Origin of the sequence: Streptomyces sp. YS415 (assembly GCF_023544665.1) — a bacterium.
Classification (GTDB): Bacteria; Actinomycetota; Actinomycetes; order Streptomycetales; family Streptomycetaceae; genus Streptomyces.
Map to the genome: position 1 here is coordinate 1 of NZ_JAMJFL010000028.1, position 104,892 is coordinate 104,892.

At 71.9% G+C, this 104,892-nt stretch carries 100 protein-coding genes; 52 read left to right on the top strand and 48 right to left on the bottom strand.

Annotated elements, in window-relative coordinates; genetic code table 11:
• Positions 1 to 1,353 (bottom strand): FAD-binding oxidoreductase (locus M8H82_RS28315; protein ID WP_250077903.1); only part of this gene is annotated, 1,353 nt, incomplete at its 3' end.
• 133 nt (positions 1,354 to 1,486) lie between these two features.
• On the opposite strand from M8H82_RS28315, the gene M8H82_RS28320 reads away from it, so the two are divergent.
• From M8H82_RS28320 to M8H82_RS28335, 4 genes are read left to right on the top strand one after another with little or no spacing between them, the layout of a single operon-like run.
• Positions 1,487 to 2,044 carry a phosphatase PAP2 family protein gene (locus M8H82_RS28320; protein WP_250077904.1) on the top strand — a complete coding sequence of 186 codons (558 nt, stop codon included), beginning with the start codon at positions 1,487 to 1,489 and terminating at the stop codon, positions 2,042 to 2,044.
• On the top strand, positions 2,037 to 3,023 hold the full coding sequence (locus M8H82_RS28325) for a decaprenyl-phosphate phosphoribosyltransferase (protein WP_250077905.1): 987 nt from the start codon (positions 2,037 to 2,039) through the stop codon (positions 3,021 to 3,023). Before M8H82_RS28320 ends, M8H82_RS28325 begins: the two co-directional genes overlap by 8 nt.
• Complete coding sequence (locus M8H82_RS28330) at positions 3,020 to 3,457, top strand: GtrA family protein (protein ID WP_250077906.1); 438 nt, start codon at positions 3,020 to 3,022, stop codon at positions 3,455 to 3,457. Before M8H82_RS28325 ends, M8H82_RS28330 begins: the two co-directional genes overlap by 4 nt.
• Positions 3,445 to 4,347 (top strand): YihY/virulence factor BrkB family protein, encoded by a 903-nt coding sequence (locus tag M8H82_RS28335; protein WP_250077907.1) that lies wholly within the window; start codon positions 3,445 to 3,447, stop codon positions 4,345 to 4,347. The genes M8H82_RS28330 and M8H82_RS28335 overlap by 13 nt, the downstream gene beginning before the upstream one ends.
• Here M8H82_RS28335 and M8H82_RS28340 read toward each other — a convergent pair.
• Complete coding sequence (locus M8H82_RS28340; RefSeq protein WP_250077908.1) at positions 4,301 to 5,587, bottom strand: D-alanyl-D-alanine carboxypeptidase; 1,287 nt, start codon at positions 5,585 to 5,587, stop codon at positions 4,301 to 4,303. The genes M8H82_RS28335 and M8H82_RS28340 overlap by 47 nt on opposite strands.
• 91 nt (positions 5,588 to 5,678) lie before the next feature.
• Between M8H82_RS28340 and M8H82_RS28345 the strand changes: the two genes are divergently transcribed.
• Genes M8H82_RS28345 through M8H82_RS28355 form a run of 3 tightly spaced genes read left to right on the top strand, consistent with a single transcriptional unit; the run spans position 5,679 to position 7,424 of the window.
• A complete protein-coding gene (locus M8H82_RS28345) occupies positions 5,679 to 5,921 on the top strand; it encodes an SCO4848 family membrane protein (RefSeq protein WP_250077909.1) in 243 nt (80 codons plus the stop codon).
• Between the two features lie 18 nt (positions 5,922 to 5,939).
• Positions 5,940 to 7,163, top strand: a complete 1,224-nt coding sequence (locus M8H82_RS28350; RefSeq protein ID WP_250077910.1) for a metallophosphoesterase — start codon at positions 5,940 to 5,942, stop codon at positions 7,161 to 7,163.
• A gap of 21 nt (positions 7,164 to 7,184) precedes the next feature.
• Positions 7,185 to 7,424, top strand: coding sequence for a hypothetical protein (locus M8H82_RS28355; RefSeq protein WP_250077911.1), 240 nt, complete (start codon positions 7,185 to 7,187; stop codon positions 7,422 to 7,424).
• 75 nt (positions 7,425 to 7,499) lie between these two features.
• On the opposite strand, the gene M8H82_RS28360 is transcribed toward M8H82_RS28355, so the two are convergent.
• The gene (locus M8H82_RS28360) at positions 7,500 to 8,969 is read right to left on the bottom strand and encodes a cell wall metabolism sensor histidine kinase WalK (RefSeq protein WP_250077912.1); all 1,470 of its coding nucleotides are present in this window, start codon (positions 8,967 to 8,969) and stop codon (positions 7,500 to 7,502) included.
• Positions 8,966 to 9,655, bottom strand: a complete 690-nt coding sequence (locus M8H82_RS28365) for a response regulator transcription factor (RefSeq protein WP_250077913.1) — start codon at positions 9,653 to 9,655, stop codon at positions 8,966 to 8,968. Before M8H82_RS28365 ends, M8H82_RS28360 begins: the two co-directional genes overlap by 4 nt.
• Before the next feature lie 167 nt (positions 9,656 to 9,822).
• Between M8H82_RS28365 and M8H82_RS28370 the strand changes: the two genes are divergently transcribed.
• Entirely contained in the window at positions 9,823 to 12,207 is a 2,385-nt protein-coding gene (locus M8H82_RS28370; protein ID WP_250077989.1) for an MMPL family transporter, read from the top strand.
• Positions 12,208 to 12,212: 5 nt separating this feature from the next.
• Here M8H82_RS28370 and M8H82_RS28375 read toward each other — a convergent pair whose 3' ends face one another.
• The 3 genes from M8H82_RS28375 to M8H82_RS28385 all read right to left on the bottom strand — a co-directional run bounded on the left by M8H82_RS28375 (position 12,213) and on the right by M8H82_RS28385 (position 14,503).
• A complete protein-coding gene (locus M8H82_RS28375; RefSeq protein WP_250077914.1) occupies positions 12,213 to 12,935 on the bottom strand; it encodes a TetR family transcriptional regulator in 723 nt (240 codons plus the stop codon).
• Positions 12,936 to 12,958: 23 nt separating this feature from the next.
• Positions 12,959 to 13,942, bottom strand: a complete 984-nt coding sequence (locus M8H82_RS28380) for a peptidase (protein WP_250077915.1) — start codon at positions 13,940 to 13,942, stop codon at positions 12,959 to 12,961.
• A gap of 150 nt (positions 13,943 to 14,092) precedes the next feature.
• A complete protein-coding gene (locus M8H82_RS28385; protein WP_250077916.1) occupies positions 14,093 to 14,503 on the bottom strand; it encodes a VOC family protein in 411 nt (136 codons plus the stop codon).
• A 67-nt stretch (positions 14,504 to 14,570) separates the two neighbouring features.
• On the opposite strand from M8H82_RS28385, the gene M8H82_RS28390 reads away from it, so the two are divergent.
• Positions 14,571 to 14,846, top strand: a complete 276-nt coding sequence (locus M8H82_RS28390; RefSeq protein ID WP_250077917.1) for a hypothetical protein — start codon at positions 14,571 to 14,573, stop codon at positions 14,844 to 14,846.
• Between the two features lie 132 nt (positions 14,847 to 14,978).
• Here the strand turns inward: M8H82_RS28390 and M8H82_RS28395 are convergent, their stop codons facing one another.
• The 5 genes from M8H82_RS28395 to M8H82_RS28415 form a co-directional block, all read right to left on the bottom strand.
• Positions 14,979 to 15,740: a succinate dehydrogenase iron-sulfur subunit gene (locus M8H82_RS28395; RefSeq protein WP_250077918.1), complete on the bottom strand. Its 762-nt coding sequence runs from the start codon at positions 15,738 to 15,740 to the stop codon at positions 14,979 to 14,981.
• The gene (sdhA, locus tag M8H82_RS28400; RefSeq protein WP_250077919.1) at positions 15,740 to 17,494 is read right to left on the bottom strand and encodes a succinate dehydrogenase flavoprotein subunit; all 1,755 of its coding nucleotides are present in this window, start codon (positions 17,492 to 17,494) and stop codon (positions 15,740 to 15,742) included. The genes M8H82_RS28395 and sdhA overlap by 1 nt, the downstream gene beginning before the upstream one ends.
• Positions 17,495 to 17,513: 19 nt before the next feature.
• Positions 17,514 to 17,996, bottom strand: a complete 483-nt coding sequence (locus M8H82_RS28405) for a succinate dehydrogenase hydrophobic membrane anchor subunit (RefSeq protein WP_250077920.1) — start codon at positions 17,994 to 17,996, stop codon at positions 17,514 to 17,516.
• Positions 17,997 to 18,001: 5 nt separating this feature from the next.
• The gene (sdhC, locus tag M8H82_RS28410) at positions 18,002 to 18,382 is read right to left on the bottom strand and encodes a succinate dehydrogenase, cytochrome b556 subunit (protein ID WP_308293287.1); all 381 of its coding nucleotides are present in this window, start codon (positions 18,380 to 18,382) and stop codon (positions 18,002 to 18,004) included.
• Between the two features lie 166 nt (positions 18,383 to 18,548).
• Positions 18,549 to 19,067 carry a 2-oxo-4-hydroxy-4-carboxy-5-ureidoimidazoline decarboxylase gene (locus M8H82_RS28415; RefSeq protein ID WP_250077921.1) on the bottom strand — a complete coding sequence of 173 codons (519 nt, stop codon included), beginning with the start codon at positions 19,065 to 19,067 and terminating at the stop codon, positions 18,549 to 18,551.
• 154 nt (positions 19,068 to 19,221) lie between these two features.
• On the opposite strand from M8H82_RS28415, the gene M8H82_RS28420 reads away from it, so the two are divergent.
• From M8H82_RS28420 to M8H82_RS28430, 3 genes are all read left to right on the top strand, one after another.
• Positions 19,222 to 20,883, top strand: a complete 1,662-nt coding sequence (locus tag M8H82_RS28420) for a glycoside hydrolase family 20 protein (protein ID WP_250077922.1) — start codon at positions 19,222 to 19,224, stop codon at positions 20,881 to 20,883.
• Positions 20,884 to 20,992: 109 nt separating this feature from the next.
• Positions 20,993 to 21,493: a hypothetical protein gene (locus M8H82_RS28425; protein ID WP_250077923.1), complete on the top strand. Its 501-nt coding sequence runs from the start codon at positions 20,993 to 20,995 to the stop codon at positions 21,491 to 21,493.
• A gap of 97 nt (positions 21,494 to 21,590) precedes the next feature.
• Positions 21,591 to 22,157, top strand: a complete 567-nt coding sequence (locus M8H82_RS28430; protein ID WP_250077991.1) for a hypothetical protein — start codon at positions 21,591 to 21,593, stop codon at positions 22,155 to 22,157.
• Here M8H82_RS28430 and M8H82_RS28435 read toward each other — a convergent pair.
• The gene (locus tag M8H82_RS28435) at positions 22,131 to 22,706 is read right to left on the bottom strand and encodes a DUF1877 family protein (protein ID WP_250077924.1); all 576 of its coding nucleotides are present in this window, start codon (positions 22,704 to 22,706) and stop codon (positions 22,131 to 22,133) included. The two genes, M8H82_RS28430 and M8H82_RS28435, sit on opposite strands and share 27 nt — an antisense overlap.
• 80 nt (positions 22,707 to 22,786) lie before the next feature.
• Between M8H82_RS28435 and M8H82_RS28440 the strand changes: the two genes are divergently transcribed.
• Positions 22,787 to 23,194 (top strand): hypothetical protein, encoded by a 408-nt coding sequence (locus tag M8H82_RS28440; RefSeq protein WP_250077925.1) that lies wholly within the window; start codon positions 22,787 to 22,789, stop codon positions 23,192 to 23,194.
• A gap of 84 nt (positions 23,195 to 23,278) precedes the next feature.
• Positions 23,279 to 25,147, top strand: a complete 1,869-nt coding sequence (locus M8H82_RS28445) for a glycine-rich protein (RefSeq protein WP_284049448.1) — start codon at positions 23,279 to 23,281, stop codon at positions 25,145 to 25,147.
• A gap of 66 nt (positions 25,148 to 25,213) precedes the next feature.
• On the opposite strand, the gene M8H82_RS28450 is transcribed toward M8H82_RS28445, so the two are convergent.
• Positions 25,214 to 27,871, bottom strand: a complete 2,658-nt coding sequence (locus M8H82_RS28450) for an FG-GAP-like repeat-containing protein (RefSeq protein WP_250077926.1) — start codon at positions 27,869 to 27,871, stop codon at positions 25,214 to 25,216.
• A 232-nt stretch (positions 27,872 to 28,103) separates the two neighbouring features.
• Here M8H82_RS28450 and M8H82_RS28455 point away from each other — a divergent pair, with 232 nt between their 5' ends.
• The 5 genes from M8H82_RS28455 to M8H82_RS28475 all read left to right on the top strand — a co-directional run bounded on the left by M8H82_RS28455 (position 28,104) and on the right by M8H82_RS28475 (position 32,342).
• A complete protein-coding gene (locus M8H82_RS28455) occupies positions 28,104 to 28,535 on the top strand; it encodes a hypothetical protein (protein WP_250077927.1) in 432 nt (143 codons plus the stop codon).
• 138 nt (positions 28,536 to 28,673) lie between these two features.
• The gene (locus tag M8H82_RS28460) at positions 28,674 to 29,291 is read left to right on the top strand and encodes an RNA polymerase sigma factor (RefSeq protein ID WP_250077928.1); all 618 of its coding nucleotides are present in this window, start codon (positions 28,674 to 28,676) and stop codon (positions 29,289 to 29,291) included.
• Positions 29,292 to 29,462: 171 nt separating this feature from the next.
• Positions 29,463 to 30,293: a hypothetical protein gene (locus M8H82_RS28465; RefSeq protein ID WP_250077929.1), complete on the top strand. Its 831-nt coding sequence runs from the start codon at positions 29,463 to 29,465 to the stop codon at positions 30,291 to 30,293.
• A 340-nt stretch (positions 30,294 to 30,633) separates the two neighbouring features.
• Complete coding sequence (locus M8H82_RS28470) at positions 30,634 to 31,308, top strand: RNA polymerase sigma factor (RefSeq protein ID WP_250077930.1); 675 nt, start codon at positions 30,634 to 30,636, stop codon at positions 31,306 to 31,308.
• Entirely contained in the window at positions 31,308 to 32,342 is a 1,035-nt protein-coding gene (locus M8H82_RS28475) for a hypothetical protein (protein ID WP_250077931.1), read from the top strand. The genes M8H82_RS28470 and M8H82_RS28475 overlap by 1 nt, the downstream gene beginning before the upstream one ends.
• A 216-nt stretch (positions 32,343 to 32,558) precedes the next feature.
• Here M8H82_RS28475 and M8H82_RS28480 read toward each other — a convergent pair whose 3' ends face one another.
• Entirely contained in the window at positions 32,559 to 33,371 is an 813-nt protein-coding gene (locus M8H82_RS28480; RefSeq protein WP_250077932.1) for a L,D-transpeptidase family protein, read from the bottom strand.
• 231 nt (positions 33,372 to 33,602) lie between these two features.
• Here M8H82_RS28480 and M8H82_RS28485 point away from each other — a divergent pair, with 231 nt between their 5' ends.
• The gene (locus M8H82_RS28485; protein ID WP_250077933.1) at positions 33,603 to 35,183 is read left to right on the top strand and encodes a methylmalonyl-CoA mutase; all 1,581 of its coding nucleotides are present in this window, start codon (positions 33,603 to 33,605) and stop codon (positions 35,181 to 35,183) included.
• Between the two features lie 66 nt (positions 35,184 to 35,249).
• A complete protein-coding gene (gene leuE / locus M8H82_RS28490) occupies positions 35,250 to 35,906 on the top strand; it encodes a leucine efflux protein LeuE (protein WP_250077934.1) in 657 nt (218 codons plus the stop codon).
• A gap of 3 nt (positions 35,907 to 35,909) precedes the next feature.
• On the opposite strand, the gene M8H82_RS28495 is transcribed toward leuE, so the two are convergent.
• Both M8H82_RS28495 and M8H82_RS28500 read right to left on the bottom strand, forming a co-directional pair.
• Positions 35,910 to 36,824 carry a class I SAM-dependent methyltransferase gene (locus M8H82_RS28495; protein WP_250077935.1) on the bottom strand — a complete coding sequence of 305 codons (915 nt, stop codon included), beginning with the start codon at positions 36,822 to 36,824 and terminating at the stop codon, positions 35,910 to 35,912.
• A 94-nt stretch (positions 36,825 to 36,918) separates the two neighbouring features.
• Positions 36,919 to 38,043, bottom strand: coding sequence for an acyltransferase family protein (locus M8H82_RS28500; RefSeq protein ID WP_374211705.1), 1,125 nt, complete (start codon positions 38,041 to 38,043; stop codon positions 36,919 to 36,921).
• Positions 38,044 to 38,280: 237 nt separating this feature from the next.
• On the opposite strand from M8H82_RS28500, the gene M8H82_RS28505 reads away from it, so the two are divergent.
• A complete protein-coding gene (locus M8H82_RS28505; protein ID WP_250077936.1) occupies positions 38,281 to 39,744 on the top strand; it encodes a glycosyltransferase family 29 protein in 1,464 nt (487 codons plus the stop codon).
• On the top strand, positions 39,741 to 42,059 hold the full coding sequence (locus M8H82_RS28510) for a glycosyltransferase (RefSeq protein ID WP_250077937.1): 2,319 nt from the start codon (positions 39,741 to 39,743) through the stop codon (positions 42,057 to 42,059). The genes M8H82_RS28505 and M8H82_RS28510 overlap by 4 nt, the downstream gene beginning before the upstream one ends.
• Before the next feature lie 68 nt (positions 42,060 to 42,127).
• Here the strand turns inward: M8H82_RS28510 and M8H82_RS28515 are convergent, their stop codons facing one another.
• The 5 genes from M8H82_RS28515 to M8H82_RS28535 all read right to left on the bottom strand — a co-directional run bounded on the left by M8H82_RS28515 (position 42,128) and on the right by M8H82_RS28535 (position 47,812).
• Positions 42,128 to 42,970, bottom strand: a complete 843-nt coding sequence (locus M8H82_RS28515) for an FkbM family methyltransferase (protein ID WP_250077938.1) — start codon at positions 42,968 to 42,970, stop codon at positions 42,128 to 42,130.
• A 96-nt stretch (positions 42,971 to 43,066) separates the two neighbouring features.
• Positions 43,067 to 44,137 carry a hypothetical protein gene (locus M8H82_RS28520; protein ID WP_250077939.1) on the bottom strand — a complete coding sequence of 357 codons (1,071 nt, stop codon included), beginning with the start codon at positions 44,135 to 44,137 and terminating at the stop codon, positions 43,067 to 43,069.
• 47 nt (positions 44,138 to 44,184) lie between these two features.
• Entirely contained in the window at positions 44,185 to 45,126 is a 942-nt protein-coding gene (locus M8H82_RS28525) for an N-acetylneuraminate synthase family protein (protein WP_250077940.1), read from the bottom strand.
• A gap of 14 nt (positions 45,127 to 45,140) precedes the next feature.
• Positions 45,141 to 46,358 (bottom strand): N-acylneuraminate cytidylyltransferase, encoded by a 1,218-nt coding sequence (locus tag M8H82_RS28530; RefSeq protein ID WP_250077941.1) that lies wholly within the window; start codon positions 46,356 to 46,358, stop codon positions 45,141 to 45,143.
• Positions 46,359 to 46,465: 107 nt separating this feature from the next.
• A complete protein-coding gene (locus M8H82_RS28535) occupies positions 46,466 to 47,812 on the bottom strand; it encodes a DUF6716 putative glycosyltransferase (protein ID WP_250077942.1) in 1,347 nt (448 codons plus the stop codon).
• A 198-nt stretch (positions 47,813 to 48,010) separates the two neighbouring features.
• Here M8H82_RS28535 and M8H82_RS28540 point away from each other — a divergent pair, with 198 nt between their 5' ends.
• From M8H82_RS28540 to M8H82_RS28590, 11 genes are all read left to right on the top strand, one after another.
• Positions 48,011 to 48,997, top strand: coding sequence for a glycosyltransferase family 2 protein (locus tag M8H82_RS28540; RefSeq protein WP_250077943.1), 987 nt, complete (start codon positions 48,011 to 48,013; stop codon positions 48,995 to 48,997).
• Positions 48,997 to 50,331: an alpha-2,8-polysialyltransferase family protein gene (locus tag M8H82_RS28545; RefSeq protein WP_250077944.1), complete on the top strand. Its 1,335-nt coding sequence runs from the start codon at positions 48,997 to 48,999 to the stop codon at positions 50,329 to 50,331. The genes M8H82_RS28540 and M8H82_RS28545 overlap by 1 nt, the downstream gene beginning before the upstream one ends.
• Positions 50,332 to 50,589: 258 nt before the next feature.
• Complete coding sequence (locus tag M8H82_RS28550; RefSeq protein ID WP_374211706.1) at positions 50,590 to 52,185, top strand: PH domain-containing protein; 1,596 nt, start codon at positions 50,590 to 50,592, stop codon at positions 52,183 to 52,185.
• Between the two features lie 219 nt (positions 52,186 to 52,404).
• Positions 52,405 to 53,628, top strand: coding sequence for a M20 family metallopeptidase (locus M8H82_RS28555; RefSeq protein ID WP_250077945.1), 1,224 nt, complete (start codon positions 52,405 to 52,407; stop codon positions 53,626 to 53,628).
• Positions 53,629 to 53,886: 258 nt separating this feature from the next.
• Positions 53,887 to 54,936: a BMP family protein gene (locus M8H82_RS28560; RefSeq protein WP_250077946.1), complete on the top strand. Its 1,050-nt coding sequence runs from the start codon at positions 53,887 to 53,889 to the stop codon at positions 54,934 to 54,936.
• Between the two features lie 275 nt (positions 54,937 to 55,211).
• Positions 55,212 to 56,258: a BMP family protein gene (locus M8H82_RS28565; RefSeq protein WP_250077947.1), complete on the top strand. Its 1,047-nt coding sequence runs from the start codon at positions 55,212 to 55,214 to the stop codon at positions 56,256 to 56,258.
• Positions 56,259 to 56,467: 209 nt separating this feature from the next.
• The gene (locus tag M8H82_RS28570; protein ID WP_250077948.1) at positions 56,468 to 58,036 is read left to right on the top strand and encodes an ABC transporter ATP-binding protein; all 1,569 of its coding nucleotides are present in this window, start codon (positions 56,468 to 56,470) and stop codon (positions 58,034 to 58,036) included.
• Positions 58,036 to 59,157: an ABC transporter permease gene (locus M8H82_RS28575; protein ID WP_250077949.1), complete on the top strand. Its 1,122-nt coding sequence runs from the start codon at positions 58,036 to 58,038 to the stop codon at positions 59,155 to 59,157. Before M8H82_RS28570 ends, M8H82_RS28575 begins: the two co-directional genes overlap by 1 nt.
• Positions 59,154 to 60,431: an ABC transporter permease gene (locus M8H82_RS28580; RefSeq protein WP_250077950.1), complete on the top strand. Its 1,278-nt coding sequence runs from the start codon at positions 59,154 to 59,156 to the stop codon at positions 60,429 to 60,431. Before M8H82_RS28575 ends, M8H82_RS28580 begins: the two co-directional genes overlap by 4 nt.
• Entirely contained in the window at positions 60,428 to 60,826 is a 399-nt protein-coding gene (locus tag M8H82_RS28585; RefSeq protein WP_308293289.1) for a cytidine deaminase, read from the top strand. The genes M8H82_RS28580 and M8H82_RS28585 overlap by 4 nt, the downstream gene beginning before the upstream one ends.
• 79 nt (positions 60,827 to 60,905) lie before the next feature.
• Positions 60,906 to 62,189, top strand: coding sequence for a thymidine phosphorylase (locus M8H82_RS28590; protein ID WP_250077996.1), 1,284 nt, complete (start codon positions 60,906 to 60,908; stop codon positions 62,187 to 62,189).
• Positions 62,190 to 62,282: 93 nt separating this feature from the next.
• Here the strand turns inward: M8H82_RS28590 and M8H82_RS28595 are convergent, their stop codons facing one another.
• Positions 62,283 to 63,203 (bottom strand): AEC family transporter, encoded by a 921-nt coding sequence (locus tag M8H82_RS28595; RefSeq protein WP_250077951.1) that lies wholly within the window; start codon positions 63,201 to 63,203, stop codon positions 62,283 to 62,285.
• 121 nt (positions 63,204 to 63,324) lie between these two features.
• Between M8H82_RS28595 and M8H82_RS28600 the strand changes: the two genes are divergently transcribed.
• Complete coding sequence (locus tag M8H82_RS28600; protein ID WP_250077952.1) at positions 63,325 to 63,711, top strand: STAS domain-containing protein; 387 nt, start codon at positions 63,325 to 63,327, stop codon at positions 63,709 to 63,711.
• Here M8H82_RS28600 and M8H82_RS28605 read toward each other — a convergent pair.
• Both M8H82_RS28605 and M8H82_RS28610 read right to left on the bottom strand, forming a co-directional pair.
• Complete coding sequence (locus M8H82_RS28605) at positions 63,595 to 64,608, bottom strand: sigma-70 family RNA polymerase sigma factor (protein WP_250077953.1); 1,014 nt, start codon at positions 64,606 to 64,608, stop codon at positions 63,595 to 63,597. The two genes, M8H82_RS28600 and M8H82_RS28605, sit on opposite strands and share 117 nt — an antisense overlap.
• Positions 64,609 to 64,719: 111 nt before the next feature.
• A complete protein-coding gene (locus tag M8H82_RS28610) occupies positions 64,720 to 66,012 on the bottom strand; it encodes an MFS transporter (RefSeq protein ID WP_250077954.1) in 1,293 nt (430 codons plus the stop codon).
• Between the two features lie 62 nt (positions 66,013 to 66,074).
• Here M8H82_RS28610 and M8H82_RS28615 point away from each other — a divergent pair, with 62 nt between their 5' ends.
• On the top strand, positions 66,075 to 67,037 hold the full coding sequence (locus M8H82_RS28615; protein WP_250077955.1) for a LysR family transcriptional regulator: 963 nt from the start codon (positions 66,075 to 66,077) through the stop codon (positions 67,035 to 67,037).
• A 5-nt stretch (positions 67,038 to 67,042) separates the two neighbouring features.
• Here M8H82_RS28615 and M8H82_RS28620 read toward each other — a convergent pair whose 3' ends face one another.
• Positions 67,043 to 67,801, bottom strand: coding sequence for an alpha/beta hydrolase (locus tag M8H82_RS28620; RefSeq protein ID WP_250077956.1), 759 nt, complete (start codon positions 67,799 to 67,801; stop codon positions 67,043 to 67,045).
• Positions 67,802 to 67,914: 113 nt separating this feature from the next.
• Here M8H82_RS28620 and M8H82_RS28625 point away from each other — a divergent pair, with 113 nt between their 5' ends.
• Positions 67,915 to 69,072 (top strand): adenosine deaminase, encoded by a 1,158-nt coding sequence (locus tag M8H82_RS28625; protein WP_250077957.1) that lies wholly within the window; start codon positions 67,915 to 67,917, stop codon positions 69,070 to 69,072.
• A 139-nt stretch (positions 69,073 to 69,211) separates the two neighbouring features.
• Complete coding sequence (locus M8H82_RS28630) at positions 69,212 to 69,574, top strand: ATP-binding protein (protein WP_250077958.1); 363 nt, start codon at positions 69,212 to 69,214, stop codon at positions 69,572 to 69,574.
• Positions 69,575 to 69,650: 76 nt separating this feature from the next.
• Here M8H82_RS28630 and M8H82_RS28635 read toward each other — a convergent pair whose 3' ends face one another.
• From M8H82_RS28635 to afsQ1, 5 genes are all read right to left on the bottom strand, one after another.
• Positions 69,651 to 69,851: a PspC domain-containing protein gene (locus M8H82_RS28635; protein WP_250077959.1), complete on the bottom strand. Its 201-nt coding sequence runs from the start codon at positions 69,849 to 69,851 to the stop codon at positions 69,651 to 69,653.
• Between the two features lie 95 nt (positions 69,852 to 69,946).
• On the bottom strand, positions 69,947 to 70,501 hold the full coding sequence (locus M8H82_RS28640) for a VanZ family protein (protein ID WP_250077960.1): 555 nt from the start codon (positions 70,499 to 70,501) through the stop codon (positions 69,947 to 69,949).
• 119 nt (positions 70,502 to 70,620) lie between these two features.
• Entirely contained in the window at positions 70,621 to 71,223 is a 603-nt protein-coding gene (locus M8H82_RS28645; protein WP_250077961.1) for a hypothetical protein, read from the bottom strand.
• Positions 71,223 to 72,791: a HAMP domain-containing sensor histidine kinase gene (locus tag M8H82_RS28650; protein ID WP_250077962.1), complete on the bottom strand. Its 1,569-nt coding sequence runs from the start codon at positions 72,789 to 72,791 to the stop codon at positions 71,223 to 71,225. Before M8H82_RS28650 ends, M8H82_RS28645 begins: the two co-directional genes overlap by 1 nt.
• Positions 72,788 to 73,465, bottom strand: coding sequence for a two-component system response regulator AfsQ1 (gene afsQ1 / locus M8H82_RS28655; RefSeq protein ID WP_037886857.1), 678 nt, complete (start codon positions 73,463 to 73,465; stop codon positions 72,788 to 72,790). The genes M8H82_RS28650 and afsQ1 overlap by 4 nt, the downstream gene beginning before the upstream one ends.
• Before the next feature lie 218 nt (positions 73,466 to 73,683).
• On the opposite strand from afsQ1, the gene M8H82_RS28660 reads away from it, so the two are divergent.
• Positions 73,684 to 74,427, top strand: a complete 744-nt coding sequence (locus M8H82_RS28660) for a SigE family RNA polymerase sigma factor (protein ID WP_250077963.1) — start codon at positions 73,684 to 73,686, stop codon at positions 74,425 to 74,427.
• Between the two features lie 104 nt (positions 74,428 to 74,531).
• Here the strand turns inward: M8H82_RS28660 and M8H82_RS28665 are convergent, their stop codons facing one another.
• Positions 74,532 to 75,236 (bottom strand): uridine kinase, encoded by a 705-nt coding sequence (locus tag M8H82_RS28665; RefSeq protein WP_374211707.1) that lies wholly within the window; start codon positions 75,234 to 75,236, stop codon positions 74,532 to 74,534.
• Positions 75,237 to 75,295: 59 nt separating this feature from the next.
• Between M8H82_RS28665 and M8H82_RS28670 the strand changes: the two genes are divergently transcribed.
• On the top strand, positions 75,296 to 75,703 hold the full coding sequence (locus M8H82_RS28670; RefSeq protein WP_250077965.1) for a hypothetical protein: 408 nt from the start codon (positions 75,296 to 75,298) through the stop codon (positions 75,701 to 75,703).
• A gap of 68 nt (positions 75,704 to 75,771) precedes the next feature.
• Here the strand turns inward: M8H82_RS28670 and M8H82_RS28675 are convergent, their stop codons facing one another.
• The 3 genes from M8H82_RS28675 to deoC are packed head-to-tail and all read right to left on the bottom strand — an operon-like array spanning position 75,772 to position 79,056.
• On the bottom strand, positions 75,772 to 76,662 hold the full coding sequence (locus M8H82_RS28675; protein WP_250077966.1) for an aldehyde dehydrogenase family protein: 891 nt from the start codon (positions 76,660 to 76,662) through the stop codon (positions 75,772 to 75,774).
• Positions 76,655 to 78,091, bottom strand: a complete 1,437-nt coding sequence (locus M8H82_RS28680) for an aldehyde dehydrogenase family protein (protein ID WP_250077967.1) — start codon at positions 78,089 to 78,091, stop codon at positions 76,655 to 76,657. Before M8H82_RS28680 ends, M8H82_RS28675 begins: the two co-directional genes overlap by 8 nt.
• A gap of 5 nt (positions 78,092 to 78,096) precedes the next feature.
• On the bottom strand, positions 78,097 to 79,056 hold the full coding sequence (gene deoC, locus M8H82_RS28685; protein ID WP_250077997.1) for a deoxyribose-phosphate aldolase: 960 nt from the start codon (positions 79,054 to 79,056) through the stop codon (positions 78,097 to 78,099).
• Between the two features lie 112 nt (positions 79,057 to 79,168).
• Here deoC and M8H82_RS28690 point away from each other — a divergent pair, with 112 nt between their 5' ends.
• On the top strand, positions 79,169 to 79,852 hold the full coding sequence (locus M8H82_RS28690) for a PH domain-containing protein (RefSeq protein ID WP_250077968.1): 684 nt from the start codon (positions 79,169 to 79,171) through the stop codon (positions 79,850 to 79,852).
• Positions 79,853 to 80,069: 217 nt separating this feature from the next.
• On the top strand, positions 80,070 to 81,608 hold the full coding sequence (locus M8H82_RS28695) for a hypothetical protein (RefSeq protein WP_250077969.1): 1,539 nt from the start codon (positions 80,070 to 80,072) through the stop codon (positions 81,606 to 81,608).
• 281 nt (positions 81,609 to 81,889) lie between these two features.
• Here M8H82_RS28695 and M8H82_RS28700 read toward each other — a convergent pair whose 3' ends face one another.
• From M8H82_RS28700 to M8H82_RS28715, 4 genes are all read right to left on the bottom strand, one after another.
• Complete coding sequence (locus tag M8H82_RS28700) at positions 81,890 to 83,059, bottom strand: hypothetical protein (protein WP_250077970.1); 1,170 nt, start codon at positions 83,057 to 83,059, stop codon at positions 81,890 to 81,892.
• A gap of 157 nt (positions 83,060 to 83,216) precedes the next feature.
• Positions 83,217 to 84,848: a phospho-sugar mutase gene (locus tag M8H82_RS28705; protein WP_250077971.1), complete on the bottom strand. Its 1,632-nt coding sequence runs from the start codon at positions 84,846 to 84,848 to the stop codon at positions 83,217 to 83,219.
• Between the two features lie 122 nt (positions 84,849 to 84,970).
• The gene (locus tag M8H82_RS28710; RefSeq protein ID WP_250077972.1) at positions 84,971 to 85,795 is read right to left on the bottom strand and encodes a purine-nucleoside phosphorylase; all 825 of its coding nucleotides are present in this window, start codon (positions 85,793 to 85,795) and stop codon (positions 84,971 to 84,973) included.
• A 108-nt stretch (positions 85,796 to 85,903) separates the two neighbouring features.
• Positions 85,904 to 86,341: a gamma-glutamylcyclotransferase gene (locus M8H82_RS28715; protein WP_250077973.1), complete on the bottom strand. Its 438-nt coding sequence runs from the start codon at positions 86,339 to 86,341 to the stop codon at positions 85,904 to 85,906.
• Positions 86,342 to 86,438: 97 nt separating this feature from the next.
• Here M8H82_RS28715 and M8H82_RS28720 point away from each other — a divergent pair, with 97 nt between their 5' ends.
• Both M8H82_RS28720 and M8H82_RS28725 read left to right on the top strand, forming a co-directional pair.
• On the top strand, positions 86,439 to 87,887 hold the full coding sequence (locus M8H82_RS28720; protein WP_250077974.1) for an NAD(P)H-quinone dehydrogenase: 1,449 nt from the start codon (positions 86,439 to 86,441) through the stop codon (positions 87,885 to 87,887).
• Positions 87,888 to 88,077: 190 nt separating this feature from the next.
• Positions 88,078 to 88,989 carry a DeoR/GlpR family DNA-binding transcription regulator gene (locus tag M8H82_RS28725; RefSeq protein ID WP_284049467.1) on the top strand — a complete coding sequence of 304 codons (912 nt, stop codon included), beginning with the start codon at positions 88,078 to 88,080 and terminating at the stop codon, positions 88,987 to 88,989.
• A 12-nt stretch (positions 88,990 to 89,001) separates the two neighbouring features.
• On the opposite strand, the gene M8H82_RS28730 is transcribed toward M8H82_RS28725, so the two are convergent.
• Both M8H82_RS28730 and M8H82_RS28735 read right to left on the bottom strand, forming a co-directional pair.
• A complete protein-coding gene (locus M8H82_RS28730) occupies positions 89,002 to 89,553 on the bottom strand; it encodes a TetR/AcrR family transcriptional regulator (RefSeq protein WP_250077998.1) in 552 nt (183 codons plus the stop codon).
• 234 nt (positions 89,554 to 89,787) lie between these two features.
• Complete coding sequence (locus M8H82_RS28735; protein WP_250077976.1) at positions 89,788 to 91,560, bottom strand: biotin carboxylase N-terminal domain-containing protein; 1,773 nt, start codon at positions 91,558 to 91,560, stop codon at positions 89,788 to 89,790.
• A gap of 381 nt (positions 91,561 to 91,941) precedes the next feature.
• Here M8H82_RS28735 and M8H82_RS28740 point away from each other — a divergent pair, with 381 nt between their 5' ends.
• Complete coding sequence (locus tag M8H82_RS28740) at positions 91,942 to 92,409, top strand: hypothetical protein (protein ID WP_250077977.1); 468 nt, start codon at positions 91,942 to 91,944, stop codon at positions 92,407 to 92,409.
• Here the strand turns inward: M8H82_RS28740 and M8H82_RS28745 are convergent.
• From M8H82_RS28745 to M8H82_RS28755, 4 genes are all read right to left on the bottom strand, one after another.
• Positions 92,378 to 92,998, bottom strand: a complete 621-nt coding sequence (locus M8H82_RS28745) for a nucleoside triphosphate pyrophosphatase (RefSeq protein WP_250077978.1) — start codon at positions 92,996 to 92,998, stop codon at positions 92,378 to 92,380. The two genes, M8H82_RS28740 and M8H82_RS28745, sit on opposite strands and share 32 nt — an antisense overlap.
• Positions 92,999 to 93,003: 5 nt before the next feature.
• Positions 93,004 to 93,132, bottom strand: a complete 129-nt coding sequence (gene mmpB / locus M8H82_RS36515) for a morphogenic membrane protein MmpB (RefSeq protein WP_284049452.1) — start codon at positions 93,130 to 93,132, stop codon at positions 93,004 to 93,006.
• 98 nt (positions 93,133 to 93,230) lie between these two features.
• Complete coding sequence (locus M8H82_RS28750) at positions 93,231 to 93,440, bottom strand: acyl-CoA carboxylase epsilon subunit (RefSeq protein WP_250077979.1); 210 nt, start codon at positions 93,438 to 93,440, stop codon at positions 93,231 to 93,233.
• Positions 93,441 to 93,449: 9 nt separating this feature from the next.
• Positions 93,450 to 95,048 carry an acyl-CoA carboxylase subunit beta gene (locus M8H82_RS28755; protein ID WP_250077980.1) on the bottom strand — a complete coding sequence of 533 codons (1,599 nt, stop codon included), beginning with the start codon at positions 95,046 to 95,048 and terminating at the stop codon, positions 93,450 to 93,452.
• Positions 95,049 to 95,159: 111 nt separating this feature from the next.
• On the opposite strand from M8H82_RS28755, the gene M8H82_RS28760 reads away from it, so the two are divergent.
• Together M8H82_RS28760 and M8H82_RS28765 are read left to right on the top strand one after the other, a co-directional pair.
• Positions 95,160 to 96,020, top strand: coding sequence for a biotin--[acetyl-CoA-carboxylase] ligase (locus M8H82_RS28760; RefSeq protein WP_250077981.1), 861 nt, complete (start codon positions 95,160 to 95,162; stop codon positions 96,018 to 96,020).
• A gap of 141 nt (positions 96,021 to 96,161) precedes the next feature.
• Positions 96,162 to 97,271: an adenylate/guanylate cyclase domain-containing protein gene (locus M8H82_RS28765; protein WP_250077982.1), complete on the top strand. Its 1,110-nt coding sequence runs from the start codon at positions 96,162 to 96,164 to the stop codon at positions 97,269 to 97,271.
• 9 nt (positions 97,272 to 97,280) lie between these two features.
• Here the strand turns inward: M8H82_RS28765 and M8H82_RS28770 are convergent, their stop codons facing one another.
• On the bottom strand, positions 97,281 to 97,913 hold the full coding sequence (locus tag M8H82_RS28770; RefSeq protein ID WP_250078000.1) for a hypothetical protein: 633 nt from the start codon (positions 97,911 to 97,913) through the stop codon (positions 97,281 to 97,283).
• Between the two features lie 182 nt (positions 97,914 to 98,095).
• On the opposite strand from M8H82_RS28770, the gene M8H82_RS28775 reads away from it, so the two are divergent.
• From M8H82_RS28775 to hutH, 3 genes are all read left to right on the top strand, one after another.
• Entirely contained in the window at positions 98,096 to 98,899 is an 804-nt protein-coding gene (locus M8H82_RS28775) for an enoyl-CoA hydratase/isomerase family protein (protein ID WP_250077983.1), read from the top strand.
• A 108-nt stretch (positions 98,900 to 99,007) separates the two neighbouring features.
• Positions 99,008 to 100,156 carry a GGDEF domain-containing protein gene (locus tag M8H82_RS28780; protein WP_250077984.1) on the top strand — a complete coding sequence of 383 codons (1,149 nt, stop codon included), beginning with the start codon at positions 99,008 to 99,010 and terminating at the stop codon, positions 100,154 to 100,156.
• 80 nt (positions 100,157 to 100,236) lie between these two features.
• Positions 100,237 to 101,775 (top strand): histidine ammonia-lyase, encoded by a 1,539-nt coding sequence (gene hutH, locus M8H82_RS28785; protein WP_250077999.1) that lies wholly within the window; start codon positions 100,237 to 100,239, stop codon positions 101,773 to 101,775.
• 51 nt (positions 101,776 to 101,826) lie between these two features.
• On the opposite strand, the gene M8H82_RS28790 is transcribed toward hutH, so the two are convergent.
• Both M8H82_RS28790 and M8H82_RS28795 read right to left on the bottom strand, forming a co-directional pair.
• The gene (locus tag M8H82_RS28790; protein WP_250077985.1) at positions 101,827 to 102,597 is read right to left on the bottom strand and encodes a hypothetical protein; all 771 of its coding nucleotides are present in this window, start codon (positions 102,595 to 102,597) and stop codon (positions 101,827 to 101,829) included.
• Between the two features lie 43 nt (positions 102,598 to 102,640).
• Entirely contained in the window at positions 102,641 to 102,943 is a 303-nt protein-coding gene (locus M8H82_RS28795) for a hypothetical protein (RefSeq protein WP_250077986.1), read from the bottom strand.
• Positions 102,944 to 103,064: 121 nt separating this feature from the next.
• On the opposite strand from M8H82_RS28795, the gene M8H82_RS28800 reads away from it, so the two are divergent.
• Positions 103,065 to 103,409, top strand: coding sequence for a hypothetical protein (locus M8H82_RS28800; protein ID WP_250077987.1), 345 nt, complete (start codon positions 103,065 to 103,067; stop codon positions 103,407 to 103,409).
• A gap of 219 nt (positions 103,410 to 103,628) precedes the next feature.
• Positions 103,629 to 104,879, top strand: a complete 1,251-nt coding sequence (locus M8H82_RS28805; RefSeq protein WP_250077988.1) for an Ig-like domain-containing protein — start codon at positions 103,629 to 103,631, stop codon at positions 104,877 to 104,879.
• Positions 104,880 to 104,892 lie beyond the last annotated feature (13 nt).

The window sequence follows — 104,892 nt, forward strand, 5'->3', positions numbered from 1 at the left end:
GAGGCCGAGGCGGCGGGAGAGGTCCGAGGTGAAGACTCCGCGCGGGTCCGTCTCGGCGCGCAGGGCGCGGAAGTCGGCCACGCGCGGGTACATCGCGGCGAGCAGTTCCGGGCGCAGGCGGGAGTCCTTGGCGAGGTAGACGCGGCCGCCCGCCGCGGCCACCTCCTCGTCCAGTGCGTCGAGGAGGGGGCCGAGGCCGGGGAGGTTCGCCGGGATGTCCAAGGCCAGCGTCCAGCCGGGGACCGGGAAGGACAGCCAGCCGGGGTCGGCGTCCCCGAAGCGCTTGAGGACCGCCAGGAACGACGGGCACCGGTGCGCCGAGATGCGCCGCACGATCCGGCGCAGGGCGTCCTCCCGGCCGTGTCCGACGACGAACTGGTACTGCACGAAGCCGCCGCGGCCGTAGACGCGGTTCCAGTGCGGTACGCCGTCCAGGGGGTGGAAGAACGTGGAGATCCGCTGGAGTTCGCCGGTACGCGCGCGGGGGGCCCTGCGGTACCAGACCTCGTTGAACAGGCCGACCGTACGGCGGCTGAGCAGGCCCTCGGGGAACACGGCGGGCGGGGACGGCAGCTGGGCGGGGCGGAAGGCGAGCGGGTCCCGCCACGCGCGCGTGCCCTCGCGCAGCGCCTCCAGGGGGGCGTGGTCGCCCCGGGTGAGGACCGCGCGGCCGGTCGCGGCCCCGCGGGCCAGGAGGTCGATCCAGGCCACCGAGTAGCGGTAGCGGTGGTCGGTGGCGGTGAGGCGGGCCATCAGGTCGTCGAGGTCCGTCGCGCGCTCGGTGTCGACCGACATCAGCGAGGTCTCCACCGGCAGCAACTGGAGGGTGGCCGTCAGGATCACGCCCGTCAGACCCATGCCGCCCGCGGTCGCGTCGAACAACGGGCTGCCGCGGCCGACAGTGCGGATCTCGCCGTCGGCGATGAGCAGTTCGAGGGAGAGGACGTGCCGGGAGAAGGAGCCGGAGACATGGTGGTTCTTGCCGTGGATGTCCGCGCCGATCGCCCCGCCGACGGTCACCTGGCGGGTGCCGGGCGTCACCGGCACGAACCAGCCGAGCGGCAGCAGCACCTGCATCAGCCGGTGCAGGGAGATGCCCGCGTCGCACAGCACGGTGCCGCCGTCGGCGTCGATGGCGTGCACCCGGTCCAGGCCCGTCATGTCGAGCACCGCGCCGCCTGCGTTCTGCGCCGCGTCCCCGTACGCCCGCCCGAGGCCTCTCGGGATGCCGCCCCGCGCCCCGCACGCACGGACGGCGGCCGCCGCCTCCTCGTACGTCCGGGGGCGGATCAGACGGGCGGTGGTGGGAGCGGTGCGGCCCCATCCCGTGACGGAAACGGTGTCGGCAGGCATGTCGGCGACGGTATCGCCGGTTAACGAGCGATCCGTTGTGAAACATCCCTACTCTCCCCGAAATGGGTGATTAATGGGATGTCGCTCAATATTGCCGGAGTTCCGGCGGGGTCGGCGGGAACAGTGAGTCCCCATGGACCATCTGGACCACCGAATCCTTTCGGCGCTGCGTGTGTACGGCTGTGATCCGCGCGTCGCCGGCGCCGCGCGAGCCCTGTCCTGGGCCGGTGAGCACGGTGCCCTGTGGCTGGCGGCGGGCCTCGCGGGGGCCGCCGTGGACGGAGCGCGGCGCGGCGCCTGGGTGCGCGGGACCGCGCTCACCGCGGGCGCGCACCTCGTCAGCATGGGGGTGAAAAGGGTGGTGCGCCGCCCGCGCCCCGCGCATGTCGAACCCCTCGTACGCACCGCGGGCCGCCACTCTTTCCCCAGCTCCCACGCGGCCTCCGCAGCCGCCGCCGCGGTCGCCTTCGGCATGCTGGCGACGTGCCGCGGCGGTGGTGGCGGGCGCACAACAGCACCCCTGGCCACCACGGCCACCCGCGTCGCCCTCCCGCCCCTCGCCACCGCGATGTGCCTCTCCCGCCTCGTCGTCGGCGTGCATTACCCCTCCGACGTGGCGGCGGGTGCGGCCCTGGGCGCCCTCACGGCGTGTGCGGGTGCGCGTTGGATGAGGGGCGGCGCGGATGACTGAGACCACGCCCCTGGCCGGCACCGCGCGCGGCACCAGGGAACCCTCGCTCCTGGAACAGCGCACGCCGCCGCGCACCACCGGCACCCCGACGCCCGGCCGGGGTCTCCTGCGCGGGCTCATCAAGACCGCCCGCCCCAAGCAGTGGGTCAAGAACGTCCTGGTAGTGGCCGCCCCCGCCGCCGCGGGACAGCTCTTCACCACCCACGCCCTCACCCAGATCGCCCTCGTCTTCGCCCTCTTCACCGCCTGCGCCGCGGCCGTCTACCTGATCAACGACGCCCGGGACGCGGAGGCCGACCGCGCCCACCCCACCAAACGGCACCGCCCGGTCGCCGCCGGACAGGTCCCCGTACCGGTCGCCTACGCCGTCGGCGGCACCCTCGCCGTCCTCGCCCCGGCCGCCGCCGCCTGGCTGAGCGACCCCCTCGTCGCCGCCCTGCTCGCCGCCTACCTGGGCATGCAACTGGCGTACTGCGTCAGCCTCAAGCACGTCCTGGTCGTCGATCTGGCGGTCGTGACCACGGGCTTCCTCATGCGGGCCATGGTAGGCGGCCTCGCGCTCGGCATCCCGCTCTCGCGCTGGTTCCTCATCACGACCGGCTTCGGCGCCCTGTTCATGGTGTCGGCCAAGCGCTACTCCGAAGCCGTGCAGATGGCCGGGAAGGCGGGCGCCACGCGCGCGTTGCTCACCGAGTACACCACCGGCTACCTGCGCTTCGTGTGGCAGCTCGCGGCCGGGGTCGCCGTCCTCGGGTACTGCCTGTGGGCGCTGGAGGAGGGCGGGGTCCCGCACACCAGTGTGCTGCCCTGGCGGCAGCTGTCCATGGTCGCGTTCATCCTCGCGATCCTCCGGTACGCCGTCTTCGCCGATCGCGGCACGGCGGGCGAACCCGAGGACGTCGTGCTGCGCGACCGCGCCCTCGCCCTGATCGCCCTCGTCTGGCTCGCCATGTACGGCCTGGCGGTGGCCAATTGGTGAGGGCGCGCGCGTGGGCGGACCGGCGGGAACTGGTCGGCTTCGCCGCCGCGGGCCTGCTCGCCTACGTCGTCGACACGGCCCTGTTCGTCGCCCTGCGCGGACCGGCCGGCCTCGACCCGCTCACCGCCAAGGCACTGGCCTTCGTGGCCGGCTGCACGGTGGCGTACGCGGGCAACGCGCTCGGTACCTACCGGCACACCCGCCCCAGGGGCCTGCGCCCCTATGCCGCCTTCTTCGCGGTGAACCTCGCCGGGGCCGCCGTACAACTGCTCTGTCTCACCGTCAGCCATTACGGCCTCGGGTTCACCTCCCCGCGCGCGGACGTCGTCTCCGGCGCCGGAGTGGGGATGGCGCTGGCGACTGTCCTGCGGTTCTGGGGAACCCGTACATGGGTCTTCCACCAGGAGGGGAGAGTCGGATCATGGACTGGCTGAAAAAACTCCCCGTCGTCGGGCCGCTCATGGCCCGGCTGATGACCACGCACGCGTGGCGGTCGTACGAGCGCATGGACCGGGTGAAGTGGACGCGGCTGGCCGCGGCGATGACGTTCACCAGTTTCGTCGCGCTGTTCCCCATGCTCGCCGTGGCCGCCGCGATCGCCGCGGCCACGCTCAGCAGCGACCAGCAGGACACGCTCGAGGACAAGATCGCCGAGCAGGTGCCCGGCATCTCCGACCAGCTGAACATCGACGGCCTGGTGGACAACGCCGGCACGATCGGCCTCATCGCCGGCGCCCTGCTGCTGTTCACCGGCATCAGCTGGGTCGGCTCCATGCGCGAGTGCCTGCGCGCGGTGTGGGAGCTGGACGACGAGGAGGAGAACCCCGTCCTGCACAAGGCGAAGGACGCGGGGATCCTGCTGGGCCTCGGCGGCGCCGTGCTGGTCACGATCGCCGCCTCCGCCGTGGCCTCCGCGCTGGTCGGCCGGCTGATCAAGGAACTCGGGATCGCCGAGGGCGGCTTCGGCAGCGTCCTGCTGCACGTCGTCGCCTTCGCGGTCGCCGTCCTCGCCGACTTCCTGGTCCTGCTCTACGTCCTCACCCTGCTGCCCGGCGTCGAACCGCCGCGCCGCCGCCTGATGGTGGCCGCGCTCATCGGCGCGGTCGGCTTCGAACTGCTGAAGCTGCTGCTCAGCGGCTACATGCAGGGCGTCGCGTCGAAGAGCATGTACGGCGCCTTCGGGGTGCCGGTCGCCCTGCTGCTGTGGATCAACTTCACCTCGAAACTCGTGGTGTTCTGCGCGGCGTGGACGGCGACCGGCACCAAGGCGGACGAGGTCACCGGCGTCGGCGTACCAGATCCGGCAGCGGCCACCGGCGGTTGACCAGGTACACGCCCGTCGCGAGCAGCACCAGCAGCCCGCCGATCACCCCGAGCGCGATCCCGACGCCGCCCGAAGCGCCCTCGGCCGCCGCGCCCACCACCGGCTTCGCGGCCGGCTCCCCGTCCCCGGAACCGCCGGCCTCGCCGGAGTCGGCGCCGGAGTCGCCCGCGACGGGCTGGGCGCTCTCCTCGACGGCGCTCCTCGGCGGCACCAGCTCACCCACCGGCTGGACCTTCCCGGCCGCCTTGAAACCCCAGTCGAAGAGCTGCGCGGTCTCCTTGTAGACCTCGTTGTGCTCGTCCTTCTCCGGGTTCATGACGGTGACCAGCAGCACCTTGCCGTTGCGCTCGGCGACTCCGGTGAAGGTGGCGCCCGCGTTGGTGGTGTTGCCGTTCTTCACGCCCGCGATGCCCTGGTAGACGGAGATGTCGGCGTCCCCGCTGAGCAGCCGGTTGGTGTTCTGGATCTCGAAGGACTCGCGGACCTTCTTGCCCTTCTTGGTCTTCTTCGTCTCGCCCGGGAACTTCGCGGAGACCGTCGAGCAGTACTCCCGGAAGTCCTCCTTCTGAAGTCCGGAGCGGGCGATCAGGGTCAGGTCGTAGGCGGAGGAGACCTGCCCGGGGGCGTCGTAGCCGTCGGGGGAGACCGCGTGGGTGTCGAGCGCCTGGAGCTCCTCGGCGTGCGCGTTCATCTCCGCCACCGTCTTGTCGATGCCGCCGTTCATCTTCGACAGCACATGCACGGCGTCGTTGCCGGAGCGCAGGAAGACGCCCAGCCACAGATCGTGGACGGTGTAGCTCTCGCCCTCCTTTATCCCGACCAGGCTGGACCCGGACCCGACGTCCACGAGGTCGGAAGGGGTCACCTCGTACTCGGTGGAGGAGGGGAACTTCGGCAGCAGGGTGTCCGCGAACAGCATCTTCAGCGTGCTCGCGGGGGCGAGCCGCCAGTGCGCGTTGTGCGCGGCCAGCACCTCGCCGGACTCGGCGTCGGCGACGATCCACGAGCGCGCGGACAGCTTCTTCGGCAGGACGGGCACCCCACTGGCCAGCTCGACCTGGGTCCCCGGCTGCCCGAGCCGCTCGCCGCCCACCGTCGACATGTTCGCCGGGGGAGTCGCGGACGGAGTCGGCGAGGGACTCGGGGCCGCGTACGAGACGGGCACGCTCAGCGCGAGGGACGAGACGACGGCGGAAGTGACCAGCAGCGAGCGCCGGATGGTCTTCTGGGGTGCGGACACGGACGAGAACGTACAGGGCACCGCGTGTGATGTCCCGCCCCAGCCCCCACCCCGGCCATGGAACCGGACACGCGGCGGTGATACTGAACGTATGAAGCTCAGCCGCCCCGTCTCCTGGTTCCTGCTCGCCTTCGGGGTGTGGAGCTGGTTCATCTGGATCACTTTCGTCAAGAACCTCGTCAAGGACGGCAGCGGGCTCGCGTTCGACGACGCGGGCGACCCGACGGGCTACTTCTGGGTGCACCTGCTGCTCGCGGTCGTCTCCTTCGTATTGGGGACGGTTGTGGGGGGCATCGGGTTGCGCGGGGTGCGCGCATTGCGCCGGACGTCATAGGCAGAGGGATACGACTTCGTGGTCATCGTCTTCGTGGTGCTCGTCCTGGCGGTCATGGTGACCGCCAACTGGTACGTGTGGCGCCGCCTGTTCCGCGACACGACCAGCGGCCCCGGCCCGGTCCGCCGCGCGGGCGCCGCGCTGATCGCCGGCGGCTGGCTGCTGGCGTTCGGCGCCCTGGTGGCCGAGCGCACCGGCGCGCCCTTCCGGCTCCAGCAGGTGCTCGCGTGGCCGGGCTTCCTGTGGCTGGCCCTCTCGATGTACCTGCTGCTGGGGCTGCTGGCGGGTGAGGCCGTACGACCGCTGCTGCGCCGTTGGCTGGAGCGGCGCAGGCCCGCCGAGGCGCCCGTGCGGCAGGCCGAGCCGGTGCCGGTGGGCGCGCCCGCCTCGCCGGAGCCCGAGGGCTCGCTGCCGGTCGCCGCTCCCTCGCGCCGGCTGTTCGTCTCCCGCGTCATCGGCGGCGCCGCGGCGGCGGCGGCCGTGGGGACCGTCGGGATCGGCACGTACGGGGTGCTGAACGGGCCGAGCGTGAAGCGGGTCACCGTGCCGCTCGCCAAGCTCCCGCGCGCGGCGCACGGTTACCGCATCGCCGTAGTCAGCGACATCCACCTGGGCCCGGTCCTCGGCAGGGGCTTCGCGCAGCGCGTCGTCGACACCATCAACTCCACCCAGCCGGACCTCGTCGCCGTCGTCGGTGACCTCGTCGACGGCAGCGTCGAGGACCTGGCCCCGGCGGCGGCCCCGCTGCGCGGCCTCAACGCCCCCGCCTACTTCGTCACCGGCAACCACGAGTACTTCTCGGGCGCCGAGCAGTGGGTCGAGGAGGTGCGGCGGCTGGGTCTGCTCCCGCTGGAGAACGCCCGGACCGAACTGCCCTGGTTCGACCTCGCCGGCGTCAACGACATCGCGGGCGAGGAGGAGGGTGAGGGCCCCGACTTCGCCAAGGCGCTCGGCGACCGCGACCCGGCACGCGCGTGCGTGCTCCTCGCCCACCAGCCCGTTCAGATCCACGACGCCGTCGAGCACGGCGTCGACCTCCAGCTCTCCGGCCACACCCACGGCGGCCAGCTCTGGCCCGGCAACCTCGTCGCGGCCGGGGCCAATCCGACCCTGGCGGGCCTGGAGCGGTACGGCGACACCCAGCTCTACGTCAGCCGGGGCGCCGGCGCCTGGGGTCCGCCCACCCGGGTCGGCGCCGAGTCGGACATCACGGTCATCCAACTGGCCTCCAGGCAGCCCTGATCCGGGGGAGCAGTCACCCAGGTGAGCTCCAGCGAGGCGGCGGCGACGCCCGCCGCCAGGGCGAAGGCCCCGGCGGGCAGGCGGGTCGGGCCCCCGCCCTCGTGCGTCCCGTCCTCCAGGTGCAGCAGCCCGGCGAAGGCGCTGCTGCGCTGTGTGCCGAGCCCGGCCCTGCGGCGGATCGTGGACCGGCTGATCCTGTTCCGCGCGGCGGTCGTGCTCGCGGCCGGCGCCGGTGTGCTCGTGTTCGCCGTCCTGTACTGAACGCAGCCAGCCAGCCAGCCTGCCTACGTACCGACCGCGCCCCGCCTGATACGCGCCGACCGCACCCCCTCCTGCTCACGCACCGACCCCACCCCCGCCCTCCTGCGTCGGCAGGGTCACCGTCACCGTCAGCCCCTCGCCCGGCGCCGTGTCCACCGCCACTTGGCCCCCGTGCGCCTTCACCACCCCCTGCACGATCGCCATGCCCAGACCGCTGCCCGCGCCTCCTCCCGCCCGGAAGAAGCGGTCGAAGATGCGGACCGCGTCCTCCTGGGCCAGCCCCGGGCCCCGGTCCGCCACGCACACCCGGACGACACCGTCCGCCCGCTCCACCGCCAGGTGGACCGGGGCGTCCACGGGCGTGTGCGTGCGGACGTTCCCGGTGAGGTTGCCCAGCACCTGCCGCAGCCCCGACTCGTCGGCCCGGACCAGGAGGGCGCCCTCCGCCGTCACCGTCACCGGGCGGTCCGGCTGCTGGACGCGCAGGTCCTCCGCCGCGTCCCGCACCAGCCGGCTGATGTCGACGTTGCGGAAGCGGAGTTCGGGCTGCTGGTCCAAGCGGGCCAGGCACAGCAGTTCGTCCACCAGGCGGCCCATCCGGTCGGCCTCCGCCAGCACCCGCTCCCAGGCCCGTTTGCGCTGGTCGGGGTCGTTGAGCATGCCCTTGTCGTAGAGCTGGAGATAGCCGCGTATCGCCGACAGCGGGGTGCGCAGTTCGTGCGAGGCGTCCGCCACGAAGCGGCGCAGCTGCGCCGCGCTGCGCTCCCGGGTGCGGTAGGCCAACTCCACCTGATGGAGCATGGAGTTGAGGGCCAGCCGCAGCTGCTCCACCTCCAGGGTGGCCTCCCGGCTGGAGGGCACCCTGCGCGTCAGGTCGCCCTCCGCGATGGCCGAGGACGTCTCCACCATGTCCTCCAGCGGGCGCATTCTGCGGCTGACGCTGAACAGGGTCAGACAGGCCAGCAGGGCCAGCAGCAGGGTGCCGAAGGCGAGGTCCAGCTTGAGAGCCTTGGCCATGCCCTCGTGCAGGGCGTCGGTGGAGATGGCGATCAGGACCACCGGACCGTCGGACAGCCGGGCGGCGACCACCCGGTACGGGGTGCCCTGCACCTCGATGTCGCGGGGCTCCGCCGCGGCGGCCAGGGCCGTGGGGTCACCGACCTCGGCGGCCATCGAACGCTGCCGTGACGTCGGTTCCAGCGGGCCCAGGGAGACCGCGTGGCCCGTCCGGTCGACGGCCACGAAGACCGACCCGGTCGAGCTCGGCAGGGATTCGGCGCCGCTGCCCGCGAACTGGTCCATGGCGATGCCCAGTTCACCGAGCGACTCGATCTGGCGCATGCTGAACCCGGCGTTCTGCAAGGTGGAGCGGGTCGCCAGCAGCTCGGAGTCGATCTTGTCGAGGAGATAGTGGCGGGCGGCCATCAGGCTGATCGCGGTCGCCGCGACGATGCCCAGGGCCAGCAGGGCCACGTTCGCCAGGGTCAGCTTGGCGCGCAGCGAGTGGATGCCGCGATGTCCCCGGCCCAGGCACCGGATCCTCATGCCAGTCCGTAGCCGACGCCCCGCCGGGTGGTGATGACGGGCGGTCCGAGGGTGTCGAGCTTGCGGCGCAGATAGCTGATGTAGGTCTCCACGACGGTCGACTCGGGCGGGGTGTGCTCGTACTGCCAGACGTGCCGCAGCAGTTGCTCCTTGGGCACGATCCGGCCGCCGTTGCGCACCAGGAAGCGCAGCAGGGCGTACTCGGTGGGGGTGAGCTCGACGGTGCGGCCCGCGCGGTGCACGGAGTACGTCGACTCGTCCAGCTCCAGGTCGCCGTAGCGCAGCGGCGGGCGCTGGGGGAGGACGTCGGCGGCGCGGGTGCGGCGCAGGACGGCGGTGACGCGGGCGATGACCACGTCGATGTCGAAGGGCTTGGTGATGTAGTCGTCGCCGAAGCCGAGGGCGCCGACGATCTCGGCGGGCGAGTCGCGGGCGGTGAGGAAGACCAGCGCCAGGTCCGGTCGCTGGACGCGCAGCTGACGGCCGAGGGCGCGGCCGTCGCCGTCCGGCAGCATCACGTCCAGCAGCGCCACATCGGGCCGGGTGCGCCCGGCCAGCGCCAGGGCCTCGCGGACGGAGCCCGCGGTCATCACCTCGAACCGGTGGTAGCGCAGGGCGATGGCGAGGACGTCCGCGATGCTCTCCTCGTCCTCCACGACCAGCACGGTGCCCACAGCCGTAGTCATGCCCCCAGTATCGGCGCGACCACTGACAACGGGGCGGGTTCCCGGTTTGGAGTTCCTTGAGAGTCGAGCCCGCCGCCTGTCCGCGCGCGAGCGGCGCCCCCGATGGTGGTGTGCAGGACCTGGGGGACCGACCGACGACCGACGAAGGAGCGTTGAGCGTGGCGAGATTGGCACGGTGGTGCTATCGGCACCGGCTGGTGGTCCTGTTGCTGTGGGTGGGGGCGCTGTTCGGCCTGGGCTTCGGCGGTTCCGCCGCGGGCACGGACTACGCGAACGTCTTCTCCCTGCCGGACACGGACTCCAAGCGCGCGTACGACCTGATGGAGAAGGCCTTCCCGGAGCGCGCCGGAGACACCGACACGGTGGTGTGGAAGGTGGACGAGGGTTCCGTGCGGGACGCGGCCGTGGAGAGCCGCGTCCGGCCCGCGCTGGAGGAGATCGCGGGGATGGACGGGGTCGGTGAGGTCACCGACCCGCAGGTGAGCGAGAACGGGCGGATCGCGTACGCCCAGATCACCTTCGAGGAACAGGCCAACGGCATTCCGAAGGAGGTGATCGAGGACATCGTCGACACCGCGCAGGCCGCCGAGCAGGCCGGACTCCAGGTGGAGCTGGGCGGTCAGGCGATCGCTCGCACGCAGGAGCCGCCGGCCGGCACCGCCGAGGCGGTCGGCATCCTCGCCGCGGCGGTCGTGCTGTTCCTCGCCTTCGGCTCGCTGTTCGCGATGCTGCTGCCGATCGTGGTGGCGATCGCGGGCGTGGGCACCGGCATGCTCTCCACGATGCTGCTCAGCCATGTCACGGACGTGCCCGAGGTCGCCCCGCTGCTCGGCTCGCTGATCGGCCTCGGCGTCGGCATCGACTACGCGCTGTTCATCGTCACCCGGCACCGGCGCGGCATCCTGCGCGGGATGAAGCCGGAGGAGGCCGCGGTGACGGCCCTGAACACCTCCGGGCGTGCGGTGCTGTTCGCGGGCGGCACGGTGTGCATCGCGCTCGCCGGCATGCTGGTGATGAACATGCGGTTCCTGGACGGCGTGGTCATCGCCACCTCGCTGACGGTGGTGCTCAGCGTGCTCGCCGCGACCACCCTGCTGCCCGCGCTGCTGGGCCTGCTCGGCCCGCGGGTGCTCAGCCGCAGGCAGCGCCGCCGGCTGGCCGCGACGGGACCGGAGCCGGACGAGGCGAGCGGGCTCGCGGCGCGCTGGGCGGGGTACGTCCAGAAGCGGCCGCGGTCGATCGCGGCGGGCGCCCTCGTCGTCATGGCGGTGCTCGCGCTGCCGGTGCTGTCGATCCGGCTCGGCGCCACCGACCAGGGCAACCACCAGGAGTCCACGACCACCCGGCAGGCCTACGACCTGCTCGCCGAGGGCTTCGGACCCGGGGTCAACGGCCCGCTCCAGGTCGTCGTGGACGGCCCCGCCCCCGACTCGCTCGTCACCGCCATCGAGGCGACCGAGGGAGTGGCCCAGGTGGCCGCCGTACCGCCCGCCAACGGCGTCTCGGTGATCAACGTGGTGCCGACGACGTCACCGCAGTCGGAGCAGACCGACCAGCTGATCGACCGGCTGCGCGACGACGTGATCGCCCAGGCGGGCGTCGAGGCCCATGTGGGCGGTGTGACGGCCGTGTTCAAGGACTTCGCGTCGGTGACCTCGGACCGGCTGCCGTACTTCGTCGCGGCGATCATCGCGCTGGGCTTCCTGCTGCTGCTGGTGGCGTTCCGCTCGCTGGTCGTGCCGCTGACGGCCGCGCTGATGAACCTGATCGCGGCCGCCGCGTCCTTCGGCGTCCTGGTGGCGATCTTCCAGTGGGGCTGGGGCACCGAGCTGATCGGCGTCGGCAAGGAGGGCCCGATCACCTCGTTCCTGCCGGTCATCATGCTCTCGCTGCTCTTCGGCCTCTCCATGGACTACCAGGTGTTCCTGGTCAGCCGGATGCACGAGGAGTGGGTGCACACCAAGGACAACGCGCGCGCGGTGCGGGTGGGCCTCGCGGAGACCAGCCGGGTCATCAACTGCGCGGCCCTGATCATGATCTGCGTCTTCTCCGCGTTCGTCCTCAGCGGTGACATGGAGGGCGCGATGGCGGGCGTCGGCCTCGCGGCGGCGGTGGCGCTGGACGCGTTCATCCTGCGTACGGCGCTGGTGCCGGCCGCGATGTTCCTGCTCGGCAAGTCCAACTGGTGGCTGCCGGCCGGTCTGGAGAAGCGGCTGCCGCATCTGGCGGTCGAGCCGAAGGAGGAGGCGCTGGAGCAGCGGCCGGACGCCGAGGGCGGTGCCTCGGTGGTGCACGGCTTCATCCGTACGGCGGACGGCGCCCCGGTGCCGGGCGCGGCCGTCACCCTGCTGTCGAAGGGCGGCCGCCAACTGGACCGGGTGACCTCCCTGGCGGACGGCTCGTACATCGTCTCGGTCCCGGCGCCGGGCACCTATCTGCTGGCGGCGACCGCTTCGGCGCACGGCTCGCGCGCGGGGCACGTGATGGTGGACGGTGAGCCGCTGGTGTACGACGTGGAGCTCGCCGAGGGCGAGGTCGACGCGGTCAACTGAGCGGACTACGGCTTCCTGCCGGGGCCCGGCATCGCCTTGGTCATCCCCGGCAGGAAGTCCGTGAACAGCTCGTGCACCTCGCGCACCAGCGGGCGCAGCACCCGGAAGCGGGCCAGGGCCACCCCGCGCGCGGTGAGCCGGGCGCCGCGCTCGGCGAGCCGGTAGCTGCGCGCGCGGCCCTCGGTACGGTCGAAGATCCAGTACAGGCAGAGCCCCATCTGGGACAGCCACAGCAACTCCGGCAGCACGTCCCGCAGTTCCTCGGGCACCTTGGTCCCGGTGGCGCCCGTGAGGACCGCGCGGTGGACGCTGACGGCCTCCACGCGCGCGTGCTCCGACTCCGGGGAGAAGGGGCTGAGCGGGGAGTCGGGGTCGGCGGCGTTCTTGAAGAACTGCACCGCGAACTCGTGGTACGGCGTGGCGATGTCCAGCCAGGCCTTGAGCACGCCCGCGAGCCGCGCCTCCAGATCGGTCTCGCGGGCCAGGACCGCCCGGACCGCCACCTGGTGCTCGGCGGCGATCCGGTCGTAGAAGCCCTGGATCAGGTGCTCCTTGCCCTCGAAGTAGTAGTACGCGTTGCCGACGGAGACCCCGGCCTCCTGGGCGATGGCCCGCATGGTGGTCCGGTCGTAGCCGCGCTCCTGGAACAGCCGCATCGCGGTCTCCAGGATCAGCGCGCGGGTCTGCTCGGCCTTGCCGGGCGCGGGGCTGTCGTTCTTCGAGGGCACGGAGCGAGACTAACCAGTGCGGATCAGGACGACTGCGCCGCCTGGTACAGGTTCTGCGCTTCGGCGCCGAAGTACGGGCCGTACATCCGGTTCGGGAGGAAGTTGTACTTGAAGCTGTTCACCGACGACAGCAGTCCGGTGCCGGTGGACTCGTCGAACTGGGTGAACCAGGGGCCGCCGCTGGAGCCGCCGGTCATGTTGCACGTCATGCCGTGGTCGTTGGAGAGCAGGAAGTCCCGGCTGGTGCTGCCGGAGCAGTAGATGAACTTCTCCCCGTCGTACGGGCTCGCGGCCGGGAAGCCGAAGGCGTACATGCGCAGGTTGTAGCCGGTGTTGAAGGCGAGGCCCTGTCCGCCGACGACGTCCGTCAGCGACTGCCCGTTCAGCGGGGCGACGACGGCGGCGCCGATGTCGTGGTTGATGTCCTCGCTCGCCGTCCACTGCGGGGTGGACAGGGTCCTGGCGGCGGCCCAGCGGCCGTAAGGGGACTGGCCGTCGTGGTAGCCGGGCACGAAGACCCAGTTGGTGTGCCAGGCGCCGCCCATCCGCACGCAGTGGCCCGCGGTGATGACCGTGCTCTTGTTGGCGCTGGTGACGGCGTTGCCGGAGCAGGACGCCGTACGGCCCTGGTAGGTGAAGAAGACCCGGCCCGCCGTGGAGACCACGGCCCCGCCGCCGGTCCAGGCGCCGCCGCCGTGCGGGAAGGCCTGGATGCCGGTGCCCGCGGTGGTGCCCGGGAGGGTGGCCGGGACGGTGGTCCGCGCGCCCTTGGCCGGTGCCGGGCCGCGGTGGCCGGTCACCGGGAGCAGGTCCAGCGGCTCGGCCGCCCGCATCCGGGCCGGGGTCCAGAACGCGGCGGCTCTCTCCTGCGCGGCTTGGGTGACCGGACGGACGCCGGTGTCGGACCGGGGCCCGGCGCTCGCCGGTACGGCCAGCGCCCCGGCGGCGGTGAGCAGGGCGGTGACGCCGACGAGGAGGGAGCGGGATATCCGAGGTATGCCTCGCACGCGTACTCCTTTGTGAGGGGTGCGGAGGGGATCGAAGCTGCCAGGAGAATCCCATCTGAGCGCCATTTTGGAAGGGTGCATGCCAAGTCGGTGGTCGAAATCCGGCCGCCCCGGCAGGCACGGGCCCGCCTCAGCCGGTGCGGGCCCGCCTCACGGCCGGCGGCCGAGCGCCGGGCGCTTGGAGTAGTCGGTGAGGCCGAGGACGTTGCCCCAGGGGTCGGCGACCTCGACGGTCCATCCGGTGGCCCCGGGGAACGGCTCGTCCAGCGGCGCGATCCCGGCGCCGGCGAGCCTGCGGGCGGCCGCGCGGGCGTCCGGCACCTCCAGCCACAGCCGGGGCGCGTGCCAGGGTGGCGGGCGGTGGTTCAGCCCGTCCTCCTGCCGCAGCAGGATGCCGGGGGTCTCGCCGCCCACCTTCAGCAGCGCGATCCCCGCCTCGTCGAACCGGAACGCCGCCGTGAACCCGGCGCGTTCGTAGAACCCGACGGCCTCGCCGAGGTCACCGACGGGCAGCAGCACGTTGTCGAACCCGAGCAGTTCGTAGGACTCGTCATCTGACACACAGTCAGAGTAGGCCGATGATCGGCCGGATCCCGGCATTGTCGGTGGCGGCTCGTACGGTTGGCGCATGGGACAGGTGACCTTCGTCGACGAGACGACCACGGGACGGCGCGAGACGGGCCCCCGGCTGGAGATCCCGGAGGAGCGGCTGACGGTCCGGGAGCTGATCCGGCGCCGGATGCCCCGGGAGGCCGACCGGGAGCGGGCTCTGCGGGCCTTCGCCGGGAACGGCCTGATCCTCCTGGTGGGGGACCGCCAACCGACCGGGCTGGACGAGGAGATCGCCGTCTCGGCGGACACCGAGGTCACGTTCCTCCGGCTGATACCCCTGGTCGGCGGCTGACCAGGCCCCGGAAAAGCGGTTCCATGGAGCCCGGGCCCGGAAGGCGGCTCCACCGAGCCCGGGCCCCGGAAAAGCCCGAGGGCCCCGCTCCCGATGCGACGGGAGCAGGGCCCTGGGCCGGGGCGGCGGAGCTCAGAAGCGGCGCGTGATCAGCGCCTTCTTGACCTCGGCGATCGCCTTGGTGACCTCGATGCCACGCGGACAGGCGTCCGTGCAGTTGAAGGTCGTGCGGCAACGCCACACGCCGTCCTTGTCGTTGAGGATCTCCAGGCGCTGCTCGCCGGCCTCGTCACGCGAGTCGAAGATGAAGCGGTGCGCGTTGACGATGGCCGCCGGGCCGAAGTACTGGCCGTCGTTCCAGAAGACCGGGCAGGACGACGTGCACGCGGCGCACAGGATGCACTTGGTCGTGTCGTCGAACCGCTCGCGGTCCTCGGCGCTCTGCAGCCGCTCACGCGTCGGCTCGTTGGTGTCCTTCGTGATGAGGAAGGGCATCACGTCGCGGTACGCCTGGAAGAACGGCTCCATGTCGACCACGAGGTCCTTCAGGACCGTCAGGCCCTTGATGGGCTCGACCGTGATCGGCTTCTCGGGATTGATGTCCTTGATCAGCGTCTTGCAGGCGAGACGGTTCTTGCCGTTGATCCGCATGGCGTCGCTGCCGCAGATGCCGTGCGCGCAGGAGCGACGGAAGGTCAGCGTGCCGTCGACCTCCCACTTGATCTTGTGCAGACCGTCGAGCACGCGCTCCTTGGGGTCGATCTCCAGCTGGAAGTCTTCCCAGGTCGCCTCGGCCGAGATCTCCGGGTTGAACCGGCGGACGCGGAAGGTGACGGTGATGTAGGGAGAGGCGGCGGAGTCCGCCTCCACCTTGTCCAGAAGGGGGGTTGCCATCAGTACTTACGCTCCATCGGCTGGTAGCGGGTCTGGACGACCGGCTTGTAGTCGAGACGTACGGACTCCGTGCCGTCGTCGCCCACCTCGCGGTACGCCATGGTGTGGCGCATGAAGTTGACGTCGTCGCGGTTCGGGTAGTCCTCGCGGTAGTGACCGCCGCGGGACTCCTTGCGGGCGAGCGCGGAGACGGCCATGACCTCGGCCAGGTCGAGCAGGTTGCCCAGCTCGATGGCCTCGAGCAGGTCGGTGTTGAACCGCTTGCCCTTGTCCTGGATCGACACGTTCCGGTAGCGCTCGCGCAGCTCGGCGATCTTCTCGACCGCCGTCTTGATCGTCTGCTCGGTGCGGAACACCATGACGTTGGCGTCCATGGTCTCCTGGAGCTCCTTGCGCAGCGTCGCCACCCGCTCGGTGCCGGTGGACGTGCGCAGGTTCTCCACCTGGGCCAGCACCAGCTCCGCCGGGTTCTCCGGCAGCTCGACGAAGTCGGCCTTCTGGGAGTACTCGGCGGCCGCGATGCCGGCGCGCTTGCCGAAGACGTTGATGTCCAGCAGCGAGTTGGTGCCCAGCCGGTTGGCGCCGTGCACCGACACGCAGGCGACCTCGCCGGCGGCGTACAGGCCCGGGACCACGGTCGTGTTGTCGGCGAGCACCTCGCCCTCGACGTTGGTCGGGATGCCGCCCATCGCGTAGTGCGCGGTCGGCTGGATCGGGATCGGGTCCGTGTAGGGCTCGATGCCGAGGTAGGTCCGCGCGAACTCGGTGATGTCCGGGAGCTTGGCGTCCAGCTGCTCCGGCGGGAGGTGGGTGAGGTCCAGGTAGACGTGGTCGCCCTCGGGACCGCAGCCGCGGCCCTCGCGGATCTCCGTGTAGATGGAGCGCGAGACGACGTCCCGGGAGGCGAGGTCCTTCATGACCGGCGCGTACTTCTCCATGAAGCGCTCGCCGTCCTTGTTGCGCAGAATGCCGCCCTCACCGCGGGCGCCCTCCGTCAGCAGGATGCCCATGCGCCAGATGCCGGTCGGGTGGAACTGGAAGAACTCCATGTCCTCCAGCGGCAGCCCGCGCCGGTAGACGGCGGCCTGGCCGTCACCGGTCAGGGTGTGCGCGTTCGACGTCACCTTGAAGAACTTGCCGCAGCCGCCGGAGGCGTAGATGACGGCCTTCGCCTGGAAGACGTGGATCTCACCGGTGGCCAGCTCGTACGCCACGACACCGGCGGAGCGCTTGACGCCGTCCACCTCGGTGATCAGCTGGTCCAGGACGTAGAACTCGTTGTAGAACTCCACGCCCTGCTTGACGCAGTTCTGGTACAGCGTCTGGAGGATCATGTGGCCGGTGCGGTCCGCGGCGTAGCAGGACCGGCGGACCGGGGCCTCGCCGTGGTTGCGGCTGTGTCCGCCGAAGCGGCGCTGGTCGATGGTGCCGTTCGGGGTGCGGTTGAACGGCAGGCCCATCTTCTCCAGGTCGAGGACCGAGTCGATGGCCTCCTTCGCCAGGATCTCGGCGGCGTCCTGGTCGACCAGGTAGTCACCGCCCTTGACCGTGTCGAAGGTGTGCCACTCCCAGTTGTCCTCCTCCACGTTGGCCAGCGCGGCGGCCATGCCGCCCTGTGCGGCGCCCGTGTGGGAGCGGGTGGGGTAGAGCTTGGTGAGCACCGCGGTGCGGCTGCGCTTGGTGGACTCGATGGCCGCGCGCATGCCCGCGCCACCGGCGCCGACGATGACGGTGTCGTACTTGTGGATCTTCATGATTCTCGCAGCCCCGTGCCTAGCGGATGTTCGGGTCGAAGGTGAAGATCACCAGCGTGCCCAGCAGGATGGTGAACACCGTGGCGGTGTAGAGCAGGCCCTTCAGCCACAGCCGGGTGTTCGCGCGCTCCGCGTAGTCGTTGATGACCGTGCGCAGGCCGTTGGCGCCGTGCAGCGTCGCCAGCCAGAGCATCAGCAGATCCCAGACCTGCCAGAACGGGGATGCCCAGCGGCCCGCCACGAAGGCGAAACCGATCTTGGAGACGCCGCCGTCGAGCACCAGCTGGATCAGCAGGTGGCCGATGACCAGGACGACGAGGACGATGCCGGACAGCCGCATGAAGAGCCAGGCGGCCATCTCGAAGTTGCCCCGGGTCGACTTCGGGGTGTTCTTGGTGCGCTTGCGCGGGGCCTCGATGTAGGGCGCCGGGTTGTCGACGTCGTAACCGGAGGGGCCCTCCACGGGGCCGATTCCGGACGCGGTCTTCTCAGTCGTGGACATGGGCGTCAGCTCCCGAACAGTTCACGAGCGGCGTGGCCGAGGAGGGGGTAGATGGCCCCCAGCATCAGCACCAGCCACAGACCGACGGCGGCCCAGAGCATCTGCTTCTGGTAGCGCGGGCCCTTGGACCAGAAGTCGACGGCGATGATCCGCAGACCGTTGAGCGCGTGGAAGAGGACGGCGGCGGACAGCCCGTACTCCATCAGCGCGATGATCGGCGTCTTGTACGTCGCGACGACCTCGTCGTAGGTCTCGGGGGAGACACGCACGAGAGAGGTGTCCAGCACGTGAACGAACAGGAAGAAGAAGATGAGGACGCCGGTGACTCGATGAGCCACCCAGGACCACATTCCTTCCCGGCCGCGGTACAGCGTTCCAGCCGGCACGGAAGTCCCTCCGGGAGCGGGGATTGGGGCCGCGCCGGCTTGTGCTGTCGGTCGGGCCCGGCCGGGTACGGTCCTCCGGCCCCCAGCATCGTAGCGACGCGCTGTCGGGATGCTTACGCCGGGCCTACCGGTGTGATCAAAGTGGCACGCGTATGGGTGAGCGGGCTCACAGTCCCGGGCCCCCGAGCAGGCCCAGCAACCGGCCTCTGGCCAGGCGGCGGAGCTCCTCCCAGGCCACCACCCGCTCCTCCTCCGGATCGTTTGTCAATCGTGACCGGATGGCCGTCAGGACGTGGTCCAGGGACTCGTTCGGCGGTACCTCGTCCAGGCAGATGACGAACACATGGCCGAATTTCGCCTCGTAGGCGGCGTTCGCGGCATCCAGTGCCGTGTAAGCGACCGCGTACACGTCCTCCGGCAGCACCGGCAGCGTCTCGCCGGCCAGCGCCTCCGTGAGATCTCCCGGGGTCAGGTCGTACGCCGCCTCGTCCGACGCGGCCAGCAGGGCTTCCGGCGTCGGGTAGGGGCGGTGGGCCGTGATGCGGTGGGCCCAGCGGAGGCTGCGCAGGCAGGTCAGGAGGGTGCGCTGGAGCTCCTCGGCGGATGCCGTGTTGAAGCGCTCCAGCGTGGTGCCGCGCTGCTGGTGGGGTATGGCCACTCGGCCAGGAAGGTGTGTGGGCGTCACGTGTGTTTCGGCAGAGGATGCTGTGAGAGATGTGTCGCCACGGTATCGACAGGGAACCCGGGTCGTCCGACCGAGCCCTGAATTTCAGCCGAACGGGAGAGTTTCGGAACGTGTGGTGGACGCGCACCGCGCTCACCGGTCGTAGGTTGGCCGGGTGAGCCAGCACAGGCGCCGGGCGCCGGAGAAGAAGGCCGCACAGCGGGCCCTCCTGGTCGGGGCCCTGGTGGCCGCGTCCGGCGTGGGTCTCGGGCTGTGGGCCTCCGGCGACGGCGGTGGCTCCGCCGGACCCACGGGGTCCGCGGTGCGGCAGCCGTCCGCCGAGGCCACGTCCCGGTCGGCCGGGGCGTCCCGGTCCGCGGCCGTGCCGGTGCCGAGCCCCAGCCGGTCGTACGCCCTTTCCAGCGCCCCCCGGACGATCCCGGCGGTCCGCTCGCACGCGCCGGCGCGCGGGCCGGGGTGGCGGCCCGAGCGGGGCGGGCGGGTGGTCGTCGGGGACGCGGACCTGGCGGACGAGGGGCGGCTGGTCGCCCAGGAGCTGGGGCTGACCTACGCGGGCGAGAAGGACGACGTGCGGGCCGGTGACGTACGGCTGTCGCTCAACGACGACGAGGGCGCCGATCCGGAGTCCTACGCGCTGACCGTGCGCGGCGGGCGGGTGAACATCAGCGGGCCCGCCGACGCGGGCGTGTTCTACGGCACCCGGACGCTGAAGCAGGCGGTGCACGGCGGCGGGACGGCGCCGGAAGGGGTCGTACGGGACGAACCGGCGAAAAAGGTGCGCGGGTTCATGCTGGACATCGCGCGCAAGAACTTCACCGCCGACTGGATCGAGGACCGGGTCCGGGAGCTGGGGGACCTGAAGTACAACCAGCTGGGGCTGCACTTCTCCGACGACCAGGCGTTCCGGATCGAGTCCTCCTCGCACCCCGAGATCGTCTCCGATCCGCATCTGACCAAGGCCCAGGTCCGGCGGATCGTCCGGCTCGCGGCGGAGCGGCACATCACCGTCGTGCCCGAGATCGACTCGCCGGGGCATCTGGGGGCGGTGCTCGCGGCCCACCCCGATCTGCAACTGCGCAACGCCTCGGGCGCGGCCACGCGCGGGGCGATCGACATCTCCCAGGACGAGTCCGCCGAGATCGTCGACGACCTGCTGAACGAGTACGCCGAGCTGTTCCCGGGCGGTGAGTGGCATCTCGGCGGTGACGAGTACCAGGCGCTGACCGTCTCCGACCCCGAGGCGTCCTTCCCGCAGCTCGCGACCGCGGCGCGGGAGGCCTACGGCTCCGGGGCGACCGTGGAGGATCTGACCACCGGCTGGCTCAACGACCGCGCCGACACGGTCCGCGTCCACGACAAGAGGCCCCGGGCCTGGAACGACGGCTTCTTCAGCGGCACCTCCGTCAAGGCCGACGAGGACATCGAGGTCGCCTACTGGACCGGCAAGGAGATCGGCGCCCGGCTGCCGGTGCAGTACCTGGCGGAGGGGCGGCGGGTCATCAACTACAACGACGAGTTCCTGTACTACGTCCTCGGCGAGCCGCAGACCTTCGTCTACCCGACCGGACAGCGCATCTACGAGCAGTGGACCCCGCGCGTGCTGCGCGGCACCCAGGCGGTGCCGGCGAAGTACGACGACCAGATCCTCGGCGGGTCCTTCGCCGTCTGGTGCGACCTCGCGAACGCCCAGACCCAGGACCAGGTGGCGGCCGGCATCCGGATGCCGCTGCGGGCCACCGTCGAGAAGCTCTGGAATCCGGGCCCGCCCCGGCAGTCCTGGACGGACTTCAAGGCGCTGGGCGACCGCCTGGGCTGAGGCCCCGCCGCCGCCCGTTCACACCCGGATCGCCCGATCCGGCTGCGAACGGGCGTACGGCTGTGGTGTATTCGGCCCGAGTCGAAGCAACACAGCGTGGGGGACAGAAATGGGCTATTGGGGGTATTTCGTCGTGGGGCGCGCCGAGCGGCCGCTCGCGGAGCTGGCGGCCCTGGCCGGCGCGCCGGGGCTGACCCTGCGCCAGGAGACGCCGGACGGCTGGCAGGTCTGGGAGTACCCGGGCGGCGAGGGCGACGTCGGGAACATGCACGAGCTCGCCCATCAGACCGGGGAGCCCGCGCTGTTCGGGTACGTCATGGACAGTGACTGCGCGGTGGTGGAGGCGGCGGGCCCGGAGAGCGGGATGTGGACGACCTGCCTGGGGCGGGAGGCGATGGCGGCCCGGCTCGGCGCGGGCGAGGGGGTGGTCCTGGAGGACTACTTCCTGGAGCCCCGTGACGCCGCCGAGCGGGCCGTCGCCTGGGCCGCCGAGGCGGGGCACATCGTGACGGCCGAGCCGCTGCTCGAGGTGTTCGGGGCCGACCCCGATCCCTTGGCCGAAAACCTCTTCTTCCGGATGCTCGACCGGCTCGGGGTGGTGCCCCTGTGACACTCCTGGGGTGTCGCACGCAGTAAGGGGAAGTGCGGGCTCCGTTAGGAAGGTGCCCCGGTGGAGCCCCACAGTGGCCCGCAGTAGGGAGGCGTGGATGAGCCTGGTGGAGTTGATCGCTCAGGCCGACGAACGCGGACTGGTCGCCAGCGGGTTGGCTTGTTTGGATCGGTGCGTCCCCCTGCTGGGCGGTGACGACGACCTGCTGCGGCCCCTGTGGACCAGCCTCGCGGACCCGGCCGGCGACGACTGGGCCGACCGCCTCGCCCAGGTGCGCGGCACGCTCGGCGGTACGGCGGACGCGCCCGGGGAGGCCGAGGACGAGGCCGTACGGCTGGCGCGCCGGATGCTGGAGGCGGCCCCGGCCCGCCCCGCCGCCGCCGAGGTGCGGGTGTGGGCGGACGCCTGCTCGGTCGCCTCGCTGCAGATCCACCGGATGCTCGACCTGGTCGCCGACGAGGCGTCCTCGGTCGACGCCCGCCGCGAAGGCCGTACGCAGGGCATGTCGCCGCTCGTCGCCGCCGAACTGCGGCGCCAGATCACCGTGCTGGAGCTGCTCGCCGGGCGCGGCGCGGGTGGGCTGCGGCCGGCGCTGGAGGTGTCCACCGAGGGGCGGCGGGTGCTGCGCGCGGTGGTGTCACGGCGGGCCCGCGGCCGGGTCTGAAGGGCTCGGGCCAGGGTCGGTGGGGCTCGCGGCCGGGGCTGAGGGGCTCGCGTCCGGGACCAGCAGCCACTTGACCACCGCGTCGCCGCACTGCGCGGTCCGTGCGTAGAAGGCGGTCAGGTCCCGGTGGGCCGAGGCGAAGGCGCCGCGGATCTCGCGCTCGGCCTCCGGTACGCCGTACGGGCGCAGCAACTCCTCGCGGGACTGCCGCCACAGGCGCTCGAAGTCCGCCTCCGCCAGGTACTCCGCCACGCGGTGCGCCTGGGCGGCGGTGAGCACCAGGAAGGGCGGCAGCTCCGGCTCGGGAGCGGAGACCGGTCGGCCGCCCACCACCACATGGGCGCGGGGCCCGTCCGGCGCCCGGTGCGGGGGGCCTCCGGCGTACAGCACCGCGTGGTGCAGGTACCCCTTGTCCAGCACCTCCTCGCGGTGCCGGCCGATCCGCTCCCGGACGGTGGTCCAGTCGTCGGCGAACAGCCGGCGGAACCAGGTCGCGCTGTTGCGCAGCGCCGGGGGCGGCACCGCGCGCAGATGGAAGTACAGGCTCATCAGTGACTGGAGCGCACGGGAGCGGCCGGGTGTCACACCTGGGGGGTGACGAAACCCCGCGTCCCCGCGCTCTTGTCGGTGTGACGACGACAGAGCAGCAGACCAGGCCCTCCGCTGCGGCGAAGCCGGTGCGATGGGCGGCGGACATGGTTTCGACGATGCGGGAAGGGGCGCGGCTGCGTCTCGACTACTCGGCGCAGAGCCTGTGGCGGCTGGACCGGGTGATCGACGATCTGCGCCGGGAGGACACCCCGCCGGCGGCACTGGAGAGCGTGCTGCGCGGATTCGGGGCGTACGCCGGCGAGGTGATCGTCCGTCAGTGCGACGCCGAGTGGTGGGCGTCCGGCGGCGACCACTGGATACGGACGCCCGACGGCACGCTGTGGGACCCCATCGAGGAGGCGCGCCGGTGCTTCACCGGGGACGGGTCGCTGCGGCTGCTGTGCCGGGACGCGGTGCGCGGGGGTTGTACCGCGGAACGCGTGTGATCTGTCACCTCCGTCCCCTCGGGTAATCAGTTCAACCTTCATCAACGCCTGGGTAGTCTCCTGCTTGATCTTTGGAGGGGTGGGATGAAGCAGAGTTCCCTAGGGCTGCGCCGAAGAGCGTGGCGACGCGGGGTGGCCGCGACGGCCGTGGCCGCGCTGGGTGTCACGGGTGCCTGGATGGCCGTACCGGCCGCCGGCGCCCCTTCGGCCGGTGCCGGGACCGTGTGCGAGCCGACCGAGGGGTTCGCGGGCTGCCGGCTCTTCACCGCGACGGGTGCGGCGGAGACGTTCCGGGTGCCCGCCGGGGTGAAGGAACTCGACGTGCGGGCCTGGGGCCAGGGCGGCCGCGGCAGCTCCATGTCGAGCGGTGGAGCGGGGGCGTACGCCGCCGGAAAGCTGTCGGTCGACGAGGGCGAGGTGCTCTCCGTCGCCGTGGCGAGCCGAGACTTCGGCGACGCGCTCGGTGGCAAGGCCGGAGCCCCCGGGGTCGGCGAGGGCGGCGCCAGCAGCGGGATCCGCGCGAGCGACGGCAAGCCGCTGCTGATCGCCGCCGGTGGCGGCGGCAGCACCGACGTCGTCATCCCGAGTGCGGGTGACGCGGGCGCCGGTGGCGCCGAACGCGGCCAGGACGCCACGGAGGCCACCGGCGGCAAGGGTGCCGACGGAGCCAAGGGCGGCGCGGGCGGGGGCAACGGCGCCGCAGGTGCCGACGCCTCCGCGGGCGGCAAGGGCGGCGACGGCGGCACGGGCCGGTACGGCGGTGGCGGCGGTGGCGGCGGCTATGCGGGCGGCGGCGGGGGCGCCGGCTCGGACGTCGACGATACCGCCGGCAGCGGTGGCGGCGGCACCAGCTACGCCGACCCGAAGCGCATGACCGACGTGCGCATGGTGGTCAGCGACGGCGCCAAGGCCCCGGCGAAGGACGACCCCTTCTGGGAGTCCTCCGACAACCCCATCGACTCCGGCATCGCCGAGGGCGGCGTCAACGCCCCGGGCGGGGTCGGCCGTGTCGTGCTGCAGTGGGCGACTCCCGCGGTCGCCGAACTGGCGAAGGCGTCCGGCGACGACCAGACCCGCGACCCGGACGAACTGTTCGACCCGGTGGCGGTCGTGGTCCGGGACAAGGACGGCACCCCGGTCAAGGACGCCACCGTGACGTTCACGATCGAGGACCCCAACGGCACCGGGGTGAGCTTCGACGCCTACGAGCCGCTGCGCAAGGTCGTCCTCGCGACCGACGAGTACGGCCGCGCCCAGGCACCCGCCGTCGCGGCCGACAAGACGGAGGGCGCGTTCACCGTCCGGGCCGTCGCCCAGGGCAAGACGGCCGTCTTCACCGGACAGGTCAAGAAGCTGGCCTACAGCGTGACCGCCGTCCAGGGCGACGGACAGCGCACCGGCCCCGAGGAGGCCTTCGGCGAGAAGCTCCAGGCCCTCGTCGAGGTGGACGGCGCGCCCAAGGCCGGGGTGACCGTGCGGTTCGACGTCGAGTACACCTCCTCCAGGAGCGGTCCGCGCTTCTCGCCGGACTTCTACGTGGTCGGCGTCCAGGCGAAGACCGACGCGGAGGGCATCGCCACCACGCCGGTGCTGTACGCCGGTACCGACCCGGGCACCTACACCGTCGTCGCCACGCGCGGCGAGGCCTCGGCCACCTTCACGGTCGAGGTCGGGGACGACAACTCCCCGGGTGAGCCCACGCCTTCGCCGTCGGCCTCGGCCGAGCCGAGCGGATCGGCCTCGCCCGCGCCGAGCGCGTCGTCCGACGGGGGTACGGACACCGCCGGCGCCGGCGCCGGCGGTGCGCAGGGCGACGGCTCCGGCGGCTCCGGCGGCGGCCTGGCCGTGACCGGCGCCGGCGGCATCGGCCTGCTGCTGGGCACGGCCGCCGTCCTGGCCGGCCTGGGCGTGCTCGCACTGCGGCTGCGGACGCGCCTGCAGAACCGCGGCTGACGCGGAAACGGAAGCGGCCGGGGCCCACGCAGTGGTGTGGGCCCCGGCCGCTTCGCTCTGTCGCCGTTACGGCGCCAGTACCTGCCCGAGCCGGCCGTCGGTCGGCGTGCCCAGGGTGGTCTTGCTGTAGATGCGCGAGTCGCCGTAGCCGAGGCCCGTGCTGTTGCTCGGGATGTGCAGCAGGACGCCGTCCGTGCCGTCCTCGCCGTCCGCGCCCACGGTGAGGTCGGCGCGGCCGTAGCCCGACAGGTCCGTCAGCGTCACCGACGTACCGAACAGGTCGCCCGCCTCGGCGGCGCCGGGCACGGACGTGGTGTCCTGCGAGATCGCCGCCGAGCCCGAGCCGGTCAGGCCCGTCGAGCTGCCCTTGACGAGGACCACGGAGCCCGCGTTGGCGTGGCTGACTCCGCTGCGGGTGAGGTCCTCGCCGCGGGCACCGGCCAGGACGTCGGCGTAGCCGTCGGCGTCGAGGTCGCCGGCCGAGACCGAGAGGCCGAGGGCGTCGCCGGACTCGTTGCCGCCCGGGACGCCCGAGGTGTCCTGGTGGATGACCTTCATGCCGGTGGTGGTGAAGCCGGTCGAGGTGCCGAGCAGCATGGTGATCTGGCCGCCCGAGATGGCGCCCGACTCCGAGGCGACCGGCTGGCCGATGACGATGTCGTCGTAGCCGTTGCCGTTGAAGTCAGCGGCGGCTATGGAGCGGCCGCCCTTGACCGAGAGGACCCCGGCCTTGGTCAGACCGGTCGCCGAGCCCGCGAAGCGGACGACCCGTCCGATGCCGCCGCTGTCGCGGTAGTTGAGGGCGACGTCCGCGTAGCCGTCCCGGTTGAAGTCGCCGGTGGTGGCGTCGAGGTGGGCGACCGCGCCGGTGGCGGAGGTGAGCGTGCCGTACGTGGTGCCGGCGTCGGTCAGCCGGACGTGGTAGTTGCCGCCCTTGCCGGTGCCGGCCGAGAAGACGTCGGCCTTGCCGTCGCCGTTGAAGTCGCCCACGGTGACGGCCGATCCGAGCTTGGCACCGGCCGCGGTGACCCCGGTCGTGCTGTACGAGAAGCCGGTGTTCAGGGCGGGGCCGTACATCACGGTGACCTGGCCGCGGTCGGTGTTGCCGCTGGTGTCGTCCTCGCCCGGCGCGCCGATCGCGAGGTCGGCGTGGCCGTCGCCGTTGACGTCGCCCCAGGCCGTCGCGGCACCGAAGGAGTCACCGGACTCGGAGGTGCCGGGGACCCCGGCGCTGTTCTGGCTGAAGCCGATCCGGGACGCGGTGACCGGGCCGTCGATGCCGCCCGGGACCACGGTGACGCGGTTGGCCTTGGGGGTGCCGGCGACCAGGTCGCTGACGCCGTCGCGGTTGAAGTCGGTGGTGGCCAGGGCGTGCGAGATGCCCGGCGACTTGGCCAGCGAGGCGATCTGCCCGAGCTTCGGGTAGAGGTTGAGGCCCGGGCAGGCCGTGGCGTTGGTGTCCTTGTGCCCGAAGACGCGCGGCAGCTCGATCGGCTTGCCCTCGGCGACCTTGTTGCCGCTGTGGTTGAGCGGCGCGCGCGAGGTCAGCGTGACCTTGCCGGTCGGGTCGATGCCGTACATCCCGAACTTCCAGGCGACGACCCGGGCGATGACGTCGAGGGCGGCCTTGGTCGGCTTGGCGGACTCGAAATTGCCGATGTAGGAGATGCCGAGCGTGTCGGTGTTGAAACCGGCATCGTGCGCGCCGATCACCGGCAGGTCCATGCCGCCGCTGCGGCCCTCGAAGATCTGGCCGCACTTGTCGACGACGAAGTTGTACCCGACGTCGAAGTATTTTTGCCCGAAGTGCGCCTGCTGGATGGTGCGCATCCGGGCCTTGGACTCGGCGCAGGACAGCGTGTTGTCGCTGTCGACGCCGGTGTGGTGAACGACGGCGGCCTTGATGTCGGTGCCGTAGCTCGGCGTGCCGTTGTAGTCCGTCGACGCGCCCCACTCGGCCTGCGTGATGATCGGGGGCTTCACCACCGTGGACGGGCGGGGGGCCGGGACCGTGGGCGTCGGGGTCGGCGTCGGGGACGTCGACGTGCTGGGCGTCGCAGAGGGGGAGGCCGAGGTGCTGGGCGTCGCCGAGGCGGAGGCCGTGACCGACGCGGAGGCCGAGGCGCTGTCCGACGGTGTCGCCGCGGGCGTCGTCGACTCCTCGACCGCGAAGGCCGCCGGCTTCACTCCGCCCTCCGGGTCCGTGCCCGGGTCCAGCAGCTTGACGTCCATGCCGGCCGGCTGCCCGCCCAGCTCGGTGCCGGCGGAGTTCACCACCCGCACCTCCACGCCGTCGGACGCGCCGGTCCACACCGACTCCGTACCGCCCCGCAGCGCGGCCCGTTCGGCCTCGGCGCCGTCCGCCTGGCTCGGCTCCAGGACCAGCTCGCGCCACGGCGACCACTCGCCGGTCTCGATGTCCCGGGTGCGCACCTCGGGCGTGCCCTTGGTCCTGGCCTCGGGGTCGTCCCAGGTCACCACCACCGCGCTGAACTGCTCGGTCTCCCGCTTGTCCAGGCCCTTGCGGCCCGAGCCCTCGTTCTCGAGCTTCAGCGTGTGCACGGACGGCTCACGCTCGCCGGCCTTGTCGTCGGACGACGCCGGCTGGTCCGCCATCGCATACGTGACGACTCCCGCCCCGCTCAGCACGACCGCCCCGACGGTCAGCCAGGCCCGCCGCCGGAGACTGAGCGGCTTGTACGCATGGGTCCTACGAGGACTCAACTACCCCACCCCTAGAGATTGGACACGATCGCCACACCTGTAACAGGCGCGCTCTCCCTTCAGCGTCGAGCCCGGTTCAAACATCACCCGGGCAAAAGGTTGTACGGCCCCCTCACTTTTCTGTGTGTGCATGAGCACAGCCGTGACGTGTGATGCCGCTGTGTCGGAATCCGCTTGATCCTGTGGGGGAGTTCGCGGAGGTTCCCCTGCGGATCGACGGGAGGGCGGGCCGATGGACCAGGGGGACGAGCGAAGGGCGCACGCGCACGGGATGCGGGGGCTCACGGCGGCTTTCGTCGCCCGGGTCACCGCCCGGAACCGGCTGCCGCTCGACTACTCGGTGGCCAGCCTGCGCGTCGTCGACTTCCTCATCGACGGCCTGCGCAAGGGCGGCGCCGACCGGGAACGCGCCCGCGAGACGCTCTTCGGACTCGGCGCGTACGTCGGTGAGGTGCTGGTGCGCCGGGCGGGCGCCGTCTGGGTCGACTTCGACGCCCAGGAGCGCGCCTACTTCGGCCAGCCGGTCGGCGTACGGATGCCGGACGGCCGGGTCTGGAACCCGCTCGGCAAGGTCCACAACCGCTTCGACGCGGGCGGCCCCGAGGAATCCCTGCACACCTTCTACCTGACCCTGCCCGGCCGGGCCAGGCGGGCCGCCGCCTGAGCCGGATGGAGGGTGGCGTCGGCTGCTGTGACACTTCCGCGCGGCCCGGCGCTGTTGACCGTGGGGGGCGTGGGCAGAGGACGGAGCCGTGCCGTGGGGTGCGATCCGGCCATGAACTCGGCAGGACGAGGACAGTACTTGGGCCAGGGAGCGGAACCCCGTCGCGGGCACGCGCACGACGGGGAGCTCGGCGCGGCCGTCGCGCGGGCGCAGGAGGGTGACGAGGCGGCCTTCGCGGTCGCCTACCGCATCGTGCAGCCCGGGCTCCTCGGCTACCTGCGCGGCATCGTCGGCGACGACGCCGAGGACGTGGCCTCCGACGCCTGGCTGGAGATCGCCCGCGACCTCGGCCGGTTCAAGGGCGACGGAGCGGGCTTCCGTGGCTGGAGCGCGACCATCGCCCGGCACCGGGCGCTGGACCATCTGCGCCGCCAGCGGGTACGGCCCCGGTCGACGGCGACCGAGCAGGACGTACTCGACCTGGCGGGCCCGCACAGCACGCACGAGCAGGCACTGGAGTCCATCTCCACCGAGTACGCCCTGGATCTGGTCCGGGGGCTGCCGCGCGACCAGGCCGAGGCCGTGCTGCTGCGGGTGGTCGTGGGCCTGGACGGCCCCGCGGCCGCCCGGGTGCTCGGCAAGCGCCCCGGCGCGGTGCGCACCGCCGCGTACCGGGGCCTGAAGCGCCTGGCGAGCCAGCTGGGCGCCGAGGGTGTGACGGATGACGGCCCCCGGACGCTGGGGGAGTCGAAATGAACGGAGCGGGAAGCGCGGACGTGACACGGGGGGAGCGCCGCGTCCGCACAGGTCGCGGATGCCGTGTCGCCCTCGGGGCGCCGGCGGCTCGCACAGGCCCCACGGGCCACACGGGATCCAGCGGGACCACGCGCCGCGGATCGGTCAGGTCGGACAGGAACGGAAACGGACATGGGTGAACAGCTGAGCGACGGCGGCACCGCCGGCCGTCGGCCCGTGCTCCCGCACGGCACCCCGTCCGGCCCGCCCGCGGACACCGGACGGCCCGGCCTGGAGGCACTGCTCGCCGCCGCGATGCGCCCGGCCGCCGTGGACGCCGAGGGCGAGCGGCGTGCCGTCGCCGCGTTCCGGGCCGCCCGGGAGGCGGGGGTGCACCGGGCCCGCACCCGGCGCCGGGACGACTGGCGGCCCCGGACGCGCGGCCACACCCTGCGGTCGCTGCGGGCCACGCTCTCGCTGTTCGCCGCGAGCCTCGCCCTCGGCGGGGCCGCCTTCGCGGCGATCGGTACGGCCGGTTCCTCCTCGGACGCCTCCGACGGCCACGGCACGCCCACCCCGTCCACCGCTCCCGCCGACCCGGACCCCGAGCCCTCCGCCCCGGCCTCCGGCACCGCCACCGCGGTCCGGGAGCGGCCGTCCACCGCCGCGGACACCGAGGCCAAGTGCCGCGCCTACGAGCAGCTCGAGGGCAACGGCAAGGCGCTGGACGCCCCGGCCTGGCAGCGGCTGACCGAGGCAGCGGGCGGCGCGGAGAAGGTGGCCGCCTACTGCGCGCAGCGGCTCGCGGAGGCGGCGGCGGGAGGCAAGCCGGAGGCGGAGAAGGAGAACGGCGCCGGGACGGGCAGCGGCTCCGGGACGGGCGGCGGCGCGGACAACGGCGCCGGGGCGGGAACTGACAACGGCGCCGGGACGGGCACCGACAACGGATCCGGCACGGGCGCGGGCAACGGCTCCGGCGCGGGCAACGACAGCAACACCGGCAAACCCGGCAAGAAGAACTGACCCCGGCTGTCCGGGAGTCGACCTCCCCGGACCGCCGATGTCGGCCACCCCGGGCCCCCGCCAAAGCAACGGCCGGGGCCGCCACCCCCCACAGGAGAGGCCCCGGCCGTCGCGCGGTACGGGCCGCGCGGCGGCCCGTACTTCCTACAGCGCCATGAGTGCGGTTTCTGTCACACCCCGACGCGTCCCGCATGTGCTGCGTCTTGTCCGGACATGGACGAGCAGCGGTTTCAGGTCGTAACGTGCCTTTCGCGTCGCACGGGGAAGTTGAACGATCACTGAAACCGTCGGCGGGCCGCCGTGCCGGGGCCATCCACCCGACCATCTACCGAGGTACCGAGTGCTGGGGGACGACGCGGAGCTGACGGCCGCGGTGCTTGCGGCACAGGACGGCGACGAGACCGCGTTCCGGACTGTGTACCGCGCGGTGCACCCGCGGCTGCTCGGATACGTACGGACGCTGGTCGGCGACCCGGACGCCGAGGACGTGGCGTCGGAGGCCTGGCTCCAGATAGCGCGCGACCTGGATCGCTTCAGCGGGGACGCGGACCGCTTCCGCGGCTGGGCCGCCCGGATAGCCCGCAACCGCGCGCTGGACCACATACGCATGCGCGGCCGGCGGCCCGCGATCGGCGGCGACGAGACCGAACTGACCGGCCGCGCGGCCGAGTCCGACACCGCGGGCGAGGCCATCGAGGCCCTGACCACCGACGGCACCCTCTCGCTGATCGCCCGGCTGCCGCAGGACCAGGCCGAGGCCGTCGTGCTGCGCGTGGTCGTGGGCCTCGACGCGAAGACCGCCGCGGAGACGCTGGGCAAGCGCCCGGGTGCGGTCCGCACGGCGGCGCACCGGGGTCTCAAGCGCCTCGCCGAACTGCTCGGCGACCGTCCGGAGGGCGATCCGGAATCGGCCGGAGTCCTCGACGCCCTGCCGCCCCAGCGAGAACCGGGCGCCCGCGCGGTGACGTCCGCGAGTGTGACGCATACGCGTGCGCGGACGCAGAAGGATGTGTGATGGCCGACGAGCAGTACAGGTGGCTGGACCCCAGGACGGCGGAACGCCTGCTGAGCGGAGAGCCACTGGAAGCTGTCGACGCGGCCGACCGCGACCGGGCCGAACGCCTCGCCAGGGCGCTTGAGGCACTGGCCGCCCAGCCCCCTGCGGCCGCCGCCGAACTGCCCGGCGAGGCCGCCGCGCTGGCCGCCTTCCGCGCCGCCCGCACCGAGCGCGCCGACGCCCCCGCGACCCCCGGCCACCGTGCCCGCCCGCACTCCTCCGACGCCGGCCTCGTCCGCATCGGCCCGCCCGAGCGCACGGCCCGCCGCCCCCGCTGGGCGCGCCCGGTGCGCCTCGGCCTGGCCGCCGCGATGGCCCTCGGCATGGTCGGCGGTGTCGCGGTCGCGGCCGGAACCGGAATCCTGCCCACGCCGTTCGAGGGCACCCCGGAACCCGCCGTCTCGGCCCCGGCCGCCGTGCCGACCGGGCACCCGCCGGTGTCACCGTCCCCGGAGGACGCCGTCGAGGGCGAGTCCGTGCCCGAGGGGACGTCCGGCGGAGCCACGCCCGACCCGGACACCTCGCGGGGGACCGGGGGCGACGGCGCCGATCCGGGCGCCGCGACCGGTGACCCCGGGGACCGGTGGAGCGGCGGCAAGCGGCACGGCGCCGCCGTCGCGGCCTGCCGTGACGTCAGCGCCGGCAAGCGCCTCACCGACGACAGCAGACGAGCCCTGGAGGCCGCCGCGGGCGGCTCCGCGCGCGTGCCGACGTACTGCAAGGCCCTGCTCGGCGAGGCCCGCTCCGGGTCGGGGTCCGGGAACGGCAAGTCCCACGGCCAGAAGGAGAACGCCGACCGCGGCAGCGGCCAGGACGAGGACGAGGACGACGACCAGGACGAGCAGGGCGACCGGGACACCGGGGGCGGCGGCGAGCGCGGCCGCGACAAGGGCAAGGACAAAGGTCACAGCCGCCCCGGAGACCACCGGCGCACCGACGGCACCACCGCCGGGACGGCCTCGTCGCCGACCCCGCCGCACTCCGCGCCCTGATCCCCGCGCGGGCGCTGCGACACGCCCGCTGAGCTGCGGTTTTGTAAACCGGCGAACTTTTTTGGCGCGAGGTGTGACGTTTTCGCCGATCCCGGCGCAGTATTCAGTGAGCCGACTGGTCATCGGCCGTCGCACGGAGCCGGGGTTCCCCCCGTACCTTCGGCTCGTGCACCTGGCGCGGGCGGGACACGTTCCCCCGGTCCCGCCCGCGCCCCACTACCAGGAGACGACGACCTTGTCGCCGTTCCTCACCTGCGCGAACAGCCCCGCGATGGCCCCCTCGTCCCGCACGTTGACACAGCCGTGCGAGGCGCCGGCGTAGCCCCGGGCCGCGAAGTCGGACGAGAAGTGCACGGCCTGGCCCCCGCTGAAGAACATCGCGTACGGCATCGGCGAGTCGTAGAGCGTGGAGTGGTGGTGCCGGGACTTCCAGTAGACCTGGAACACGCCCTCCCGGGTCGGGGTGTACTGCGCGCCGAAGCGCACGGCCACCGTGGACAGAGTGCGGCCGTCGACCATCCAGCGCAGGGTGCGGCTCGTCTTGTCGATGCACAGCACCCGGCCGGTCAGACAGCGCGGATCCGGCGCGGCGGCGGGCTGCCCGCCCATCAGGTACAGGTCCCACTTCCCCGGCTCGCGGGTCATCCCCAGCAGCCGCTTCCAGGTGACGGTGTCCGTCCTGCCCGTCTGCGGCAGCCCGCGCTTGCGCTGGAACCCCTTCACCGCCCGCTCGGTGAGGTCGTCGTACGTCCCTGTCGGACCGTCGAACAGCCAGGCGACCTCGCGCAGCCGGGCCTGGAGTTCGCGGACGTCCCGGCCGCTGTCCCCGCGCGACCACAGGACCTCGGGTGCCGCGGGCGGGGCGGGCGCGCTCGGCTTGGCGTCCTGCGGCGGCTGCGAGGGCGTACGGCTGGGCAGCTCGACCCGGACCGGGGAGCGCCCCTCCCCGTCCGCCGCGCGGACCGTGCAGCCGCCGCACACGACCGCGAGCGCCGCCGCCGAGGCCAGCGCACCGGCCGCTGTGCTCATGCTCCTCATCCGGCCCTCCCTTGCCGCCGATGTCCTCTGAGATGCTCCCCGCGGATGACTGGTTGCGAACGGCGGGGCATGGTTGTGACCGGGGCCGCATGGCGGCTGTGAGCAAGGTCCCAGCGTGCTGCACTCCTCCGGGCGCGCACCACGCCGCTACAGTCCGTCGAAGGGTCGGTCTGTACCAGTGAGTAAGCAGCGAGCGAACTGCTCGGCGGGAGGCAACACACCATGGCGCGCGAGTCGGAGTCCGGACTGCCCATCGAACCGGTCTACGGACCGGAGGCCCTGGCGGGCTGGGACGCGGCCGAGAAGCTGGGCGAACCGGGGTCCTACCCCTTCACCCGGGGTGTCTATCCGTCGATGTACACCGGCCGTCCCTGGACGATGCGCCAGTACGCCGGCTTCGGCACCGCGACCGAGTCCAACGCCCGCTACAAGCAGCTGATCGCCAACGGCACCATGGGTCTGTCGGTCGCCTTCGACCTGCCCACCCAGATGGGCCACGACTCCGACGCGCCGATCGCCTCCGGCGAGGTCGGCAAGGTCGGCGTCGCGATCGACTCGATCGACGACATGCGGGTGCTGTTCGGCGGCATCCCGCTGGACAAGGTCTCGACGTCGATGACGATCAACGCCCCGGCCGCGCTGCTGCTCCTGCTCTACCAACTCGTCGCCGAGGAGCAGGGCGTCAGCGCCGACCAGCTGACCGGCACGATCCAGAACGACGTGCTGAAGGAGTACATCGCGCGCGGGACGTACATCTTCCCGCCCAAGCCCTCCCTGCGGCTGATCGCGGACATCTTCAAGTACTGCAGGGCCGAGATCCCGAAGTGGAACACCATCTCGATCTCCGGCTACCACATGGCCGAGGCCGGCGCGTCCCCCGCGCAGGAGATCGCCTTCACGCTCGCCGACGGCATCGAGTACGTCCGTACGGCCGTCGCGGCGGGCATGGACGTCGACGACTTCGCGCCCCGGCTGTCCTTCTTCTTCGTGGCCCGTACGACGATCCTCGAAGAGGTCGCCAAGTTCCGTGCCGCGCGCCGCATCTGGGCCCGGGTGATGAGGGACGAGTTCGGCGCCAAGAACCCCAAGTCCCTGATGCTGCGCTTCCACACGCAGACGGCGGGCGTCCAGCTGACGGCCCAGCAGCCGGAGGTCAACCTGGTCCGGGTGGCGGTCCAGGGCCTGGCGGCGGTGCTGGGCGGCACCCAGTCGCTGCACACCAACTCCTTCGACGAGGCCATCGCCCTGCCGACGGACAAATCCGCCCGCCTGGCCCTGCGCACCCAGCAGGTGCTGGCCTACGAGACGGACGTGACGGCGACGGTCGACCCCTTCGCGGGCTCCTACGTCATCGAGAAGATGACGGACGAGGTCGAGGAGGCGGCGCTGGAGCTGATGCGGAAGGTCGAGGACCTCGGCGGCGCGGTCACCGCCATCGAGCACGGCTTCCAGAAGAGCGAGATCGAGCGCAGCGCCTACCGCATCGCCCAGGAGACGGACTCCGGCGAGCGGGTCGTCGTGGGCGTCAACCGCTTCCAGCTCGACGAGGAGGAGCCGTACGAGCCCCTCCGGGTGGACCCGGCGATCGAGGCCCAGCAGGCGGCGCGGCTCGCCACGCTCCGGGCCGAGCGCGACCAGGAGGCGGTGGACGCGGCCCTGGTGGCCCTGAAGAAGGCGGCCGAGGGCGAGGACAACGTCCTGTACCCGATGAAGGACGCGCTGCGGGCCCGGGCCACGGTCGGCGAGGTGTGCAACGCGCTGCGCGAGGTGTGGGGGACGTACGTCCCGAGCGACGCCTTCTGATCCGGGCCGTCCCGCCCGCCGGAATTCGGGAACGGAGTGTCGTACCCCCGTGCGACACTCCGTTCCATGTTCGGCGTCATCGACCTCACCACCTATCTCGCGGGCCTGATCCTGATCGTGCTGCTGCCCGGCCCCAACTCGCTGTACGTGCTGTCCGTGGCCGCCCGCCGGGGCGTCCGCCCGGGGTACACGGCCGCGGCCGGGGTCTGGTGCGGGGACGCGGTGCTGATGACACTCTCCGCGGCCGGAGTCGCCTCCCTGCTCCAGACCAACGCCGTGCTGTTCGGCATCGTGAAGTACGCCGGGGCCGGGTATCTGACCTGGCTGGCGCTCGGGATGCTGCGGGCGGCCTGGGGAATGTGGCGGGACCGGCGCGAGCAGCGCCTCACCGCCGAGGGGGAGCAGCCCGCCTCCGTCGCCGGTGAGCGGCCGTTCCGGCGGGCCTTCGTGGTGAGCCTGCTCAACCCCAAGGCGATCCTGTTCTTCGTCGCCTTCTTCGTGCAGTTCGTCGATCCGGCGTACGCCTACCCGGCGCTGTCGTTCGTGGTGCTGGGCGCCTTCGCGCAGCTCGCGAGCTTCCTCTACCTCAGCGCGCTGATATTCGGCGGCACCAAGCTGGCGGCGGCCTTCCGGCGGCGCAAGGTGCTGTCGGCGGGGGCCACGTCGGCGGCCGGGGCGCTGTTCCTGGGGTTCGCGGTGAAGCTGTCCCTGGCCGGTACGTGACCCTCAGGGGCGCGGGAAGCCGCGCGTCCGGGACCCGCCAGGCCTCGGCTGACGCGCCCGCCGCACCGCCCGGGTGACGATCGGCGGCAGCAGCTCGACGGCCAGCCGCCGGGACCGTGACGCTCGGGGCTTCTGCGCGGACGCCGGCACCGGCTCCGCGTAGTGCCGGGAGCGGGGGAACTCCGGCGGCCGCATCCCGTGCGAGCGGAAACGCACCAGCCGGTGCCCCGCCGCCTCCTGCACGCTCACCCCGCAGTCCTCGCGCGCCCGGAACTCCGCGAGCAGTTCCTCCTGCACCGCCGCGGGCTCCCCCCACGTGCCGTACAGCTTCTGCGTGCTCAGACACACCGGCCGCAGCCCCCGGTTCAGCACCGCCTCCCAGGCCGCGACCGACACCCCGGGCGTGTGCTCGGAGCGGAAGTCGTCCAGGACCACGATCCCGTCCGGCACGAGCAGATCCCGCGCCGCGCCGATGTCGTCGTACACGTGCTCGTACAGATGCGAGGCGTCGATGTGGACGAAGCGGCAGGTCCTGGCGCCCACCTCCGCTGTGATCACCGAGCTGGGCCCCTGCACGACCCGGGGCAGGGCGTCGTGGAAGGAGAGGTAGTTCCGCTCGAAGGCCTGCCGGGTCAGGGACGCGTACGACTTCGACGCCTCCGCCTGGTTCGCCCCGTCCGGCGCGTCGCTCTCGAAGAGGTCGCAGACCGTGAACGTCTCGTCGGGGCGCAGATGCCGGCCCAGCAGGATCGCGCTCTTGCCCAGGTAGGCCCCCAGCTCCAGCAGGTCGCCCCGCAATCCGAGGGCCTCCTGCCGGTGCAGGAACCAGGTGAACAGCGTCTGGTCGAGCGGCGGGAACCAGCCCGGCACATCGCCGAGCTCACCGGGGAGTACGGGGGTCTGCTGTGCGTTGGCCATGTGACGCGCCTGCTCACTGGAGTCCGGGCAATCCGTCACCGGTCTGAACGTCCGGTGAACGACGGCTGCTCAGCAGTCTTGCCGCGCCCGGACCTCAGCGCATCTTGGTGAGGGCCGTCCGGAGGCGAGGGGTCAGCGGCTTCTCGACGTAACGGTTCAGCAGCCAGGCCAGCAGCAGCATCGAGCCGATCGTCACGGCGAAGGTCGCCCACGAGGACAGGTACAGATCCTGGTGCAGGGTCTTGATGACCACCCAGCCCAGGTGCTCGTGCACCAGGTAGAAGGGGTACGTCAGCGCCCCCGCCACGGTCAGCCAGCGCCAGTCCGCCCGGTTGAGCCAGCCGAGCGCGATGGCCGCGACCGCCACGAAACCGACGGTCACCACCAGGATGATCCCGAACGAGGTGCGGTTGGCGAAGGCGTCCGGGCTGGGGGCGCGCCACAGATCCTGCACCGCGTAGTGCTGCCCGATCAGCCAGCTGACCCCGACGATGCCCCAGCCGTAGGCGTCCCGGCGGTCGCGGTGGACGAGGTAGAGGCCGACGCCGCCGATGAAGAAGGGCGCGTACTCGGGCATCAGGACCAGGTCCAGCAGCGGTTCGTCCGCCGCCTCGGCGATGACCGCCGCGAGGGTCCAGCCGGCGCAGAACATGATCACGCGCTGCCTGGTCGCACCGGGCAGTACGACGCACAGCGCGAACAGGGCGTAGAAGCGGACCTCCGCCCACAGCGTCCAGCACACCCCGAGCACCCGGTCCACGCCCAGCGGCTGCTGGAGCATCGTCAGATTGACCAGCGCGTCACTGGGCGAGACCGCCTGGTAGGCGACCACGGGCAGCGCGAAGACGGCCGTGACCAGCAGGACGGCCGCCCAGTAGGCGGGCAGCAGCCGGGCGGCGCGGGAGGCGAAGAAGGACTTCAGCGGCCGTCCCCAGCCGCTCATGCAGATCACGAACCCGCTGATGACGAAGAAGATCTGGACGCCGAGGCAGCCGTAGGCGAAATACTCGTGGAGCGTGGGGAACTGGACCGTCGGCGAACTGCCCCAGGCCGCGGTGACCTCGCCGCCCCGGCCGCCGTAGTGGTACGCGGCCACCATCAGGGCCGCGATCAACCGCAGTCCGTCCAGCGCCCGTAGCCGGGTTTCCTTGCGTGCCGTCCGTTCCGCCCTCCGGGGCGACTCGATCACTGTTCGGACGGTCGTGCTGGTCACAGGCATCCCCTTGCCAGGTTTTCTCGAGGGTGGAACCAGGCACGTTAGTCCGAATCACAGGCTTCTCCGGGGCACCGGGCCAACGATTAGTCCTGTAGTACCTATGAGTTCACCTGAACGTCGTTTTGCCTTCCTAATTTTTCTCAGCATCCCCCTACGGATAATCACACGGTTTCAAGATCCCCCCACCCGCCGGCGAACCGCGGCGAACACAGCATTGGCTTGGCGAATACCAGGAGTGCCATGACGAGGGTCCAGAACAGACGGGCACGTGCGCGCGGAGGGGAGCTGGACGACTGTTTGCGTGCCTGCGCGGTGCACAGCGGCAAACTCGTCGGCAGCATCGACCGCCGCCGCATCGAACTCGCCGAGCAGCTCAGAAAGCTGCTCGTCGTATGGGGAACCACCACCGCCGCCCCCGCGCCCGCCCCGGCGACCGGCGCGACCGCGCTGCTCAAGCGGGCCGTGAAGGGCACCGCGACCCCCGCCACGGGTATCGCCAACGAAGTGCTCGACGCGCTGCTCGCCGTCGCCAACCAGGCGCTCAAGTGCGGCTACGACGACGAGCTGAACCTCGCTCTGGTGATCAGCGACACCGTGCTCGCGCAGCGCAAGAACTCCCGCGCCGGATGGCGGCTGCGCGCCCGCCTGATGGAGGCGCTCGGCGACGACGCCGAGGCGCTGGAGGCGTACGAGAAGTACCTCGGGCTCACCGACGACGACGGCTTCGGCGTCCGCGCCCGCATCGCCGGCCTGCGCGCCGCGAGCGAGCGGGAGCGGGACCTGCTCGCCCTGCTGCGCCGCCAGTGCCCGCGCGCCGAGGAGTTCACCCGCGGCGACGCCACCGCGGTGTGGGCCGAGGGCCTGGCCTCGCACGCCGTCGGCGACTGGGCCGCGGCCGAACCCCGGCTGGTGGGAGCGCTCCTGGCCATGGCGGACGCCCCGGTCGAGGACCGCCAGGAACTGCTCAGCCAGTACCTGGACCTGCGGATCGCCGTCGACACCGATGTCACCGCCCGCGCGGAGCTCACGGACGTCCTCGCGCTCTACGCCGAGCAGCGCCGCACCCGGATGCGCGGCCCCGTCGCCGACCCCACCGTCGGCGGCGTCCAGTGGATCAGCCTCGGCGAGTTCCGCAACCGGATCGCCGGCAAGTCGGTCGCCCTGATCGCCAACTCCGGCCGGGTCGGCGCCAGTTCCATGGGCGCCGAGATCGACGCGTACGACCTCGTGGTGCGCTTCAACTCCTTCCGGCTCGACCCGAAGCACACCGGCAGCCGTACCGACATCCACGCCACGATCCACAAGCACGGCTTCAACTGGGAGAAGCAGGTCGACACCCGGCTGGTCTTCGGCGGCGTCTCCGGCGACTGGAAGTGGTCGCTGCGCAACCGCCTGGTGCCCGGCGCCCAGACCTTCCTGGGCGACGAGTCGCTGCGCTGGCCGGTGCGCAACATCGGCAAGCTCTCCACCGACGTCTGGTCCGGCATCCCGACCACCGGCTTCAACATGCTGTTCCTGCTGGACTTCCTGGACGTCAGCCCGAAGCTCGACCTGATCGGCTTCGACTTCTACGAGAGCGGCGCGTACCGCGTGCCGGAAGCGATGAAGCTCGCCATCACCTCCGTGCACGAATACACCAGCGAGAAGGCATGGGTCATGGACCGGGCCCAGAGCGTGACCGACATGAGGATATCCCTGCGATGACCACCACCACCCTGCCCGCGGCCCCCGTCACCGACGCGGCCGCCCTCACCGGCAAGCGGCGCATCGCCTTCGCGTCCTACGTCGACGAGAACTACCTCCCGGGCTTCCTCGTCCTGCTGCGCAGCCTCGCCCTGTCCAACCCGGCCGTCTGCGAGGACTTCGTCGTCCTCTACGACGACCTGCGCCCCGCCTCGATCGCCAGGATCCGCGCCCTGCACCCGCGGATCGTGCTGCGCCGCGTCAACGACACGCACTACGACGCGTACAAGAAGGGCGACCAGGACAACTACCTGGTCCGCAAGGCGTACTTCATCCTCGACATTTTCCGGCTGCGCGAGTACGACACCGTCATCACCCTCGACACCGACATGGTCGTCCTCGGTGACCTGAGCGAACTCCTCGAACTGCGCGAGGGCCTCGCGGCCGTCCCGCAGTTCTTCTACGGGCAGCACAAGCTCAACTCCGGCCTGCTGGTCATCCAGCGCGAGTACCTGAGCGACGAGTTCTGCGCCAGGCTCGACGCCACGGGCCGCAGCGGCGACTACGAACTCGACAAGCACGACCAGGGCATCCTGAACGCCGTCCTGAGCGGCGACTTCATCCGCCTGGACCCCCGCTACAACTTCGTCAAGCGGCGCCTGTCCGGTGACCTCCCGGTCCCCGACGACACCGCCATCCTGCACTTCACCGGCCGCCACAAGCCGTGGCAGGGCGGTGAGGCCGGGTACAGCCAGGCCGAGGAGAAGTGGCGCGAGTACGAGCTGTCCGACGCCGAGTTCCAGGCCGCGTACCTCTCCCGGGCGGGCGGCCTGCACCACGACCTGGTCGTCCACTTCGGCACCCCGCACGTCGCCCGCACCGGTGACGTCGAGACCGCCCGCAAGGTGGCCGCCGCCCACATCGCCTCCGGCGACTACCAGGACGCCGTCGACATCCTTCAGAGCGTCCGCATCCCGCTCGACGAGGCGTGGCCGCACGAGGTGCTGGGCCACGCCCTGATGAGCGTCTCGCGCTACGACGAGGCCAAGGCCCAGCTGCTGCTGGCGACGGCCGCCCCCAACCGGGCCGCCACCGCCTACGCCCGGCTCGCCCAGATGGCCTGGGTGCACGGCGACAACGCCTCGGCGCTGAAATACGCCACCGCCGGGATGTCCGTGGACATCACCCACCGCTCCAGCCGGCTGTGGGCGCAGCGCGCGGCCTCCGTCCCGGCCCAGGAACTGGGCGCCCCCGAGGACCAGTTGGCGCACGTCGCCTTCTACATGGACCGCCAGGGCAACGCGGGCGACAAGCTGCTCCCGGAGAGCGTGCGCAGCGCCTTCGGCCCGGACACCACCACCCGGCGCTGGCACTCCGTGCATGCCCACCGGCTCTTCGACGAGGCCGCCCTGGAGCGCGTCAACGCCCGCCGGGGCCTGGTCATCGGCGGTGGCGGCCTGTTCATCCCGGACACCATGCCCAACGGCAACAGCGCCTGGCAGTGGAACGTCCCGGACGACCTGCTGCGCCGGATCGACGTGCCGATCGCGGTCTACGCCGTGGGCTTCAACGCCTTCGACGGCCAGTCCTACCGCGCCGGCCGGTTCCGCGAGTCGCTGCGCCTGCTGGTGGAGAAGTCCGCCTTCTTCGGGCTGCGCAACCACGGCTCGATCGAGAAGGTGCGCGCCATGCTCCCGGCCCACCTGCACGACAAGGTCCGCTTCCAGCCCTGTCCCACCACGGTCACCCGCCAGCTGGTGCCGGGCTGGCAGGACCCGGCGCGCCGCGAGGACACCATCCTCCTCAACGCCGCCTACGACCGCGCGGGCCTGCGCTTCGGCCACGACTACGGCTACTTCCTGGCCCAGATGGCGAAGGCGGTCCGGGACCTGGGCGAGCTGGCCGAGGTCAAGTGCGTGGCGCACTCCCTGGACGACGAGAAGATCGTCTTCGATCTGCGGCGCGAGCACGGCATCTCGATGCCCGTCATCCCGATGTACGACTTCGAGAACGACGAGATCCGCGATCTGTACGCGCGCACCAAGCTGGTCATCGGGATGCGCGGCCACGCGGGCATGATCCCGTTCGGCTGCGGCACGCCGATCATCAGCCTGATCTCGCACCCGAAGATGGCGTACTTCCTGCGCGACATCGAGCGCCCGGAGTGGGGCGTCTCGGTCCACGACCGCCACCTGGCCGCCCGCCTGGTGGAGCGCTCGAAGGACCTGCTCCGCGACCACCAGGCGACCGTCGCCGACGTGCACGGCCGCCAGCAGGAGCTGTGGAAGGTCACCGAGGCGAACGCCGCGGACCTGAAGGCCATCCTGGGCGGCTGAGACGGTGGGTGAGCCCCTCGTGGCCGTGAGGGGCTCACCTCGGCTCAGCAGGCGCGGCGGACGGACGCCTACGCGCGGGGCGTGAACAGAAGGTTGCGTGTCCCGCGCGGGCGGGGGGCGTGGGACGGGATCAGTTCGCCGTCGGCCTCGGCCACCCAGTGGCAGTCGTAGCCCAGGGGCTCGAACTCGGCGAGCAGGGGATCCAGCGGAGCGCCCACCAGGGCCTCCAGCATCACGGTCGGGCGGTCGCGCTTGAGCACCTGTCGCGCGCCCTGGAGGACCGACATCTCGTGGCCCTCCACATCGATCTTGATCAGGTCCAGTTTGGTGCCGGCGAACACGTCGTCCAGGGCCAGCAGCTGGATCCGCTTCAACTGGGCGTCGTCCGCGCCGCGTTCCAGGGACGAGCCGGTCGAGAGCAGGTTCCCCGCGAATCGGACGCTGATCTCCGCCCAGCCGGGCTCGGCGGACACGCCCGCCTGGAAGCGCTTGACGTTCTGGATGTTGTTCATCCGCAGGTTCACCGCGAGCCGGGCGTGGATCTCGTCCACCGGCTCGAAGGCATGGACCTTCGCCTTGGGACTGGCCAGCGCGGCGATCATCGAGAAATAGCCGACGTGGGCGCCGACGTCGGCTATCGTCGCGCTCTTCGCGGCCAGCCGCGCCCAGGTGGACAGGCTGCCGGGCTCGTAGCCGAATCGCCCGTTCCACACGGTGTCGAGGGCGACCGCCTCGTCATTGACACAGAACATGACAAAGGGCGGACAGTACGGGGAATCGATCTCCACGAGGCCCTTGTAAGGAAATTTCTTGCGGTGCGTTCGAATGATGTCGCCCGTGGAAACCGGTCGGACAGTCGGTGCGTGAGCCAGCATCCGGGCGTTGGATTCTTCAAGCTGGGAAATACGCATCCCGCGATGGTAGGACCGCGGGCCCGCCCTGTCGCAGCTTTGGGAATCGCGCAGCCCAGCGTTCTTCTTCCGTTTGCCGGAAGCTCGCCGGGCCGCTCACGTCACGGCGACCGCGGCGAGGCGGTGCACGTCCTTGGCCGAGCCCGTGACCCCGGACAGGAAGCCCTGCGCCCGGGGGGAGGCGTGGTCGGTCAGCCAGGTGGGGTCGATGTCGCAGACCGCGACCTTCACCTCCGTGCCGGCCAGGGCCAGCGGGAGGGTGTGCACGACCGTGGACGGGAAGCTCAGGATCGTCCTGCCGATCGGGCCCCGGCGGGCGATCAGTTCCAGGGGGAGGTCCGGGCGCACTATCTCCAGCCCGGTCTCGACCGCGAGGCGGTGCAGCTTCTCCGTGCTCTCGCGGCGGTGGGCGAAGTAGCGGGTGGCGCCGTGGGCCTTGGCGAGGGTGCGGACCGCTTCCACGTAGCGCTCGGCGTCCACCACGCCCGTCTCCACCAGCGAGGTGCCGACCAGGTCGGCGCCCTTGCTGATGCGCGGCGGGCCGAAGCGGGCGCGGGTCCAGGCGAAGTCGTTCGCCGACACCGCGAGGCCCGGCAGGGTCTCCTCCATCGGCATGGAGGAGAAGATCTCGACCCTGCGGTCCTCCCCGGGCGTCAGCCGGCGGCGGGCCGCCGAGGAGGCCGGGGCCAGGATCAGGTCCCGGGGGCCGCGGCGGCCGCCCTTGCGGTGCCAGCGCACCAGGCGTTCGCCGCGGGCGAGCTGGGCGACGAACTCCATCGTCGCCGTGCCGTCGTCGACGACCACCAGGTCCCGGGCCCGGGTGATCGTCAGCAGCAGCTGGACGTAGCGGGAGAAGGGGTCCCCGAGGACCACGCGAGGGGCCCTCCGCAGGACGCCCGCCAGGCCCGCGATCGTCTGGAACGGTGCCGTCGCGCCGCTGCGCGCCTCCTCCCAGCGGACCTCGTGCCCCTCCTCACGGGCCAGCTCCGACATGCGTCGCAGCTGGCCGCGGGTCATCGGGTCGATCGGGGAGAGGACCACCAGGGTGAGCCCCGCGCCGAGCGCCTGCTCCTGGGCATGCGCCCACTCCAGCACATTGAGCAGCTGTACCGGACTCTCGACGAACGCGAGAGTGCGGGGGCCGGCGTACCCGGCGAGGGGGCTCATCTACGTACGACCGTCCCGTCGTAGGCGGATCGGGGGAGGGGGGTGGATCAGACCGTCAGCGGCTCGCCCGCGGCCGCGGCGATCTCGGCCTCGGCGATGACACCCTGGACGCGGCGCAGCTTCTTCATCGGGCCGAGCTCGGAGTCGTAGACCTTCTTGACGCCGTCGCCGAGGGAGGACTCGATCGTGCGGATGTCGCGCACCAGGCGGGTCAGGCCCTGCGGCTCCACCGAGGCGGCCTGGTCCGAGCCCCACATGGCGCGGTCGAGGGTGATGTGGCGCTCGACGAAGGTGGCGCCGAGGGCGACCGCCGCGAGGGTGGTCTGCAGGCCCGTCTCGTGGCCGGAGTAGCCGATCGGGACGTTCGGGTACTCCGCCTGGAGGGTGTTGATCACGCGCAGGTTGAGCTCCTCGGCCTTGGCCGGGTAGGTCGACGTGGCGTGGCAGAGCAGGATGTTGTCCGAGCCGAGGACCTCGACCGCGTGGCGGATCTGCTTCGGGGTGGACATACCGGTGGACAGGATGACCGTGCGGCCGGTGGCGCGCAGGGCACGCAGCAGCTCGTCGTCGGTCAGCGAGGCGGAGGCCACCTTGTGGGCGGGCACGTCGAACTTCTCCAGGAAGGCGACGGCCTCGGTGTCCCACGGGGAGGCGAACCAGGCGATGTTGCGGGCCTTGCAGTACTCGTCGATCTGGCGGTACTCGTCCTCGCCGAACTCCACCCGGTGGCGGTAGTCGATGTAGGTCATGCGGCCCCAGGGGGTGTCGCGCTCGATGTCCCACTGGTCGCGCGGGGTGCAGATCTCGGGGGTGCGCTTCTGGAACTTGACCGCGTCGCAGCCGGCCTCGGCCGCCACGTCGATCAGCTTGAAGGCGTTCTCCAGCTCGCCGTTGTGGTTGATGCCGATCTCGCCGCAGATGTAGACGGGCTGGCCGGGGCCGGCCAGGCGGGAGGAACCGAACGAGCGGAGACGGGAGTTGGTGCTCATGGCAGGAACTGTCCTTACTTGGTGAGGGAATCGAGAGAGGGGCCGAGGATCCAGCTGGCGATCTCTCGGATCGCGCCGTCGCCACCCGGGACGGTGGTGACCGCGCGTGCGGCGCCGCGCACGACGTCGTGGGCGCTCGCGACCGCCACGGGCCAGCCCACGAGGGCGAAGCACGGGAGGTCGTTGACGTCGTTGCCGACGTAGAGCACGCGCTCAGGCGCGATGCCCTGCTCCTCGCACCACTGCTTCAGCGCGAGGTCCTTGCGGTCGATGCCGTGCAGGACCGGGATCTTGAGCTTCCGGGCCCGGGCGGCGACCACAGGGTTCTGCTCCGTGGAGAGGATCAGCATCGTCAGGCCGCTTCTGCGCAGGGCGGCGATGCCGAGGCCGTCTCCGCGGTGCACGGAGACGAACTCCTTTCCATCGGTGTCGATCAGCACCCGGTCGTCGGTCTGGGTGCCGTCGAAATCCAGGACGACCGCGTCGATGTCGGCGGCGGTCGGCAGCGCACCGGGACGGTCCGCGTCGAACAGGGGCGCGAGGGCGCGGGCCCGCGCGAGGTCGTGCGGGTCGTCGATCTCCAGCACGCGCGCGGGGTCGGTGCGGACGAGTTCGGTACGGCCGAAGAAGCGGTGGTTGTGGGTCCGGAACCCGGCCGCGTCCATCGCGTAGGCGGCGCCGGTCTCCAGATAGTCCTGGGGACGGTCCTGGCGGCGCGGACGGTAGGACTTGTCGTGGTTGACGCCGACGCCGCCGTCGGCGGGCTCCTCGGCGTCGCGCCAGACGAAGCCGTGGAAGGGGGCCACGGTGACCGCGGTGTCGGCGCCGTTCTCCACGACGGCCGCCGCGACCCCGTCGATGTCCTCGCGGATCACGAAGGGGCTGGTGCACTGGACCAGCATCACCACGTCGACCCGGGCGCCGTGCAGCGCCTCGTGGGTGTCCAGGGCGTGCAGGACGGCCGCCTCGGAGGTGGCCGTGTCACCGGCGATGGCCGCGGGCCGCAGCACCACCTCGGCGCCGGCCTCGCGGGCGGCGGCGGCGATGGCCTGGTCGTCCGTGGAGACGACGACGTCGGTGACGAGCCGCGCTGTAAGGCACTCACGCACGGCTCGGGTCACCAGCGGGACACCGCCGACCGGGGCGAGGTTCTTCGCGGGCACCCCCTTGGAGCCACCACGAGCGGGGATGACGGCAAGCACTCGGCGCACGGAGGCGGGTGAGTCGGACATGGGCTGCACTCCTAGCGCAGGGTGATCAGACGTACGTGGCAGGGGCGCGGGGAGCTGTGATCGGCTCGGCCCCGACGGCGCGGCGGACGAAGAACGGGCCGGGCCGCTCACAGCTCCCCCATGCGCCGGATGACGGGCGCCACCCGCTGCACCCCGTGCCGGTACGCCCCGCGGGCGGCCCGGCGCACGATCTGCCGGACCGGGCCCGGCTCCCGGTCGGCCGAGGGCGCCCCCGGCAACACGCTGCCGTCGGGGCCGAGATGGTGGCGGGCGAGGATGCCGGGCAGGTAACCCGGCGCCGTGGCGGGTGTGTAGTACGGGGTCAGCGGCGCCGGCCCGCCGGGCCGGGCGAGCAACTTGGCGATCCGCTCGCGCGCGGCGTCGAACGCCGTCTCGTACCCGCCGTCCGCCGCGACGCCCTGCCGGGCCACCCACTGCTCGTCGGGGACCGGACGGTGTCCCTCGTCCAGCTGGTCCCAGGAGGCGAGGCAGCCGGAGCCGACGAAGTGGTGGTTGCCGAGCGTCTCGCGCACCCCGAGGTCGGTGAGCACGACGGTGGGAATCCGCCGGTGGAGGGATTCCAGCGCGGCCGTCGAGCTGACCGTGACCAGCAGGTCGGTACGGTCCAGCACCTCGCCCATGTGCCCGTACACCAGCCGGAAGTTGGACGGCACGTCCAGCTTCTGCGCCAGCTTCTGGTAGGGCAACTCCTCGATGTGCGTGGTGTGTTCACCGGGCCGGGAGCGCAGCTTGAGCAGCACCTCGCGCTCGGGGTGCAGCCGCGCGTGCTGCACCAGGCGGTTCAGCAGGTACGTACGGTCCTTGCGGCTCTCGGGCACGGAGGGCTGCGCGGCGAAGACGACCGTGTACGGGTCGTGCTCCCCCTCGTAGGGCGCGCCGCCGAGGAACGGCAGCGCCACCTCCGTGACCGCCGAGGCGTCGGCGCCGACCCCCTCGTAGACCGCGCGGAACCGCTCGGCGTCCTGGCGGGAGTTGGCGAGGACGAGGTCGGCGCCGTGCCGCAGCAGCAGGCCGTCGGCGAGCTTCTCGTAGACGACGCCGACGTAGCCGGTGACGACGACGGGGCGCTTCTCGCGGCCCTCGAAGACCCTCTTCAGTCCGTGCAGCACAGCCTGGACACCGCCGCCGACGAGGGCCAGGACGAGGATGTCGTACTCCTCGTCGGCCATCGTGCGCAGGAATTCCACCGTGGTCACCTCGCGCAGTGAGGCGGCCTGCACGCCGACCTCCGCCAGTTGACGGGCGGTCGGCGTGGCCCGGCCGCGCAACAGGAATCCATCCAGGGCAGGGGCGACTTGCATGTCCCCTTCCGCTCCGGCTTCCATGGACGGGCCCGGGGCGATGCGGCCCGCCGTCAGCGCACCCCATTTCCAGCGGGTGTCAGAGTCCGCGAGGACGGCGATACGCGGCGGCTTCGTTGTACTTGCTGGCACGAAGATGACGCTAGGAAGCATTTCCTAGGTATAGCCCAACCGCGAAACAACGAAAAGTTAACAACATCCCACCGCGAGCCGAACTGGCCCGTCAGAACCCGGGAAGTACATGGCATGCACCGTTCCGACACACTGAGTTCACCCGCCGTACGCGCGCCGTCAAGTTCCGCTGCCGAGCACCGTTCTAACCTTTCTCAGGTGCCAAAGCTTTCCGTGATCGTGCCGTTCTACAACGTCCAGCAATATGCCCCGGACACCCTCAGAAGCCTTCGTGCGAACGCCCGGAGCGACTTCGAGTTCATTCTTGTGGACGACTGTTCGAAGGATGAAACTCCCGCCATTCTCGAACGGGCGGCCGAGGAACTCTCGGATGTCGCACACGTGCGTTATCTCCGCCACGAAGTGAACGGAGGTCTCGCCACCGCCCGAAACACCGGTCTGGACGCGGCGACCGGCGAATACCTCACCTTCCTCGACGGCGACGACTGGCTCGCGCCCGGCTACCTCTCCGAACTGGTGGGCGCCATCGAGGAGCTGGGCTGCGACTTCGTCCGGACCGACCACGTCCAGGCCCACGCCCGCGCCCGCTCGGTGCACCGGGTACCGCACGGCCGACGGGGCGAGGTCCTCGACCCGCGGGCGGCGATCCTGCCCGCCGACCGGACGACCTCCGTCGACTACGCCTACGCCTGGGCCGGCGCCTACCACCGCCGGCTGCTGGACAAGGGTCTGCTGCACTTCACCGACGGACTGCGCACGGCCGAGGACCGGCCGTGGATCTGGAAGCTGCACCGCGAGGCGGAGTCGTTCGCCGTGGTGGGTCTGCTCGGCGTCTTCTACCGCCGGGGCGTCGCCGGTTCCCTCACCCAGATCGGTGACGTCCGTCAACTCGACTTCATCCGCGCCTTCGATCAGGTCATCGAGGAAACCGCGGCTGACCGGGAGGCCGGCCAACTGCTGCCCAAGGCGGTACGCACCTACTGTGCGATCATCGCGCATCACCTCTCGGACGAGTCCAAGTGGGAACCGGCCGTGGCCAAGCAGCTGCGCGCGATGAGCGCGGCGGCCATAAAGCGGATGCCGCAGGACGCGCTCGGTGACGTGCTCGAAACCATGGACCTGCGCCGGGCCAACAAGCTGCGCCGGCTGCGGCGCCGGGCCACCACTGCGAAGGCGGCCGCGTGATGTCCCGTAACACCACCCAGATCTTCTGCGTCTCCACGCTCTACGGCGCCGCCACCCTGGCCGCCGCGCTGGACTCGGAGTGCTTCGCCGAGGCGGACCGCCGGCTGCTGCTGGTGTTCAACAACTCCGCGACCCCGGAGACCACTCCGGCGGTGGACGAGATGCCGGGCTTCGACTCCCTTCGGGACCACTTCGACGGAGTGATCTCGTTCAACGAGGCCATCCGGCCCTTCCACCCCGGCGCCTGGGCGCCGCGCACCGACGACCTGCCGCTGTTCGAGCGGTACTTGCGGCTGCTGTGGGGCCTGGGCGACGACGACGTGGAGATCGTCCTGGAGTCCATCCAGGTCAACCCGGCGCTGGCGCTCGCCCAGATCTTCACCGGCGCCCCGCTGCACGTCTACGCCGACGGGCTGATGAGCTACGGCCCCACGCGCAACAAGCTCGACCCGCTGGTCGGCACCCGCGTCCGGCGCCTGCTCCACCTGGACCTGGTGCCGGGTCTCACGCCCCTGCTGCTCACCGAGTTCGACGTGCCCGCCGAGGTCGTACCGGGCACGGCCTTCCTGAAGGTGATGGGCGAACTCGCGGGCGCCGTCGAGGAGCTGCCGGTCTTCCCGGACAACTCCGCACTCCTGCTCGGGCAGTACCTCTCCGCGCTGAACATCCTCACTCCGCAGGCGGAGGAGGAGCTGCACGTACGGATGATGCGCGGGGCGGTGGAGCGCGGGCACCGGGCGATCGTGTTCAAGCCGCACCCCACGGCACCGGCCCGCTACAGCCGCGCCCTGGAGACCGAGGCCGAGAAGCTGGGCGTCGAGCTCACCGTGCTCGAGACGCCGGTGCTCGCGGAGGTGCTGTTCGAGAAGTCCCGCCCCGGCCTGGTCGTCGGCTGCTTCTCGACCGCCCTGTTCACGGCGTCCGCCTTCTACGACCTGCCGGTCGCCCGGATCGGCACCGAGCCGCTGCTGGACCGGCTGACGCCGTACCAGAACAGCAACCGCATCCCCGCGGTGCTGGCGGACGCGGTGCTGCCGGATCTGGAGAACCGCACGGGCGAGGAGACCGTCCCGGCGCAGACCCTGGGCGCGCTGGTCACCGCCATAGGGTTCACCATGCAGCCGCAGATCTACCCGACCCTGCGTCCTGCCGCCGAGCGCTACCTCGCGGAGCACTACAGCCAGCGCACCCAGCGCTACTTCAAGCGCAAGCGGCTCACCTCGCTGGGCCTGCCCGGCGGTATCCCGGAGCGGCTGTCGTTCCTGCCGCGCAACTCCACCGCGCGCCGGGTGGTGCGGCGGGCGCGAGCCCTGAAGAAGGCCGTGAAGCGCTAGGGGAGCGGCCCGTGCCCGACGGCGACGGCGGCAGTACTGCCGGATGCCGTCGGGCCCGCGGCTCGGCGCTGCTCGCGGGCCGGCAGGAACGCCCCCTCTTGCGGTCCCGGTCGCGATGGCCCGCGAGGCCCGTCCGGGTGGCGGTCACGTGGGCGCAGCCTCGCGCCGCGCCCGGGAAGCGGTCGGCAACTTCACCTACGGGAAAACTGCCGGATCCCGCACAAGTCCGTCCGCCCGGGTCCGGGCAGGATGGCCGCCGTGAACGGTGTGAACAGGGATGACGCGGTCGTCTTCCGGTCCCCTTGGCGGCGGGGTCTGCGGGTCGTCGTGGGAATCATGGCGGCCGGCGCCGCGCTCGCCGCCCTGGGCCTCGCCCTGGGCGGTCCGGTGCCGCTCGCCGGTGTCGGCGTGCTGTGCCTCGGCCTCGGTCTCGCCGCGCTGCGCCCCGCCACCGCCGAGGTCGGCGCCGACGCCCGCGGCATCCGGACCCGGCGCCGGACCGTGCCCTGGCCGGACGTCGCCGACCTGCGGGTACGGGTCAAGAGCTGGCCCCGGGGCGGACAGTCCCGGCACGTCCTGATGGTGCTGCGCGACGGGTCCGAGCGGCAGCTGCCCCTGCCCGTGGGCTGGGACGGGACCGAGGACGACTTCACCCCCGGCCTGGACGCCCTGCGCGCCCTGCACCGCCGCCACGGCACCCCCGAGTCGGACCACCTGGTCGTCGTCTCCCAGCGCACCGCCGGCCGCGGCTCGGTCTGGGTCCCGGTGCTGTGCCTCCTGCTGCTCGCGGGCGCGGGCCTCGCCGCCTGGCTCGTGCCGCACGTCGACGCGGAGCGCCGGGAGTGGCAGGAGGCCGCTCCGTGCACCGCCGCGACACCCGCCGAGGACCGGCGGGATTGCCTCACGCGCATCCCGGCCGTGATCGAGCGGACCGACCAGGACGAGCCGCGGAGCGGCGGTCTCCTCTACTTCACCGGCGACCGGCCGCTCGACCGGCTGACCGTGTCCCGCGAAGCCGCTCATGAGTTCGAACCCGGCGACCGGGTCGAGCTCACCGCCTGGCGCGGCGAGGTGATGGAGGTCGCCGGAAGCCGTCACGTCTGGCGGGAGCACGTCCCCGTCCCGGGCGACCTGGCCGCCGTCTCGGCCGGACTCGCCCTCGCCGCGGGCTACCCGGCCGCCCTGATGCTGACGCGGCTGCGCCTGCGCCGTCTCCCCGACGGCGAGGTCCTGCCGTCCGCCCTGCCGTACGCGGCCGTCCTCGTCGGGACCGGGGCGTGGCTGCTGCCGCTGTGCCACCTCCACCCCGTGACCCTCTTCGACACCCCGAAGACGGTCGCCTGGGCCGCCGCGGGCACCGCCGCCACCCTCGCCATGGCGGCCTGGGCCTGGCGCGCCACCGGGGTCCGTCCCCCCGCTCCACAGGCCGCCCCGGACGAGGAACCGGACGAGGAGCCGGACGAGGAGCCGGACGAGGAGCCGGACGAGGAACCGGACGAGGAACCGGGGGAGGTCTTCCTGCCCGCCCGCTTCCTGGAGTCCACCGACTACAACCCGCACGGCTTCGGCACCCACATCGCCCTGGGCGGTGACCACCCGCCCGCGGTGACCCCCAGCCCGGGCCGGTTCGCCGCGCGGACCATCCCCGCGCGGCGGATCACCGTCAAGGAGGTGCGCCGGGTCCGCGCCACCGACGGCGACACCGTGCCCCGGAGCTGGCACATCGCCGACCTCGACGACGCCGGCACCCCCGTCCGCCTGGCCGCCGCACCGGCCGACCTGGCCCGCATCCTGCGCGCCGTCGAAGCTGCAGGAACGCTCGAGGACGCCTCGACGCCGGCTTCCGACAGATGAACAGAACCGACATGACTGTCCGCGGCGTGGTAAGGGTTGGTAGGAGAGCGGATGAGTAACCATGATCGACTCGCTCGAAAAAGGGCGGGAGTTTACCCATCCCAGACCACGCCTATGCGCCCGGCGGTCAGTTTTTCTTCCCCTAACGGGCTGAACTTTTGTTGATCGAGGGTCAGTTGACCACCCGGGCGTCCTACCCTTCAGAGGGTGAAGCACTTGATGTCCGTAGAGTCCGAGGCCGATCTCCGCGCTGAAGCCGGGGAAGCATCGCTTCCCGGCACGCTCCCCGAGGCGCTGCGTGCCGAACTCGTCGCGTTCCGCCGTGACTTGCACATGCACCCCGAGCTCGGCAACCAGGAGTTCCGTACCACCGCCGCGATCAAGGAGCGTCTGGAGAAGGCGGGCCTGAAGCCGCGGGTGCTCCCCGCGGGGACCGGGCTCGTGTGTGACATCGGCAACTGGGACGACGGGCTGCCCGCGCTCGCCCTGCGGGCCGACATCGACGCCCTGCCCATCCCGGACGCCAAGGCCGACTGCCCCTACCGCTCGACCGTGCCCGACCGGGCGCACGCCTGCGGGCACGACGTGCACACCACCGTGGTGCTCGGCGCCGGTCTGGTCATGGCCGACCTGCACAGCAAGGGCCTGCTGCCCCGGCCCGTACGGCTGATCTTCCAGCCCGCCGAGGAGGTCCTGCCCGGCGGCGCCGCCGACGTCATCGAGAGCGGGGCGCTGGAGGGCGTCGGCCGGATCGTCGCCGTGCACTGCGACCCGCGGGTGGACGCCGGTCTCGTCGGGTTGCGCGAGGGCCCGATCACCTCCGCCTGCGACCGCCTGGAGATCGCGCTGGACGGCCCCGGCGGCCACACCGCGCGCCCGCACCTGACCACCGACCTGGTCACCGCCGTCGCCCGGGTGGTCACGGACGTCCCCGCGCTGGTCGCCCGGCGCGTGGACACCCGGAGCGGACTCGCCGTGACCTGGGGCCGGATCGAGTCCGGCCACGCGCCGAACGTCATCCCGCAGCACGCCGAGCTCGCCGGGACCGTGCGCTGCCTGGACATCGCCGCCTGGCGGCAGGCGCCCGACATCGTGGTCGCCGCGATCGACGAGGTCGCCAACCTGCACCGCGCCAAGTCCGAGATCACCTACGTCCGCGGAGTGCCGCCCGTCGTCAACGACCCCGGCGTCACCGAACTGCTCCGCGACGCGATGATCGCCCGCCGCGGCGCCGACTCCGTCGAGGGCACCGAGCAGAGCCTCGGCGGCGAGGACTTCTCCTGGTACCTGGAGCGCGTGCCGGGCGCGATGGCCCGGCTCGGCGTCCGCACGCCGGGCGAGCGCACGGTGCGCGACCTCCACCAGGGTGACTTCGACGTGGACGAGCACGCGATCACGGTGGGCGTGGAGCTGTTCACGGCGGCGGCGCTGATCGACCTGTAGGGGGCATTCCGGTTGCGGCCGGGCGCGCCCGGGGGGAGCCTGGCCCCAGGGCGCCCAGCCATGCGCCCCGGCACTGACAGGCACACCGGGATGTCCAGGAATGCATATTTTCCGTCCAGTGGTTCACGGGGACGTAACCGGCCATCGGCACGAATGGATAACGGCCAGGCGGTACCCCGTTCCCAGGAGTGTCTACGCGCGTTAATCTGCGCCGAACTCAGCACCCACTGCGGGGCTTGGAGAATGGGGAACTTCACGATGCGTCGGACATCCAAACTGACCCGTGTCGCGGTGGGGGTCGCGTCCATCGCGCTCGCTGCCACGGCCTGCGGCGGTACCAGCAGCGACGACAGCGACAGCAGCTCCTCCAAGGAGGACCTCGGCCTCGCGATCGCGTACGACATCGGCGGCAAGGGCGACCAGTCCTTCAACGACGCCGCGTACGCCGGTCTGGAGAAGGCCCAGAAGGAGTTCGGCTACAAGACGGCCGACATCGAGCCCACCGAGGGCGAGACGGACGCCGACAAGGAGCAGCGGCTGGCGTCCCTCGCCAAGCAGGGCTACAACCCGGTGATCGGCGTCGGCTTCGCCTACGGCCCCGCCATGGAGGCCGTGGCCGCGAAGTACCCGAAGACCACCTTCGGCATCGTCGACTCCGTGGTCGAGGGCGACAACGTCGCCTCCCTGGTCTTCGCCGAGGAGCAGGCCTCGTACCTCGCCGGTGTCGCCGCCGCCAAGGCCACCAAGACCAACACCGTGGGCTTCGTCGGTGGTGTGGACATCCCGCTGATCCACAAGTTCGAGGCCGGCTACAAGCAGGGCGTGACGGACACCAACCCCAAGGTCAAGGTCATCTCGCAGTACCTGACCCAGACCGCGGAGGAGGGCGGCTTCTCCAGCCCCGACAAGGGCAAGGCCGCCGCCGAGGGCCAGATCGAGAAGAAGGCCGACGTCGTCTACCAGGCGGCCGGTCTGTCCGGTCAGGGCGTGATCGAGGCCGCCGCCAAGGCGAAGGTCTGGGCGATCGGTGTCGACTCCGACCAGTACCAGCAGGAAGCGCTCGGGGCGTACAAGGAGTACATCCTCACCTCCGCGCTCAAGGACGTCGGCGGCGCGGTCTACGCCCTCGCCAAGTCCGTGAACGACGACAAGCCGCTGACCGGCGTCCAGACCTTCGACCTGAAGGTGAACGGCGTGGGCCTCGCGGAGAGCAACCCGAAGATGTCCGAGATCGCGGGCCTGACCGATGCCGTGGCCAAGGCCAAGGAAGGCATCACCGACGGCACCATCAAGGTCAAGACGGAGTAGTCCTCCGGCCGGACCGGGCGGTCCGGATCCCGAAGCGGGCGGTGGGCCCTGTGCCCCCGCCCGCTTCGGCGTTCCCGGACGAGGTCACCGACCGCCACCTCCCCTTTGCGTTCGGCAAGCCTGTGGCCAGGGGGCGAGTGGCGTTGGGCACGGGCGCATAACAAGGTGGACAGAAGGGGTTTTCAGGTTGGTCTACGCGCGTTAATCTGCGGCGAAGCCAGCGCCGAAGCTGTGAAGCACTATCGTGCGGCGCTGTACGACTAGGAGCACCTCACATGCGCCGGATTTCCCGGATCACGGTCGCAGGCGCAGCGACCGCCTCTCTGGCCCTCGCGCTCTCCGCCTGCGGCGGCACCTCCTCCGAGAGCTCGTCCGAGTCGAAGGGCGACAAGGGCCTGGCCATCGCGTACGACGTCGGCGGCAAGGGCGACCAGTCCTTCAACGACGCGGCCTACGCGGGCCTGGAGCAGGCGAAGAAGGAGTTCGGCTACGAGACGCAGGACGTCGAGCCCACCGAGGGCGAGACGGACGCGGACAAGCAGCAGCGACTGGAGTCGCTGGCCAAGCAGGGCTACAACCCGGTCGTGGGCGTCGGCTACGCGTACGCAGCCGCCGTCAAGGGCGCCTCGGAGAAGTTCCCGGACACCACCTTCGGCATCGTGGACGACTCCACGGTCGAGGCGGAGAACGTCGCCGACCTGGTCTTCTCCGAGGAAGAGGCCTCCTACCTGGCAGGCGTCGCCGCGGCCAGGAGCACCGAGTCGAACGTCGTCGGGTTCGTGGGCGGCGTGGACATCCCGCTGATCCACAAGTTCCAGGCCGGCTTCGAGCAGGGCGTCAAGGACACCAACCCCAAGGCCAAGGTCCTCTCCCAGTACCTCACGCAGACCGCGGAGGAGGGTGGCTTCTCCAGCCCCGACAAGGGCAAGACGGCCGCCGAGGGCCAGATCGAGAAGAAGGCGGACGTCGTCTACGCGGCCGCCGGTCTCTCCGGCCAGGGCGTCATCGAGGCCGCCGCCGCCAACAAGGTGTGGGCCATCGGTGTCGACTCCGACCAGTACCGCCAGGAAGCCCTCGCCAAGTACAAGGACTCGATCCTCACCTCGGCGATGAAGGACGTCGCCAAGGCGGTCTACAACCTGGCGAAGTCGGTCGAGGACGGCAAGCCCGAGACCGGTATCGTTCGTGGCGATCTGAAGACCGGCGAGGTGAGCCTGTCGAACTCCAACCCGAAGTTCGCGGACGACGCCGAGCTCCAGGAAGCCATCGAGACGGCCAAGGAGAAGATCATCAAGGGCGAGATCAAGGTCAAGTCGAGCTGATTAGCAACACCCTGAGCAGCGTGTAACCGCGGGGTTACGTCCGCTCAACGGGGTACGGGGAGGCTGACTCCCCGTACCCCGTTGCCAGCGGTGCGTCGCCCCTTTGTATGCCGTAGGGGCGCTACGCGCGTAGACGACCCCCGTCCCCAGGAGAGTGCGCCATCAACGCGTCCAGCAGCCCTCCGGCCGGCGCGGCGGTCAACGGTCAGGTGACCGCCGTCGAGCTCGCCGGGATCACGAAGCGATTCCCGGGTGTCGTGGCCAACCACGACATCCACCTCACGGTCCGCAAGGGCACCGTCCACGCCCTCGTCGGCGAGAACGGCGCCGGCAAGTCGACCCTGATGAAGATCCTCTACGGCATGCAGAAGCCGGACGAGGGCACGATCGCGGTCGGCGGCGAGCAGGTCACCTTCTCGTCCCCGGCCGACGCCATCGCCCTCGGCATCGGCATGGTCCACCAGCACTTCATGCTCGCCGACAACCTCACGGTCCTGGAGAACGTGGTCCTCGGCAGCGAGAAGCTGCACGGCATCGGCGCCAAGGCCCGTCGCCGGATCAAGGAGATCTCCGAGCGCTACGGCCTCGGCGTGCAGCCCGACCTGCTGGTCGAGGAACTCGGCGTCGCCGCCCGCCAGCGCGTGGAGATCCTCAAGGTCCTCTACCGCGGCGCCACCACGCTGATCCTGGACGAGCCCACCGCCGTCCTGGTGCCGCAGGAGGTCGACGCGCTCTTCGACAACCTGCGCGAGCTCAAGGCCGAGGGCCTCTCCGTCATCTTCATCTCGCACAAGCTGGGCGAGGTGCTCTCCGTCGCCGACGAGATCACCGTCATCCGCCGCGGCACCACCGTCGGCACGGCCGTCCCCGCCGAGACGACCCCGCGCCAGCTCGCCGAGATGATGGTCGGCAGCGAGCTGCCCACCCCGGAGACCGCCGAGTCCACGGTCACCGACCGCCCGGTCATCACCGTCGACAAGCTGCGCCTGGTGGCGCCCGGCGGCAAGGCCTTGCTGGACGACATCAGCTTCACCATCCACGCGGGCGAGGTCCTGGGCATCGCCGGCGTCGAGGGCAACGGCCAGACGGAACTGGTCGACGCCCTGATCGGCCTCAAGGGCGCAGACTCCGGCACGATCAGCCTCGCCGAGGAGGAGATCACCGCCTGGAGCACCCGCAAGCGCCGCGAGCAGGGCATCGGCTACATCCCCGAGGACCGCCACCGGCACGGCCTGCTCCTGGAGGCCCCCCTCTGGGAGAACCGCATCCTCGGCCATGTCACCGAAAAGCCCCTCGCCAAGGGCGTATGGCTGGACCCGAAGGCCGCGCAGGAGGACACCCGGCGGATCGTGACGGAGTACGACGTCCGCACCCCCGGCATCGACGTCACCGCCGCCTCGCTGTCCGGCGGCAACCAGCAGAAGCTGATCGTCGGCCGCGAGATGAGCCACAGCCCGCGCTTCCTGATCGCCGCCCACCCCACCCGCGGTGTGGACGTCGGCGCGCAGGCCGCGATCTGGGACCACATCCGCGAGGCCCGCCGCGAGGGCCTGGCCGTGCTGCTGATCTCCGCCGACCTGGACGAGCTGATCGGCCTGTCCGACACGCTCCGGGTGATCTACAACGGCAAGCTGGTCGCGGACGCCGACCCGGCCACCATCACCCCCGAGGAACTCGGCTCGGCGATGACCGGCGCCGTCACCGGTCACCTGGAGCACGAAGAAACCCCCGAAGACGCCCCTGAGTCTTCTGAGCCCGGCGAAGACGAGGCCCGCTGATGAAGAAGTTCGACAAGGAGCGCGTGCTCCTCGCGGTGGCCGGACCGGTCATCGCGCTCGCCGTGGCCTTCGCGCTGAGCTCCGTGGTGCTCATCGCCTCGGGCAAGAACCCGGTCGAGCCGTACACCCTGATGTTCGAGCAGGCCTCGTTCGCCGACATCCAGGTGCTGATCATCAACCAGGCCTCGATGTACTACATCGCGGCCCTCGCGGTGGCCATCGGCTTCCGGATGAACCTGTTCAACATCGGCGTCGACGGCCAGTACCAGCTCGCCGCCATGATGGCCGCCATCGTCGGCGCCCACGCCGACCTGCCGGCCGCCCTCCAGGTCCCGCTGCTGCTGCTGACCGCCCTGTGCACCGGCGCCTTCTGGTCCGGCATCGCCGGTGTCCTCAAGGTCACCCGGGGCGTCAGCGAGGTCGTCGCGACGATCATGCTCAACGCCATCGCGACCTCCGTCATCGCCTACCTGTGGCTGCCCGACGTCTTCGGTGTGAAGGTCGGCAACAACAACACCACCGGCGAGATGCACGAGTCCGGCTGGATCCCCGGCATCGACATGGGCGACGCGGGCGAGATCTACGGCCTGGTCCTGCTGGCCGTGCTGCTCGGCATCGGCTACTGGGTCGTCCTCAACCGCACCCGCTTCGGCTTCGACCTGCGCGCCTCCGGCGCCTCCGAGTCCGCCGCCGCGGCCAGCGGTGTCGACCCCAAGCGCATGGTGCTCACCGCCATGCTGATCTCCGGCGCCATCGCGGGCCTCGCCGGCCTGCCGATCCTGCTCGGCGACACCCACACCTACAGCCTCAACTTCCCCACCGGCATCGGCTTCCTCGGCATCGGCATCGCCCTGCTCGGCCGCAACAGCCCGGTCGGCATCGCGTTCGCCGCGCTGCTGTGGGCCTGGCTCGACAAGGCCTCGCCCGAGCTGGACTTCCACGACTACGACAAGGAGATCGCGGTCATCATGCAGGGCCTGATCGTCCTCTCGGTCGTCGTCTCCTACGAAGCGGTCCGCGAGTGGGGCCTGCGCCGCCAGCAGCGCCGCGTCGGCGCGGAGCTCGCCGCCGGGCACGTCCTCGGCGCCGACAACAACACGAAGGAGGTGGCGGGCCGATGACCACGCCCCAGACCTCAGCGGTCGACGTCAACCAGCCCACGCTGCAGCCCGGGGCGCCCACCGGCCGCCGCCTGTCCTGGCCCGTCCTGCTGCTGGTCATCGCCGGAGCCCTGGCGCTGACCTCGATCGTCCGCATCATCACCGGCGCCGACGGCATCACCAACGTCAGCCAGATGTCCACCGCGCTCCAGCTCGCCGTGCCGATCGGCCTCGCCGGTCTCGGCGGCCTGTGGGCCGAGCGTGCGGGCGTCGTCAACATCGGCCTCGAGGGCATGATGATCCTCGGCACCTGGTTCGGTGCCTGGGCCGGCTTCCAGTGGGGGCCGTGGACCGGTGTCCTCGTCGGCATCATCGGCGGCTGCCTCGGCGGCCTGCTGCACGCCTTCGTCACCGTCACCTTCAACGTGAACCACATCGTCTCCGGTGTGGCGATCAACATCCTCGCCCTCGGCGCCACCCGCTACCTGGCCCCCCTCGCCTTCGTGGGCCACCAGGGCGGCTCCGCCAAGCAGTCCCCGGCGGTCGAGTCGCTCGGCCACTTCACCGTGCCGGGGCTGTCCGACTGGCTCCGGGACCTGAACGACCAGGGCTGGTTCCTCATCTCGGACATCGCCGGACTGCTCGGCGGCCTGGTCACCAACGTGTCCTGGCTGACCCTGATCGCGGTCGCGCTGATCCCCGCCACCTGGTGGATCCTGTGGCGCACGGCGTTCGGTCTGCGGCTGCGCTCCTGCGGCGAGAACCCGATCGCCGCCGAGTCCCTCGGCGTGAACGTCTACAAGTACAAGTACATCGCCGTGATCATCTCCGGTGGTCTGGCCGGCCTCGGCGGCGCCTTCCTCTCCATCGTGGCCAACCCCTTCTACCTGGAGGGCCAGGTCTCCGGCCGCGGCTTCATCGGCCTCGCGGCGATGATCTTCGGCAACTGGATGCCGGGCGGCCTCGCCCTCGGCGCCGGACTGTTCGGCTACACCGACAGCCTCAACCTGCGCGGCGGCTCGGAGAACGTCCACGCCCTGCTGCTGCTCGGCGCGCTGCTGCTGGTCATCGGCGCGATCTGGCTGGCGATCCGCAAGAAGTACACGGCCGCCGGTATCACCATGGTCATCGGTCTGCTGGTCTTCGCCTGGTACGCGGGCACCAACGAGGTCCCGAACCAGGTCGTCTCGGCCACGCCGTACGTCATCACGCTGATCGTCCTCGCCCTGTCGGCCCAGCGCCTCAGGATGCCGAAGGCGGACGGTCTGCCCTACCGGAAGGGCCAGGGCAAGTGACGCCGGGCGACTTCGACTGGGACGCCCTGCGGGAGGTGGCGCGGGAGGCGATGAGCCACGCCTACGCCCCCTACTCGGGCTACCCGGTCGGCGTCGCGGCCCTCGTCGACGACGGCCGCACGGTCTCCGGCTGCAATGTGGAGAACGCCTCCTACGGCCTCGGCCTGTGCGCCGAGTGCGGTCTGGTCTCGGAGCTCCAGCGCACCGGGGGCGGCCGGCTCACGCACTTCACCTGCGTGGACGGCAGCGGCGAGATCCTCGTCCCGTGCGGCCGCTGCCGGCAGCTGCTGTACGAGTTCGGCGGGCCCGAGCTGCTGCTGGAGACACCGGCGGGGATCCTCCCGCTGTCGGAGATGCTGCCGCAGGCCTTCGGCCCGGGTCATCTCGCCAAGTAACTCCCGTGCGGCCCCTCTGAACCGCTTCAGAGGGGCCGCGCACTTTCTTGAGAACGTCGGAAGGAAAGCCATGGCTGTTGTGTTGTCGGACGCCATCTCCGTGATCCGCACCAAGCGGGACCGCGGTGAGCTCAGCGACGAGCAGATCGACTGGGTCATCGACGCGTACACGCGCGGCGAGGTCGCCGACGAGCAGATGTCGTCGCTCGCCATGGCGATCCTGCTCAACGGCATGAACCGGCGTGAGATCGCCCGCTGGACGGCCGCGATGATCGCGAGCGGCGAGCGCATGGACTTCTCGTCCCTGTCCCGTCCGACGGCCGACAAGCACTCCACCGGCGGCGTCGGCGACAAGATCACGCTGCCGCTCGCGCCCCTGGTGGCGGCGTGCGGCGCGGCCGTGCCCCAGCTCTCGGGCCGCGGCCTCGGCCACACCGGCGGCACGCTGGACAAGCTGGAGTCGATCCCGGGCTGGCGCGCGCTCCTGTCGAACGAGGAGATGCTGTCCGTCCTGGACACCACCGGTGCGGTGATCTGCGCGGCGGGCGACGGACTGGCCCCCGCGGACAAGAAGCTCTACGCGCTGCGGGACGTCACCGGCACGGTCGAGGCGATCCCGCTGATCGCCTCCTCGATCATGTCGAAGAAGATCGCCGAGGGCACCGGCTCGCTGGTCCTGGACGTGAAGGTGGGCACCGGTGCCTTCATGAAGACGATCGAGGACGCCCGTGAGCTGGCCTCCACGATGGTGGGCCTGGGCACGGACCACGGCGTGCGGACGGTCGCGCTCCTCACGGACATGGCGACCCCGCTGGGCCTCACCGCGGGCAACGCGCTGGAGGTCCGCGAGTCGGTCGAGGTCCTGGCGGGCGGCGGCCCCTCGGACGTGGTCGAGCTGACGATCGCGCTCGCCCGGGAAATGCTGGCGGCGGCCGGCATCCACGACGCCGACCCGGCCAAGGCCCTCGCCGACGGCTCGGCGATGGACGTCTGGCGCCGGATGATCGCGGCGCAGGGCGGCGACCCGGACGCGGAACTGCCGGTCGCCAAGGAGCAGCACGTCGTCAAGGCGCCGGCGTCCGGCGTCCTGACCCGCCTGGACGCGTACGGCGTCGGGGTGGCCGCGTGGCGCCTCGGCGCGGGCCGGGCGCGCAAGGAGGACCCGGTCCAGGCGGGCGCGGGCGTGGAGATGCACGCCAAGCCCGGCGACGAGATCCGCGCGGGCCAGCCCCTGCTGACCCTGCACACCGACACCCCGGAGCGCTTCGAGTACGCCCTCCAGGCGCTGGAGGGCTCCTACGACATCGCGGCGCCGGGAACGGCCTTCACGGCGTCGCCGGTGGTGCTGGAGCGCATCGCCTGAGACTCGGGGACTCCCCTCGGGGCGGACGGGACCGGCGGAGCGTCGCCGGTCCCGTCCGGCTTTGCCGCCGGCGCCGGTGAGACGGCCGCGGCCTCATCCGAGAACGGCCGCCGCCACCACCAGGACCGGCACCGAGAGCACCGTGGACACCAGGATCGCGTCCCGGGCCAGCCGCTCGGCCACGCCGTAGGCCGACGCGTAGGTGTACAGGTTCTGCGCGGCCGGCAGCGCCGACGTCACCACCACGTCCAGCAGCGGGGCGCCGCGCAGCCCGAACACCCCGGCCGCCAGTGCCCATGCCACCGCGGGCTGGCCGCAGCACTTCAGGACGACCGACAGCAGGACCGGGTTGCGGTCCGGGCCCCGGCCGGGCAGCGTGCTGCCGCACAGGGAGATCCCGAAGGCCAGCAGGACCGCCGGGACCGACATGCCGCCGATCAGCGTCAGCGGGTCCAGCACGGGGGCGGGGATCCGCACGCCGGTCGCCGAGACCAGGACGCCCGCCAGGGATCCCACCGCGATCGGGTTGCGCAGCGGGGTGAGCAGCCGTCGCCACAGCGGGCCCTTGTCGCCCTCGCCGGACAGGTCGAGGACCGTCAGCGCGGCGGGCGTGACCAGGACCAGCTGGAAGAGCAGCACCGGGGCCACCAGCGAGGCGTCGCCGAGGACGTACACCGCGATCGGGATGCCGAGGTTGCCGGAGTTGACGTAGCTGGAGCACAGCGCGCCGATCGTGGCGTAGCCCACCCCCCAGCGGCGTACGACGGCCACGGTGACGAAGACACCCGCCATGGCCGCCGTGCTCAGCGCCGTGACCAGGAGGCGGCTGGAGAAGATCACCGAGAGGTCGGTCCCGGCCAGGGTGGTGAAGAGCAGTGCGGGGGAGGCCACATGGAAGGCCAGCTTCGTCAGGACCTCACGGCCGTGCTCGCCGAGGTGTCCGCGGCGGCCGATGCCGTAGCCCACCGCGATGACGACCGCGATGACCGCGAAGCCCGTCAGCACCCCCTGCACAGCACCTCCCCGGGCGCGCGGAAGCCGTGCCGTACCACCGGAGGCGCTGTTTCATGGGGCATACACCCAACCCTCCGGGGAGGGCGGGCCGCAGGTCAATGTGATCCTTGGCGGGTCCGCGATGAGTTCCGCCCGCCCGCCCGGTCTACCGCTCGTGGACGCCATGACACCCGCTGTACTCGTGCCGGCAGGACCCGTCACCAAGGACCAGGTGACCGGCCTGTGCGACGACGTGCGCGCACTGCTGGAGGGGCCCGGTGCCGGGGTCGTGGTCTGCGACGTCGGGGGGCTCGGGCCCCCGGGCCTGGGAGCCGTCGACCTGCTGGCGCGGCTCCAGCTGACCGCCCGGCGCTGCGGCGGCCGGATCCGGCTGCGCGACCCCGACCCGGCCCTATGCGCCCTGCTCGCCCTGGTCGGCCTCCGCTTCGAGGTGGAGGGGCAGCCCGAACAGCGGGAACCAGCGCTTGGTGTCGAGGAAGTTGTGGAAACCGGTGATCCGCCCGTCTGAGATCTCCAGCAGCTGCACCGCCCACGCGGTGTAGCCGCCGGTCTCCTCGTCCGGCTTGTAGTGGGCGAAGCCCGGCAGGCCGTTGGCCTGGACAGGCAGCAGCCGGGAGCCGGCGCAGGAGGCGCCGAGCGTGGTCATGAAGCCGGTGATGTCGGCCGGGCCTGCCAGCCACAGGTCGAACGGCGGCATCGTCATGATGGCGTCCTCGTGCAGCAGCGCCGTGAGCGCCGTCATGTCGTAGCCCTCGAAGGCCGCGACATACCGCTCCAGGAGCTTTTGCTGCTCCTCGTCCAGCGGGTTCGACACGGAGGCGTCGGCGCCCCGCTCCTCCCGCTCGGCCAGGGTGGCGCGGGCCCGCTGCAGGGCGCTGTTGACCGACGCGACCGAGGTGCCGAGCAGTTCGGCGACCTCGCTCGCCTTCCAGGCCAGCACCTCGCGCAGGATCAGCACCGCCCGCTGCTTGGGCGGCAGTTGCTGGAGGGCGGCCATGAAGGCCAGCCGGACGGACTCCTTGGCGACGGCCGCCTCGGCCGGGTCCTCCACCGTCGGCAGCACGCGGGCGTCGGGCATGGGCTCCAGCCAGGTGTGGTCGGGGCGGGGGGAGAGGGCGGCCTGGGCGAGCGGGGTGGCTTCGGTCAGGTCCATCGGGCGGGCCCGCTTGTTGCCCGCGGACAGCATGTCCAGGCAGACGTTGGTCGCGATGCGGTACAGCCAGGAGCGGACGCTGGAGCGGCCCTCGAACTTGTCGTAGCTGCGCCAGGCCCGCACGAGGGTGTCCTGCACCGCGTCCTCCGCCTCGAAGGAGGAGCCGAGCATCCGGTAGCAGTACCCGGTCAGTTCGACCCGGTGCCGCTCCAGTGTCTCGTCGAGGTCCGTCGTAGTCGCCGTGTTGCCCATCGTCCACCCACCCCTGTGGCCGTTCCTGTGTTGTACGCCTCATCGCGTCCAGCACTTCGGAAGCTACCGCAGCCCACTGACAATGGCGTGCGGAGTGGGGAAATCACCAGGTCAGGCGGTTTTGCCGCAGGCCGGGAATCCGCGTGCCGCCAGCCGGGCCGCCCGGGTCCCGAGCACCGTGATCGCCACCACGCCGAGCACCGCCAGCAGACCGACCCCGACGGTCCCCGCCCAGCCGCCCGCGTGGAAGGCGAGCGCGCCGGCCGTGCTGCCCGCGCTGGAGCCGACGTAGTACGCCGACTGGTACAGCGCGGACGCCTGCGCCCGGCCGTGCGTCGCCGTCTTGCTGACCGCCGAGGAGGCCACCGCATGGCCCGCGAAGAAGCCGGCGGTGATCAGGACCAGGCCCAGCAGGACCAGCGGCAGGGAGTCGGCCAGGGACAGCAGCAGGCCCGCCGCCGTGGTGCCGCCCGCCGCGTACAGGGCGCCCCGGCGGCCGAGGCGGCCCACCAGCCGGCCCGCGGTCGACGCGGACACCGTGCCCACCAGGTAGACCAGGAAGATCGAGCCGACGATGCCCTGCGGCAGCCCGAACGGCGCCTCCGTCAGGCGGTAGCCGATCACCGTGTACACCCCGCCGAACACCGTCATGAACAGCGCGCCGATCGCGTAGAGGCGGCGCAGCAGCGGGTCGGAGAGGTGGTCGCGGACCGTGCCGGCCAGGACCCTCGGCTTCAGCGAGCCCGCCACGAAGTGCCGCGGCGCGGGCAGCAGCAGCCGGAACGCCACCGCGCAGGCGACCGCCAGCGCGCCGATCACCCCGACGGCCACCCGCCAGCCCCACTCCTGCGCGACCCAGCCGGTGATGACCCGGCCGCTCATCCCGCCCACGCTGTTGCCCGCGACGAACAGACCGATCGCCGTGATCAGCGCCTTGGGGCGGACCTCCTCGGCCAGGTACGCGGTCGCCGACGCGGGCAGTCCGGCCAGCGCCGCGCCCTGCACCGCCCGCAATACGACCAGGGTGGTCAGGTCGGGCGCGAAGGGCACCAGCAGTCCGAGGGCGACCGCGACCGCGAGCGACGCCGTCATGACCGTACGGCGGCCGAAGCGCTCCGACAGCGCGCTCATGGGAAGGACGAACAGCGCCAGTCCGCCGGTCGCCGCCGCCACGGTCCAGCTCGCGTCGCTCGCCGTCACCCCGAACTCGCCGGAGATCAGCGGCAGCAGGGCCTGGGTGGAGTACAGCAGGGCGAAGGTCGCCACCCCGGCGAGGAAGAGGGCGAAGCTCATCCGGCGGTAGCCGGGGCCGCCCGGGGTCAGACGGGAGTCGGCGGAGTCGGGGGAGGGGACGGAGGTGGCGGCGCCCACGGTGATGGACGCCCCGGTACTGGCGGGAGACATGCCTCGACCGTACGAAGGCCGCCCTCATCCGTCCAATGCATGGAATCGCCATAATCGTTCCCATGGAGCATCAGCAGAGGTCACAGCCGCGACTGTCACCGTCCAGTGACACAGAAGACACGGCCGAGATGTCGAGGCTGCTGGCGCCGCGCCTCGCCTACTTCGCCGGCGTCGCCCGTACCGAGCACGTCACCCGTGCCGCGCAGGAGATGCAGGTCCCCCAGTCGACCCTCTCGCGGGCCATGGTCCGCCTCGAACAGGACCTCGGCGTCGACCTGTTCGCCCGCCGCGGCCGTACCGTCTCCCTCACACCCGCCGGCCGTACCTTCCTCGCCTCCGTGGAGCGCGCGCTGGCCGAGGTGGAGCGGGCCGCGGAGGAGGTCCGGGCCGACGCCGACCCCGCCACCGGCAAGGTCGCCTTCGGCTTCCTGCACACCATGGGCTGGGAGACGGTCCCGGGCCTGATCAGCGCCTTCCGGGCCGACCACCCCCGGGTGCGCTTCAGCCTGGTGCAGAACTACGGCGAGGCGATGATCGAGCGGCTGCGCGCGGGCGAGCTGGACCTGTGCCTGACGTCCCCGGTGCCGGACGCCCCGGACCTGGTCGCCCGCCGCCTGGACGAGCAGAAGCTCCGGCTGGTGGTCCCCGCCGACCACCGGCTCTCCGGCCGTCGGCGCGTCCGCCTCGCCGAGGCCGCCGACGAAACCTTCGTCACCCTCGAACCGGGCTACGGTCTGCGCCGGATCACCGACGACCTGTGCCGGGAGGCCGGCTTCAAGCCGCGCGTCGCCTTCGAGGGGGAGGAGGCGGAGACCCTGCGGGGGCTGGTCGCGGCCGGGCTGGGCGTCGCGCTCCTCCCCCCGCCCGCGGTACCCCGGCCGGGGGTGGTGGAGCTGACGGTCACCGCTCCGCGCGCGGTGCGGGAGATCGGGGTGGCCTGGCTGGACGGCCACCCGGACACCCCGCCGGTGGCCGCCTTCAAGAAGTTCCTGCTGTCGAAGAGGGGCAATCTGCTGCCGACGTAGGAGCGTTACCGCCGCCGCCGTCCGAAACCGGAGGCGAGCGGCATGCGCAGGCCCAGGGGCGGCGGGGCCGCGAAGGCGTCCTCCACCGGGCGGGCGAACGCCCGCCCGAACAGCACGCCCATCACGAAGTCCTCGGCCAGCGACAGCACTTCGTCCCGGTGCTGATGCAGGCCGTGTCCGTCCGAGTGCACCTCGAACCGGCACACGTCCCGGTTCGTCTTCTTCGCCCGGGCCGCCAGCCGGAAGGACAACTCGGGGTCCGTCCGCCGGTCGTTGGTCCCGTGCACCATCAGCACCCGGCGCCCCGCGAGCTGCTTCACCGGTTCGGGTGGCGCCGCGACATCCTCCTCCGGCAGCCAAGGGGCGATGGCGAGCACGGAGTTGACCGCCTCGTGCCCGGCCGCCCGCAGCGCTGCCCGCCCGCCCATGTCGAACCCGGCCAGGCACACCGGCACATCGCCATAGCGCCGTACGGCTTCCTCCACGGCCCAGTCGGCGTCCCGCGCCAGGTTCGCCTCGGTGCCGTTCCAGCCCCGCCAGCGGTAGTGCACCGCGTGCGCGGCCAGCCCCTCGTCCCGTGCCGCGCGGGTCAGCCTGCGCCCGAGGGCGCGGACCGATGCCGCCGCCAACACCGCGGAGGGGCGGCGATGTGACGTCTCGTCACCCGCGGGGAGCAGCAGCACCACCCCGCTCACCGCCGTCGGTTCCGGGCCGAGCGCTCTCCCCAGGCGGGCCGTGCGAACCGGCGTCGCTTGCTGTGCCATGACAGAACAGTGTCAGAAGCGCAGGTGTACGCCACCCGTCCGTGGGGTCACCGTTACGTATCGACGGAAACGTCCAACAGGCGCTCTACGCGCGTAGGCGATAAAGTGCGGAAATGACGAGCCAGACCATCGCGAACACCCCGACACCGGAGCAGATCCGCCGGGCGCCCAAGGTTCTGCTGCACGACCACCTCGACGGCGGCCTGCGCCCCGGCACGATCGTCGAACTCGCCCGCGACAGCGGCTACTCCCAGCTTCCCGAGACCGACCCCGACAGGCTCGGCGTCTGGTTCCACGAGGCCGCCGACTCCGGCTCGCTGGAGCGGTACCTGGAGACCTTCTCGCACACCGTCGGCGTGATGCAGACCCGGGAGGCCCTGGTGCGGGTCGCGCGCGAATGCGCCGAGGACCTCGCCGCGGACGGTGTCGTCTACGCCGAGGTGCGGTACGCCCCCGAGCAGCACCTCGCGGCCGGGCTGCGCCTCGAAGAGGTCGTCGAGGCCGTCAACGAGGGCTTCCGGGAAGGGGAGCGGCTCGCCCGTGAGCGCGGCCACCGCATCCGCGTCGGCGCCCTGCTCACCGCGATGCGGCACGCCGCCCGGGCCCTGGAGATCGCCGAACTCGCCAACCGCTACCGGGACCTGGGCGTCGTCGGCTTCGACATCGCCGGTGCCGAGGCCGGCTACCCGCCCACCCGGCACCTGGACGCCTTCGAGTACCTCAAGCGCGAGAACAACCACTTCACCATCCACGCCGGCGAGGCCTTCGGGCTGCCGTCCATCTGGCAGGCCCTCCAGTGGTGCGGCGCCGACCGGCTCGGGCACGGGGTGCGCATCATCGACGACATCGAGGTCAAGGACGACGGCACGGTCCACCTCGGCCGGCTCGCCTCCTACGTCCGCGACAAGCGCATCCCGCTGGAGATGTGCCCCAGCTCCAACCTCCAGACCGGCGCCGCCACCTCCTACGCCGAGCACCCGATCGGGCTGCTGCGCCGGCTGCACTTCCGGGCGACCGTGAACACCGACAACCGGCTGATGTCCCACACCACCATGAGCCGGGAATTCGAGCACCTTGTCGACGCTTTCGGTTACACGCTCGACGACATGCAGTGGTTCTCCGTCAATGCGATGAAATCAGCGTTCATTCCTTTCGATGAACGACTCGCGATGATCAATGACGTCGTCAAGCCCGGTTATGCCGAGCTGAAATCCGAGTGGCTGTTCCAGCAGACCGCCTCCACCAGCGGTTCTCCGGCCGAAGAAGGCTGATCGCGGGATTTCCGGGATCTGGCATGCGGACGGATGTTCGCCATCCGTCCGCATTTCGATGTTTGCGGCGGGCGCCTCGGCATGTTTACGGTCGTGGACCGCTCACATCCCCGTCATCCCATTTTCGAGGACGCATTCAATGAAGCAGTCTGCTGCCAAGACCCTCGGTGTCGCCGCCCTCGGTGCCGCCTTCGCCGCCGCCGGCGCGGGTGCCGCGAACGCCGCCCCGGCCCTGCCGGACACCGGTTCCGCGCTGGACACGGTGACCCGGACGCTGCCCGCGGAGAACGTCTCCAAGGCGCTGCCGGGTGGCGGTGAGGCCCTGGCCCAGGGGCAGACCGCGGCCGGCACGACCGCGGCCGCCGCCCAGCCGGTCGTCCAGCAGCTGCTCGCCGAAGGCCCGACCAAGCCGGTCGCCGGTCTCCTCGGCGGCCTCCCGGTCGGCAAGGTCCTGCCCGGCGGCGGAGCCGGCACCGGGGTCAACGGCCTGCCCCTCGGCTGAGCCCCTTCCCGACGCGCCGACGGGGCGCACCCCTCGGACACGGGGTGCGCCCCATCGGCGTACGGGTCACGGCCGGTCACCAGGCGGTGCGCGCCTTCTCCTCCGAGGGCAGGAAGATCCAGAGCCCTATGTAGAGCAGGAACTGCGGGCCCGGCAGCAGGCAGGACAGCAGGAACAGCACGCGCATCGTGGTCGCCGACATGCCGAAGCGTCGCGCCAGCGCGGCGCACACTCCGCCGATCATGCGGCCGTTGGTGGGTCGGGCGAGGCGGGACATCTGCGGCTCCTTCGTGAGCGTCGGTCGGAGGCGGCGGTTCGTGGCTGCCTCGTCTGTCTGCAACGCTACGGAGACGAAGGGGGCAAAGCGTCGCTCTACGGTGCGATCCCGACCCTGGGAATCGTCGGGGTCCTACCCTGAGGAGCCTCGTCCATCAGGGCCGACGCCATCGGATGGGAGCGTCCGGTCCGGCGGCGCAGCCGCAGGCGTGCCGCCGGTACGACGGCCGCGTGCACGAGGGCCACACCGACCGTGTTCAGCAGCACCGAGTCGACGTCGACGACCTGGCCCGGCACCCCGGTCTGCAGCAGCTCGATGCCCATCGAGATCAGGATGCCCGCGGCGACCGTACGGAGCAGTGACGCGAGGGGCGAGGCGGCGATCCTGCCGTGCACCGCGGGCAGCAGCACGCCCAGCGGGGCGAGCAGCGCCACGGCCTCGGTGATGCGGCGCAGGCCCGCCTGCCAGCCCAGCGCCAGATCGGCCTCTATCCCGGCGAACGGGCGCAGATTGGGTGGCAGTACCCAGGGAACGTCCAGGGGACGCAGCGTGAGCCAGGCGACGAACGTGAGGTGGGCGACCAGGAGGACGCCCCCTGTCACCCGGATACGGATCGCGATGCCGCCGCTGTCGGAGCCTTGACGCTGCACGCTGGGCTAGACGCGGTCTTCGGTGCGGTTGGTTCCGGGGCCGTTGTTCGACTGCGGCCCGTGGGGCTTGTCGCGCAGTTCCGCGCGCCCCTTCTCGGCGCCGCCCGGCCCCGAGCGCCTCAGTCCCCGGTGACTTCCGACGACGGCGGGGGCTCGGTGTTCGGCCGTGTCCGCACGTCGTCCGTGCACTCGTACCGTCGTAGCGGATCCCCGTCCGGGCCGCCCAGGATCACCGAGCCGTCGCCCTCCGCCGCCTCCGAGTCGGAGAACGTGCAGACGATCTGGGCGAGGGCCACCGGGGCCAGGGCGTCGGGCGGGGTGCTCAGCCGGAGGGTGTCGTCGGGGTCGTCGGCGCGGGGGCCGGTCACCGTCGGGGTGCCGCGGACCTCGCTGGTGTAGCCGGCCTCCAGCTCCGCCGCCGACGGAGTCGCGGTCAGTTCGTCCAGCAGGCCCTGCGCCACCAGCACCCGCCGTTGCGAGTCCGCCGCGCCCTCCGGGACCCGTACCGTGCGGTCCACGGCCACCAGCGACGAGCGGCACAGCAGGAACACCTGGGCGGGCAGCCCCCGCGAGGCCTGGGTCGCCACGTCCGGATCGGCCAGGGAGCAGTGCACCCGGGAGGGCGCGGGGCCGAAGTCGGTGGGGACCTCGGTGGCCCGGATCCCGCACCCGGCGAGCAGCCCGGCGAACAGCGGGAGCGCCAGCAGACGGCGTACGGTCATCACGCCTCACCCTTCTCGTCCGGGCCCTTGTTCTCCGCGGCCTCCTCGGTCAGCGCCGAGGCGTCCCGGGGCAGCCGCAGCGTGAACACCGCGCCGCCCTCGGGGCAGTTGGCGGCGGTGATCCTGCCGCCGTGGATGTGGGCGTTCTCCAGGGCGATGGACAGGCCCAGGCCGCTGCCCTCGGAGCGGGGGCGGGAGGCGCTCGCCTTGTAGAACCGGTCGAAGACGTGCGGGAGGACGTCCTCGGGGATGCCCGGCCCGTGGTCCCGGACCGCGATGACGACCTCCGCGTCCTCCTCGCGCACCGACACCCGCACCGGTGAGCCGCCGTGCTTGAGGGCGTTGCCGATGAGGTTGGCCAGGATGACGTCCAGGCGGCGCGGGTCCAGCCGGGCGTGGATGCCGCGCTCGGCCTCCAGGTCGACCGCGTCCAGCCAGGCGCGGGCGTCGACGCAGGCGGTGATCTGGTCGACGACGTCGACGTCGTCCAGCACCAGACGGGCGGTGCCCGCGTCGAAGCGGGTGACCTCCATCAGGTTCTCCACCAGGTCGTTCAGGCGCCGGGTCTCGCTGACGACGAGCCGTACGGCGGGTTCGATCATCGGGTCCATGGACCCGGTCTCCGCCTCCAGCTCCTCCTCCAGGATCTCGGTGACGGCGGTGATCGCGGTGAGCGGCGTACGCAGTTCATGGCTCATGTCCGCGACGAACCGGCGGGACGCCTCGTCCCGCGCGGCCATGTCGTCGACCCGTTTCTCCAGCGCTTCCGCCGCGTGGTTGAACGTCCGGGACAGATCGGCCAGTTCATCGGTGCCGGACACCTGCAGCCGGGTGTCCAGCTTGCCCTCGCCGAGCCGCCGGGCGGCGACGCCCAGCCGGTGCACGGGCTTCAGCACGGTCGTGGCGGCGGCCTGCGCGAGCAGCGCTGAGCCGATCAGGGCCAGGCCCGTGGCGATCCCCAGCGACCAGGCGAGGGAGTTGAGGTCCTTCGCCTCCGGCTCCAGGGACTTGAGCATGTACCCGGTCGGCCCGCCACCGATCACCTTCGTACCGGCCACCAGATATGGGGTGTCGTCCTCCATGATCCGCTGCCAGTACAGGTGGTAGGCGTACTTGTTGGTGGAGTTGACCGCCTGCTCCTCGTTCACCGCCTCGCGCAGCGACTCGGGCACGTCCTTCAGCGTGAAGCCGCTCAGCCCGCCGGAGCTGCCGGAGACGGTCCGGCCGGCGGCGTTCCCGGCGACGAGCAGCACACTGAACCGCTGGCTGCTGTTGGCCATCTGGCCTGCGGTGCGCTGGAGTTCGTCCTGCGTCGGCCGCTCGGGCAGCACACCCGCCCGGTTCTGCATCTCCTGCTGGAAGTCCCGCAGCACCGCGTCCTGGGTACGGGTGAGCACGGCCTCCCTGTTGAGCCAGTACGCGATACCGGACGCGGACACGGCGGCGGTCAGTGCCACCAGGCCGAACACGACCACCAGCCGCAGCCGCAGGCTGGTGAACCGCAGCCGCGACCAGACCCCCTTGCGCTCCGCGAACCAGCCGCGGAATCCCCCGTGCGCCGATGTCACTGAGGCGCGTCCAGCCGGTAGCCGACCCCGCGGACCGTACGGATCAGCGTCGGGGACGACGGAACGTCCTCGACCTTGGCGCGCAGCCGCTGCACACAGGCGTCCACCAGACGCGAGTCACCGAGGTAGTCGTGCTCCCACACCAGCCGCAGCAACTGCTGCCGGGACAGCGCCTGTCCGGGCCGCCGGCTCAGCTCCAGCAGCAGCCGCAGCTCCGTCGGCGTCAGCTGGAGGTCCTCGCCGTTCTTCGTCACCGTCATCGCCGCCCGGTCGATGACCAGGCTGCCGAAGGTCGCCGCGTCATTGGACTCCCGCTCCCCGCGCCGCAGCACGGCCCGGATCCGGGCGTCCAGCACCCGCCCCTGCACGGGCTTGACGACATAGTCGTCGGCACCGGACTCCAGGCCCACCACCACGTCGATGTCGTCGCTGCGCGCGGTGAGCAGGATGATCGGCAGCTGGTCGGTGCGCCGGATACGACGGCACACCTCGAAACCGTCGATGCCGGGCAGCATCACGTCCAGCACGATCAGGTCCGGCCGCTGCTCACGCAGCAGCTTCAGGCCGTCCTCACCGGTGGCAGCCGTGGCAACCCGGTGACCCTGGCGCGTCAGTGACAGCTCCAGGGCCGTGCGGATGGCGTCGTCGTCCTCGATCAGCAACAGGGAAGGCACGGGGCTCATTCTGGCCCATGGCGGGGTGGGGTTTCGACACCTGTACAGGTACGGTCCCGACCGCTGCTCTGCGTGACCGGGCGGTGCGTGACGCACGACGGGCCCTGTGACAGCTCTGTGACAGTCGGCGGACACGGCGATGAAGTGGCCCGGGCAAGCTTTTCGACACAAGCAAGGAAGCAAGCCGAACACCGGAAGTCCACGACGGGGGGCGCGAGATGAACACGCTGCACAGCTCAAGCACCAGCGCAGTTGTCACGCGTCTGCACGACGTGCACGGGGGCCGGGGTCCGGAGAAGTCCGGTGCCGTGAGCGGGCGGGGGTGCGCTCGCGGCACCGGGCGTCAGCACACCGCGTACATGACGGTGGTTGACGGTTTCACGGGGGAAGCACACGGGGGAAGCGCGTACAGGGAGGGCTCGGGGGAGCGTCGTTCGCTGTCGGAGGCGGAGTTCACCGCCTACGTCCAGGAGCGCCGCGCCTCCCTGTACGCCACCGCCTACCACCTCACCGGTGACCGCTTCGAGGCCGAGGACCTGCTGCAGAGCGCGTTGTTCTCGACGTACCGGGCGTGGGACCGGATCAGTGACAAGGCCGCCGTCGGGGGTTACCTGCGGCGGACGATGACCAATCTGCACATCAGCGCGTGGCGCCGCCGCAAGCTGAACGAGTACCCGACCGAGGAGCTGCCGGAGACGCCCGGCGACACGGACGCGATGCGTGGCACCGAGCTGCGCGCGGTCCTGTGGCAGGCGCTGGCCCGGCTGCCCGAACTCCAGCGGACGATGCTGGTCCTCCGGTACTACGAGGGCCGCACCGACCCGGAGATCGCGGACATCCTCGGCATCAGTGTCGGCACGGTGAAGTCCAGCATCTGGCGGTCGCTCCGCCGGCTGCGCGAGGACGAGGTCCTCAGCTTCGGCCGTGACGAGGAGGACGCCTTCGGCGAGCTGGTCGCCTGAAGGTACGGGGGGGCTCCGGGGGGAGCACGGGGGAGCACCAAGGAGAGCGGGACTGGTCGGCCGGGGGGTCCGTCCAGTCCCGCTTCTTCGTGCGCCCGGGCTTCTCAGGCGGCGGTGCTCGCCGCCAGGTCGCGTCCCGCGGCCGCGTCGGCCAGCCGGCCCAGTGCCTCGTCCCGGTCGCAGGCGTACGCGCCGAGCGCGGTCTGGCGGGCCACGATCGACCGCTCGGTCCGCATCAGCCGCCAGCCGCGGCGCAGCAGGAAGGGCACGGACTTACGGCCCTCCCGCAGGTCCCGGAGGAAACGGCGGCGGAACGTGGTGACCGGGCCGCGGCTCAGGCACAGCGCGTCGGCCAGGACGCCCAGTTCCCGGCAGCGGGTGACGATCTCCGCCGCGAAGATGCCCTCGGCGATGAACAGCGGGGTCCGCCCGATGTCGACGGGCTCCTCGCCGGTGCGGGCGCTGAGCGAGAGGTCGTAGAGCGGGACCGTCGTACGACCGGTGCGGCACAGGTCCTCGATCGCGGCCACGGCCTTGTCGGCGTCCCACGACCCGGGGTGGTCCCAGTCGATGTCCGAGCTCCCGAGGACCTGCGGCAGCGTCGGGTCGCCGGCCTCCTTGTAGAAGTCGTCGAGGCGCAGCACCGGAAGTCCGGAGCGGGCCGCGAGAAGGGATTTGCCGGAGCCGGAGGGGCCGCAGAGCAGCACGACTCGGGCCGGTACGGGCGGAAGGGAGCTCACGGAACACCAATATGACGCATTCACCTGCCGTTCATCGACTCCGCGGGTCGGCTTTGAAGCGCGCGTCACACCTCAACTACCCTTCGTGTCGACCTGATTACCCAGTGCGTCAGAAGGTGGCAGATCCCATGGCCGGACAAGCGTCCTCCCCCCACCCCACCGCCCGGCGGGCCCTGATCGCTCTCGCGACCGCGGGCGCGGCCCTCGGCGTCGCCGCGCCGACGGCCGCCGCGGACGCCGAGCCGGTCCTCGACGACGTGGTCCGCACCCGCCCCACCTCCCTGGGCAAGATCGACCCCCAGGCCGGTGCCCAGGCCGTCACCGGCATGGTCGGCTATGTCACCGGGCCGGTCGCGGGCCTGCAGCCCAACCCGCTGGCCGGCACGGGCGTGGACCCGCTCGACAACGGCGTCGGGACCCAGCTCGGCGACTTCCAGCCGCTGACCTCCCAGATGCTCACCGCCCCGGTGGCGCAGGCCCGGTCCATCGGCAGCATCCCGGTGCTCGGCCAGGCGACCACCCTGCTGGGCGGCTGACCCGGACGGCAGAGAGCCGCGCTTCCCCCGGACGGAGGGGAGGCGCGGCTCTCCGGTTCGGGGCGGCTCTAGTACGCCGAGCCGGACGCGCCCAGCGAACCCGTGGGGTGCCAGACCGTCTTCGTCTCCAGGAACGCCGTCATGCGTTCGGTGCCCGGAGTCGCCGAGTAATCCACAGGCTGTGGACGCAGGACGCGCTTGAGATTGTCCGCCGCCGCGATCTCCAGCTCCTTCGCCAGCGCCTCGTCGGCGCCCGCGAGGTCGATGGCGTTGACGTCCTGGTGCGCGGCCAGCGGGGCGGCGATCTCCGCCGTACGGCCCGACAGGACGTTGACGACACCCCCGGGCAGGTCGGAGGTGGCCAGGACCTCGCCGAGGGAGAGGGCCGGAAGCGGGGACTTCTCGCTCGCGATCACGATCGCCGTGTTGCCGGTCGCGATCACCGGGGCGATCACCGAGACCAGGCCGAGGAAGGACGACTCCTGGGGGGCCAGGACGGCGACCACGCCGGTCGGCTCGGGCGAGGACAGGTTGAAGTACGGGCCCGCGACCGGGTTCGCGCCGCCCACCACCTGGGCGATCTTGTCGGTCCAGCCCGCGTACCAGACCCAGCGGTCGATCGCCGCGTCCACCTGGGCGGCGGCCTTCGACTTCGACAGGCCCTCGGCGGCGGCCACTTCCCGCACGAACTGCCCGCGGCGGCCCTCCAGCATCTCCGCGACGCGGTAGAGGACCTGGCCGCGGTTGTACGCCGTCGCCCCGGACCAGCCGCCGAACGCCTTGCGCGCGGCGACCACCGCGTCACGGGCGTCCTTGCGGGACGAAAGGGGCGCGTTGGCCAGCCAGTTGCCCTGGGAGTCGGTCACTTCGTACACCCGGCCGCTTTCGGAGCGGGGGAACTTGCCCCCGACGTACAGCTTGTAGGTCTTGAGGACGGAGAGTCGGGTCGCGTCAGACATCGAGGTACGCCTCCAGGCCGTGGCGGCCGCCCTCGCGGCCGAAGCCCGACTCCTTGTACCCGCCGAACGGCGAGGCCGGGTCGAACTTGTTGAACGTGTTGGACCAGACGACGCCCGCGCGCAGCTTGCCCGCGACGGCCAGGATCCGCGATCCCTTCTCCGTCCAGATGCCCGCCGACAGGCCGTACTGGCTGTTGTTGGCCTTGGCGACGGCCTCGTCCGGGGTGCGGAAGGTCAGGACGGACAGCACCGGGCCGAAGATCTCGTCGCGGGCGATGGTGTGCGCCTGGGTGACGTTCGTGAAGAGCGTCGGGGCGAACCAGTAGCCGCTCTCGGGGAGTTCGCAGGCGGGCGACCAGCGCTCGCCGCCCTCCGCCTCGCCCCGCTCGACGAGCGAGGTGATCCGGGTGAGCTGCTCCTCGGAGTTGATCGCGCCGATGTCGGTGTTCTTGTCCAGCGGGTCGCCGAGGCGCAGCGTGGACAGCCGGCGCTTCAGGGAGTCCAGGAGCTCGTCCTGCACCGACTCCTGGACCAGCAGCCGGGAGCCCGCGCAGCAGACCTGGCCCTGGTTGAAGAAGATGCCGTTGACGATGCCCTCGACGGCCTGGTCGATCGGGGCGTCGTCGAAGACGATGTTGGCGCCCTTGCCGCCCAGTTCGAGGGTCAGCTTCTTGCGGGTGCCCGCGACCGTCCGCGCGATCTCCTTGCCGACCGCGGTGGAGCCGGTGAAGGCCACCTTGTTCACGTCCGGGTGGGCCACCAGGGCCGCGCCCGTGTCGCCGTAGCCCGGAAGGATGTTGACGACGCCCTTGGGCAGGCCCGCCTGGCGGCAGATGTCCGCGAAGAAGAGGGCCGACAGCGGGGTGGTCTCGGCGGGCTTGAGGACGACCGTGTTGCCGGTCGCGAGCGCCGGGGCGATCTTCCACGCCAGCATCAGCAGCGGGAAGTTCCAGGGGATGACCTGGCCCGCCACGCCGAGCGGGCGCGGGGCGGCGCCGTAACCGGCGTGCTCCAGCTTGTCGGCCCAGCCCGCGTAGTAGAAGAAGTGCGCGGCGACCAGGGGCAGGTCGGCGTCGCGCGTCTCGCGGATCGGCTTGCCGTTGTCCAGGGTCTCCAGGACGGCCAGCTCGCGGCTGCGCTCCTGGATGATCCGGGCGATCCGGAACAGGTACTTGGCCCGCTCGGAGCCGGGCAGCGCCGACCACTTCTCGAACGCCTTGCGGGCGGCCTTGACCGCGCGGTCGACGTCCGCCTCGCCGGCCTGGGCGATCTCGGAGAGCACCTCCTCGGTGCTCGGCGAGACGGTCTTGAAGACCTTGCCGTCGGCCGCCTCCACGAACTCACCGTCGATGAACAGGCCGTAGGACGGCGCGATGTCGACGACCGAGCGGGACTCGGGGGCCGGTGCGTATTCGAATACGGAAGCCATGTTGATCAGTCCACCGTCACGTAGTCGGGGCCGGAGTAGCGGCCGGTGGCCAGCTTCTGACGCTGCATCAGCAGGTCGTTGAGGAGGGAGGAGGCGCCGAAGCGGAACCAGTGGTTGTCCAGCCAGTCCGCGCCGGCCGTCTCGTTCACGAGGACCAGGAACTTGATCGCGTCCTTGGTGGTACGGATGCCGCCGGCCGGCTTCACACCGACCTGCACCCCCGTCTGGGCGCGGAAGTCCCGCACCGCCTCCAGCATCAGGAGGGTGTTCGCGGGCGTCGCGTTCACCGCCACCTTGCCGGTCGAGGTCTTGATGAAGTCGGCCCCGGCCAGCATGCCGAGCCAGCTCGCGCGCCGGATGTTGTCGTACGTCGACAGCTCGCCGGTCTCGAAGATGACCTTCAGCCGGGCAGCGGTCCCGCAGGCCTCCCTTACGGCGACGATCTCGTCGTAGACCTTCAGGTACTTCCCCGCGAGGAAGGCCCCGCGGTCGATGACCATGTCGATCTCGTCGGCGCCCGCGGCGATCGCGTCCCGCACGTCCGCCAGCTTCACCGCGAGGGCGGCGCGGCCGGCCGGGAAGGCGGTGGCGACGGAGGCGACCTTCACGACGGAACCGGCGACGGCCTCCTTGGCCACGGCCACCATGTCCGGATAGACGCAGACCGCGGCCGTGGGCGGGGTCGTCCGGTCGGTGGGATCGGGACGGACCGCCTTGGCGCCGAGCGCCCGGACCTTGCCCGGGGTGTCCGCGCCTTCCAGCGTCGTCAGGTCGACCATCGAGATCGCGAGGTCGATGGCGTACGCCTTGGCGGTCGTCTTGATGGAACGGGTGCCGAGGGAGGCGGCGCGTCCCTCCAGGCCGACCGCGTCGACGCCGGGCAGCCCGTGGAGGAAGCGGCGCAGCGTGCTGTCGGAGGCGGTGACGTCCGCGAGGGTGGCTGCGGTGGGTGCATTGGTGGGCATGGTCACCAGACGAGCATATCTACGCGCGTAGCGGCTGTACAGCCCCGGGCGCTCATCTTCGGAGCGGGCACCGCGCATGAGCGCCGGCGGCACGTCGGGCAGAATCGGGGGCATGACGACCCCGGATCGCCCCTCATCAGTGCCGCAGCCGCCGGTTCCGCCCGCGCGGGACCGGGTCTACCGCTCGCCCATGGGCATGACGGGCGGCGCCCTGCTGCTCGCCATCGCGCTCTGGCTGGGGATCGACGCGCTGGTGCAGGGGTCGGGGCGGACGCCCTGGCTGGCGCTGGCGTCGCTGCTGCTGATCGTGCCCGTGGTGACCGCGTTCACGCTGCGGCCGGCGGTCTTCGCCAACGAGGACCGGCTGCGGATCCGGAACCCGTTCCGGGTGGTCGTGCTGCCCTGGGGGCAGGTCGTCTCCCTGCGGTCCGGTTACTCCAACGAGGTCGTGGACGAGTCCGGGACGAAGTACCAGCTGTGGGCGATCCCGGTCTCCCTGCGGGACCGGAAGAAGGCCGCCCGGCGGACCGCGCGGGCGGAGGCCGAGCGCAACGGCCAGCGTCCCAGGCGGGGCGGCCTCGGGCTCGGGTTCGGGGGCTTCGGGGGCGGCGCCGAGGTCGACGGGCCCGTGCGCGCCGAGACCGACAAGGTGATGGACGAACTGCGGGAGCTGCTCGCCACCCGGGAGAAGGCGGAGTCCGCGCAGGGAGAGGTCACCGTGCGATGGGCCTACGAGGTGCTCGGGCCCTTCGCGGCGGGGCTCGTGCTGCTGGTGGTCGTGCTGCTGGTGGGCTGAGCGGGGGTCGCCGGGGCGGTCCTGTTTCTTCTCCGGGGCGGACGTGCTCTTCTCCGGGGCTCTGGGGCGGACCTGCTCTTCTCCGGAGCCGTCCGTTCCTCTGCGGTGCCGTTTCCGCTTTCCGCGTCCCCGCAACCAACCCGGCCGTTCGCGTGTCTGGTCAGTGATGACTACACATGTTCGGCCCCCGTCGCCCCTGCCTCTGCCCGAGTCCGTCGTGCCCCCGGGCGTTCTGCCGTGGACCGGTGAGCAGGGGCGGCGCTGGGTCGCGGAGCTGCCGCCCCGGTGGGTGCCCGTGCGGGCGTACGGGCGGTTCGACGAACTGGTGACGGTGGTGGCCGGCGGGGTCACGCTCGCCCTGGCCGCCGCCGGCGTGGAGCCGTATCTCGCGGCCCTGCTGCCGCTCCAGCTGCTCTGGGTGCTGGTGCGGCCCGAGGTGGTGCGGGTCGCCGCGCCGGGGCTCGTGGTGGCGGCCGCCCTGGAGCGGGCGGGGTGGGCCGGGCTGCTCGGGGCCGTGGTGCTCGCCGGGATCTGCCTCGCGCTCGCCGAGGTGCGGCTGCGGGCCCGGAAGCGGCAGCGGGCGTGCGCGCTGGCCGCCGCGGAGGGGGTTGCGGCTCCTGTGCCGGGGGCCGGGGCGCCGTTGCGGCGGGGCGTGCTGCTCGGGGTCTTCGGGCCGGTGGTGATCGCCGGTGGCGGGGTGGCGGTCGCGTTCGGCGGGATGGTCGCCGCCGCGGGCTTCCTGCTGGTCGGGGTGGGCCTCACGCTCCTCGTCTCGGCCGGGCTCGGGCGCGTCCGCGCCTCCCGGCTGGGGTCCGGACCGGCGCCTGTGCTGCGGGTGCTGATGCGGGACGATCCGGCGGCCCTGACCGAGGTGTTCGCCGCGGACGACGTTGCCGCGCGGCGCCCGCTGTTCGCCGTCTCCGTGCTGCCCTTGGACTCCGGCGAGGAGGAGCCGGAGGACGAGGCCGAGGCCGACGACGCGGACGACACGGAGGACGAGGCCGACGACGACCTTCTCGACCGGCTGGCCGACGACACGCCGGGCCCGCTGCGCGAGGCCCTGCTCTACGGGGTGCCCTACGACGGTGCCGAGATCGTGATCGTCAGCGCCGACGAGGACCCGGACCACCCGCCCGTCGTGGAGCGGTCGGTCGGGGCCGTGCGGCCGGTGCGGACCGTCCCGGACACCGCGGAGGAGCCGGCCGAGGTCGCCCTCGTCGCACAGCCGGTGCTGCGGTGGCGTGCGGGGCGGCTGGACTGGCTGGCGGCCGTGCTGCTGGCGCAGTGGGGGGTCTGGCTGAGCTGGGCCGTGTTCACGGATGCCGGGGTCCCGCTCTGGCAGCAGCTGGTAGTCCTGCTGGTGGGGCTCTACGGCGCCGCCCGGCTGCCGGTGCGAGTGGGCTGGCGGATCACCGCCGACCGGGCCGGGCTGTGGATCAACGGCCTGTTCAAGGTCACCCACATCCCCTGGGACGACTTCCGCTCCGCCCGCCATCGGTCCATGGAACTGAAGCTTCGGTGGCGCGGCGGACAGTCCTGGACCATCGCCGCCCCCCGCTGGACGTGGCTGGAACGACGACGCGGCCTGACCCACCCCTACGACCGGCTGGCCGCCGAACTCAACGCCCTGCACGCCGACCCCGCCCTGCGCCCCACGGGCGAGGCCGACAAGCGCGGGCGGGTGCTCTGGCCTTGGGCACTGGTCCTGGCGGCGGCCTGGGTGGCGGCCCTGGTGACGGTCCGGGTGGGGTTGTAGGAAGCCCGGGCCGTCCGCGACTGCCCACCGCGCTGACCGGCCGGTGCTCCCGGGCCGCCAGTGCCCCTGGCCAGGCTTGCGGCCTGCGCCTGCGGCGGAGTGACCGGTGCTTGCGGTGTGGCCCGTGGCGCTGTGGCCCGCGATCGGTCGGGTGGCGGTTGTGGCGCGTGTCGTCGGTCGGTCCGTGCCGTCAGGTCGCGGCGCAGTGCAATGGGCTGCCGGATCCACCGGCCTGCGGTGATGCGGATGGGTGCGGCCGGGCCGTTGTCCCGCGGAGCCCGTTACGGCGCGCTCGACCAGACCAGGGGCATGTACGCGCCGAAGTAGGCCGAGGCCGCTGCCGCCGTGGTCAGGGTCAGGGCGCGGTAGCGGGGGGAGGCGCGGGTCAGGTGGAGGGCCAGGGGGAGGAGGAGGGGGAAGGCCGGGAGGAGGAAGCGGGCCCGGGGGAAGTAGACGCCGTCGCTGGTCAGGACGATCGCGAGGAGCACGCCGGTGAACACCAGCAGCGGCAGCGGCTGGCGGTCCGCCACGGACAGGGCGAAGAGCACCGCCGACGCCAGCAGGACGCCCGTCACCAGTACCAGGAACAGGTGGGGCTTGGGGTCCCGCAGCAGGAGGTCGCGCATCCAGCGCAGCGTCCCGGCGCCGCCGTCCAGTTCGTTGCGCCACAGCCGCTGTACGGCGAAATAGCCGTCCCAGCGGCCCGTGCGCAGGCCGACCCAGCCGACGTAACCGCACCAGCCGAGCGGGGCCAGGACCGCGGCGGCGAGGGCACTGGGCGGAAAGGGACGCCGGCGCAGGGCGAGCAGCGCGGTGACCGTGACGGCGGCCGCCACCGCGATGCCGGTCGGGCGGGTCAGGCCCGCGAGGACCGCGCAGGCAGCCGCCCACAGCCAGCGGCCGGTCAGCACGGCGTACAGGGACCAGGCGGCGCAGGCCGTGAACAAGGACTCGGTGTAGCCCATCCACTGCACCAGCCCGACCGGGTACGCGGCCCACAGGACGGTCAGGAGGACGCCGACGCGTCGGTCGTGCAGCAGGTCGCCGACGGCGAAGATCCCCCACGCGGCCACCAGCGAGGCGACCACGGCGATGCAGAGCCCGGTGCTCGCGGGGCTGCCCGGCGCGACGGCCGACACGGCCCTGATCAGCAGCGGGTGGAGCGGGAAGAACGCCATGTTGTTGGCGTTGTACGCGGTGCCGAGACCGGTCGCGTAACCGTGGTCGGCGATGCCCAGGTACCAGTCGGCGTCCCACCGCGTCGCCAGGATCGGCCAGACCCCGTGACCCCTGCGGTGCGCCCAGACGGTCAGCACCAGCAGGCCCGTCGCGCGTACGGCGACGTAGGCGAGGAGCGCCGGGGCCGCGCGGCGGAGGGGGCCGGGGCGGTGCGCGCGCGGGGCGGGGGCTGGGGTCGCCCGGGATGTCGGCCGGAAGGCGGTGGTGGACACGGCGGCGGCTCCTGGGCTGACGCGTGGGCGGGTGCCGGTCCACGGTTGCCCGGAGGGTGTGCCGCCGAGGGGAGCCCGCGTCAGCCGCCGCGCCGAAATCACCCGATGGGGCGCCCTCGCGCGAAGGCGCCCCGTCGTCGGTCTCGGGTGACGCGGATCAGATGCCGGCCGCCGCCGACAGGTCCCGCTTGATCGCCGCCAGCAGCTCGGTGGCCCGGGCGCGGGCCGCCGGGAGGGCGGAGTGGCCGGCGACCGGCACGACGACCTCCAGGTAGCACTTGAGCTTGGGCTCGGTACCGCTGGGGCGGACGATCACCCGGGCGCCGTCGAGGGTGTAGCGCAGCCCGTCGGTCGGCGGCAGCCGGTCCGTGCCCCGGGTGAGGTCCTCGGCACGGGTGACGGCGAGGCCCGCCAGCTCCGTCGGCGGCCGCTCGCGCAGCCGGCGCATGGCGTCCGCGATGACGGACAGGTCCTCGACGCGGACCGAGAGCTGGTCGGTGGCGTGCAGCCCGTGCTCGACGGCGAGGTCGTCGAGGAGGTCGAGCAGGGTACGGCCCCGCTCCTTCAGCTCCGAGGCCAGCTCGGTGATCAGCAGCGCCGCGGTGATGCCGTCCTTGTCGCGGACACCGTCGGGGTCGACGCAGTAGCCGAGGGCCTCCTCGTAGCCGTAGCGCAGACCCTCCACGCGGGCGATCCACTTGAAGCCGGTGAGGGTCTCCTCGTACGGGAGGTTCGCCTTCTCGGCGATCCGGCCGAGGAGGGAGGAGGAGACGATCGACTCGGCGAACGTGCCCTGTGCTCCGCGGCCGACCAGGTGGGCCGCGAGCAGGGCCCCCACCTCGTCGCCGCGCAGCATCCGCCACGCGTCCCCGTCCTTGACGGCCACGGCGCAGCGGTCGGCGTCGGGGTCGTTGGCGACGACGAGGTCCGGGTCGGTCTCGCGGGCCTTCGCGAAGGCGAGGTCCATCGCGCCGGGCTCTTCCGGGTTGGGGAAGGCGACGGTGGGGAAGTCCGGGTCGGGCTCGGCCTGCTCGGCGACCAGCGCGGGCTCGGGGAAGCCGGCCCTCGCGAACGCGGCGAGCAGCACGTCCTTGCCGACGCCGTGCATGGCCGTGTAGACCGTGCGGGCGGTCCGGGGGGAGTCCTGGGCGAGGACGGCGTCCGTGCGGGCGAGGTAGGCGTCCAGGACGCCCTCGTCGAGGGTCTCCCAGCCGGTGGTGGGGCGCGGGACGGTGGTGAGGGAACCGATGGCGTCGATCTCGGCGGCGATCTCGGCGTCGGCGGGCGGCACGATCTGGGAGCCGTCGCCGAGGTAGACCTTGTAGCCGTTGTCCCGGGGCGGGTTGTGGCTGGCGGTGACCTCCACGCCGGCGACCGCGCCGAGGTGCCTTATGGCGTACGCCAGGACCGGGGTGGGCAGCGGGCGGGGGAGTACGGCGGCCCGCAGGCCGGCGCCGGTCATCACGGCGGCGGTGTCGCGGGCGAAGTCCTCCGACTTGTGGCGGGCGTCGTAGCCGATCACGACGAGGCCGCCGTCCTGGCCGTGCTTCTTCAGGTACGCGGCGAGGCCGGCGGCGGCGCGGATGACGACCGTGCGGTTCATGCGCATGGGGCCGGCGCCGAGTTCGCCGCGCAGGCCCGCGGTGCCGAACTGGAGGGTGCCGCCGAAGCGTGCGGCGAGCTCCGCGGTGTCCTTGGCGTCGATCAGCTCGGCGAGTTCGTCACGGGTGTCCGCGTCGGGGTCCTCGGCCAGCCATGCCTGGGCCCTTGCGATGAGATCGTCGTGCACGTCGGGTCAACCTCTCGTGTTGTTCGTTCGGCCCTGTCGGCCCGGCAAGGGCCTCGTCCCCGAACGCCGGACGGGCTGGAACAGCCTCCGGCGTCCGGGGAGCGGGGGTCGTCTTCCTCGGTCTACAGGCGGCCCAGTACCCGGGCCAGCAGGGCGCCCATCTGGGTGGCGCTGTCGCGGCCGGCCTGGAGGACTTCCTCGTGGTTCAGGGGCTCGCCCGTCATCCCCGCGGCGAGGTTCGTGACCAGGGAGATGCCCAGCACCTCCGCGCCCGCCTCACGCGCCGCGATGGCCTCCAGGACCGTCGACATGCCCACCAGGTCCGCCCCGATGACCCGCGCCATGCGGATCTCCGCCGGCGTCTCGTAGTGCGGGCCGGGGAACTGGGCGTAGACGCCCTCCTCCAGCGTGGGGTCGATCTCCTTGCACAGCGCCCGCAGCCGCGGCGAGTACAGGTCCGTCAGGTCGACGAAGTTCGCGCCCACGATCGGCGAGGTCGCCGTGAGGTTGATGTGGTCGCTGATCAGGACCGGCTGCCCGGGGCGCATGCCCTCGCGCAGACCACCGCACCCGTTCGTCAGCACGATGGTCTTGCAGCCGGCCGCGACCGCCGTACGGACGCCGTGCGCCACCGCGGCCACCCCACGGCCCTCGTAGTAGTGCGTACGGCCGAGGAAGACCAGCGCCCGCTTCTCGCCGATCGTGTACGAGCGGACCTTGCCGCCGTGGCCCGCGACCGCCGGAGCCGGGAACCCGGGCAGCTCGGTGACCGGGAACTCGGCGTCGGGGTCGCCGAGGGCGCCCACGGCCGGCGCCCAGCCGGAGCCCATCACGAGGGCGACGTCGTGGGTCTCGGCCCCGGTCAGTTCGCGCAGGCGAGCGGCGGCGGCGTCGGCGGCGGAGTAGGGGTCGCCCTGGATGTCGTCCGGAAGAAGAGATGCGTTCACGCCGACGAGGGTAGCCGGTCAGGGCCTACGCGCGTAGATGACAGAGCCCACGGGATGGCGATCGTTGTCTTGTTGTTTCCGACGAAACGGCTCCGCGGGCGGGGCGCCTCAGCAAGGCCGCTTGCGCAGCTCCATCACGTAGTCGTGCGGCGCACCCGCCGACTCCGCCGCGTCGGCCACCTCGCCGAGGTAGCGGGCCGAGGGCAGGCCGCCCTCGTAGCCGTTCAGGACGTACGCCCAGGCGGACTCCTCGCCGTCCAGGGTGAGCGGCCGCACCCGCATCCGGCGGTACACGCCCAGGCCCACGCCCTCCCAGCGGTCCAGGGACTCCTCGTCCATCGGGGCGATGTCGTACAGCGCGACGAAGACCTGGGACAGCGGGTCCTCGACGATCGTCGCCAGCGCGCCCTCCCAGCCCATCTGCTCGCCCCCGAAGGTCAGCCGCCACCCGTTCAGCCAGCCGGTGGCGCGCAGCGGCGAATGGGGGGCGCGGCGGGTCATCAGCCGCGCGTCGAGGTTGCCGGCGTACGCGGCGTAGAGCGACATGGGGGAAGGGTACGGCAGGGCGCCACGGCAGTCCCTCCCGTAACAGTGGGATCTCGGGCGGCCCCCTGGGCCGTAGCACCGGGGTGCGTGCGGGACAATGGAGTACGTGACTCGGATCGTGATCATCGGTGGCGGACCCGGCGGATACGAAGCGGCGCTGGTCGCCGCTCAGCTCGGCGCGGAGGTGACCGTCGTCGACTGCGACGGTCTGGGCGGGGCGTCGGTGCTCACCGACTGCGTACCGTCCAAGACTCTGATCGCCACGGCCGAGGTGATGACCACCTTCGACTCCTCGTACGAGGAGCTCGGCATCATCGTGGCCGACGACACCCCGCACATCGACACCCCCGCGCGGGTCGTCGGCGTGGACCTCGGCAAGGTCAACCGGCGGGTGAAGCGGCTGGCGCTCGCCCAGTCGCACGACATCACCGCCTCCGTGACCCGGGCGGGCGCCCGCGTCCTGCGCGGCCGGGGACGGCTCGACGGCATGCAGAGCCTCGACGGCTCCCGCAAGGTGATCGTCACCGCCGCCGACGGCACCGAGGAGACGCTCCCCGCCGACGCCGTGCTCATCGCCACCGGCGGTCACCCGCGCGAACTGCCCGACGCCCAGCCCGACGGCGAGCGCATCCTCAACTGGACCCAGGTCTACGACCTCGACGAGCTGCCGGAAGAGCTCATCGTGGTCGGCTCGGGCGTGACCGGTGCCGAGTTCGCCGGCGCCTACCAGGCCCTCGGGTCGAAGGTCACGCTCGTGTCCTCGCGCGACCGCGTCCTGCCCGGCGAGGACCCGGACGCCGCCGCCGTCCTGGAGGACGTCTTCCGCCGCCGCGGCATGAACGTGATGGCCCGCTCCCGCGCCTCCGCCGCCAAGCGGGTCGGCGACCGGGTCGAGGTCACCCTCGCCGACGGCCGCGTGATCACCGGCTCGCACTGCCTCATGGCCGTCGGCGCCATCCCGAACAGCGCCGGGCTCGGCCTGGAGGAGGCCGGTGTCCGGCTGCGCGACTCCGGGCACATCTGGACCGACAAGGTGTCCCGCACGACCGCCCCGGGCGTGTACGCCGCGGGCGACGTCACCGGCGTCTTCGCCCTCGCGTCCGTCGCCGCCATGCAGGGACGCATCGCCATGTACCACTTCCTCGGCGACGCGGTCACCCCGCTGAACCTGAAGACGGTCTCCTCCAACGTCTTCACCGACCCCGAGATCGCCACCGTCGGCTACAGCCAGTCCGACGTGGACGCCGGGAAGATCGACGCCCGGGTCGTCAAGCTGCCGCTCCTGCGCAACCCGCGCGCCAAGATGCAGGGCATCCGGGACGGCTTCGTCAAGATCTTCTGCCGTCCGGGCACCGGCATCGTGGTCGGCGGTGTGGTCGTCGCCCCGCGCGCCTCGGAACTGATCCACCCCATCTCGATCGCCGTCGACAACAATCTGACGGTCGAACAGATCGCGAACGCGTTCACCGTGTACCCCTCTCTTTCGGGGTCGATCGCCGAGGTGGCCCGGCAGCTGCACACCCGCAAGAGCGGCGGCGAGGTCTGACGGCCTGAACCGACTCCCCGCTGGTCACGGGGAGTTGTCGAGCATGCGTGCGGCATAGGCGCGGGGCGTAGCCCCTATACCACTTCCCGCCCTTCTGTACGAACAACTTCTGCTATTCGGCGCAAACTGCTGAAAGCAGACGGTCGTTGGGGTTACTGTCAGTTTCGTGTTCGCTGCAGAACGTCGCCAATTGATCCTCGAAATGGTGCGAGCGAACGGGGCCGTGTCGCTCCGTGAGCTCGCCCGCGTCGTCCAGACCTCCGAAGTGACCGTACGGCGGGACGTGCGCGCGCTGGAGGCAGAAGGACTCCTCGACCGCCGGCATGGCGGTGCGGTATTGCCGGGCGGGTTCACGCGGGAGTCCGGCTTTCCGCAGAAATCACATCTCGCGACCGCCGAGAAGACGGCCATCGCCGATCTCGCCGCGAACCTCGTCGAAGAGGGCGAGGCCATCGTCGTCGGGGCCGGTACGACCACGCAGGAGCTGGCCCGCCGGCTGGCCCGGGTGCCCGGGCTGACCGTCGTCACCAACTCCCTGCTGGTGGCCCAGGCGCTGGCCCACGCGAACCGGGTGGAGGTCGTGATGACCGGCGGCACCCTGCGCGGTTCCAACTACGCCCTGGTCGGCTCCGGCGCCGAGCAGTCCCTCCAGGGGCTGCGGGTCTCCCGGGCCTTCCTGTCCGGGAGCGGCCTCACGGCCGAGCGCGGGCTCTCCACCTCCAACATGCTCTCGGCGTCCGTCGACCGGGCGCTGGTGCAGGCGGCGGCCGAGGTCGTCGTGCTCGCCGATCACACCAAGCTCGGGACGGACACCATGTTCCAGACCGTGCCCACGGATGTGATCACGCGGCTGGTGACCGACGAGCCGCCGGCCCATGACGACCGCGCCCAGACCGAGCTGCAGGCCCTTGCCGATCAGGGGGTGCAGATCGCCGTGGCCGGGGCGAGCGGGAGCCCGGGGGGTGACGAAGTCCCGGCGCGGAGGGCACGTTCCGTGCCGGGGCCCCGGCGGAGTGCTCCTGCCGGACTTCGCTCGGCCGTGCTCGGCGAGCCCGTTCCCGGGTCCGAGCGGGCGCGGGTCGCCGATCTCCGGCGGCGGTAGGTCCCCGCGCTCCTAGAGGCCCGCTTTCAGGCCTCGCAGTGTCAGCATCAGCAACCTGTCCGCCAGTTCCGCATCTCCCGGGCTCGCCTCCGCCGCCAGCGCGATGGCATGGGTGAGCTGGAGCAGATCACCGATCGCCACGTCCGTACGGACCGTGCCCGCCTCCTGGGCCCGGCCCAGCAGCTCGCCCCCCGCCTCCCTGATCGGGTCGCTGCAGCGGGACAGGGCCGACGTGTCGTCGCGGGAGACCGACATCAGCGCCCGCGACAGCCCCCGGTACTCGCTCGCGTGCTGGACCATCTCCCGCAACCAGGTCACCAGGGCCGTGCACGGCTCCGGGGCCCGGCGCAGTTCGCGGGCCCGGGCCAGCAGATCGCTCACCGCGTCCTCGAAGACCGCGCTCAGCAGAGCGTGGCGGTTGGGGAAGTGGCGGTAGAGGGTGCCGATGCCCACGCCCGCCCGGCGGGCCACGTCCTCCAGGGACGCGTCCGTGCCGTGCTCGGCGAAGGCGGTGCGGGCCTCGGTGAGCAGGCGCTCGTAGTTGCGCCGGGCATCGGCGCGCATGACCCGCGCCGCGCTCCCCGGTGCCGCCGCACCACCACTCTCCGCGGTCCCGCGCGAGGTCGCGCCCACCATGGCCCCCACCTGCTCTCATCAGCGCCCGGCTCCTGTCTCAGGATGCCATCACCCATCCGTGGGCGGCCCGGTCGGACCGGGCATGCCGCCGCCCGGGAAAAGCCGGACGCCCGGCGGACTGTTCGGTGCAGTCCGCCGGGCGCCTCGGGGTGTGCGTACGGCTCAGTCCTTGATCTCGCAGATCGCGGCGCCGGAGGTGAGGGACGCGCCGACCTCGGCGGACAGGCCCTTGATGGTGCCGGACTTGTGGGCGTTGAGCGGCTGTTCCATCTTCATGGCCTCCAGGACGACGACCAGGTCGCCTTCCTTGACCTCCTGGCCCTCCTCGACCGCGATCTTGACGATCGTGCCCTGCATCGGGGAGGCGAGGGTGTCGCCGGAGGCGACGGGACCCGACTTCTTCGCCGCGCGCCGCTTGGGCTTGGCGCCCGCCGCGAGGCCGGTACGGGCCAGCGACATGCCGAGCGAGGACGGCAGGGAGACCTCCAGGCGCTTGCCGCCCACCTCGACGACGACCGTCTCCCGGCCCGTCTCCTCGTCCGCCTCCGCATCCGCGGGAGCGGCGAAGGGCTTGATCTCGTTGACGAACTCGGTCTCGATCCAGCGGGTGTGGACCGTGAACGGGTCCTGGCTGCCGGTGAGCTCGGGGGCGAACGCCGGGTCCCTGACGACCGCGCGGTGGAACGGAATGGCCGTGGCCATGCCCTCGACCTGGAACTCCTCCAGGGCGCGCGCGGCCCGCTGAAGGGCCTCCTTGCGGGTGCGGCCGGTGACGATCAGCTTGGCCAGCAGCGAGTCCCAGGCGGGGCCGATGACCGAGCCGGACTCCACGCCCGCGTCGAGGCGGACACCGGGTCCGGACGGCGGCTCGAAGGTGGTGACGGTGCCGGGCGCGGGCAGGAAGTTGCGGCCCGGGTCCTCGCCGTTGATGCGGAACTCGAAGGAGTGCCCGCGCAGCACCGGGTCGCCGTAGCCGAGCTCCTCGCCGTCGGCGATCCGGAACATCTCGCGCACCAGGTCGATGCCGGCGACCTCCTCGGTGACCGGGTGCTCGACCTGCAGACGGGTGTTGACCTCCAGGAAGGAGATCGTGCCGTCCATGCCGACCAGGAACTCCACCGTGCCGGCGCCGACGTAACCGGCCTCCTTCAAGATCGCCTTGGAGGAGGAGTACAGCTCGGCCATCTGCGCCTCGGACAGGAACGGCGCCGGGGCCTCCTCGACCAGCTTCTGGTGCCGGCGCTGCAGCGAGCAGTCACGGGTCGACACGACGACGACATTGCCGTGGCGGTCGGCCAGGCACTGGGTCTCCACGTGCCGCGGCTTGTCCAGGTAGCGCTCGACGAAGCACTCGCCCCGCCCGAACGCGGCGACGGCCTCACGGACCGCCGAGTCGTACAGCTCCGGCACCTCTTCGAGGGTCCGGGCGACCTTCAGACCACGGCCACCGCCACCGAAGGCGGCCTTGATCGCGATCGGCAGACCGTGCTGCTCGGCGAAGGCGACGACCTCCTCCGCGCCGGAGACCGGGTCGGGCGTACCGGCGACCAGCGGCGCGCCGGCGCGCTGGGCGATGTGACGGGCGGCGACCTTGTCCCCGAGATCCCGGATGGCCTGCGGCGGCGGGCCGATCCAGATCAGGTCCGCGTCGAGAACCGCCTGCGCGAACTCGGCGTTCTCGGAGAGGAAGCCGTAGCCGGGATGGATGGCGTCCGCTCCCGACTCGCGCGCCGCCTTCAGGACCTTGTCGATGTCCAGGTAACTGGTGGCCGGAGTGTCACCGCCCAGCGCGAACGCCTCATCCGCGGCGCGGACATGCAGAGCGTCCCGGTCCGGGTCGGCGTATACGGCCACGCTCGCGATACCGGCGTCCCGGCATGCCCGGGCCACGCGGACAGCGATTTCGCCACGGTTGGCGATGAGCACCTTGCGCACGATTGAGGCTCCCTCCTTGAAACAAGCCGAGTTTAGGGACTGCCGACACGGCACTTCGACCCGTCCCCAATGGTGAGCTTGCCCACACGGAGCGTGATTCGAGGCTCGCTCGACCCGCGAAATCCCTTGTGGCACCGCCGTACGCGGGACTCCTCGGGGCAACCCTAGCCCTCGGGTGTGGTCAAGGTCTCTGTGAAGGGGTGCTGCGGCCCACTCCGTTTCTTTGTGGAGTCCCTACGAATGGCCCAATGATTCTTTGCCCTTCCCAGAACCCTTGTCCCGAGGTTTACCCGTTAGTAGCGTTCGCTGTCCTGAACGTACTTGCAGTAACCGCAGTCCTGCTAGGACGGCGCTGGAGCGCTCGGAAGTGGGTGGGGACCGGTGGTGCGCAGACCGGTGGCTTGGGTGGTGGCGGTGGTCCTCTTCGTGGAGGCGGTCGGCATCGCGGCGGTCCAGTGGTTCATGGGCGTCGTGGTCGACCGCCAGGACATGTCCCTGGCGGGCCTCGACCCGGACGTGATGTCGGTGTCCTCGAAGATCGGCGGCCTCGCCTTCGGCCTGTACTTCGCCCTGTGCGGCGTGGTCGCCCTGCTGGTGGCACTCCGCGACCGCCCGGCGGCCGGCCTCGGCCGGGTGCTGCTGATCAGCGCGGCGGTGGTGCACGGGCTGCTCGGCGCGTTCGCCTGGGGACTGCTCGGCTGGGCCGAGTTCCTGTTCATGGTCGTGGTGCTGGGGCTGATCGTGCTGCTGCTGATGACCTACGAGGGCCTCGCGGAGCCCGCCGACGCGGTCCCCGACGGCGAGGGCGCGCCGCCCGTCACCGGTCCGCCGGCGCCCACAACTCCGTGATGCCCACGCCCAGTTCGGCCAGCAGGCGGCGCAGGAGGGGCAGGCTGAGGCCGATGACGTTGCCGTGGTCGCCGTCGATGCCGTCGATGAAGGGGGCCGAGCGGCCGTCGAGGGTGAACGCCCCGGCGACGTAGAGGGGTTCGCCCGAGGCGACGTACGCGGCGACCTCCTCGTCGGTGGGCTCGCCGAACCGGACGACGGTGGACGCGGTGGCGGAGGCGTACCGTCCGCTCGCCGTGTCCCAGACGCAGTGCCCGGTCTGCAGGGTGCCCGCCCGGCCGCGCATCGCCTTCCAGCGGGCGGTCGCCTCCTCGGCGTCGGCGGGCTTGCCGAGGGCCTGTCCGTCCAGATCGAGGACCGAGTCGCAGCCGATCACCAGCGCGCCCATGACCTCCGGCTTCGCCGCCACGACGGAGGCCTTCGCCTCGGCCAGGGCGAGCGCCAGCTCGGCGGGGGTGGGTGCGGTGACGGCGTCCTCGTCGACGCCGCTCACGATGACCTCGGGGTCCAGGCCGGCCTGGCGCAGGAGGTTCAGTCGGGCGGGGGACTGGGAGGCCAGCACGAGCCGGCGGCGGGGCTGATCGGTCATGTGGTTCAGCGTAGACCGGTCACCAGCATCGCGAGCACCATGGCCAACGCCATGAGAACACCCAGTCTGCGGAGCATGCGCTGCATGTCGCGCAGTTCCTCAGGGGGCTCGTTCTCGGGGTCGGACCACAACATGCCCCCAGCGTGCGGGGTGGCCGTCCCGGGCGCCTGAGTACGCGTACTCAAATCGGCGCCCGGGGTTCCACTTCGGTGCGCGGTTCCCCCCGCGCCCCTCAGCTCGGCCAGTACGTCCGTGCCCAGGTCGTGGGCCCCGGCTGCGGCAGCCGGTGTGCCGCGACCCTCGCCGGGTCGGACCACGCGTCGCCCGGCCGGTCCGCGCCGGACGGCTCGGCTGCCACCGCCGCGGCGCGGGCGCGGACCACCGCCAGGGCGGCGGCCAGCTCCTCCGGTGTCGGGTTGCCCCGCAGGACCTTGATCGTCACAACGGCTCCTTAGAGGGGGATGTTGCCGTGCTTCTTCGGCGGCAGGGACGCCCGCTTGGTACGCAGCTGACGCAGCCCGCGCACGACGTGCCGACGGGTCTCCGACGGCATGATCACGGCGTCGACGTAACCGCGCTCGGCCGCGACGTAGGGGTTGAGGAGGGTGTCCTCGTACTCCCGGATCAGCCGGGCGCGCACCGCCTCCAGATCCTCCCCGTTCGCCTCCGCCTCCGCGATGGTCCTGCGGTGCAGGATGTTCACCGCGCCCTGCGCGCCCATCACGGCGATCTGCGCGGTCGGCCAGGCCAGGTTCAGGTCGGCGCCCAGGTGCTTGGAGCCCATGACGTCGTAGGCGCCGCCGAAGGCCTTGCGGGTGATCACGGTGATCAGCGGGACCGTCGCCTCGGCGTAGGCGTAGATCAGCTTGGCGCCGCGCCGGATGATGCCGGTGTGCTCCTGGTCCACGCCCGGCAGGAACCCGGGCACGTCGACGAAGGTGAGCACGGGCACGTTGAACGCGTCGCACGTGCGCACGAACCGCGCCGCCTTCTCGGAGGCGTCGATGTCCAGGCAGCCCGCGAACTGCATCGGCTGGTTGGCGACGATCCCGACCGGCCGGCCCTCCACCCGCCCGAACCCGGTGAGGATGTTCGGCGCGAACAGCGGCTGCGTCTCGAAGAACTCGGCGTCGTCCAGGACGTGCTCGATCACGGTGTGCATGTCGTACGGCTGGTTCGCGCTGTCCGGCACGATCACATCCAGCTCGCGGTCCTCGTCGGTGAGTTCGAGGTCCGCCTCCTCCGGGTACACCGGCGGCTCGGAGAGGTTGTTGGACGGCAGGTACGACAGCAGCTGCTTGACGTACTCGATGGCGTCCTTCTCGTCCCCGGCCATGTGATGCGCCACGCCCGAGGCGGAGTTGTGGGTGCGCGCCCCGCCCAGCTCCTCGAAGCCGACGTCCTCGCCGGTGACGGTCTTGATGACGTCCGGACCGGTGATGAACATGTGCGAGGTCTGGTCGACCATGACCGTGAAGTCGGTGATGGCCGGCGAGTACACCGCGCCGCCCGCGCACGGCCCGACGACCAGGCTGATCTGCGGGATCACACCCGAGGCGTGGGTGTTGCGGCGGAAGATCTCGCCGTAGGCGCCCAGCGACGCGACACCCTCCTGGATGCGGGCGCCGCCGGAGTCGTTGATGCCGATGACCGGGCAGCCGGTCTTCAGCGCGAAGTCCATCACCTTGACGATCTTCTGGCCGTACACCTCGCCCAGCGCACCGCCGAAGACGGTGAAGTCCTGCGAGAACACCGCGACCGGGCGGCCGTCGACGGTGCCGTACCCGGTGACGACACCGTCGCCGTAGGGGCGGTTGTGCTCCAGCCCGAAGTTGCTGGAGCGGTGCCGGGCGAATTCGTCCAGCTCCACGAACGACCCCTCGTCCAGGAGGAGTTCGACCCGCTCACGGGCCGTCAGCTTGCCCTTGGCGTGCTGCTTCTCCACGGCACGTGCGGAGCCGGCGTGCGTCGCTTCGTCGATGCGGCGCTGAAGATCCGCGAGCTTGCCCGCGGTGGTGTGGATGTCGATCTGCGCTTCCGGCTCGGACATCGGGATCGCGGCTCCCTGCCTGCTCAAAAGGGGGGACGGTTACTCATCCGTAGAGTAGTGGTGCGTCTACCGATCGGCAGTGCGGCGTTTGCCACACCTAGGGTGGCTTGCATGACGCCGCGAGATGCATCAGACGACAGCCGCTGGTCCGATCTGGAACGCCCCCCGCTCAACGCTCCGGCGCTGCGCCGGGCGCTGGTCCGCGACGGCGGCCTCTACCGCGAGGTGGAGGTCGTGCAGCGCACCGGGTCCACCAATACCGACCTGGTGGCGCTGGCCGTGAAGGGCGTGGCCGAGGAGGGCGCCGTCCTCGTCGCCGAGGAGCAGACCTCGGCCCGGGGACGCCTGGACCGGCAGTGGACGGCACCGGCCCGGTCGGGGCTGTTCTTCTCCGTGCTGCTGAAGCCGGCCCAGGTGCCGGTCGAGCGCTGGGGCTGGCTGCCGCTGCTCACCGGCGTGGCGGTGGCGACGGGGCTGTCGCGGGCGGCCGGGGTCGACACGGCACTCAAGTGGCCCAACGACCTGCTGGTGACCGTGGGCGGGGAGGAGCGCAAGGCCGGAGGCATCCTCGCGGAGCGGGCCGGGGACGACGGGGTGGTGATGGGCGTCGGCATCAACGTCACCCTCAAGGAGGAAGAGCTCCCGGTGCCCCGCGCGGGCTCGCTGGCGCTGGCCGGGGCGGTGAGCACGGACCGGGACCCCCTGCTGCGGGCGGTGCTGCGGTCGCTGGAGGACTGGTACGGCCGGTGGCGGGCGGCCGCGGGCGACCCCGCGGCGAGCGGCCTGCAGGAGACGTACGCGGCGGGCTGCGCCACGCTCGGGCGCGTGGTGCGGGCGGAGCTGCCCGGTGACCGGTCGATCGTCGGGGAGGCGGTGGCCGTGGACGGGGACGGGCGCCTGGTGATCGCGACGGCGGAGGGGGTACAGGAGCCGGTGGGGGCCGGGGACATCGTCCACCTGCGGCCGGCGTGAAGCGGTGGACGTCCGGCGCCTACAGGAACCGACACGATCAGGGAACCCTTCGCCTCGCTTGACGGAGTGAGCTGGCGCACACCTGCCGTAGAGTTGGGCCCGGTCGATACCTGACCGCGGCAGATCGGAAGGGCAGCAGGCGTGACCGTCGACGACACGGGCTCCGGCATGGACCCCCACGCCGCCGACCCCGGCGAAGATCCACTCGCCCTGCGTCTCGAACAGCTCATCCTCGGCGCGGAGCGGCGCTACACCCCTTTTCAGGCCGCCCGCAGCGCCGGTGTCTCCATGGAGCTCGCGTCCCGCTTCTGGCGGGCCATGGGCTTCGCCGACATCGGGCAGGCCAAGGCGCTGACCGAGGCCGACGTGCTGGCGCTCAGACGCCTCGCCGGTCTCGTCGAGGCGGGACTGCTGAGCGAGGCCATGGCCGTCCAGGTGGCCAGATCCACCGGGCAGACCACCGCCCGGCTCGCCGAGTGGCAGATCGACTCCTTCCTGGAGGGCCTGACCGAGCCTCCCGAGCCGGGCATGACCCGTACGGAGGTCACCTACCCCCTGGTCGAGCTGCTCCTGCCCGAGCTGGAGGAGTTCATCGTCTACGTCTGGCGCCGCCAGCTCGCCGCCGCCACCGGCCGGGTCGTGCAGGCCGCCGACGACGAGGAGATGGTCGACCGGCGCCTCGCCGTCGGGTTCGCGGACCTCGTCGGGTTCACACGGCTGACCCGGCGGATGGAGGAGGAGGAGCTCGGCGAACTCGTCGAGGCCTTCGAGACCACCGCCGCCGACCTGGTCGCCGCGCGCGGCGGACGGCTCATCAAGACGCTCGGTGACGAGGTGCTGTACTCCGCCGACGACGCGGGCGTGGCCGCCGAGATCGCGCTGCGGCTCATCGAGACCATGGCGCACGACGAGACCATGCCGGAGCTGCGGGTCGGCATCGCCTTCGGCACGGTCACCACCCGGATGGGCGATGTGTTCGGTACGACCGTGAACCTCGCCTCCCGGCTGACCTCGATAGCTCCACGGGACGCCGTCCTCGTCGACAGCGCCTTCGCGGAGGAGCTGATCCGCACCGGGGAGGCCCCGGCCTCCGAGGCGGAGGCGGCCGAGGCCGCTGCCGCCGCCGAGAAGGAGGGCGAGGATCCGCCGACGTACCGGTTCGCGCTCCAGCCGATGTGGCAGCGGCCCGTGCGCGGCCTCGGCGTGGTCGAGCCCTGGCTGCTCACCCGGCGGGACGCGACGCCGTCGTAGCCGGTGCGGTCAGCCGTGGCGCCCGGCCAGCGGGTCCACGCAGAGCCCGATGACCGGCAGGCACACCCCGGGCCGGTCGGTGGGGCCGGGTGTCGGCTCCGGGGCCGGTGAGTGCGCGGGCCGGCTGGGGGCCGTCGGCTGCGGCGCCGGGGGTGTCGTCGCGGGCGGCGACTGCGGCGCGTCGGTCCTCGGGGCCTCGGGGATGGTCGTGGCCGGGTCCAGGAGGACCGGCGGGGAAGCGGGCGCGGTGGCCGGGGCCGTTCGGCCGGTCCGTCCGGGGACCGGGGTCGCCGTGGCGGTCGCGCCCGGGCCGCCCGGCACGGACGTCGCGGACGGGCTGACCCGCGGGAGCGGGCCCACCGCCGCGGCGGGGCTCGTGGCGTGGTCCGTGGCCGGGTCCGCGTCCCCGCCCGGGTACGGCCAGGGTTCCGCCTCCGGTGCGCCCAGCGCGCCGAGACCCGAGTCGGGGGTCAGCCGTACGAGGCTCAGGGCGCCGGCCGCCAGGGCGAGGCCCCCCGCGGCGAGCAGGGCCTTGCGGGGGCGGGGGCGGCGGTGCCGGCCGCGCGGGCCGAAGAGCCGGGCCGGGGCACCGGCCGCCGGGTCCGGCGCGGTCTGTGCCGCCGACGACTGCGTCACCGTCATCACGATCCCTCCCCGCCGCGCTCACGCCCCGGTGCGCCGTGGCGGACGCACGCTATGCGCTCCGCCGGACCCGGGCGGGGCGGTTCGGGGGGATGTCACCCGAACGGGGCGCCTTCCCCGGAAGGGACCGGGCTGCGATGATCGGGGCGAGTGTTGTTAACCCGCGTTAACCGGAGGGTGTCATGAGCGAGGAGCGGTACGGGGAGTTCGTGCTGGTACGGCGGCACGGGGACGGCGGGCATGTCGCGGAGCTCGCCCTGGACCGGCCGAAGGCCATGAACGCCGTGTCCACGCAGATGGCGCGGTCCGTCGGCGCGGCGTGCGCCGCGCTGGGGGCGGACCCGGGCGTACGGGTGGTGGTGCTGACCTCGACGCACGAGCGGGCGTTCTGCGTCGGCGCGGATCTGAAGGAGCGGAACTCCTTCAGCGACGCGGATCTGGTGCGGCAGCGGCCGGTGGCCCGTGGTGCGTACACGGGGGTGCTGGAGCTGCCGGTGCCGACGATCGCCGCGGTGCACGGGTTCGCGCTCGGGGGCGGCTTCGAGCTGGCGCTCTCCTGCGATGTGATCGTGGCCGACCGGACCGCGGTGGTCGGGCTGCCGGAGGTGTCGGTCGGGGTGATCCCGGGCGGTGGCGGTACGCAGTTGCTGCCCCGACGGGTCGGGGCGGCCCGGGCGGCCGAGCTGATCTTCACGGCGCGGCGGGTCGAGGCCGCGGAGGCGCGGGAGTTGGGGCTGGTGGACCAGCTGGTGGAGGAGGGTCGGGACCGGGAGGAGGCGCTGGCCCTGGCCGGCCGGATCGCGGGGAACTCCCCGGTGGGGCTGCGGGCCGCCAAGCGGGCGCTGCGGCTCGGGCAGGGGCTGGACCTGCGGGCCGGTCTCGAGGTCGAGGACGCGGCCTGGCGGGCGGTGGCGTTCTCCGGGGACCGGGCGGAGGGGGTGGCCGCCTTCAACGAGAAGCGGAAGCCCGCCTGGCCGGGGGAGTGACGGCGGGCCGGGTCCGGGGCCGCCCACGGGCCCGGCGGGCTCCGGGCGGCGACACCTGTTCGCCGTATCAATGTCCCTAATTGTCGCGAACCTCCCTAGCCTGTAGTGATGGGTGAGGACAACCGGCTCGCGGCCGTCGTGGGGTTGGCGCAGGGGATGGCGGCGGCGCACAGTTCACGGGAGGCGTGGCGGGCCGCCGCCGGCGGGGCCTGCCGTGCGCTCGGCGGGAGTTTCGCCGCGCTGTCCGTGTGGGAGCGGGAGCTGGGGCGGTTGCGGGTGCTGGTGAACGTGGGGGACCGGGCGCCCGACGAGGAGGAGTTCCCTGAGGGGGAGGCCTACCCCGTCCATCAGTTCCCCGAGATCACCGAGTTCCTGCACGAGCGCTGGGCCGGGGGCGGTGAGCCCAACGCCTGGGTGGAGACCGCGCAGGGGCCGGCCGCTGGGCGGCGCCCGGGATATGTGCACCAGCGGGTGGCCGCCCTGCGGCGCCGGGGGCGGGGCTGCTGCGTCGTCGCGCCGATCGTGCTGCACGGCAGGGCGTGGGGCGAGCTCTATGTCGCCCGTCCCACCGGCGCCCCCCTCTTCGGGCGGGAGGACGCCGACTTCGCCACCGTCCTCGCCGCGGTCGTGGCCGCCGGGATCGCCCAGGCGGAGCGGCTGGAGGAGGCCCGGCGGCTGGCCTTCACCGACGCGCTCACCGGACTCGCCAACCGCCGGGCCGTGGACGGACGCCTGGACGAGGCCATCGACCGGCACCGCGCGGAGGGTGTCGTGGTCAGCCTCGTCGTCTGCGACGTGAACGGGCTCAAGCGCGTCAACGACACCCAGGGGCACGCCGTGGGCGACCGGCTGCTGGAACGGTTCGGCTCGGTGCTCTCCCTGTGCGGCGCCATGCTCCCCGGCGCCCTGGCCGCCCGCCTCGGCGGTGACGAGTTCTGTCTGCTCGCGGTCGGCCCGCCCGCCGACGAGGTCGTCCGCACCGCCGACGAACTGTGCCGTCGCGCCGCCGAGTTGGAGCTGGGTGACGGAGTGGCCTGCGGGGTCGCCTCCACCGCCGACCCCATCGGCCCCGTCGGCTCGGCCCGCCGCCTCTTCCGGCTGGCGGACGCCGCCCAGTACCAGGCCAAGGCCCTGCGCGCCACGAAACCGGTGGTCGCGGGCCGGGAGGGCCCCGACGACCCCGTCGTACAACTCGCCGACTCGCCCTCCACCGAGCCTCCGCCCGGGGAGCGCCGTCGCTTCCGCGGCCGCCGCTGACGTGACCGATCGGTAAGGGGCGAACCCGGCCCCCACTGGTGACATCCGGGAATTCACTGCGTACGCTCCTGAATATGGATATGCACACTGTGGTGGTGGGGACGTCCGGCGTGACCGCGTCCGACGTGCTCGCGGTGGCGCGCGACGGCGCCCGTGTCGAGCTGAGCCAGGAGGCCGTGGCCGCTCTCGCCGCGGCCCGGGAGATCGTGGACGCCCTCGCGGCCAAGCCCGAGCCCGTCTACGGCGTCTCCACCGGCTTCGGCGCCCTGGCGACCCGGCACATCAGCCAGGAGCTGCGCGGCCGGCTCCAGCGCAACATCGTCCGCTCGCACGCCGCCGGCATGGGCCCGCGCGTGGAGCGCGAGGTCGTGCGCGCCCTGATGTTCCTGCGGCTGAAGACCGTCTGCTCGGGGCACACCGGAGTGCGGCCCGAGGTCGCGCAGTCCATGGCCGACCTGCTCAACGCCGGCATCACCCCGGTCGTCCACGAGTACGGCTCCCTCGGCTGCTCCGGCGACCTCGCCCCGCTCTCCCACTGCGCCCTCGCGCTCATGGGCGAGGGCGACGCCGAGGGCCCCGACGGCACCGTGCGCCCCGCCGGTGAGCTGCTCGCCGAGCACGGCATCGCCCCGGTCGAGCTGCGCGAGAAGGAGGGACTCGCCCTGCTCAACGGCACCGACGGCATGCTCGGCATGCTGGTCATGGCGCTGGCCGACCTGGAGCGGCTGTACAAGTCCGCCGACATCACCGCGGCCCTCTCGCTCGAAGCGCTGCTCGGCACCGACAAGGTGCTCGCGCCCGAACTGCACGCCATCCGCCCCCACCCGGGGCAGGGCGCCTCCGCCGCCAACATGCTCGCCGTGCTGGCGGGCTCCGAGCTCACCGGGCACCACCAGGACGACGCCCCCCGCGTGCAGGACGCCTACTCCGTGCGGTGCGCTCCGCAGGTCGCCGGTGCCGGGCGGGACACCATGGCCCATGCCCGGCTGGTCGCCGAGCGGGAGCTGGCCTCCGCCGTCGACAACCCCGTCGTGCTGCCCGACGGGCGTGTGGAGTCCAACGGCAACTTCCACGGGGCGCCTGTCGCCTACGTGCTCGACTTCCTCGCCATCGCCGCCGCCGACCTCGCCTCCATCGCCGAGCGGCGCACCGACCGGCTCCTGGACAAGAACCGCAGCCACGGCCTGCCGCCGTTCCTCGCGGACGACGCGGGCGTCGACTCGGGGCTGATGATCGCGCAGTACACGCAGGCGGCCCTGGTGAGCGAGATCAAGCGGCTGGCCGTACCGGCGTCCGCCGACTCGATCCCCTCCTCCGCCATGCAGGAGGACCACGTCTCCATGGGGTGGTCGGCCGCGCGGAAGCTGCGTACCGCCGTCGACAACCTCACCCGGGTCGTCGCGATCGAGCTGTACGCGGCCACCCGGGGCGTCGAACTGCGGGAGGGGCTCACCCCCGCGCCCGCCACCCGGGCCGTCATCGAGGCCGTACGGAAGGCCGGGGTCCAGGGGCCCGGGCCGGACCGTTTCCTGGCGCCGGATCTCGCGGCGGCGGACGCCTTCGTACGCGACGGGCGGCTGGTCGCGGCCGTGGAGAGCGTCACCGGGCCGCTGCGCTAGCGGACAGCGCGGAGCCCCGCCGTCCCGAAGTGACGGCGGGGCTCGCGGGAATTACTTGAGCTTGCCCAGCTGGGCCGTGACGATCTCCGCCGGGATCTCCGCCGCCTTGCCCGTGCCGAGCGACGCGAAGTTCACCGTGTAGAACGTGGCGACGGTGTTGCCCTTGCGGACCACCTCGGTGGTGAAGGTGGCCGTGCCCTCGCCGTCCATGTCGACGTCCTGGCTGAACGCCACCGACTCGTCGCCCTGGCCGGCGGCCTCGGCCGAGCCGACCTTGGTGACCTTGGAGTCCTCGCCGGCCGCCTTCATGCCGTAGCCGCCGGAGCAGGCCGCGACGCCGTCGTTGACGGCCTTCATGGCCTTCTCGGCGCCGTCGGCGTCGTAGGACGACAGGCCCACGAACGTCATGTTGATGTCGAAGGCGTCCTCGACGCTCTCCGGCGCCGCCGTCGCCGAAGCCGCCTTGTCCTCGGCGACCGTGTTGGACGCGTGCGCGTCCGTCTCACCCGGGGCCAGGGCCGCCGTCGCCCACGCCAGCGGGTCGCACTCGGCCTTGTCCGTCTTCACCTCGGTCTTGGCCTTGGGAAGCGTGTCGTCCCCCGCCTGGACCTTGTATCCCTTGACGTCCCCCTGCGCGAGCAGCAGCTTCTCCAGCTCCGCGGCGCTCAGCGCCTTCGCGGCCTGGGTGGGGGAGGAGGACGCCTCCGTGCCCGTGCCCTTGTCGGAGTCCTTGTCCTCGCTGGAACAACCCGTGATGAGGGCGAGCGTCACCGCGCTCATGGCGACCGTGGCGCCTATGCGCGCCCTCGAAGATCTCTTCATGACGCGGACTATGAACGTTTCGTTGAAGAAACGTCAAGTCAGTTCAGAAACCGTGACGTTCCCGTCGAACCGAGTAGACGACGAACCCGGCGCCCACGGCGAGCGAGAAGGTCCCGCCCATGACGTAGGGCGTGCTGTCGAAGCTTCCGGTGTCGGCGAGTTCGACCGTGGAGTCCGCCGCGGTGGCGGCCCGGGCCTGCTGGGTGACCTGCGCCGACGGGGCCGACGAGGGCGTGTCTGTGACCGGCTCGTCCCCGGTCGCGTTCGCGGAGGGGACGAACCACAGGGCGCCCAGCAGGGTCCCCGCGGCGGTGGCGGTCAGCAACGGACGGCGAGCGGATGACACGGAATATCGATCCCCTTGTGGCGCTGGCGAATTGGCCGTGTGGGGCGATGCTAATGAAAGCCCCCGGTCGCGGGAAAGTCGTGGGAGCCTCAAGACATCCTCGGGCCGTACGCTCCGGGGCATGAGCACTGAAGAGACATCACGGTTTGTACGGCTTCGGGTGGAACTCGTCCTGGAAGTGGACGACGCGGACGCCGTGACCAAGGCGGCCCTGCGGCGGATCGCCGACGACAGCGAGATGCCCGTCGGCGAGCGGACGCACGCCGAGAGCGCTGTGACGGAAGACACCGCGGAGGCACTGGCCTACCTCGTGGACCCGTTCGACCTGGTCAGTGAGGTCCCCGGGGTCGACCTCGCGCAGGCCTCCTGGTCCAGCGAGCACATCGACTACGACCCCGATTCGCCGGACTGGGACCTCGACGAGGATGATGTCGACGGGGACGACGACGAAGAGACGGTTGACTGAGGTCGCTTGGGGAAACCGTGACCCCGGTCGGCAACCGCCGCCCGGGGTTTCGTCGTCTCAAGGACCGCACTGACCGGCACCCGCACCACCCGCCACGGCGGACGTGGTGTGCCCCACACCTCCAAGGGATGTGGAACGGGACGAACCGGTCGTAGCGTTGAAAGTTCTTGACGGGGGCTCTCGGGGTATGGGGATTCGGCAACGATGGAGAAGCGTGTGATGACGAACAGTAAGCGGCGCAGGGGCCTGAGGGCCGCGTCCGTACTGCTCGGCGGTGTGCTGGTGCTCTCGGCCTGCTCCGGCGGTGACGAGGCCTCCGGGAACGACGGCGGCGACGACACCTCGCAGGCCAAGGTCGACGAGGCGGCGGCACAGAAGACCTCCGAGGCCCAGATCAAGATCACGCCGAAGGACGGCACCGACAACGCCTCCATCAACAACTCCGCCACCGTCACCGTGAGCAAGGGCACGCTCACCGAGGTGACGATGAAGACCGCGGACGGCGCCGCCGTCGAGGGCGCGATATCCGCGGACAAGAAGAGCTGGAAGCCCAGCGCCCAGCTGGAGCGGTCCACCACCTACAAGATCACGGTGACCGCCGAGGACGCCAAGGGCCTGAAGGCCCACGAGAACGCCTCGTTCAGCACGCTCTCCCCGACCAACAGCTTCCTCGGCTACTTCACGCCGGAGGACGGCTCCACCGTCGGCGTGGGCATGCCGGTCTCGATCAACTTCGACAAGTCGATCACCAACAAGGCGGACGTCCAGAAGGGCGTCACCGTCTCCTCGACCAGCGGCCAGGAAGTCGCCTGCCACTGGTTCAACGACACCCGCATGGACTGCCGGCCCGACGAGTACTGGCAGGAAGGCTCCACCGTCACGCTGCAGCTCGCGCTCGACGGTGTCGAGGGCGCCGAGGGTGTCTACGGCGTCCAGCAGAAGACGGTCACCTTCAAGATCGGCCGCAACCAGGTCTCCTACGTCGACGCGAAGACCAAGCAGATGAAGGTCACGCAGGACGGCGAGGTCGTCAAGACCATCCCGATCTCCGCCGGCTCGCCCGAGAACAAGACGTACGAGGGCACCATGGTGATGTCGGAGATGTTCAAGGAGACGCGCATGAACGGCGCGACCGTGGGCTTCACCGACGACGACGGCAAGGGCGAGTACGACATCAAGGACGTGCCGCACGCCATCCGCCTGACCAACTCCGGCACCTTCATCCACGGCAACTACTGGGGCGCCGACTCGGTCTTCGGCAACGTCAACACCAGCCACGGCTGCGTCGGCCTGAACGACACCAAGGGCGCCAACGACAAGGGCACCGAGGGCTACTGGTTCTACACCAACTCGATCGTCGGTGACGTCGTGGTCGTCCAGAACACCGGCGACAAGACGGTCTCCCCGGACAACGGCCTCAACGGCTGGAACATGAGCTGGGCGGACTGGAAGGCGGGCTCGGCGGTCTGATCCGCGGCCCCCG

What these genes read in the sequence shown, in the direction of transcription:
- M8H82_RS28545 (WP_250077944.1), top strand. Translation starts at nt 48,997, where the DNA reads ATGTCCCGTAACACCACCCAGATCTTCTGCGTCTCCACGCTCTACGGC.
- mmpB (WP_284049452.1), bottom strand. Translation starts at nt 93,132, where the DNA reads ATGTTGTGGTCCGACCCCGAGAACGAGCCCCCTGAGGAACTGCGCGAC.
- M8H82_RS28445 (WP_284049448.1), top strand. Translation starts at nt 23,279, where the DNA reads ATGAAGCAGAGTTCCCTAGGGCTGCGCCGAAGAGCGTGGCGACGCGGG.
- M8H82_RS28675 (WP_250077966.1), bottom strand. Translation starts at nt 76,662, where the DNA reads ATGTCTGACGCGACCCGACTCTCCGTCCTCAAGACCTACAAGCTGTAC.
- M8H82_RS28475 (WP_250077931.1), top strand. Translation starts at nt 31,308, where the DNA reads ATGGCCGACGAGCAGTACAGGTGGCTGGACCCCAGGACGGCGGAACGC.
- M8H82_RS28680 (WP_250077967.1), bottom strand. Translation starts at nt 78,091, where the DNA reads ATGGCTTCCGTATTCGAATACGCACCGGCCCCCGAGTCCCGCTCGGTC.
- M8H82_RS28630 (WP_250077958.1), top strand. Translation starts at nt 69,212, where the DNA reads ATGAAGCAGTCTGCTGCCAAGACCCTCGGTGTCGCCGCCCTCGGTGCC.
- M8H82_RS28730 (WP_250077998.1), bottom strand. Translation starts at nt 89,553, where the DNA reads ATGCGCGCCGATGCCCGGCGCAACTACGAGCGCCTGCTCACCGAGGCC.
- M8H82_RS28770 (WP_250078000.1), bottom strand. Translation starts at nt 97,913, where the DNA reads ATGACGGTGACGCAGTCGTCGGCGGCACAGACCGCGCCGGACCCGGCG.
- deoC (WP_250077997.1), bottom strand. Translation starts at nt 79,056, where the DNA reads ATGCCCACCAATGCACCCACCGCAGCCACCCTCGCGGACGTCACCGCC.
- M8H82_RS28660 (WP_250077963.1), top strand. Translation starts at nt 73,684, where the DNA reads ATGAACACGCTGCACAGCTCAAGCACCAGCGCAGTTGTCACGCGTCTG.
- M8H82_RS28360 (WP_250077912.1), bottom strand. Translation starts at nt 8,969, where the DNA reads ATGAGGATCCGGTGCCTGGGCCGGGGACATCGCGGCATCCACTCGCTG.
- M8H82_RS28465 (WP_250077929.1), top strand. Translation starts at nt 29,463, where the DNA reads ATGGGTGAACAGCTGAGCGACGGCGGCACCGCCGGCCGTCGGCCCGTG.
- M8H82_RS28455 (WP_250077927.1), top strand. Translation starts at nt 28,104, where the DNA reads ATGGACCAGGGGGACGAGCGAAGGGCGCACGCGCACGGGATGCGGGGG.
- leuE (WP_250077934.1), top strand. Translation starts at nt 35,250, where the DNA reads ATGTTCGGCGTCATCGACCTCACCACCTATCTCGCGGGCCTGATCCTG.
- M8H82_RS28510 (WP_250077937.1), top strand. Translation starts at nt 39,741, where the DNA reads ATGACCACCACCACCCTGCCCGCGGCCCCCGTCACCGACGCGGCCGCC.
- M8H82_RS28605 (WP_250077953.1), bottom strand. Translation starts at nt 64,608, where the DNA reads ATGGGCAACACGGCGACTACGACGGACCTCGACGAGACACTGGAGCGG.
- M8H82_RS28515 (WP_250077938.1), bottom strand. Translation starts at nt 42,970, where the DNA reads ATGCGTATTTCCCAGCTTGAAGAATCCAACGCCCGGATGCTGGCTCAC.
- M8H82_RS28425 (WP_250077923.1), top strand. Translation starts at nt 20,993, where the DNA reads ATGGGCTATTGGGGGTATTTCGTCGTGGGGCGCGCCGAGCGGCCGCTC.
- M8H82_RS28670 (WP_250077965.1), top strand. Translation starts at nt 75,296, where the DNA reads ATGGCCGGACAAGCGTCCTCCCCCCACCCCACCGCCCGGCGGGCCCTG.
- sdhA (WP_250077919.1), bottom strand. Translation starts at nt 17,494, where the DNA reads ATGAAGATCCACAAGTACGACACCGTCATCGTCGGCGCCGGTGGCGCG.
- M8H82_RS28435 (WP_250077924.1), bottom strand. Translation starts at nt 22,706, where the DNA reads ATGAGCCTGTACTTCCATCTGCGCGCGGTGCCGCCCCCGGCGCTGCGC.
- M8H82_RS28365 (WP_250077913.1), bottom strand. Translation starts at nt 9,655, where the DNA reads ATGACTACGGCTGTGGGCACCGTGCTGGTCGTGGAGGACGAGGAGAGC.
- M8H82_RS28555 (WP_250077945.1), top strand. Translation starts at nt 52,405, where the DNA reads ATGTCCGTAGAGTCCGAGGCCGATCTCCGCGCTGAAGCCGGGGAAGCA.
- M8H82_RS28615 (WP_250077955.1), top strand. Translation starts at nt 66,075, where the DNA reads ATGGAGCATCAGCAGAGGTCACAGCCGCGACTGTCACCGTCCAGTGAC.
- M8H82_RS28520 (WP_250077939.1), bottom strand. Translation starts at nt 44,137, where the DNA reads ATGAGCCCCCTCGCCGGGTACGCCGGCCCCCGCACTCTCGCGTTCGTC.
- M8H82_RS28525 (WP_250077940.1), bottom strand. Translation starts at nt 45,126, where the DNA reads ATGAGCACCAACTCCCGTCTCCGCTCGTTCGGTTCCTCCCGCCTGGCC.
- M8H82_RS28320 (WP_250077904.1), top strand. Translation starts at nt 1,487, where the DNA reads ATGGACCATCTGGACCACCGAATCCTTTCGGCGCTGCGTGTGTACGGC.
- M8H82_RS28600 (WP_250077952.1), top strand. Translation starts at nt 63,325, where the DNA reads ATGAGTTCCGCCCGCCCGCCCGGTCTACCGCTCGTGGACGCCATGACA.
- M8H82_RS28775 (WP_250077983.1), top strand. Translation starts at nt 98,096, where the DNA reads ATGAGCGAGGAGCGGTACGGGGAGTTCGTGCTGGTACGGCGGCACGGG.
- hutH (WP_250077999.1), top strand. Translation starts at nt 100,237, where the DNA reads ATGCACACTGTGGTGGTGGGGACGTCCGGCGTGACCGCGTCCGACGTG.
- M8H82_RS28530 (WP_250077941.1), bottom strand. Translation starts at nt 46,358, where the DNA reads ATGTCCGACTCACCCGCCTCCGTGCGCCGAGTGCTTGCCGTCATCCCC.
- M8H82_RS28505 (WP_250077936.1), top strand. Translation starts at nt 38,281, where the DNA reads ATGACGAGGGTCCAGAACAGACGGGCACGTGCGCGCGGAGGGGAGCTG.
- M8H82_RS28500 (WP_374211705.1), bottom strand. Translation starts at nt 38,043, where the DNA reads ATGCCTGTGACCAGCACGACCGTCCGAACAGTGATCGAGTCGCCCCGG.
- M8H82_RS28690 (WP_250077968.1), top strand. Translation starts at nt 79,169, where the DNA reads ATGACGACCCCGGATCGCCCCTCATCAGTGCCGCAGCCGCCGGTTCCG.
- M8H82_RS28760 (WP_250077981.1), top strand. Translation starts at nt 95,160, where the DNA reads ATGACGCCGCGAGATGCATCAGACGACAGCCGCTGGTCCGATCTGGAA.
- M8H82_RS28575 (WP_250077949.1), top strand. Translation starts at nt 58,036, where the DNA reads ATGAAGAAGTTCGACAAGGAGCGCGTGCTCCTCGCGGTGGCCGGACCG.
- M8H82_RS28720 (WP_250077974.1), top strand. Translation starts at nt 86,439, where the DNA reads ATGGAGTACGTGACTCGGATCGTGATCATCGGTGGCGGACCCGGCGGA.
- M8H82_RS28780 (WP_250077984.1), top strand. Translation starts at nt 99,008, where the DNA reads ATGGGTGAGGACAACCGGCTCGCGGCCGTCGTGGGGTTGGCGCAGGGG.
- M8H82_RS28755 (WP_250077980.1), bottom strand. Translation starts at nt 95,048, where the DNA reads ATGTCCGAGCCGGAAGCGCAGATCGACATCCACACCACCGCGGGCAAG.
- M8H82_RS28610 (WP_250077954.1), bottom strand. Translation starts at nt 66,012, where the DNA reads ATGTCTCCCGCCAGTACCGGGGCGTCCATCACCGTGGGCGCCGCCACC.
- M8H82_RS28580 (WP_250077950.1), top strand. Translation starts at nt 59,154, where the DNA reads ATGACCACGCCCCAGACCTCAGCGGTCGACGTCAACCAGCCCACGCTG.
- M8H82_RS28495 (WP_250077935.1), bottom strand. Translation starts at nt 36,824, where the DNA reads ATGGCCAACGCACAGCAGACCCCCGTACTCCCCGGTGAGCTCGGCGAT.
- M8H82_RS28480 (WP_250077932.1), bottom strand. Translation starts at nt 33,371, where the DNA reads ATGAGCACAGCGGCCGGTGCGCTGGCCTCGGCGGCGGCGCTCGCGGTC.
- M8H82_RS28800 (WP_250077987.1), top strand. Translation starts at nt 103,065, where the DNA reads ATGAGCACTGAAGAGACATCACGGTTTGTACGGCTTCGGGTGGAACTC.
- M8H82_RS28565 (WP_250077947.1), top strand. Translation starts at nt 55,212, where the DNA reads ATGCGCCGGATTTCCCGGATCACGGTCGCAGGCGCAGCGACCGCCTCT.
- M8H82_RS28335 (WP_250077907.1), top strand. Translation starts at nt 3,445, where the DNA reads ATGGACTGGCTGAAAAAACTCCCCGTCGTCGGGCCGCTCATGGCCCGG.
- M8H82_RS28405 (WP_250077920.1), bottom strand. Translation starts at nt 17,996, where the DNA reads ATGTCCACGACTGAGAAGACCGCGTCCGGAATCGGCCCCGTGGAGGGC.
- M8H82_RS28790 (WP_250077985.1), bottom strand. Translation starts at nt 102,597, where the DNA reads ATGAAGAGATCTTCGAGGGCGCGCATAGGCGCCACGGTCGCCATGAGC.
- M8H82_RS28390 (WP_250077917.1), top strand. Translation starts at nt 14,571, where the DNA reads ATGGGACAGGTGACCTTCGTCGACGAGACGACCACGGGACGGCGCGAG.
- M8H82_RS28715 (WP_250077973.1), bottom strand. Translation starts at nt 86,341, where the DNA reads ATGTCGCTCTACGCCGCGTACGCCGGCAACCTCGACGCGCGGCTGATG.
- M8H82_RS28635 (WP_250077959.1), bottom strand. Translation starts at nt 69,851, where the DNA reads ATGTCCCGCCTCGCCCGACCCACCAACGGCCGCATGATCGGCGGAGTG.
- M8H82_RS28805 (WP_250077988.1), top strand. Translation starts at nt 103,629, where the DNA reads ATGACGAACAGTAAGCGGCGCAGGGGCCTGAGGGCCGCGTCCGTACTG.
- M8H82_RS28620 (WP_250077956.1), bottom strand. Translation starts at nt 67,801, where the DNA reads ATGGCACAGCAAGCGACGCCGGTTCGCACGGCCCGCCTGGGGAGAGCG.
- M8H82_RS28560 (WP_250077946.1), top strand. Translation starts at nt 53,887, where the DNA reads ATGCGTCGGACATCCAAACTGACCCGTGTCGCGGTGGGGGTCGCGTCC.
- M8H82_RS28645 (WP_250077961.1), bottom strand. Translation starts at nt 71,223, where the DNA reads ATGACCGTACGCCGTCTGCTGGCGCTCCCGCTGTTCGCCGGGCTGCTC.
- M8H82_RS28625 (WP_250077957.1), top strand. Translation starts at nt 67,915, where the DNA reads ATGACGAGCCAGACCATCGCGAACACCCCGACACCGGAGCAGATCCGC.
- M8H82_RS28325 (WP_250077905.1), top strand. Translation starts at nt 2,037, where the DNA reads ATGACTGAGACCACGCCCCTGGCCGGCACCGCGCGCGGCACCAGGGAA.
- M8H82_RS28430 (WP_250077991.1), top strand. Translation starts at nt 21,591, where the DNA reads ATGAGCCTGGTGGAGTTGATCGCTCAGGCCGACGAACGCGGACTGGTC.
- M8H82_RS28745 (WP_250077978.1), bottom strand. Translation starts at nt 92,998, where the DNA reads ATGACCGATCAGCCCCGCCGCCGGCTCGTGCTGGCCTCCCAGTCCCCC.
- M8H82_RS28485 (WP_250077933.1), top strand. Translation starts at nt 33,603, where the DNA reads ATGGCGCGCGAGTCGGAGTCCGGACTGCCCATCGAACCGGTCTACGGA.
- M8H82_RS28345 (WP_250077909.1), top strand. Translation starts at nt 5,679, where the DNA reads ATGAAGCTCAGCCGCCCCGTCTCCTGGTTCCTGCTCGCCTTCGGGGTG.
- M8H82_RS28395 (WP_250077918.1), bottom strand. Translation starts at nt 15,740, where the DNA reads ATGGCAACCCCCCTTCTGGACAAGGTGGAGGCGGACTCCGCCGCCTCT.